This is a genomic window from Streptomyces sp. NPDC051561 (assembly GCF_044454195.1).
GTDB lineage: Bacteria > Actinomycetota > Actinomycetes > Streptomycetales > Streptomycetaceae > Streptomyces.
Genome location: NZ_JBITDM010000006.1, coordinates 246942 through 361922, shown reverse-complemented (window position 1 = coordinate 361922; position 114981 = coordinate 246942). Strand labels below are relative to the sequence as shown.

At 69.5% G+C, this 114981-nt stretch carries 90 protein-coding genes and 4 tRNA genes; 25 read left to right on the top strand and 69 right to left on the bottom strand.

Annotated features, from left to right (window positions below):
- Positions 1-87: 87 nt before the first annotated feature.
- Positions 88-160 (bottom strand) — tRNA-Ala (locus ACIA73_RS17475).
- A gap of 137 nt (positions 161-297) precedes the next feature.
- Between ACIA73_RS17475 and ACIA73_RS17470 the strand changes: the two genes are divergently transcribed.
- Positions 298-1575 (top strand): glycosyltransferase 87 family protein, encoded by a 1278-nt coding sequence (locus ACIA73_RS17470; protein ID WP_399439388.1) that lies wholly within the window; start codon positions 298-300, stop codon positions 1573-1575.
- Here ACIA73_RS17470 and ACIA73_RS17465 read toward each other — a convergent pair.
- The 7 genes from ACIA73_RS17465 to ACIA73_RS17435 form a co-directional block, all read right to left on the bottom strand.
- Positions 1554-1787, bottom strand: a complete 234-nt coding sequence (locus ACIA73_RS17465) for a hypothetical protein (RefSeq protein ID WP_399439387.1) — start codon at positions 1785-1787, stop codon at positions 1554-1556. The two genes, ACIA73_RS17470 and ACIA73_RS17465, sit on opposite strands and share 22 nt — an antisense overlap.
- 108 nt (positions 1788-1895) lie before the next feature.
- Positions 1896-1968: transfer RNA gene (locus ACIA73_RS17460), tRNA-Ala, on the bottom strand.
- A 171-nt stretch (positions 1969-2139) separates the two neighbouring features.
- Positions 2140-2781: a histidine phosphatase family protein gene (locus ACIA73_RS17455; RefSeq protein ID WP_399439386.1), complete on the bottom strand. Its 642-nt coding sequence runs from the start codon at positions 2779-2781 to the stop codon at positions 2140-2142.
- A 23-nt stretch (positions 2782-2804) separates the two neighbouring features.
- A complete protein-coding gene (rsfS, locus tag ACIA73_RS17450) occupies positions 2805-3248 on the bottom strand; it encodes a ribosome silencing factor (protein WP_399439385.1) in 444 nt (147 codons plus the stop codon).
- Positions 3249-3398: 150 nt separating this feature from the next.
- A complete protein-coding gene (locus ACIA73_RS17445) occupies positions 3399-5138 on the bottom strand; it encodes an LCP family protein (protein ID WP_399439384.1) in 1740 nt (579 codons plus the stop codon).
- 47 nt (positions 5139-5185) lie between these two features.
- A complete protein-coding gene (nadD, locus tag ACIA73_RS17440) occupies positions 5186-5863 on the bottom strand; it encodes a nicotinate-nucleotide adenylyltransferase (RefSeq protein ID WP_399439383.1) in 678 nt (225 codons plus the stop codon).
- 50 nt (positions 5864-5913) lie between these two features.
- Positions 5914-6081 (bottom strand): hypothetical protein, encoded by a 168-nt coding sequence (locus tag ACIA73_RS17435; RefSeq protein ID WP_399439382.1) that lies wholly within the window; start codon positions 6079-6081, stop codon positions 5914-5916.
- A gap of 222 nt (positions 6082-6303) precedes the next feature.
- Here ACIA73_RS17435 and ACIA73_RS17430 point away from each other — a divergent pair, with 222 nt between their 5' ends.
- Entirely contained in the window at positions 6304-7425 is a 1122-nt protein-coding gene (locus tag ACIA73_RS17430; RefSeq protein WP_399439381.1) for a M48 family metallopeptidase, read from the top strand.
- Between the two features lie 94 nt (positions 7426-7519).
- Here ACIA73_RS17430 and ACIA73_RS17425 read toward each other — a convergent pair whose 3' ends face one another.
- From ACIA73_RS17425 to galE, 6 genes are all read right to left on the bottom strand, one after another.
- Positions 7520-8647 carry a hypothetical protein gene (locus ACIA73_RS17425; RefSeq protein WP_399439380.1) on the bottom strand — a complete coding sequence of 376 codons (1128 nt, stop codon included), beginning with the start codon at positions 8645-8647 and terminating at the stop codon, positions 7520-7522.
- 178 nt (positions 8648-8825) lie between these two features.
- Complete coding sequence (locus ACIA73_RS17420) at positions 8826-9428, bottom strand: hypothetical protein (protein WP_399439379.1); 603 nt, start codon at positions 9426-9428, stop codon at positions 8826-8828.
- A gap of 81 nt (positions 9429-9509) precedes the next feature.
- Positions 9510-10817: a glutamate-5-semialdehyde dehydrogenase gene (locus ACIA73_RS17415; RefSeq protein ID WP_399439378.1), complete on the bottom strand. Its 1308-nt coding sequence runs from the start codon at positions 10815-10817 to the stop codon at positions 9510-9512.
- Positions 10818-10913: 96 nt separating this feature from the next.
- Entirely contained in the window at positions 10914-11468 is a 555-nt protein-coding gene (locus ACIA73_RS17410) for a hypothetical protein (protein WP_399439377.1), read from the bottom strand.
- A 183-nt stretch (positions 11469-11651) separates the two neighbouring features.
- Complete coding sequence (gene proB / locus ACIA73_RS17405; protein WP_399439376.1) at positions 11652-12794, bottom strand: glutamate 5-kinase; 1143 nt, start codon at positions 12792-12794, stop codon at positions 11652-11654.
- 248 nt (positions 12795-13042) lie between these two features.
- A complete protein-coding gene (galE, locus tag ACIA73_RS17400; RefSeq protein WP_399439375.1) occupies positions 13043-14017 on the bottom strand; it encodes a UDP-glucose 4-epimerase GalE in 975 nt (324 codons plus the stop codon).
- Between the two features lie 218 nt (positions 14018-14235).
- On the opposite strand from galE, the gene ACIA73_RS17395 reads away from it, so the two are divergent.
- Positions 14236-17142, top strand: coding sequence for a CDP-glycerol glycerophosphotransferase family protein (locus ACIA73_RS17395; protein WP_399439374.1), 2907 nt, complete (start codon positions 14236-14238; stop codon positions 17140-17142).
- Between the two features lie 73 nt (positions 17143-17215).
- On the opposite strand, the gene ACIA73_RS17390 is transcribed toward ACIA73_RS17395, so the two are convergent.
- From ACIA73_RS17390 to ACIA73_RS17345, 10 genes are all read right to left on the bottom strand, one after another.
- Positions 17216-18811, bottom strand: coding sequence for a glycosyltransferase family 2 protein (locus tag ACIA73_RS17390; protein ID WP_399439373.1), 1596 nt, complete (start codon positions 18809-18811; stop codon positions 17216-17218).
- 146 nt (positions 18812-18957) lie between these two features.
- Positions 18958-20397, bottom strand: coding sequence for a GTPase ObgE (obgE, locus tag ACIA73_RS17385; RefSeq protein ID WP_399439372.1), 1440 nt, complete (start codon positions 20395-20397; stop codon positions 18958-18960).
- A 157-nt stretch (positions 20398-20554) separates the two neighbouring features.
- Entirely contained in the window at positions 20555-20812 is a 258-nt protein-coding gene (rpmA, locus tag ACIA73_RS17380) for a 50S ribosomal protein L27 (protein ID WP_018103204.1), read from the bottom strand.
- A gap of 12 nt (positions 20813-20824) precedes the next feature.
- Complete coding sequence (rplU, locus tag ACIA73_RS17375; protein ID WP_185026398.1) at positions 20825-21145, bottom strand: 50S ribosomal protein L21; 321 nt, start codon at positions 21143-21145, stop codon at positions 20825-20827.
- A 194-nt stretch (positions 21146-21339) separates the two neighbouring features.
- Positions 21340-22440 (bottom strand): iron-containing alcohol dehydrogenase family protein, encoded by a 1101-nt coding sequence (locus ACIA73_RS17370; protein ID WP_399439371.1) that lies wholly within the window; start codon positions 22438-22440, stop codon positions 21340-21342.
- A complete protein-coding gene (locus ACIA73_RS17365) occupies positions 22428-23165 on the bottom strand; it encodes a sugar phosphate nucleotidyltransferase (RefSeq protein WP_399439369.1) in 738 nt (245 codons plus the stop codon). The genes ACIA73_RS17370 and ACIA73_RS17365 overlap by 13 nt, the downstream gene beginning before the upstream one ends.
- Positions 23166-23252: 87 nt before the next feature.
- Complete coding sequence (gene galU / locus ACIA73_RS17360) at positions 23253-24161, bottom strand: UTP--glucose-1-phosphate uridylyltransferase GalU (RefSeq protein ID WP_399439368.1); 909 nt, start codon at positions 24159-24161, stop codon at positions 23253-23255.
- 250 nt (positions 24162-24411) lie between these two features.
- A complete protein-coding gene (locus ACIA73_RS17355; RefSeq protein ID WP_399439367.1) occupies positions 24412-28875 on the bottom strand; it encodes an Rne/Rng family ribonuclease in 4464 nt (1487 codons plus the stop codon).
- A gap of 232 nt (positions 28876-29107) precedes the next feature.
- The gene (locus ACIA73_RS17350; protein WP_399439366.1) at positions 29108-29905 is read right to left on the bottom strand and encodes a TIGR03936 family radical SAM-associated protein; all 798 of its coding nucleotides are present in this window, start codon (positions 29903-29905) and stop codon (positions 29108-29110) included.
- Positions 29906-30193: 288 nt separating this feature from the next.
- Complete coding sequence (locus ACIA73_RS17345; RefSeq protein WP_399439365.1) at positions 30194-31561, bottom strand: hypothetical protein; 1368 nt, start codon at positions 31559-31561, stop codon at positions 30194-30196.
- A gap of 276 nt (positions 31562-31837) precedes the next feature.
- Between ACIA73_RS17345 and ACIA73_RS17340 the strand changes: the two genes are divergently transcribed.
- Positions 31838-33457 carry a recombinase family protein gene (locus ACIA73_RS17340; protein WP_399439364.1) on the top strand — a complete coding sequence of 540 codons (1620 nt, stop codon included), beginning with the start codon at positions 31838-31840 and terminating at the stop codon, positions 33455-33457.
- A gap of 246 nt (positions 33458-33703) precedes the next feature.
- Here the strand turns inward: ACIA73_RS17340 and ACIA73_RS17335 are convergent, their stop codons facing one another.
- The 5 genes from ACIA73_RS17335 to ACIA73_RS17315 form a co-directional block, all read right to left on the bottom strand.
- Positions 33704-35050, bottom strand: a complete 1347-nt coding sequence (locus ACIA73_RS17335; protein WP_399439363.1) for a replication initiator — start codon at positions 35048-35050, stop codon at positions 33704-33706.
- A gap of 309 nt (positions 35051-35359) precedes the next feature.
- Positions 35360-36694: an FtsK/SpoIIIE domain-containing protein gene (locus ACIA73_RS17330; RefSeq protein WP_399439361.1), complete on the bottom strand. Its 1335-nt coding sequence runs from the start codon at positions 36692-36694 to the stop codon at positions 35360-35362.
- Entirely contained in the window at positions 36691-36927 is a 237-nt protein-coding gene (locus tag ACIA73_RS17325; RefSeq protein ID WP_399439360.1) for a hypothetical protein, read from the bottom strand. Before ACIA73_RS17325 ends, ACIA73_RS17330 begins: the two co-directional genes overlap by 4 nt.
- Positions 36924-37292: a hypothetical protein gene (locus ACIA73_RS17320; protein WP_399439358.1), complete on the bottom strand. Its 369-nt coding sequence runs from the start codon at positions 37290-37292 to the stop codon at positions 36924-36926. Before ACIA73_RS17320 ends, ACIA73_RS17325 begins: the two co-directional genes overlap by 4 nt.
- 1063 nt (positions 37293-38355) lie before the next feature.
- Positions 38356-38700, bottom strand: a complete 345-nt coding sequence (locus ACIA73_RS17315; RefSeq protein WP_399439357.1) for an SH3 domain-containing protein — start codon at positions 38698-38700, stop codon at positions 38356-38358.
- Between the two features lie 395 nt (positions 38701-39095).
- Here ACIA73_RS17315 and ACIA73_RS17310 point away from each other — a divergent pair, with 395 nt between their 5' ends.
- The 3 genes from ACIA73_RS17310 to ACIA73_RS17300 all read left to right on the top strand — a co-directional run bounded on the left by ACIA73_RS17310 (position 39096) and on the right by ACIA73_RS17300 (position 41368).
- Positions 39096-39242, top strand: coding sequence for a hypothetical protein (locus ACIA73_RS17310; RefSeq protein WP_399439356.1), 147 nt, complete (start codon positions 39096-39098; stop codon positions 39240-39242).
- 1092 nt (positions 39243-40334) lie between these two features.
- Positions 40335-41162: a Scr1 family TA system antitoxin-like transcriptional regulator gene (locus tag ACIA73_RS17305; protein ID WP_399439355.1), complete on the top strand. Its 828-nt coding sequence runs from the start codon at positions 40335-40337 to the stop codon at positions 41160-41162.
- Complete coding sequence (locus ACIA73_RS17300) at positions 41159-41368, top strand: DUF397 domain-containing protein (protein ID WP_399439354.1); 210 nt, start codon at positions 41159-41161, stop codon at positions 41366-41368. The genes ACIA73_RS17305 and ACIA73_RS17300 overlap by 4 nt, the downstream gene beginning before the upstream one ends.
- Before the next feature lie 361 nt (positions 41369-41729).
- Here ACIA73_RS17300 and ACIA73_RS17295 read toward each other — a convergent pair whose 3' ends face one another.
- From ACIA73_RS17295 to ACIA73_RS17250, 10 genes are all read right to left on the bottom strand, one after another.
- The gene (locus ACIA73_RS17295) at positions 41730-43682 is read right to left on the bottom strand and encodes a TIGR03960 family B12-binding radical SAM protein (RefSeq protein WP_399439353.1); all 1953 of its coding nucleotides are present in this window, start codon (positions 43680-43682) and stop codon (positions 41730-41732) included.
- A gap of 186 nt (positions 43683-43868) precedes the next feature.
- Positions 43869-45581 carry a CHAD domain-containing protein gene (locus ACIA73_RS17290; RefSeq protein WP_399439352.1) on the bottom strand — a complete coding sequence of 571 codons (1713 nt, stop codon included), beginning with the start codon at positions 45579-45581 and terminating at the stop codon, positions 43869-43871.
- A gap of 92 nt (positions 45582-45673) precedes the next feature.
- Complete coding sequence (rodA, locus tag ACIA73_RS17285) at positions 45674-46876, bottom strand: rod shape-determining protein RodA (RefSeq protein ID WP_399439351.1); 1203 nt, start codon at positions 46874-46876, stop codon at positions 45674-45676.
- A gap of 1 nt (position 46877) precedes the next feature.
- Entirely contained in the window at positions 46878-49109 is a 2232-nt protein-coding gene (mrdA, locus tag ACIA73_RS17280; RefSeq protein WP_399439350.1) for a penicillin-binding protein 2, read from the bottom strand.
- Between the two features lie 46 nt (positions 49110-49155).
- Positions 49156-49824: a rod shape-determining protein MreD gene (gene mreD, locus ACIA73_RS17275; protein WP_399439349.1), complete on the bottom strand. Its 669-nt coding sequence runs from the start codon at positions 49822-49824 to the stop codon at positions 49156-49158.
- A gap of 12 nt (positions 49825-49836) precedes the next feature.
- Positions 49837-50871, bottom strand: coding sequence for a rod shape-determining protein MreC (mreC, locus tag ACIA73_RS17270; protein ID WP_399439348.1), 1035 nt, complete (start codon positions 50869-50871; stop codon positions 49837-49839).
- Between the two features lie 102 nt (positions 50872-50973).
- Positions 50974-51993, bottom strand: a complete 1020-nt coding sequence (locus tag ACIA73_RS17265) for a rod shape-determining protein (protein ID WP_189824232.1) — start codon at positions 51991-51993, stop codon at positions 50974-50976.
- Between the two features lie 342 nt (positions 51994-52335).
- Positions 52336-52749 carry a nucleoside-diphosphate kinase gene (ndk, locus tag ACIA73_RS17260; protein WP_399439347.1) on the bottom strand — a complete coding sequence of 138 codons (414 nt, stop codon included), beginning with the start codon at positions 52747-52749 and terminating at the stop codon, positions 52336-52338.
- Between the two features lie 146 nt (positions 52750-52895).
- Complete coding sequence (locus ACIA73_RS17255) at positions 52896-53252, bottom strand: DUF4233 domain-containing protein (RefSeq protein ID WP_399439346.1); 357 nt, start codon at positions 53250-53252, stop codon at positions 52896-52898.
- Between the two features lie 7 nt (positions 53253-53259).
- On the bottom strand, positions 53260-54774 hold the full coding sequence (locus ACIA73_RS17250) for a bifunctional folylpolyglutamate synthase/dihydrofolate synthase (RefSeq protein ID WP_399439345.1): 1515 nt from the start codon (positions 54772-54774) through the stop codon (positions 53260-53262).
- 130 nt (positions 54775-54904) lie between these two features.
- Between ACIA73_RS17250 and ACIA73_RS17245 the strand changes: the two genes are divergently transcribed.
- Positions 54905-55966, top strand: coding sequence for a rod shape-determining protein (locus ACIA73_RS17245; RefSeq protein ID WP_399439344.1), 1062 nt, complete (start codon positions 54905-54907; stop codon positions 55964-55966).
- 18 nt (positions 55967-55984) lie between these two features.
- Here the strand turns inward: ACIA73_RS17245 and ACIA73_RS17240 are convergent, their stop codons facing one another.
- Complete coding sequence (locus ACIA73_RS17240; protein ID WP_399439343.1) at positions 55985-57133, bottom strand: sensor histidine kinase; 1149 nt, start codon at positions 57131-57133, stop codon at positions 55985-55987.
- A gap of 251 nt (positions 57134-57384) precedes the next feature.
- Complete coding sequence (locus ACIA73_RS17235; RefSeq protein WP_399439342.1) at positions 57385-60033, bottom strand: valine--tRNA ligase; 2649 nt, start codon at positions 60031-60033, stop codon at positions 57385-57387.
- A gap of 138 nt (positions 60034-60171) precedes the next feature.
- On the opposite strand from ACIA73_RS17235, the gene ACIA73_RS17230 reads away from it, so the two are divergent.
- Complete coding sequence (locus ACIA73_RS17230) at positions 60172-61131, top strand: hypothetical protein (protein ID WP_399439341.1); 960 nt, start codon at positions 60172-60174, stop codon at positions 61129-61131.
- A gap of 177 nt (positions 61132-61308) precedes the next feature.
- Here the strand turns inward: ACIA73_RS17230 and clpX are convergent, their stop codons facing one another.
- The 7 genes from clpX to ACIA73_RS17195 form a co-directional block, all read right to left on the bottom strand.
- On the bottom strand, positions 61309-62607 hold the full coding sequence (clpX, locus tag ACIA73_RS17225; protein ID WP_399439340.1) for an ATP-dependent Clp protease ATP-binding subunit ClpX: 1299 nt from the start codon (positions 62605-62607) through the stop codon (positions 61309-61311).
- A gap of 168 nt (positions 62608-62775) precedes the next feature.
- Entirely contained in the window at positions 62776-63456 is a 681-nt protein-coding gene (locus ACIA73_RS17220; protein WP_399439339.1) for an ATP-dependent Clp protease proteolytic subunit, read from the bottom strand.
- 50 nt (positions 63457-63506) lie between these two features.
- Positions 63507-64112: an ATP-dependent Clp protease proteolytic subunit gene (locus tag ACIA73_RS17215; protein WP_399439441.1), complete on the bottom strand. Its 606-nt coding sequence runs from the start codon at positions 64110-64112 to the stop codon at positions 63507-63509.
- 173 nt (positions 64113-64285) lie between these two features.
- Positions 64286-64462: a hypothetical protein gene (locus ACIA73_RS17210; protein WP_399439338.1), complete on the bottom strand. Its 177-nt coding sequence runs from the start codon at positions 64460-64462 to the stop codon at positions 64286-64288.
- Positions 64463-64495: 33 nt separating this feature from the next.
- The gene (gene tig / locus ACIA73_RS17205; protein WP_399439337.1) at positions 64496-65899 is read right to left on the bottom strand and encodes a trigger factor; all 1404 of its coding nucleotides are present in this window, start codon (positions 65897-65899) and stop codon (positions 64496-64498) included.
- Positions 65896-66147 (bottom strand): hypothetical protein, encoded by a 252-nt coding sequence (locus ACIA73_RS17200; RefSeq protein WP_399439336.1) that lies wholly within the window; start codon positions 66145-66147, stop codon positions 65896-65898. Before ACIA73_RS17200 ends, tig begins: the two co-directional genes overlap by 4 nt.
- Before the next feature lie 2 nt (positions 66148-66149).
- Positions 66150-66226 (bottom strand) — tRNA-Pro (locus tag ACIA73_RS17195).
- 156 nt (positions 66227-66382) lie between these two features.
- Between ACIA73_RS17195 and ACIA73_RS17190 the strand changes: the two genes are divergently transcribed.
- Positions 66383-66456: transfer RNA gene (locus ACIA73_RS17190), tRNA-Gly, on the top strand.
- A 73-nt stretch (positions 66457-66529) separates the two neighbouring features.
- Here ACIA73_RS17190 and ACIA73_RS17185 read toward each other — a convergent pair.
- Positions 66530-66724 carry a hypothetical protein gene (locus tag ACIA73_RS17185; protein ID WP_399439334.1) on the bottom strand — a complete coding sequence of 65 codons (195 nt, stop codon included), beginning with the start codon at positions 66722-66724 and terminating at the stop codon, positions 66530-66532.
- 225 nt (positions 66725-66949) lie between these two features.
- On the opposite strand from ACIA73_RS17185, the gene ACIA73_RS17180 reads away from it, so the two are divergent.
- The gene (locus ACIA73_RS17180; RefSeq protein WP_399439333.1) at positions 66950-68182 is read left to right on the top strand and encodes an acyltransferase family protein; all 1233 of its coding nucleotides are present in this window, start codon (positions 66950-66952) and stop codon (positions 68180-68182) included.
- On the opposite strand, the gene ACIA73_RS17175 is transcribed toward ACIA73_RS17180, so the two are convergent.
- Positions 68179-68448 carry a hypothetical protein gene (locus tag ACIA73_RS17175; protein ID WP_399439332.1) on the bottom strand — a complete coding sequence of 90 codons (270 nt, stop codon included), beginning with the start codon at positions 68446-68448 and terminating at the stop codon, positions 68179-68181. The genes ACIA73_RS17180 and ACIA73_RS17175 overlap by 4 nt on opposite strands.
- Before the next feature lie 540 nt (positions 68449-68988).
- Between ACIA73_RS17175 and ACIA73_RS17170 the strand changes: the two genes are divergently transcribed.
- Positions 68989-70179, top strand: a complete 1191-nt coding sequence (locus ACIA73_RS17170; protein WP_399439331.1) for a cation:proton antiporter — start codon at positions 68989-68991, stop codon at positions 70177-70179.
- A 119-nt stretch (positions 70180-70298) separates the two neighbouring features.
- On the opposite strand, the gene ACIA73_RS17165 is transcribed toward ACIA73_RS17170, so the two are convergent.
- Positions 70299-71444, bottom strand: coding sequence for a PP2C family protein-serine/threonine phosphatase (locus tag ACIA73_RS17165; protein WP_399439330.1), 1146 nt, complete (start codon positions 71442-71444; stop codon positions 70299-70301).
- Positions 71445-71549: 105 nt separating this feature from the next.
- Here ACIA73_RS17165 and ACIA73_RS17160 point away from each other — a divergent pair, with 105 nt between their 5' ends.
- Positions 71550-72800: a GNAT family N-acetyltransferase gene (locus ACIA73_RS17160; protein ID WP_399439329.1), complete on the top strand. Its 1251-nt coding sequence runs from the start codon at positions 71550-71552 to the stop codon at positions 72798-72800.
- Positions 72801-72833: 33 nt separating this feature from the next.
- On the opposite strand, the gene ACIA73_RS17155 is transcribed toward ACIA73_RS17160, so the two are convergent.
- Together ACIA73_RS17155 and ACIA73_RS17150 are read right to left on the bottom strand one after the other, a co-directional pair.
- Positions 72834-73643, bottom strand: a complete 810-nt coding sequence (locus tag ACIA73_RS17155) for an Fpg/Nei family DNA glycosylase (protein ID WP_399439328.1) — start codon at positions 73641-73643, stop codon at positions 72834-72836.
- A gap of 699 nt (positions 73644-74342) precedes the next feature.
- Positions 74343-74828 carry a ribose-5-phosphate isomerase gene (locus tag ACIA73_RS17150; protein WP_399439327.1) on the bottom strand — a complete coding sequence of 162 codons (486 nt, stop codon included), beginning with the start codon at positions 74826-74828 and terminating at the stop codon, positions 74343-74345.
- Between the two features lie 225 nt (positions 74829-75053).
- On the opposite strand from ACIA73_RS17150, the gene ACIA73_RS17145 reads away from it, so the two are divergent.
- Entirely contained in the window at positions 75054-76598 is a 1545-nt protein-coding gene (locus tag ACIA73_RS17145; protein WP_399439326.1) for an amino acid permease, read from the top strand.
- On the opposite strand, the gene ACIA73_RS17140 is transcribed toward ACIA73_RS17145, so the two are convergent.
- Positions 76562-79294 carry a protein kinase gene (locus ACIA73_RS17140; RefSeq protein WP_399439325.1) on the bottom strand — a complete coding sequence of 911 codons (2733 nt, stop codon included), beginning with the start codon at positions 79292-79294 and terminating at the stop codon, positions 76562-76564. The two genes, ACIA73_RS17145 and ACIA73_RS17140, sit on opposite strands and share 37 nt — an antisense overlap.
- A 409-nt stretch (positions 79295-79703) precedes the next feature.
- On the opposite strand from ACIA73_RS17140, the gene ACIA73_RS17135 reads away from it, so the two are divergent.
- Positions 79704-80231, top strand: a complete 528-nt coding sequence (locus ACIA73_RS17135) for an LPXTG cell wall anchor domain-containing protein (RefSeq protein ID WP_399439324.1) — start codon at positions 79704-79706, stop codon at positions 80229-80231.
- Between the two features lie 88 nt (positions 80232-80319).
- On the opposite strand, the gene ACIA73_RS17130 is transcribed toward ACIA73_RS17135, so the two are convergent.
- Complete coding sequence (locus ACIA73_RS17130) at positions 80320-80814, bottom strand: GNAT family N-acetyltransferase (protein WP_399439322.1); 495 nt, start codon at positions 80812-80814, stop codon at positions 80320-80322.
- 8 nt (positions 80815-80822) lie between these two features.
- Complete coding sequence (locus ACIA73_RS17125; RefSeq protein WP_399439321.1) at positions 80823-81407, bottom strand: biotin transporter BioY; 585 nt, start codon at positions 81405-81407, stop codon at positions 80823-80825.
- Positions 81408-81715: 308 nt separating this feature from the next.
- Here ACIA73_RS17125 and ACIA73_RS17120 point away from each other — a divergent pair, with 308 nt between their 5' ends.
- The 3 genes from ACIA73_RS17120 (at position 81716) to ACIA73_RS17110 (ending at position 85563) form a co-directional block, all read left to right on the top strand.
- Entirely contained in the window at positions 81716-83134 is a 1419-nt protein-coding gene (locus tag ACIA73_RS17120) for an amino acid permease (protein WP_399439320.1), read from the top strand.
- A 131-nt stretch (positions 83135-83265) separates the two neighbouring features.
- Positions 83266-84696 (top strand): amino acid permease, encoded by a 1431-nt coding sequence (locus tag ACIA73_RS17115; RefSeq protein WP_399439319.1) that lies wholly within the window; start codon positions 83266-83268, stop codon positions 84694-84696.
- 219 nt (positions 84697-84915) lie between these two features.
- Positions 84916-85563, top strand: coding sequence for a superoxide dismutase (locus ACIA73_RS17110; protein WP_399439318.1), 648 nt, complete (start codon positions 84916-84918; stop codon positions 85561-85563).
- A gap of 194 nt (positions 85564-85757) precedes the next feature.
- Here the strand turns inward: ACIA73_RS17110 and ACIA73_RS17105 are convergent, their stop codons facing one another.
- The 4 genes from ACIA73_RS17105 to ACIA73_RS17090 form a co-directional block, all read right to left on the bottom strand.
- Positions 85758-86447: a response regulator gene (locus ACIA73_RS17105; RefSeq protein WP_399439317.1), complete on the bottom strand. Its 690-nt coding sequence runs from the start codon at positions 86445-86447 to the stop codon at positions 85758-85760.
- 26 nt (positions 86448-86473) lie between these two features.
- Positions 86474-88114, bottom strand: coding sequence for a sensor histidine kinase (locus ACIA73_RS17100; protein WP_399439316.1), 1641 nt, complete (start codon positions 88112-88114; stop codon positions 86474-86476).
- Between the two features lie 112 nt (positions 88115-88226).
- Positions 88227-88847, bottom strand: a complete 621-nt coding sequence (locus ACIA73_RS17095) for a hypothetical protein (protein WP_399439314.1) — start codon at positions 88845-88847, stop codon at positions 88227-88229.
- Positions 88848-88963: 116 nt separating this feature from the next.
- Positions 88964-89599 (bottom strand): DsbA family protein, encoded by a 636-nt coding sequence (locus ACIA73_RS17090; RefSeq protein WP_399439313.1) that lies wholly within the window; start codon positions 89597-89599, stop codon positions 88964-88966.
- A 202-nt stretch (positions 89600-89801) separates the two neighbouring features.
- Between ACIA73_RS17090 and pepN (ACIA73_RS17085) the strand changes: the two genes are divergently transcribed.
- Together pepN (ACIA73_RS17085) and ACIA73_RS17080 are read left to right on the top strand one after the other, a co-directional pair.
- Positions 89802-92372: an aminopeptidase N gene (gene pepN, locus ACIA73_RS17085; RefSeq protein ID WP_399439312.1), complete on the top strand. Its 2571-nt coding sequence runs from the start codon at positions 89802-89804 to the stop codon at positions 92370-92372.
- 209 nt (positions 92373-92581) lie between these two features.
- Positions 92582-93700 carry a hypothetical protein gene (locus ACIA73_RS17080; protein WP_399439311.1) on the top strand — a complete coding sequence of 373 codons (1119 nt, stop codon included), beginning with the start codon at positions 92582-92584 and terminating at the stop codon, positions 93698-93700.
- A gap of 54 nt (positions 93701-93754) precedes the next feature.
- On the opposite strand, the gene ACIA73_RS17075 is transcribed toward ACIA73_RS17080, so the two are convergent.
- On the bottom strand, positions 93755-94936 hold the full coding sequence (locus tag ACIA73_RS17075) for a serine hydrolase domain-containing protein (RefSeq protein ID WP_399439310.1): 1182 nt from the start codon (positions 94934-94936) through the stop codon (positions 93755-93757).
- A gap of 385 nt (positions 94937-95321) precedes the next feature.
- On the bottom strand, positions 95322-95789 hold the full coding sequence (locus ACIA73_RS17070; protein WP_399439308.1) for an NUDIX hydrolase: 468 nt from the start codon (positions 95787-95789) through the stop codon (positions 95322-95324).
- Between the two features lie 226 nt (positions 95790-96015).
- Between ACIA73_RS17070 and ACIA73_RS17065 the strand changes: the two genes are divergently transcribed.
- Positions 96016-99309 (top strand): S8 family serine peptidase, encoded by a 3294-nt coding sequence (locus tag ACIA73_RS17065; RefSeq protein ID WP_399439307.1) that lies wholly within the window; start codon positions 96016-96018, stop codon positions 99307-99309.
- Positions 99310-99429: 120 nt separating this feature from the next.
- On the opposite strand, the gene ACIA73_RS17060 is transcribed toward ACIA73_RS17065, so the two are convergent.
- On the bottom strand, positions 99430-100131 hold the full coding sequence (locus tag ACIA73_RS17060; RefSeq protein ID WP_399439306.1) for a nitroreductase family protein: 702 nt from the start codon (positions 100129-100131) through the stop codon (positions 99430-99432).
- Positions 100132-100282: 151 nt separating this feature from the next.
- Between ACIA73_RS17060 and ACIA73_RS17055 the strand changes: the two genes are divergently transcribed.
- Both ACIA73_RS17055 and pepN (ACIA73_RS17050) read left to right on the top strand, forming a co-directional pair.
- Positions 100283-101311, top strand: a complete 1029-nt coding sequence (locus ACIA73_RS17055) for an aspartate-semialdehyde dehydrogenase (protein WP_399439304.1) — start codon at positions 100283-100285, stop codon at positions 101309-101311.
- 187 nt (positions 101312-101498) lie between these two features.
- The gene (pepN, locus tag ACIA73_RS17050) at positions 101499-104072 is read left to right on the top strand and encodes an aminopeptidase N (protein ID WP_399439303.1); all 2574 of its coding nucleotides are present in this window, start codon (positions 101499-101501) and stop codon (positions 104070-104072) included.
- Positions 104073-104244: 172 nt separating this feature from the next.
- Here the strand turns inward: pepN (ACIA73_RS17050) and alc are convergent, their stop codons facing one another.
- Positions 104245-105384, bottom strand: coding sequence for an allantoicase (gene alc, locus ACIA73_RS17045; protein WP_399439302.1), 1140 nt, complete (start codon positions 105382-105384; stop codon positions 104245-104247).
- A 250-nt stretch (positions 105385-105634) separates the two neighbouring features.
- Positions 105635-106540, bottom strand: a complete 906-nt coding sequence (locus ACIA73_RS17040) for a LysR family transcriptional regulator (protein WP_399439301.1) — start codon at positions 106538-106540, stop codon at positions 105635-105637.
- A gap of 164 nt (positions 106541-106704) precedes the next feature.
- On the opposite strand from ACIA73_RS17040, the gene ACIA73_RS17035 reads away from it, so the two are divergent.
- A complete protein-coding gene (locus ACIA73_RS17035; RefSeq protein WP_399439300.1) occupies positions 106705-107493 on the top strand; it encodes a polysaccharide deacetylase family protein in 789 nt (262 codons plus the stop codon).
- A 33-nt stretch (positions 107494-107526) separates the two neighbouring features.
- On the opposite strand, the gene ACIA73_RS17030 is transcribed toward ACIA73_RS17035, so the two are convergent.
- The 4 genes from ACIA73_RS17030 to ACIA73_RS17015 form a co-directional block, all read right to left on the bottom strand.
- Positions 107527-108519, bottom strand: a complete 993-nt coding sequence (locus ACIA73_RS17030; protein ID WP_399439299.1) for a DMT family transporter — start codon at positions 108517-108519, stop codon at positions 107527-107529.
- Positions 108520-108716: 197 nt separating this feature from the next.
- Complete coding sequence (locus ACIA73_RS17025) at positions 108717-108947, bottom strand: hypothetical protein (RefSeq protein WP_266653888.1); 231 nt, start codon at positions 108945-108947, stop codon at positions 108717-108719.
- Between the two features lie 68 nt (positions 108948-109015).
- Positions 109016-111154: a 4-alpha-glucanotransferase gene (gene malQ, locus ACIA73_RS17020; RefSeq protein WP_399439298.1), complete on the bottom strand. Its 2139-nt coding sequence runs from the start codon at positions 111152-111154 to the stop codon at positions 109016-109018.
- A gap of 83 nt (positions 111155-111237) precedes the next feature.
- On the bottom strand, positions 111238-111474 hold the full coding sequence (locus ACIA73_RS17015) for a hypothetical protein (protein ID WP_399439297.1): 237 nt from the start codon (positions 111472-111474) through the stop codon (positions 111238-111240).
- A 409-nt stretch (positions 111475-111883) separates the two neighbouring features.
- Here ACIA73_RS17015 and ACIA73_RS17010 point away from each other — a divergent pair, with 409 nt between their 5' ends.
- The gene (locus tag ACIA73_RS17010; protein WP_399439296.1) at positions 111884-114838 is read left to right on the top strand and encodes a beta-N-acetylglucosaminidase domain-containing protein; all 2955 of its coding nucleotides are present in this window, start codon (positions 111884-111886) and stop codon (positions 114836-114838) included.
- Positions 114839-114981 lie beyond the last annotated feature (143 nt).

Genomic DNA, 114981 nt, shown 5'->3' with positions numbered 1-114981 from the left:
TTTTTTGTGTTGTCTGTCTTCTTTTCAAAAAAAAAAAAACAACCCCCCCCCCGCCCCCCCCCCCCCCCCCCCCCCGCTTCTTGATTGTGGAGCTAAGGAGAATTGAACTCCTGACCTCCTGCATGCCATGCAGGCGCTCTACCAACTGAGCTATAGCCCCGTGCTGTAGTGCTTCTTGTCGTTTTCCGTGGTTTCCCCCGGCGACATCCCCAACTTTAGACGGTGGATCGCCGCTTCACCAAATCCCTTTTCCGACCCTTCCCGCACCACCCCTGCGTGACGATAACGTCACCGCACGTGACCGCACTTCTCATGCAACCCCTCTCCCGTCGCTCCCGCCCACTCCTGGCGGCGGGTGCCGTCTGCGTGCTGTCCTTCGCCCTCTTCTGGACCGCACAGCGCCTCGCGCACGTGTCGATGATCGATCTGACCGTCTACCGGGCGGAGGGCGCGACCGTTCTCGCGGGCGGCGACCTCTACGCGCTGCGTGTCACCGCCGCGCAGCTTCCAACGACGTATCCGCCCTTCGCCGCACTTCTCTTCACACCGCTGCCTCTGCTGGACACCGGACTGCTGCGCACGCTCGCCACGGCGGGCAATCTCGGCCTACTGCTCGCGTTGGCGCACTTCTCGCTGAAACTGACCGGCGGCGCCGGCCCTGCCACGACCCTGTGGGTGTCGGCTGTCGCCGTCTGGTGCGAGCCGGTGTGGACGACGCTGCGCTACGGACAGGTGAATCTGGCCCTGGCGGTGCTGGTGCTGTGGGACCTGACCCGACCGGAAAAGCACCGCTGGGCGGGCGTCGGTATCGGCCTGGCTGCGGCGGTGAAGCTGACGCCCGGCCTCTTCATCGTCTTTCTGCTGGTCGCAGGAGTGCTCGGGGCCCGACGTCGGGATCTTCGCTACGGATACTTTTGGCTACGTCGCGCGGCCGTCGCTGTTATCGCCTTCCTCGGCGCCACTCTCGCCTCGGCCGCCGTCCTGCCGACCGACTCCTGGAACTTCTGGACCCGCACCCTCTTCGAGTCCGCCCGGGTCGGCAACACCGAGGACACCGCCAACCAGTCCCTCGCGGGCGTCCTCGCCCGCCTGCTGCACACCGGGGAACCGGACGTCGCTTCGTTCCTGTGCGCCGCGCTCGTGGGCTGTCTCGGGCTGTACGTCGCGGCCGACGCCGCACTGTGCGGGGAACGCGCCCGCGCGGTGCTCACCTGTGCCGTCACCGCCCTGCTGATCAGCCCGATCTCCTGGTCCCACCACTGGGTGTGGTGCGTGCCCCTGGCGCTGTTCCTGGCGACGGAAGCCGTCCGCGGGGGCCGCGTCCGGAAAGCCGTCGCGGGGGCGGTGGGGCTGGTCTTCCTCTCGTACGCCCTGTGGGCCGTGCCGCACGGCAGGCAGCAGCGGCCGGAACTGCATCAGGGCGTCGGGGAGTTCGCGCTGTCAGCCCTCTACCCTGCGGTCGGGCTCGCGTTCGTGCTGGCGGGAGCCTGCCGGTCTTCGGTCCGGGTTCAGGCTCAGGCGGATCAGCGTCCGGCGGATCAGGCTCTGACGGATCAGGCTCTGGCGAAGGAGTAGAACCGCTTGAGCGTGCAGTGCTCGTCGAGCAGCCGACCGTAGATCGGCTCGCCCTCCAGCTCCCGGTACGTCTCGATCGGGTCGCCCTTTATGATCAGCGCCCGCGCGCACTCCTCGCACCAGTACTGGTAGTCGGAGTTGACCGGCTCCATGTCTCGGACGATCGGCGTGCCACTGCCGCACCAGTCGCATTTCCGCCTGTGTGCGCCCATCGTCCCCTCCCTTGCCGCGGTCGCCCCCTCCGCCGGTCGATTCTGTCACGGCTGCGCAAGTGGGACAGCAAAAGATCCCGCCCCCTGACGGGGACGGGATCTTGATTGTGGAGCTAAGGAGAATTGAACTCCTGACCTCCTGCATGCCATGCAGGCGCTCTACCAACTGAGCTATAGCCCCGCGTGTTCTCGGTGCTGTGCGGATGTTTCCCGCTCTGCGCTGCGAACAAGAAGAACTCTAGCCTGCGACCTGCCGGAAAGTGAAATCCGGGTGGGCCGCCGTCCCCGGGGCTTCCCGGGGGACGGTTCGGCCGTCGTCCCGAGACAGTTCGGCCGTCGTCCCGAGGACGGTTCAGTCGTCGTCCCCGAGCACGGGTTCCGGGAGCGTTCCGGCGTTGTGCTCCATGAGCCGCCAGCCGCGGGCGCCCTCGCCGAGGACGGACCAGCAGCAGTTGGAGAGGCCGCCGAGGCCTTCCCAGTGCTGCGACTCCAGACCGAGGAGACGGCCGATGGTGGTGCGGATGGTGCCGCCGTGGCTGACGACGACGAGGGTGCCGTTGTCGGTGAGCTTGTCGGCGTGTGCCAGGACGACGGGGGCGGCCCGGTCGGCCACCTCGGTCTCCAATTCGCCGCCGCCGCGCCGCACGCTTTCGCCGCGCTTCCACGCCGCGTACTGGTCTCCGTAGGCCGCCACGATCTCGTCGTGGGTGAGGCCTTGCCAGGCACCCGCGTACGTCTCGCGCAGGGAGGCGTCGTGGGTGATGTCGAGCCCGGTGAGGGTGGCCAGTTCGGCGGCCGTGGCCGCCGCCCGCTTGAGGTCGGAGGCGATGATCGCGTCCGGCTTCAGCGAGGCGAGCAGGCGGGCCGCCCGGCGGGCCTGGGCCACACCGGTGTCGGTCAGCTCGATGTCCGTGGTGCCCTGGAAGCGGCGCTCCAGGTTCCAGGCGGTCTGGCCGTGCCGCCACAGAACTATGCGGCGGCCCCGGTTGCTCACCGCGCCGCCGCTCTGCTGGCTGTTCAGAACAGGTCGTCCTCTCCGTCCAGCTGACCCGCGGGGTTCAGCTTGGCGTGCTCCTCCGCCTTGCCGCGGGTCTTCACCGCGTCCTCGGGCAGAGCGATCTCGGGGCAGTCCTTCCACAGGCGCTCCAGCGAGTAGTAGACCCGCTCCTCGCTGTGCTGGACGTGCACCACGATGTCGACGTAGTCCAGGAGGATCCAGCGGGCCTCACGGTCGCCCTCGCGGCGGACCGGCTTGGCGCCGAGCTCCTTGCTGAGCTTCTCCTCGATCTCGTCGACGATCGACTTGACCTGGCGGTCGTTGGGCGCGGAGGCGAGCAGGAAGGCGTCCGTGATGGACAGCACGTCGCTGACGTCGTACGCGATGATGTCGTGCGCGAGCCGGTCGGCTGCCGCCTGGGCGGCGGCGTTGATGAGCTCGATGGAACGGTCAGTGGCGGTCACAAGCAGGCTTTCGTCGGCGGTCGGTGATTACCACAAGGGTCTCATGTGACGCCGACATGGCCCGCCGGAGTTTTCCGGGCGGGCCGGGGCTGGCCCGGACGGGGCTCCGGCGGCGGGACGTACCGCCGCCGAAGGCCCCTCCGACCGTGGTTACGACTTGTAGTCGAGGCCCAGAACGACCGTGACCTGGGCGTTCAGCGCGGGGGTGCCCTTGGCCACGGCGGTGGCCGGCAGGCCCAGGGTCTTGGCGACCTCGTCGGCCTTGGGCTTCTGGGTGTCGTCGCCGTAGGTGACCTTGGAGGCGGAGACGGTGGCCGCCCGCCCGCCGTCGGCGAACGTGTAGCCGCCGTTGACCAGGACGATCCGGGAGGCCTCGGTGGCGGCGGGCTTTCCGGTGGCGTTGCGGACCGCGACCCGTACGGCCTCGCCCTGCTCGGGAGCCTTGGCGGTGCCGCCGAGGACGGTCTTGACCACCGTGTCGGAAGCGGCGACCCGGCCGTCGGTGCCCACCGGCAGCAGCACCGTCCGGTAGGCGCCCTTCTTGGCGTGCTCGGCGCGCTTTGCCAGCGAGCCGGCCAGTTCGGGCTCCGGCAGGGACGGGTCGAGGATCTGGGCCAGGTTCTGAATGGTGACCTTGGCTGCCTGCGGGTCGTCGGAGAACTTCTTCAGCACGCCCTGCATGACAGCGCCGAAGCGGGCGAGCTGCTTGGTCTCGCTCTCGCCCGGGGCGCGGTAGGTGGCGTAGGCGACGGCCGTGCGGCCGCCGAGGGACTGCTGCGCACCCTTGTTCACCAGGGGCGCCGCCCCCTTCTTGGTGTCGGGCACGGCGGTGTCGGTGTCGACCTCGATGTTGCCGCCGACCAGGTCGACCAGGTTCTCCAGATACGGAGTGTCCAGCCGCCAGGTGCCGCCGATGCTGGTGCCCAGCGCAGTGCCGAGGGACTCGCGGGTGCCTTCGCCGCCGTCGTCGTCGACGGACTTGGCGAGGGTGGTGGTGACGCCGTTGTCGTCGGCGAGGGCGAGCGAGTTGGGTACCAGGATGGTGGTGCCCTGGCCGGTGCTGGTGTTGTCGACGAGCAGGATGGTCGAGGTCATCCCGGTCTTGTCCGTGTTGTGCAGGTGCAGGGCGATCACGTCGCGCTTCTGCGCACCGGTGGCGACCGGCTTGTCGTCCTTGCCGGAGGAGAGTCCCGGCAACTTGTCGGCGTACCAGAGGTAGCCGAGCCCGCCCACCACGACGAGGGTGATCGCGACGCCCAGGGCGACGATGCGGGAACGGCCGCGTCGCTTGGCCTCTTCACGGCGTTCGGTGCGGCTTTCGGTGAACTTCAGCCAGTCGATGACGTCTTCGGAGTTCTCGTCCGGTTCCTCGACGAAGGAGAACTGTTCGGTGCCGTACTCTTCGGCGTCCGTGCGCTGCTGCCCGGGGGCCGCCTGGGACGCTGCCGGAGCGGCTTCGGGGCGGGCCGGACGGCGGGGCTGCTGCTGCTGCGGGTGGGCCTGCGGGGTCTGGGCCTGCGGAGCTTCGGGGGCCGGCGTCTGCTGCGGGATCCACTGCTGCTGAGCGCCGGTGTCGTAGCCGTACGTGCCCTCGGGGTGCGGCGCCGTCTGCTGTTGCTGTTGCTGCTGCTGTTGCTGCGCATACGGGTCGAACTGGGCGGGCTGCTGCTGTGTGTACGGGTCGTAGCCGTACTCCTGCTGCTGTTGCGGCTGCTGCGCGTACGGGTCGTACTGCTGCTGCGACTGCGTCTGCTGTGGCTGCTGCCCCTGCTGCGGCGCCGCCTGCTGGTACACCGGCTGTCCGTACGCGTCATAGCCGATGATCTGCGGCTGCGGCTGTGCGTACGGATCGTGCGCGTACGGGTCGTACGGGTTCTGGCGGTCGTTCACCGGTGCCCCATTTCCGTGCTGCTCCTGCTGCTGCGTGCCGTTCGCCGTCAGTCCCGGTACAGCTCGCGCTTGTCGATGTAGCGGACCACGCCGTCGGGGACCAGGTACCAGACCGGGTCGCCGCCGCGCACCCTCGCGCGGCAGTCCGTCGAGGAGATGGCGAGGGCGGGCACTTCCACCAGGGAGACGCCGCCCTCGGGCAGCCCGTCGGAGGTCAGGTCGTGCCCGGGGCGGGTGACACCGATGAAGTGGGCGAGCGCGAAGAGTTCCTCGGCGTCGCGCCAGGTGAGGATCTGGGAGAGCGCGTCGGCACCGGTGATGAAGAACAGGTCCGCGTCCTGGTTGTCCGCACGCAGGTCCCGCAGGGTGTCGATGGTGTAGGTCGGGCCGCCGCGGTCGATGTCGATACGGCTGACCGAGAACTGCGGGTTGGACGCGGTCGCGATGACCGTCATCAGATAGCGGTCCTCCGCGGGCGTGACCAGCTTGTGGCTCTTCTGCCACGGCTGCCCGGTCGGTACGAACACCACCTCGTCGAGGTGGAACAGCGCGGCCACCTCACTGGCGGCCACCAGGTGGCCGTGGTGGATCGGGTCGAACGTTCCGCCCATGACACCGATGCGGCGCTTGCCCGTGCCGTCGCCGGTACTGATACCGGTGGTGGGGCCCGTGCCGTCCGCGCTGCTCCCACCGGCCGGGCCGGTGGGCGTTACCTGCTCTCCCATGCGTGCAGACCCTACTGGCCCGTTTGCCCGGCCGGTGTGCCCGGTCCGGTTCAGCGGTCCCGGTTGAAGCGAGTGGTGATCCACAGCAGCAGCATCAGCGCGATGAACGCGCCGCCGCCGGTGACCAGGGGGCTGAGCGAGGCATGCTCGTCGACGTGCGTGGAGCCTTCGCCGGAGGCGAGGGTGACGAGGTTGGCTGCGGTGCTGTGGAGGCTCATCTTCGGCGGACCTATTCGGGAGACGTCGGGGGAGACTTCGGCAACATCGTATGCGGCGCGCCCGGGCACGCTCACGCCGACTCAGTCGTTGAGGGGATATCGCCCCTCGGGCAACCGGCCCGGGCGGGGCGGCGTCAGCACAGGAGAGGTTCCTGGACGCCGCCTCTAGGCTGGGGCCGTCCGGGGGACGGGACATGTCGCGCAGGAGAGCAGGGGACTTTCATGACAGACGGCAATCACGAGCAGGACGGCAAAAACGGGGGCGTTCCCCCGGAGGACGGGCAGGAGCGGCTGCCCGGACGGCAGCGCAGGCGCTTTCCCGGAATTTCCTCGCGGGCCTATGAGCACCCGGCGGACCGGTCCGCCCTGGTGGCGCTCCGCAAGCTGAGCGGTTTTGACACGGTCTTCAAGGCCCTGAGCGGGCTGCTGCCCGAGCGGAGCCTCAGGCTGCTGTTCCTGTCGGACTCGGTGCGGGTGAGCGACGAGCAGTTCGCACACCTCAACTCGATGCTGCGGGACGCCTGTTACATCCTGGACCTGGAGAAGGTCCCTGCGATGTACGTCACCCAGGACCCGAAGCCCAACGCGATGTGCATCGGGCTCGACGAGCCGATCATCGTGGTGACGACGGGTCTGGTGGAACTCCTCGACGAGGAGGAGATGCGGGCGGTCGTCGGCCACGAGGTGGGTCACGCGCTGTCCGGGCACTCGGTGTACCGGACGATTTTGCTGTTCCTGACGTCGCTGGCGCTGAAGATCGCGTGGATTCCGCTGGGCAACATCGCGATCATGGCGATCATCACGGCGCTGCGCGAATGGTTCCGCAAGTCGGAGCTGTCGGCCGACCGGGCCGGGCTGCTGGTGGGCCAGGACCTCCAGGCGTCGATGCGCGGGCTGATGAAGATAGCGGGCGGCAACCACCTGCACGAGATGAACGTGGACGCGTTCCTCAAGCAGGCACAGGAGTACGAGGCGGGCGGCGACCTCCGCGACTCGGTGCTGAAGATCATGAACGTGCTGCCGCGTTCGCACCCGTTCACCACCGTGCGTGCGGCAGAGCTGAAGAAGTGGTCCGAGAGCCGGGACTACCAGCGGATCATGGATGGGCACTACCCGAGGCGGGACGAGGACAAGGACACCTCGGTGACGGACTCCTTCAAGGAGTCGGCGTCGCACTATGCGGACACGGTGCGCACCAGCAAGGACCCGCTGATGAAGCTGGTCGGGGACATTGCCGGCGGCGCCGGGGATCTGGGAAGCAAGCTGAAGGGGAAGTTCGGCGGGGGGAACGGGTCCGGGGGTGGCTCCGGTGAGGGTTCCGGGACCTCCGGGGGCGGGGCCTGACGTACGGGGTTCCTCGCGGGGGCGGGGTGGGGGTGGGTGTCCGCTGCGCGGGGCCGTTTCCCCGCCCCGCCCCTTCCGTAGGACAACAGTGCTCTCAGGGCTTGGGGGCGGCGGTGGGCATTGCCGTGGGGGCCAGGGTGCCGCAGAGGGTTCCGGCCGGGGCACCTGTGGCGTAGGGGTCCGTGCCGGTTGAGGGCGCCGGGGTCTCCGGTGCCTGCCGGCCCGCGAGCAGGGGGGTCCAGGTCTGCGGTACGGCGGTCCTGCTGGTAGCGCCGCAGGCCTGGGGGCCGCCGACCGCCTGGGAGCCGAGCAGTTCGGCGCGGTGGCGGCGCAGGTCCTCGGCGTCGAAGCGGAAATGGAGTTCGCGCCGGACGGTGAACAGGGAGGCGGCGTCGGCCCGGTCGGGTGTCTTGCCGGTGGTGGCCGGGCGCAGTGGGTAGACGAAGGTGTGGTCGGTGATCACGTCGAGCACGTCGGAGCCGACCTCGGTGGCGCGCAGGGTTCCGTGGGCGCGGACGGCGCCCGCCAGGGCGACCTCGGCGGGGTCGAAGCGCACCAGCCAGCCACCCGCACCGGGGGCCGTCGGCGCGGCTCGCGCGGTGCTGAAGTCCGCGTCGTACTGCTCCAGTTGGTCGGGGTCGAGGAGCAGCCGGACCGGGCGCACCGCGCCACCGGTCAGCACGCCGGGGTCGACGGACGACTGAACGAGGTAGTCCTTGGCGATGGTCAGGGCGGCAAGGACCTGGCTCTCGGAGAAGTGCACGGTGCTGCGGGCGGCCGGCAGCTGGATGCCTTCGGCGCCGGTGGCGTACTGGGCGGCGGGGCTGTGCAGGAGCAGCTCGGCGGGTGCGCCGCCGGGCACCTTCCCTCTGGGCGCCAGCGGTATCGCCGTCGCGCGCAGTGCTTCGGGGCGGCGGTCGGAGGCGGCCGAGACGGGGGTACGCACGCCCATGTAGACGGCGGTGGCGAAGGCCAGTACGACCAGCAGCACCAGTACCAGCACCTGTTTGCGGCCGCTGCCGACGACGGGAGGTGCGGGCGGCGGGGGCAGGGTGCGGACGGCCGGGGCGTGGTCACCAAGCCGCTCCGAGGCGGAGTATTCCTGGAGCCGGGCAGCCCGGACGAACGTTTCGTCGAAGACGACGGACTTCAGTTCGTCGTCACCACTGTTGGGGAGTCCCTCGGGCGGGGTGCCCTCGGGCGGTTCCGATCGACCTGTCATCGCATCTCCCTGAGCGCGAGCCCTGCGGTGGGGAGAGGAGTCTCCCTTTCAGAGTAGGTCGCGGGAGGCGAAGGTAAACGCCCCGGTACGGCAGAACTTCAACGGAACTCGGCCGTATTCACGGGGCGTTGGAGGTTTCGTCGGGGGAATCCCGGAGTCCGGACGACCGGACGACGCTTCAGGGCGTACGAGGCTGCGCGGAGGCTGCCGGAGCGGTGTATTCCGCCGAGGCGGACGGGCGCCCGGCACCCTGGCCCTGGCCGTCCCCGGCGCCCGTATAGGTGCCGCCCGCGGGCTTGTCGACCTCGGTGGCGGCGGGCGAGGGCACCGGGCCGCCGTCCCGGTTGCCGGAAGCGCCCCGGTAGACCGCCGCGAAGGCGAAGGCGATCATGCCGATGCCCATCAGGAGGGCGAGCAGCCAGGCGACGGGGCGGTGCCAGCGTGCGGAGTTACGGTATGGGCGCAGGGCGCCGCCGTGCCGTCCGTAGGGTCCGCCGAAGGCGTCCGCGTCGTCCACGCCGTAGGGCGCGTACGTCCCACGGGTGTCGTACGTCTCGCCGTCGGGGGCCCGCCGGGCCGCCCAGCTGCGGGCGGCGTCCGCCTCGGCGCGGGCCTCGGCGGCGGCCAACAGCCTTTCCACCGCGCTCGGTTCATGAATCTCGGCTGCTCTGACGAAGTCCTCGTCGAAGACCACGGAGGCGAAGTCCTCGTCCGCGCCCCCGCGGTCGTCGTCGGGCTCCGGGCCGTCCTGAAACGGCTTGCCCTCCACGTCGTCCGGCACCCGTCCAGCGTAGACCCGGGAGGTCGTTTTGGGCAGAGAACGGACGGAGCGTACGCGAACGAACGCCTCGTCCCGGATGTGTCAGCGCACGTGGCCGTCGCCCGTCACGATGTACTTCGTCGACGTCAGCTCCGGCAGTCCCATCGGCCCCCGTGCGTGCAACTTCTGTGTGGAGATGCCGATTTCGGCCCCGAAGCCGAACTGTCCGCCGTCGGTGAACCGCGTGGAGGCGTTCACCGTCACCGTCGTCGAGTCGACGAGCTGGGTGAAGCGGCGGGCGGCGGCCTGCGAGGTGGTGACGATGACCTCGGTGTGCCCGGAGGACCAGCGCCGGATGTGCCCGACGGCGCCGTCCAGCGACTCGACGACGGCCGCCGCGATGTCATAACTCAGGTATTCGGTCTCCCAGTCGGCCTCGACGGCGGGGACGACGGTGGCCTTCGAATTGTTTGCGTAACCAAGAATCTTTTCGTCCGCGTGCACGGTCACCCCCGCTTCCGCGAGCGCGTCCAGGGCGCGCGGAACGAATACATCGGCGATGTCCTGGTGCACGAGCAGGGTCTCGGCGGCGTTGCAGACGCTGACCCGTTGCGCCTTGGAGTTGATGAGGATGTCGATCGCCATGTCGAGGTCGGTCCGGGCGTCCACGTAGACATGGCAGTTGCCCGTGCCTGTCTCGATCACCGGGACGGTGGATTCCTCGACGACGGTACGGATCAGGGAGGCGCCCCCGCGCGGAATGAGCACGTCCACCAGGCCGCGGGCGCGCATCAACTCCCTTACCGAGTCCCGCGATTCACCCGGCACCAGCTGCACCGCGTCGGCCGGCAGCCCCGCTCCCTCGATCGCGTCGCGCACCACTGCCACCAGCGCGGTGTTGGAGGCGTACGCCGACGACGATCCGCGCAGCAGCACCGCGTTCCCGGACTTCAGGCACAGTGCCGCGGCGTCGACGGTGACGTTGGGGCGGGCCTCGTAGATGATGCCGACGACGCCGAGCGGGACGCGGATCTGGCGCAGGTCGATGCCGTTGGGCAGGGTCGAGCCGCGCACCACCTCGCCGACCGGGTCGGGCAGCGCGGCCACGTCGCGCACGTCCGAGGCGATGGCGCGGATCCGCTCGGGAGTGAGGGTGAGCCGGTCGACGACCGAGTCGGCGGTGCCGTTCTCACGGGCGCGCGCGACGTCACGGTCGTTGGCCGCGACGATCTCGTCCGTACGGGAGAGCAGCGCGTCGGCGACCGCGAGCAGCGCCGCGTCCTTGACCGCGCGCGGCAGCGGCGCGAGAACAGCGGCGGCCTCCCGGGCCCGGGAGGCGGTGGCGAGCACCGGGGAGGGGCTTGCGGCGGCTTCGGCCGAAGGGCCGGCGGGAGCGGTGTGCGAGGTCATGCTCCGCAGGGTAATCCGGTGCCCGGGGGCTTACTCCCGCCGTCTCGGAGTCCGGGACGGCGGGGTGCGACAGGCGGTCGCCGGTCGGCCGTTTGGTCAGTACGGGTGTACGCCGACGGGTGCGGCCGGTGGTGGCCCGTACCCCTCGGCGACCCGCTGGTGGTAGGTGTCGCGGTCGATGACCTCCAGGCCGACGATCTCCCAGGCCGGCAGCTGCGCCGTCGAGCGGTGTTCACCCCAGAGTCGCAGGGCGACCGCCGCCGCGTCGTGCAGATCGCGGGCCTCCTCCCAGTAGCGGATCTCCGCGTGGTCACCGGCGTATCTGCTGGTGAGCAGAAAGGGGTGGTCGTGGGCGAGCTGTTCGAGGCCGCGCCTGACCTCGGGGAGGGGGGCTTCGGCGCCGGAGACGCTGAGCGTGATGTACCAGAGGCGGGACGGCTCGGCCTCGGGACGTCGGGGCCCGGTACGGGTCTCCTGGCCGTTCTGCCCGGCCGGGCCGCCCTGAGCGCGTGCACCGTCGGGTGTGCCTCCGTGCTCGCCGTTCTGGTGGCCGCCGTTCCCGCCGTCGTCGAAGTCCGCTCCCGCCCCGACGCTCGTCAGGGCTCGCTCGGATGTCCCTCGGGGCGGCGCCCCCGGGCGCGCTCGTCTCACCGGCGACCTCCTGATGCGTTTGTGTGCTGTTCCCCCACACAGAAGTTGACCAGTCCTGGGACCGCTGCGGGGGCTTTTCCCGAAGGTCTCCACCGGGAGGCTGGACTTTCGGCCGTTTCGTGGACGCTCGCGAAGGGTTCGGGGAGGCTTCGTCCGCGTCGCCCGCACCGGCCCGGGGGCCGGTCAGGGGTGCAGCAGGACCAGGTCGTCGCGGTGCACGACCTCGCGCTCGTACGCCGGTCCGAGTTCCCTGGCGAGATCGCGGGTGGAACGGCCGAGGAGTTGCGGGAGTTCTTTCGCGTCGAAGTTGACGAGCCCACGGGCGACGGCACGGCCGGTGCTGTCGCGCAGCTCGACCGGGTCACCGGCGCCGAACTCCCCCTCGACGGAGGCGATTCCGGCGGGCAGCAGCGAGGTGCGCCGCTCGACGACGGCCCGTACCGCACCGTCGTCGAGGATGAGTGCGCCCTGGGGCGTCGAGGCGTGCGCGAGCCAGAGCAGCCGGTCGGCGCTGCGCCGTCCGGTGCGGTGGAAGTACGTCCCGGTGTCGCGCCCGGCGAGGGCGTCCGCGGCGTACGAGGCGGAGGTGAGGACGACGGGGATCCCGGCGGCGGCTGCGATCCTGGCGGCCTCCACCTTCGTCACCATGCCGCCGGTGCCCACTCCGGCCTTGCCCGCGCTGCCGATCTGGACGTGGGCGATGTCCTGAGGTCCGGCGACCTCGGCGATACGGGTGGTGCCGGGCTTGGCCGGATCTCCGTCGTACAACCCGTCGACATCCGAAAGAAGGACCAGCAGATCGGCGCGGACGAGGTGGGCGACGAGCGCGGCGAGCCGGTCGTTGTCGCCGAACCGGATCTCGTCCGTGGCGACGGTGTCGTTCTCGTTGACGATCGGCAGGGCGCCCATGGCCAGCAGCTGGTCGAGGGTGCGGTAGGCGTTGCGGTAGTGGGCGCGGCGGCTGGTGTCGGTGCCGGTGAGCAGCACCTGGCCGACGCGGACGCCGTACCGGGCGAAGGAGGCCGTGTACCTGGCCACCAGCAGCCCCTGCCCGACACTGGCCGCGGCCTGCTGGCGGGCCAGGTCCTTGGGGCGGCGGCGCAGGCCGAGCGGGGCGAGACCGGCCGCGATGGCGCCGGAGGAGACCAGTACGACCTCGCGCGCTCCCCCGGCCCTGACCTTCGCGAGTACGTCCACCAGGGCGTCGACCCGGTCGGCGTCCAGGCCTCCGGAGGCGGTGGTCAGCGAGGAGGAGCCGACCTTCACGACGACGCGGCGGGCCTGGGTGACGGCGAGCCTGGCGGCTGGTCCTGTTTGGGGGGCCATGACATTGACCGGCGCGCTCTCGGCCTCGTGCGCCGTCCGACCGCTTTCCCCTGCCGCGTGTGCCACGTGCGTGCATCCCCTTGGTGTGTTGCGCTGGTGCGTTCTGCGCAATGTACGTGAGGGCGGGGGTGCGGTGCCGGGAGTTCTGGCCGGTGAGACGGGGGTGAGGGACGTCGGACGGCCCCGCTGCCCGAGAGGGGCGGCGGGGCCGTTCGAAAGGGGATGTCAGCCCGGCAGGGAAGGGCGGGTCAGCCCTGTGGGTGGCGGTGGCGCCATCCCGCCCAAGCGGATTCGACCATCTCGCGGACCCCGTACTCCGCCTCCCAGTCCAGCTCGGTGCGAATGCGGTCCGCCGCCGCCACCACCCGGGCAGGGTCACCCGCCCGCCGCGGTGCGACCTCGGCCTTGAGGTCCGTGTGGCCGCTGATCTCGCGGATGACGTCGATCATCTCGGCGACCGAGACGCCCTCGCCCTTGCCGATGTTGAGGATCAGCCGGGCCTCGGGGTCGGAGGCCAGCTTGCGGGCCGCGGCCAGGTGCGCGGACGCGATGTCGACGACATGGATGTAGTCGCGGACGCAGGTGCCGTCCGGCGTCGCGTAGTCGTCGCCGAAGATCAGCGGCGCCTTCCCTGCCTCCAGCCGCTCGAAGACCATCGGGACCAGGTTGAAGACCCCCGGGTCACCGAGCTCCGGCGTCGCCGCACCGGCCACGTTGAAGTAGCGCATGCAGGCGGTGGCCATGCCGTGCGCCTTGCCGACCGCCTCGACCATCCACTCGCCGGCCAGCTTGGTCTCGCCGTACGGGCTCATCGGCAGGCACGGGGTGTCCTCGGTGACCAGGTCGACGTCGGGCATTCCGTAGACGGCGGCGGACGAGGAGAAAAGGAACTGCTTGACGCCGCCTGCGGCGGACGCCTCCAGGACGGTCTGCAGGCCGACGACGTTCTCGCGGTAGTAGAAAAGCGGCTGTTCGACGGATTCGCCGACCTGCTTCTTGGCCGCGATGTGCACCACACCGGTGACGTCGTGGCGCCTGATCACGTCGTCGAGCAGGGTCCGGTCGAGCACCGAGCCGCGTTCCAGGGGAACACCCGCCGGAATCCGGCTCTCGGCTCCGGTACTCAGGTCGTCGAGGACGACAACACTTTCACCGCCACCGGTGAGCGCCCTCACCACGTGTGAACCGATGTATCCCGCACCGCCAGTTACCAGCCAAGTCATAGCAGCACTATACAGAGACAGAACGAGCACCGATCGGGGCATCTCCGGGCAGGGACTGGGCTGCTTCGTCCGTAGGCTAGCCTGGCCGGGACTGTAGGAATCCGCCAGGCCGCACACTCAAGGGCCGAGCAGAGAAGGTTCATCAGTCGGCCATCCCTCACGAACTCGCAGTTGTGAGGGATCAGTAATCCAAACGTACCGAGGACGTGAACACAGAGGTGGCCTTGTCAAGCCCGTCTCCCTCACCGGACACCCTGCCGACGACCGTGCCGGACATCAGTGTTGTGGTCATTGTCTACAACGATGCCGAGCGGTTGCCGACGGCCGTGCAGTCGGTCCTGGACCAGACGCTGCACAACGTCGAGGTGGTCATCGCTGACGACTGCTCCAAGGACGGTTCGTACACCGTGGCCAGGCAGCTTGCGGCGCAGCACCCCGACCGGGTGCGGGCGATCCAGCTGGCGGAGAACAGCGGTGGTTGCGGCGAACCGCGCAACCAGGGCATCGCCGTGGCGCGCGGCCGCTATGTGATGTTCCTGGACAGTGACGACACACTGGAGCTCAACGCGTGCCGCAACATGCTGGACGCGGCCGAGTCCACCGGCGCGGACCTGGTGTCCGGCCTATGCCTGCGGGTCCACGTCGACAGCCGGCACGGGAAGACCGCCGAGTGGTACCGGTGGCTCTACAACTCCACGCGTACGTTCGACTCCGTTGCGGAACTGCCCGACCTGCTGGTCTTTGACACGCTGTCGACCAACAAGTGCTACCGGCGTGAATTCTTGATCGAAAGCAACCTTTCCTTCCCCAAGGGAATTCATTACGAGGACCTGCTTTTCTCCGCCCAGGCGTATCTGGCGGCTTCCCGGATCACCCTCATTCCCAATACTGTTTATTACTGGAATGTGGTCGAGAAGACCGAGAAGAAGTCGATCAGTAATCGACGCAACGAGATCAACAATTTCGCGGACCGGGTGGAGATTCACCGCCGGATCGACGAAATTCTCACCGCTCGCGGTATGGACGCGCTGAAGCTGCACAAGGACATCAAGTTCTTGAAGCACGACCTCGTCCTCTACTTGCGCGAACTGCCGTTCCTGGACGACGAGTACCGGCACGCCTTCGCCGAGATGGCCCGCAGTTACGTCCAGTCCTTCGCCCCCGAGGCGTACAACGAACTGCACCCGGCCCACGCCATCTGCGCGTACCTCCTGCTCCAGGAGGACTGGGACAACCTGATGCCCGCGATCGACATGCTCCTGAACCGGAGCAAGCTCGCGGTGCCGCTGGTGGAGAAGGACGGCCGGATCTACTGGTGCGAGGAGCACCTGGAGGATCCGCACGCCCGCGCACTGCTGGATGTGACCGACCTCGGCTACCACACCAGGCCGGTCGAGAAGCTGGACCTGCGCAACAGCCTGACCGCGTACACCGAGCATTCCGCGGACGTCGTCCTCGGCGGCGAGGTGATCAACCCGCTGGGAAAGATCGAGCCGGGCGCGAAGCTGTCCGCCGAGATCGTCCTCAAGGCGCGCCGCAAGAGTTTGCAGACGTTCCGCTTCCCCGTCCACGAGGTGCGGCTGGACGGCGACCGGGTGCGCTGGGAGGCCACCCTGCCGCTCGCCAAGGAGCTGCGCCCGCTGGGCATCGTGGACGATGTCTGGAACCTGCGGATGCATCTGAAGGTGGACGGGAAGACCACCGTCAGCGCGGTCACCGTCGGCCAGACGGACATCGAGCGGACCGGCATCATCACGGTGCGGCCCCGGCTGACCCGGCTGGCGGGCGACCGCATAGAGGCAGAGGTCTCCGGGCGCGGCCACCTGGCGTTCCACATCGTGCAGCACAGTGCGGCGGCCCAGAAGACCCGTGCGCTGATCCAGAACAACATGGACAGCCTGCCCGCGCGGATCGCCAAGTCCACGTACCGCAAGGCACGTGACGTGCGCAAGGACCTCAATTCAGGTCCGCGCAAGATCGACGGCTATCACCGGATGGTGAAGGCGCTGCCGATCCGCAAGGGCACGGTCGTCTTCGAGAGCCACCTCGGCAAGCAGTACAGCGACAGCCCGCGGGCGATCTACGAGGAGCTGAAGCGCCGCGGTGCACCGATCCACGCGATCTGGTCGTACGCCGGGGCGAAGCCGAAGGGGTTCCCGGAGGACGTCGAGCTGGTCCAGCGGTGGTCGTGGAAGTATCTGCGGGCGCTCGCGCAGGCCGAGTTCTGGGTCGACAACCAGGGCTTCCCGCTGAAGCTGAAGAAGCGTGCGGAGACGACGTACATCCAGACCTGGCACGGTTCGGCGCTCAAGCGGATGGGCTTCGACGAGCCCAGCCACCGGTTGATGTCGGAGGGTGAGCAGGCGGCGTACCAGACCTCGCTGGACCGGTTCGACCACTTCGTGGTGCGTACCGAGCACGATGTGCGGACCCTGGCGCGTGCCTATCGGCTGCCGGAGAGCAAGCTGCTGCGGGTCGGTTACCCGCGCAACGACGCCCTGGTGGCGGGCCGGGACGCGACGGAGGACACCGCCGAGGTGAAGGCGCTCAAGGAGCGGCTCGGGATCCGTCCGGGTCTGCCGGTGGTGCTGTACGCGCCGACGTTCCGTGCCAACGCGCAGGGCAAGGTGCAGAAGTTCGAGTTCCCCTTCTCCATCGAGGAGCTGGCGGAGCGCTTCGGCGACAGGTTCACGCTGCTGGTGCGCACGCACTACCTCAACCAGGTGTCGCTGCCGCCGGCGATGGCGGGCCGGGTCATCAATGTCTCGGAAGAGCCGGACATCACCCCGCTGCTGCTCGCTTCGGACGTGCTGATCACGGACTACTCCTCCGTGATGTTCGACTACGCGCTGCTGCAACGACCGATGATCTTCTTCGCGTACGACTGGGACGAGTACTCCAAGGACATCCGCGGTACGTACTTCAACCTGCTCGAAACGGCGCCGGGCCCGGTGCCCCGGGACGAGGACGGGCTGTTCGCGGTACTGGAGGACCTGGACGGGGTGCGTGCGCAGTACGGCCCGCAGGTGAAGGAGTTCGTGGACAAGTACGGCGAGTACGACCACGGCACAGCCGCCGCGCAGATCGCGGACCGTTTCTTCGGGGGCCCCCGCAGCTCCCGGTGACCCGGCTCCGCCGCCAGTGAATGCGGGCCCCCTCCGCGCGACCGCGAAGGGGGCCCGCTTCGTGTGCGTACCTCTACTTGCGCACCAGCCGCTTGATCCGGCGGCCCAGCACGTCCTGAAGTCCCTGAACGCCGCCGACCACCCGTACCGTCAGCGCGCGGCGGGGCGTCACATGCGCCTGTACGAGCAGTGGCAGCCCGGCGCCCATGACGACACCCCTGCGGGCCACGGATGTGGAAGCCGCCCGTACCTCCGCCGGGATGCGGGTCCCTTCGGCGCACACCACCTCCGCCTGTACCCGCCAGGCGGTCAGTTTCTCGCGGTCCGCCAAGTCCCGTGCCCGTACGGAGAATCCGGCGCTCCAGGAGTCGCCCGCGTTCGCCCGCAGGGCCGCCTCCTGTTCCACGGTCCGGTGCGCGCTCCGCTGGTCCACCAGTCGCAGCAACAGCCGTACGGGCTCCAACGGGCCGAGCAGGCCGTGCAGTTCACGTACCGTCAGGCCGAGGGTGAGCGGGGAGCCCAGGGTGAGTGTCCCGTCGACGGTCAACGGAAGTTTCTGCGGCGGCAGTTCCGCCAGACCGTCCAGTTCGACGGGGGGAACGCCCGCCGCCAGCAGCGGAGTTCCCTCTTCCGTGTACGAGGGCGGCAGCAGCCGGGGCGGCTGGGCGGCGAGCGCCACGATACGTTCCAGCTCGACGGGGGCTTCCCAGGCGAGCAGGGCGCGGGCCAGCCAGCGCGAGGGGGCTTCGGCGGCGGCGTACGCCTGCGGGTCGAAGCCGGTGAGGTGGGCGCGGGTGGCGGTCCACCAGTCGGCCCGGTACTCGGCGCTGCGCTGTGGCAGTTCGCGGGTGTACATGGGCAGGTCGTAGTTGAGGAACTTGGTCTGCGCGGCGAGTGCGAGCGGCTCGGAGCCGGCCTTGCGGAAGGTTTCGACGACGCGGCGGTGGGCCTCGACGCGGTGTTCCCAGTTGGCGATGGTGGCGCGGCGCAGCGAGATGGAGAGGGTGGCGGCGTCGCGGCGTACGTGCCAGATGTAGACGGGGGTGGCGATGACGGCGATGCGGGGGGCGGCGGCGTACACCTGGGCGGTGTAGACGAAGTCCTCGTAGTGGAAGGCGCCGTCGGGGAAGCGGGCGGCGTGCTCGATGAGGAAGTCGCGCCGGTAGAGCTTGTTGACACTGAGGGTGTCGAGGAGGAACTCGGGGTGGTCGCCGAGGCCGTCCAGGGTGGTGCCGGGGAGGGTGGCGCCCGCGGTGGGGTCGTAGAGGGCGGGGGCCCAGACCGTGTCACGGCCCTCGGGGATTTCGCGGCGTACGCACTGGCCGGCGACCAGGTCGACGCCGTCGGCGGCGGCGAGCAGGGCGTCGGCGGCGCCCGCCGGGTAGATGTCGTCGCTGTCGAGGAACATCACGTACGGGTGTGCGGCGGCGGCGATGCCGTCGTTGCGGGGGGTGCCGCAGCCGCCGCTGTTGTCGGTGCGGTGCAGGGGGCGGACACGGGGGTGTTGTGCCGCGAGGGCGTCGACGGCTTCCCTGGTGCCGTCGGTGGAGGCGTCGTTGACGACGATCACCTCGCCGACGGCGTCGCCCTGGGCGAGCGCGGAGTTGACGGCGGTGGCCACCTGCTGTGCGTCGTTGAAGACGATGACGATGACGCTGATTCGTCCCACCGGTTCCACCGGGTCGCTCCCAAGGGTTGTGTCGTGTGCAGCCTCCATCCTGGCGGCTGTGCCCGGAAATCCGAAAAAGGGGGCCCTGGGCGGGCCCCCTCTCTCTTCAGTCACTCACCGTAGAAGGCGAAAGCGACGTCAAGCGCCTAGAAGGGCTTGAACTCGTCGTATTCCTTCTGCGAGTTGTCACGCTCGGCGTCCCGGTCCTTGCGGCGGGTGGCGGCGGGGCGCGGCTCGTCGAGTCGGTGGTCCTCGCCACGGCGGCCGAGCATTTCGGCGCCGGCCATCACGGTCGGCTCCCAGTCGAAGACGACCGAGTTCTCGTCGGAGCCGATGGCGACGGCGTCGCCCGCGCGGGCACCGGCCTTCATCAGCTGGGTCTCGACGCCGAGGCGGCTGAGGCGGTCGGCGAGGTAGCCGACAGCTTCGTCGTTGCTGAAGTCGGTCTGCTGCACCCAGCGCTCCGGCTTCTCGCCGCGCACCCGGTAGACATTGTCTACCTCGTCCTTGGTGACGGTGAAACCGCTGTCGTCGACCGCCTTGGGGCGGATGACGACGCGGGTCGCCTCTTCCTGGGGCTTGCGGGCGCGCATCTTGGCGATGCCCTGGGCCAGGGCGAAGGAGAGTTCCTTCAGGCCGGTGCGGGACACGGCGGACACTTCGAACACCTTGTAGCCGCGGGCTTCGAGGTCCGGGCGGATCATGTCCGCGAGGTCCTGGCCGTCCGGGATGTCGACCTTGTTGAGGACGACGAGGCGGGGCCGGTCGTCCAGGCCGCCGTACAGCTTGAGCTCCTTCTCGATGACGTCGAGGTCGGAGAGCGGGTCGCGGTCGGACTCCAGGGTCGCGGTGTCCAGGACGTGCACGAGGACCGAGCAGCGCTCGACGTGCCGCAGGAACTCCAGGCCCAGGCCGCGGCCCTCGCTGGCGCCGGGGATCAGGCCCGGGACGTCGGCGATGGTGTAGACGGTCGAGCCCGCGGTGACGACACCGAGGTTGGGGACCAGCGTGGTGAACGGGTAGTCCGCGATCTTCGGCTTGGCCGAGGAGAGCACCGAGATCAGCGAGGACTTGCCCGCGCTCGGGTAGCCCACCAGGGCCACGTCGGCGACGGTCTTGAGCTCCAGGACGATGTCGCGGGACTTGCCGGCCTCGCCGAGCAGCGCGAAGCCGGGGGCCTTGCGGCGGGCCGAGGACAGGGCCAGGTTGCCGAGGCCGCCGCGGCCGCCCTCACCGGCGACGAAGGTGGTGCCGTGGCCGACCATGTCCGCGAGGACGTTGCCGTCCTTGTCGAGGACGACGGTGCCGTCCGGCACGGGCAGGACGAGGTCCGTTCCGTCCTTGCCGGAGCGGTTGTCACCGGCGCCGGGCTGGCCGTTGGTGGCCTTGCGGTGCGGGCTGTGGTGATAGTCGAGCAGCGTGGTCACGGACTGGTCGACGACCAGCGTGATGTCGCCGCCACGGCCGCCGTTGCCGCCGTCGGGTCCACCGAGCGGCTTGAACTTCTCACGGTGTACGGAGGCGCAGCCGTGGCCTCCGTTACCCGCGGCGACATGCAGTTCGACGCGGTCCACGAAGGTGGTCATGGGTGTCCTCCAGTACAAGTAATGCGGAATGTCTACATACGTAACACGCCGAGGGCGGACACGCTTCCCTCAACCGGGAAGTGCGTCCGCCCTCGGAACGTGCTGTGTATCGCTCAGGACTCCCTTTTCAGGGAGTTCCTTGTGATCGCTGGCTTGTTCAGCCGGCGATCGGAACGATGTTCACGACCTTGCGACCACGGTGCGTGCCGAACTCGACCGCACCGGCGGCGAGGGCGAACAGCGTGTCGTCGCCACCACGGCCGACGCCCGTGCCCGGGTGGAAGTGGGTGCCGCGCTGGCGGACCAGGATCTCACCGGCGTTGACGGCCTGACCGCCGAAGCGCTTCACGCCGAGCCGCTGGGCATTGGAGTCGCGACCGTTCCGAGTGGACGATGCGCCCTTCTTGTGTGCCATGTCTCAGTCCCTTTACTTCGCAGCCGTGGGGATACCGGTGACCTTGATCGCCGTGTACTGCTGGCGGTGACCCTGGCGACGGCGGTAGCCGGTCTTGTTCTTGTAGCGGAGAATGTCGATCTTCTCGCCCTTGTGGTGGTCCACGACCTCGGCCGTGACCTTGATCCCGGCCAGGACCCACGGGTCGCTGGTGACGGAGTCGCCGTCGACAACGAGCAGAGTCGAAAGCTCGACCGTGTCGCCAACCTTGGCAGTGGAAATCTTGTCAACCTCAACGATGTCGTCGACAGCAACCTTGTGCTGGCGACCACCGCTGCGCACGATGGCGTACACGCGGATCTCACTCTCACTCGAAGACGGGACCCCTGATGCCAGCCGCTTCCGGCGTGAAACAGGACGAGCGGCCTCTCCCGTGCGTGTTCTCGCGAGGAAACTCGCGAGAAATACGGTCCGGGAGGGGGTTGCTCAGGGGTTTGGCGCACTAAAAGACGCCGACGGTCAAAGTTACGGGACCTTGCCCGGCCCGGTCAAACCGGGCTGGGGGCGGTGCCCGGTTGTCCAGTGGACTCGCCGATCGACTTCACCAGGGTGCTGTAGGCGTCCCTGATGCCGTCCTCGGAGAGGTCCAGGTGTTCCAGGATGGTGAAGCGTCCCGGGCGGGTCTGCGGTGCGTACGTCACTGCCTGGACGAATTCGTCGACGGTGAAGCCGATGTCGCCGGGCAGCACCGGCAGCTCGTGCCGGCGCAGTACGTCCGCGAACAGCCCGGCCTCCTCGTGCGCCCCGCGCAGGTGCATCGCGAAGACCGCGCCGATGCCGACCTGCTCGCCGTGCAGCGCGGAGCGCTCCGGGAACAGCAGGTCGAAGGCGTGGCTGATCTCGTGGCAGGCGCCCGACGAGGGCCGGGTGTCGCCGCTGATCGACATGGAGATGCCGGACAGGACGAGCGCCTCGGAGAGCACGGTGAGGAACGCGTCCTGGGTGACGTTGCCGGGGTGGCGCAGCACGGCTTCACCGGCCTGCCGCGCCATGGCCGCCGCGAGCCCGTCCACCTTCTCGCCGTTGACCCGGTGGGACAGCTCCCAGTCGGCCACCGCCGAGATGTTGGACAGTGCGTCGCCGATTCCCGAGCGTACGAAACGGGCCGGCGCCTCGCGGATGACGTCGAGGTCGATGAGCATCGCGATCGGCGTGGGGACGCCGTACGAGCCGCGCCCGTTGTCGTTGTCCAGGATGGACACCGGGGAGCACAGGCCGTCGTGCGACAGGTTCGTCGCGACGGCGACCATGGGCAGGCCGATCCGCGCCGCCGCGTACTTCGCGACGTCGATGATCTTGCCGCCGCCGAGGCCGACCACGGCGTCGTACCGTTTGCGGCCCTTCATCTCCTCGGCGAGCGCGACCGCCGCGTCGATGGTGCCGGCGGTGACCGGGTACCAGTCGGCGTCGGGCAGGACGGGTGCCAGTTTCTCCTTCAGCACCCGTCCCGACCCGCCGCTGATGGCGATGGCCAGCTTGCCCGAGCCGGAGATCCGCTGGTCCGCCAGGAGGCCGGCGAGATCGTCCAGGGCGCCCCTGGAGATGTCGACGGCCACCGGCGAGGGGATCAGCCGAGTCAGTACAGGCACGCGATTTCCCGGCCCTTGGCCAGGTCGTCGTGGTTGTCGATCTCGACCCACTTGAGGTCGCCGATCGGGGCCACGTCGATGCGCAGACCGCGGTTGACGAGCTCCTGGTAGCCGTCCTCGTAGTAGAGGTCGGGGTCCCGCTCGAAGGTGGTCCGCAGCGCGTCGGCGAGGGCCTCGGCGGCCTCCGGCTCGATCAGCGTGACGCCGATGTACTCGCCGGATGCGGTCGACGGGTCCATCAGCTTGGTGATCTTCTGCACCGCGCCGGACTCGTCGGTGATGACCTTCATCTCCTCGTCGGCGAGGTTCTTCACCGTGTCGAGGGCGAGGATGATCTGCTGGCCCTTGCCGCGCGCGGCGAGCAGGGTCTCCTCGACGGACACCGGGTGCACGGTGTCGCCGTTGGCGAGGATGACGCCCTGCTTGAGGACCTCACGGGCGCACCACAGGGAGTAGGCGTTGTTCCACTCCTCGGCCTTGTCGTTGTCGATGAGCGTGAGCTTCACGCCGTACTTCGACTCCAGCTCGGCCTGGCGGGCGTAGACGGCTTCCTTGCGGTAGCCGACGACGATCGCGACCTCGGTCAGGCCGACCTTGGCGAAGTTGCCCAGGGTGAGGTCCAGGACGGTGGTCTCGCCGTCGACGGGGACGAGCGCCTTGGGCAGCGTGTCGGTGTAGGGACGCAGACGCCGTCCGGCGCCGGCCGCCAGTACCAGGCCGATCATGAGGTTCTCCTTCGAGCAGGTCGAGCGGGGGTGGTGCGGTGGTGGTGCGGTGGTGGAAAAGGGAGGGGAAGACAGACCTGTTGAGGTCTACATCTCCTCCGCGACGTAGCCGCGCAGCCACGACTTGAAGTCCGGGCCCAGGTCCTCGCGCTCGGCGGCGAGGCGGACGATGGCCTTCAGGTAGTCGCCGCGGTCGCCGGTGTCGTAGCGGCGGCCCTTGAAGACGACGCCGTGCACCGGGCCGCCGACCTTCTCGTCGGCCGCCATCGTCTGGAGTGCGTCGGTGAGCTGGATCTCGTTGCCGCGCCCGGGGGCGGTGTGGCGCAGGACGTCGAAGACCGCCGGGTCCAGGACGTAACGGCCGATGATCGCCAGGTTGCTGGGGGCCTCCGCGGTGGCGGGCTTCTCGACCAGGCCGGTGATCTTCACGACGTCGCCGTCGGCGGTGGTCTCGACGGCCGCGCAGCCGTACAGGTGGATCTGCTCCGGGTCGACCTCCATCAGCGCGACGACGCTGCCGCCGTACGTCTGCTGAACCTCGACCATGCGGGCGAGCAGCGGGTCGCGGGGGTCGATCAGGTCGTCGCCGAGGAGGACGGCGAACGCCTCGTTGCCGACGTGCGGGGCGGCGCACAGGACGGCGTGGCCGAGGCCGCGCGGGTCGCCCTGGCGGACGTAGTGCATGGTCGCGAGGTCGCTGGACTCCTGCACCCGGGCGAGGCGGTCGGCGTCACCCTTCTTGGTGAGGGCGGACTCCAGTTCGTAGTTGCGGTCGAAGTGGTCTTCGAGAGCGCGCTTGTTACGACCGGTGATCATGAGTACGTCGGAGAGTCCCGCCCCGGCCGCTTCCTCGACCACGTACTGGATGGCCGGCTTGTCGACGACCGGCAGCATCTCCTTGGGCGTCGCCTTGGTGGCGGGAAGGAAGCGGGTGCCGAGTCCCGCGGCCGGGATGACGGCCTTACGTATGGGACGGGGGGTGGCGTTGTTGCTCATGGGATTACGAACTCTCCGTCGTTCAGGGACATTTCGCGGCCGTCCGGCCTGAGGGGCGGTTGGGCCTGAGGGGTACGGAAAAGCAAGTGGTGCTCCAGGACCCCTGTGATGCCCGCGGACACCGAGGTGGCCAGCGCCTTGGTTCGGGCACTGGCCACCCCGGTTCCGGCCTGGACCGGACTCCGCAGATCACACGGGTACTGCTGGTACCGCTGGTGCTGCTCGGTTACCGCTGGTGCTGCTCGGTGCGTCAGTCCTGCGCGGGAGCGGTCACGGACGGCGTGGACTGCTCCGCCGCGGCCGTCTTCTTCGCGGTCTTCTTCGCCGCCGTCTTGGAAGCCGTCTTGGTGGCGGTCTTCTTCGCTGCGGTCTTCTTGGCCGTCGTCGTCTTCTTGGCGGCGGCCTTCTTCGCCGGTGCGGCCTTCTTGGCGGCGGTCTTGCGTGCCGTCTTCTTGGCCGGTGCCGGAGCTTGGTCACCCTCGGGTGCCGCTGCCTCGGCGGCGGTGTCCGCCTCGGCAGTCGGGGCCGGCGCCGGCGTGGACTCCACGACGAGCACAGCAGCCTCGACCGACCCGGCGGGCGAACCCGCGGGTGCGGTCGCCTTACGGGTCGCCCTGCGGCGGGCCCGCGGCGGAGCGGCCTCGGCGGGTGCCTCGACCGGCGCCTGGGCCGGGGCCTCGGCGGGTGCGTCGGCCGGCGCTTCGGCAGCCACCGGCTCAGCAGCCTTGACCTCGGCGGACCCGGCAGCCGGAGCCGCCTCCTCCACCACGGTCACCGCGGCGGCGGGCGCCTCGGCACTCTTCGGCGAACCGGCCGGGGCCGACGCCTTGCGAGTGGCCCGGCGACGACCGCGCGGCGCGGCCACCACGGCCTCGGCCCCGACGGCCTCCGCGGGCCGGACGGCCTCGGCAACCTCGGCGACAACCTCAACAGCCTCGACCGGAGCAGGAGTGTCGACGACCGCGGCCGCCTCGACCACTGCCACCGGCTCGGCCTCGGCCGCCTCGGCACCCCTCCCCTTCATCGGCGACGCGTGCTCGATGTAGTCGGCAGGCGAGGTCTTGCCGCGCGGCGCACCGGCCGGGGCCGACGCCTTGCGGGAGCGACGACGCCCACGGCCACCGCGCGATGCGGCCGCCTCGGCCTCGAAGGCGCTGCTGTACAGGTCCTCGTCCGGTACGAACTCGGGCGACGGCAGCGCGATCGGCGCGGCCACCTCCGCGGCGACCTCCGCCTCGGTCTCGTGCGCGTCCTCGTCCTGACCGTGGTCATGGTCGTGGGCGTGCTCGTGCTCGTGACCCTGTTCCTGGTCGCCTCCGTTGCCGCCCTTGCCGCGCTTCTTCGCACGCTTGGAGCCGCCGCCCCCGCCGGTGGCGGTGGGCTGCTCCATGTGGACGATGACGCCGCGCCCGTTGCAGTGGACGCAGGTCTCGGAGAAGGACTCCAGGAGGCCCTGGCCGACCCGCTTGCGGGTCATCTGGACCAGACCCAGCGAGGTGACCTCGGCCACCTGGTGCTTGGTGCGGTCACGGCCCAGGCACTCCAGGAGACGCCTGAGCACCAGGTCCCGGTTGTTCTCCAGGACCATGTCGATGAAGTCGATGACGACGATGCCGCCGAGGTCGCGCAGCCGCAGCTGTCGCACGATCTCCTCGGCCGCTTCGAGGTTGTTCTTCGTGACGGTCTCTTCGAGGTTGCCGCCCTGACCGGTGAACTTCCCGGTGTTGACGTCGACGACGATCATCGCCTCGGTCTTGTCGATCACCAGCGAACCGCCGGACGGCAGGTAGACCTTGCGGTCCAGCGCCTTCATCAGCTGCTCGTCGATGCGGTACGTCGCGAAGACGTCGACCTCGGAGGTCCAGCGCTTCAGCCGGTCCGTGAGGTCCGGGGCGACATGGGCGACGTAACCGTAGATCGTCTCCCACGCCTCGTCACCGCTGACGATGACCTTGGAGAAGTCCTCGTTGAAGATGTCGCGGACGACGCGGACGGTCATGTCCGGCTCGCCGTAGAGCAGCGTCGGCGCGTTGGTCGCCGTGTTGCTCTTCGCCTTCTTCTGGATGTCCTCCCACTGGGCCTGCAGACGCTCGACGTCGCGGCGCAGTTCGTCCTCGCTCGCGCCCTCGGCGGCCGTGCGCACGATGACGCCGGCGTCCTCGGGGACGATCTTCTTGAGGATGGTCTTCAGCCGGGCGCGCTCGGTGTCCGGGAGCTTGCGGCTGATGCCGGTCATCGAGCCCTCGGGGACGTACACGAGGTAACGGCCCGGCAGCGAGACCTGGCTGGTCAGACGCGCACCCTTGTGGCCGATCGGGTCCTTGGTGACCTGCACCAGGACCGACTGGCCGGACTTGAGGGCGGTCTCGATGCGGCGCGGCCCGTGGGCCATGCCGAGCGCCTCGAAGTTGACCTCACCGGCGTACAGGACGGCGTTGCGGCCCTTGCCGATGTCGATGAACGCGGCCTCCATGGACGGGAGGACGTTCTGCACCTTGCCGAGGTAGACGTTGCCGACGTAGGACGTCGACTGCTCCTTGTTGACGTAGTGCTCGACCAGGATGTTGTCCTCAAGGACGCCGATCTGGGTGCGCTCGCCGTTCTGGCGGACGACCATGACGCGCTCGACGGCCTCGCGGCGGGCCAGGAACTCGGCCTCGGTGATGATCGGGACGCGGCGGCGGCCCTGCTCGCGGCCCTCGCGGCGACGCTGCTTCTTGGCCTCCATACGGGTCGAGCCCTTGATGGACTGGACCTCGTCGAAGCCGGTGCCGGGCTCGCGCTCGGCGGCGGCCTCCTTCTTGCGGGGCTCGCGGACCTTGACGACGGTGCGCTCGGGGTCGTCGGAGCCACCGTTCACGGCCTCGTCGTGGCCCGAGTCACCGCTGCGACGGCGACGGCGACGGCGACGGCGGCTGCTGGAGGAGCCACCGCCCTGGTGCTCGTCGTCGTGGTCGTCGGAGTCGTCCTCATCGGACTCCTGAGCGGCGGCGGGCTGCTCGGCGGAGTCGTCCTGGGGGTCGTTGTCGTGCTCGTCGAGGGGCTCGCCCCGGCGACGGCGGCGGCCACCGCGACGGCGACGGCGCGCCCTGCGGTCGTCGGCGTCCTCGGACTCCTCGTGGCTCTCGTGGCCCTGCTCGGAGTCCTCGTCGGCCTCCTCCTGCACGGCCTCTTCCGGTACGGGGGCCTCGTGGCGGCGCGGCTGCGCGTCCTCGGCCTGCTCGCCGCGGCGGCGACGGCGACGTCGGCCGCCGGACTGCGCGGGCTCGGCGGCCTCCTGGACCGGAGCCTCGACGACCGACTCGGTCTCCTCGTCCTCCTCCGGCTCCTCGACCGGCGCGACCGCGGCCATGGCGGCGGTCTCCGGCGTCTGGAACATCGGCTCGGAGAACACCGGCGCCTGGAACACGGCGACGGCCGGACGCTCGGCCCGACGGCGCGAACGCGGCGCGGGGGCCTCGTCCTTCTTCTTCGCGGAACCCGCGGAGGGCGTCTCCGGCTCGGCAGCGGCGGCCGGCTCGGCGGTGAACTTCGGGGTGGCGGCCGGACGGCTCGCCCGGCGACGGTTGCGCCCACGCGGCGCCTCGTCCTCGGTCTGCGCGGGTTCGGTCTGCGCGGGTTCGGCCTGTACGACCGGCTCCGCGACGGCGACGGCCGGCTCGGCCACGATCTCCTCGGCGGCGGCCGGGGCACCCGCCGGAGCAGTGGCCTTGCGCACGGCACGACGACGCGAGCGCGGCGCCGGAGCGGCCGCTTCTTCCTCCGTCTGCGTGACGGCGACGGGCTCGGCCGTCTGCGCTGCGGCGTCGGATTCGACCGGAGCCTCCACGGCGGCCGGTGCCTCCGCGACGACCTCGGCGGCCGGAGCGGGCGAGCCCGCCGGGGCGGTCGCCTTCCGGGTCGCCCGACGACGGGCACGCGGCGCCGGAGCGGCCGGCTCCTCGTCCCGGGGCGCTTCTTCCCGTACGGCGACGGGCTCGGCCGGTGCCTCGGCCGGAGCCACAGCTTCCGCGGCCACGGCCTCCACAGCCGGAGCGGCCGTCTTGCGCACCGCGCGACGGCGGGCGCGCGGCGCCGGGGTCTCCTCGGCGGCCGGGGCCTCCACGGCCTCGGCGGCGGGCTCGGCCACCGGAGCGGCCTCGGCGGCGGGCGCACCCGCCGGGGCGGTCGCCTTGCGCGAAGCCCGGCGACGTACCGGAGCAGCGCTCTCGGCGGCCGGCGCCTCCTCGGCGGGGGCGGCCGCCTCTGCCTCCGCGGGCGCACCCGCGGGTGCCGTCGCCTTGCGTACCGCACGACGGCGGGTACGCGGCGCCGGGGTCTCCTCGGCGGCCGGGGCCTCCACGGCCTCAGCCGCCGCGGTCGCGGGGGCAGCGCTCCCGGTGGCGGCGCTCTCGGCGACCGGTGCGGGCGAGCCCGCCGGGGCGGTCGCCTTGCGCACCGCACGGCGGCGCGGGCGCGCCGGGGCGGCCGGCTCTTCGTTGGTGCTGTTCGTCTGGTCAGTGGTGTCGCTCACGGCACCCTCTCCGGCCGGTATGGCCGGAGCCGCGGCCTCTACGGTCTTGGCGGCATCCGACGGGTCCGGCTGGTCCTGCTGCGGGGTCGCGCCGGGGGGCCCGGCGGGACGCGAGGCCGCGCGGCGCCTGCGGCGCGGCGGCAGTGTGTCGCTGGGCGAAGCGTTCTTCTCGGCCTCAGCGGGTTCGATCGGCTCAAGCATGCGGGGTTCTCCCGTCACGCTCCCGGGCGCCGCGCCTGAATCCGGTCCGGCCGCGGCCCTCGCGCAGTGATGCGCGGGGCCACCGTCCGGGGCGCGGGCGCCGCACGGGAGCTGTTGTCCAACTCGCCGGTTCCGTCTGCCTCATGGCATGCGGCCTGGCGAAAGTCCGGTTAGGTGCGCGTCCCGACCCAGGTGGCTCCCGGGTGCCAGGGCTGCGCGGTGACGGCCGTCCTCAGGCGGAACCGGAACCTTCCGGCGCCTTCGCGGTGGCGGGTGCGGGGGCTGTGGTAGAGCCTGCCGTCGCCGCCTCGCGGTCGGGCGCGAGCGGGTCGGTCACCGTTCCGGACTCCTCGTCGAGAAGCCCCTGCGCCAGCCTGGTCACCGCTGCGGGGACCGGCGGCGCGAGGTCGGCCACAGCGTGGAGACCGGAAAGGACGTCGTCGGGTCGTACGGCGGGTGTCATGTGCCGCACTACCAGCCGCAGTATCGCACAGGGCTCCGCCACCGGCCTATCGCCGGCGTCCTGTGCGTCCGCCGCGGGGACCGCTGTCATCTCGACGACGGCCTCGCGGGCGTCGAAGCTGCGCATGCCGTTCTTGGTGCGCCGCTGGACCTCGACGGTCTCGGCGGCCAGGAAGACGTCCACGGCCCTGGCCGCTTCCTCCTCCGTGACGCCGCCCAGGCGAAGCTCCCAGACGGAGGCGGTCAGCCGGTCGGCGAGCCCCGACGTACGGGACTCGACGGCGTCGATGATGTCGAGGCCGTCGGGCATCGACTCGTCGAGCAGTCGGCGCAGTGGCGCGGGGTCGCGGTGCGCGGTGAGGGCGATCTCCAGGTACTCGGCCTCGGAGCCGGTGCCGGTGGGGGCCGCGTTGGCGTAGCTGACCTTGGGGTGCGGGGTGAAGCCGGCCGAGTACGCCATGGGCACCTCGGCTCGGCGCAGGGCCCGCTCGAAGGCGCGCTGGAAGTCACGGTGGCTGGTGAACCGGAGGCGGCCGCGCTTGGTGTAGCGCAGTCGGATGCGCTGCACCGCCGGTGCGGGCGGCGGGCCTTCGGGCTGTCGCTTGCCCAGTGGTTCTTCTCCTCGGTGCGGGGCGGCGCGTCTTCCGCGCGCCCACAGGCCTGTGGGTGACCCCGTGCGGCTCTCGATTCCGTCCGGTTCACCCCTGCGGTAGTGCTCCGCTGGGAGATCTCGGGTCCGGGTGCCGCGCCGGGGGCAGTCGTTGTACTACCCAGAGTACGCGCCGGGGGCGCGCATGGTTCCCGGGTGGGTGGCGGGGGCTCGCGTTGGGTGGCGTGCTGACGTGTGGATACGTGGTCAGGCTTCCTTGACCAGGGCCGGCTTGGTGGCCGGTTCCACCACCGGGGCCGCCTCCGCCGACGCCATCGGTGCCAACGTCGCCACCCGCGCCGGCTGCTGCGGGGCCGGCGCCGGGGCCCCGCCCACCAGGCTTCGCCAGGCGTCCTTGCGTGCGGCCCGCAGCGAGGCGCGGGCCTCACGGAGGGCGGCGCGGGCCGACTGCCGCGCCGCACGGACGGCTTCACGGGCCGTGCGGCCCGCCGTACGGACGGCCCGGCCCGTGCCGGCGACCGCTCGCCCGAAGGGGCGCAGGACGCCGTCGCGCAGCCAGTGCCCGACCGGGGTGAGCACGCTCCGGTAGACGCCGCGCACCGGGCGGCCGAGCGCATTCCACAACACCCACTTCACGCCCCGCCCCAGCGCCCGGGACACATACCCGGCGACCTGCCAGCAGATCTTCAGCGCGGCCACCAACTCCTTGCCCAGCCAGACCAAGGGCCCCACCAGCAGCGTCCGCACACACCACGCCACGGCACGTCCGAAGCCCCGTACCGCCCACGAGATGCCACGCCCGACGGGAGCGAGCACCTGGCGGTACGTCCACACCAGCGGCGCCACGATCAACGTCCGCCCGCACCACCTCAGAGCGGCCCACACTCCCCGCGCCCCGGCCGCGATCCCGGCCGCGAGGTTCCGCGCCAGCCACCACAGCCCATGCCCCACCGGGGTCAGCACGTACCGGTACACAGCCCTCACCGGCAGCACCAGCAACGTCGCCACGCACCACACCACGGCCGCCCACACACCCCGCGCGGCGACGGCGATCCCGGCGCCCAGGTTCCGCGCCAGCCACCGCAGCCCGTGCCCCACCGGGGTCAGCACCGTGCCGTAGAGCCACACCACCGGTGTGACTCCGAGGGTCATGACGATCCACACGACCCCGGCCCACAGCCCGCGCCCGAGTGCCGCGATCCCGGCCCCGAGGTTCCGTGCGAGCCACCGCAGCCCCCGCCCGAGCGGGCTCAGCAGGCTGGCGTAGAGCCATCCGGCGGCGGGTGCGACCACATGCCGCCACAGTGCCGCCCACGGAGTGACGAAGAGGGCGCGGGCGAGCCACCGCGTCCCGTGTCCCACGGGTGTGAGCAGCGTCTCGTAGATCCACTTGGGGAAGTCGGCGAACACGGCCCGGCCCAGCGCGGGCACTCCCCGCCGCAGCAGTTCCACACCGCCGCGCAGCACGTCCCACACCACTCGTACGGGGATGACGACGACCAGGACCACGAGGCGCACCGGGATCCTGATGAACGCGGTCAGACAGCCTTCCTGGTACGCCGGGGGCTGCCCCTGCCGCTCGGGCTGCTGCGGTGGCCGCTTCTCAAGATCCATCCCGGTCCTCCCCGTTGTTTCCCGCGCCGCTTCCCCTCCAGGACGCGTCAGCGGTCCGTTCGGATCCCGTACCGGGGTGTTCACTGCGGCGTGGCTGCGGCGAAGGCCCGGCCCGGGGTGTCGCCCCGGGCCGGGCCCTGTGTCAGCTTTCGTACCGCAGGCGCTACTTGACCACGCTCAGCGGGAGGAGTTTCTTGCCGGTCGGGCCGATCTGGATGCTGGTGTCCATCTGCGGGCATATGGACACAGCCCTAAATCTATCTACCGTCTTGTGCCATGGGAAAACGAACGCGAACGCGCACCGCAGCGGACCAGCAGAAGTACGGCGTCGAGACCGAGTGGACAGCGGCAGATCTGCGCCTCTTGGAGGAACTGAAGGAGGCTGAAGCACTCTTACCCGACGACTCACCCCGGGTGCTGATCTCTGTACGGCTGTCGGTACTGACCGACGACACCACCTCTCCCGTCCGGCAGGAACTCGACCTCCGTGTGTTGGCGAGGGAGCGTGGTTGGCGCGTGGTGGGAGTTGCCAGCGACCTCAACGTATCCGCCACGAAGGTCCCGCCGTGGAAGAGGAAAGAGCTGGGCGACTGGCTGAACAACCGGGTACCGGAATTCGACGTACTGCTCTTCTGGAAGCTGGACCGCTTCGTACGTCGCCTCACCGACCTCAGCACCATGATCGATTGGAGCCTGAAGTACAGGAAGAACCTGGTCTCCAAGAACGACTTGATCGACCTGACCACCACGGCCGGGAAGATCATGGTCACGATCATCGGCGGTATCGCCGAGATCGAGGCCGCAAACACCAGCACCCGCGTGACAAGCCTCTGGGACTACACCAAGACTCAGAGTGAGTGGCTGGTGGGCAAGCCCGCCTACGGCTTCATGACTGCACGGGACGAGAACGGCAAGGTCGCACTTGTCCACGACCCGGACGCAGTCAAGGCGCTGCGTTGGTGCCGGAAGGCGGCGATGCGGAACCGTCGCGCTTCTGCAAGGCGCATGGCCAAGGTCCTCATTCGCGCTGGACTCTGCGGCCCAAGCCTGACGGCCGCCACGCTGCTGCGTCGGCTCAGGAACCCGGCCCTCATGGGCTACCGGGTAGAAGAGGACAAGAACGGCGGGGTACGCCGGTCCAGGGTCGTGCTGGGGAGCGACGGCAGGCCGATCAGGGTTGCCCCCGGTGTCTTCACAGATGAAGAGTTCGATGATCTTCAGGTTGCCCTGGACCGTCAGTCGAAGAAGCAGCCGACCCGCACGCCCGGCGGGGCAACCAAGTTCCTCGGTGTGCTCATCTGCGATGACTGCGAGACGAACATGACCGTGCAGAACACGACGACCAAAGGCCGCGAGTACTCGTATCTGCGGTGCAACGAGTGCCCGGGAGGTGGGCAAGGAGCCCCCAACCCATCGGACATTGACAGCAAGCTGGTGGGCGAAGTTCTGCGCGTACTGGGCCAGGAGCCCGTCATGACACGCGAGTACCGCCAGGGCGCGGAGGCCCGCAGGGAGCGGAAGCGGTTGGAGGAATCCGTCAGCTACTACATGAAGGAACTGGAACCCGGCGGGCGCTTCGTGAAGACCCGGTTCACCAAGGAGCAGGCGGAGAAGACCTTGGACAAGCTTATGGCGGAGTTGGAAGCCGTGACGCCGGAGTCCACCGAAGACCGCTGGGAAGCCGTACACAACGGCAAGACGTTCCGGGAACGCTGGCACGAAGGAGGCGCCGAAGCCATGGCTGCTGATCTTCGCCGTGTCGGCGTAGTCGCCAGGATCAAGCGAACCAAGGTGCCCAAGGTAAGGGCCCCCCGTATCCACATGAAGGTACAGATTCCAAAAGACGTGCGAAGCCGCCTTGTGATCACACAGGATGATTTCAAGGAAGTTTTCTAGCTCGCACGAACCGCACAGATGAAGCCGCCCACCCTGCCGATAGGGGGGCGGCTTCATTCGTCACCACCAGACCATAAGTCGAAATCGAAAGGCTCCTCCTCTCCGTCTTCCGACACAATCACAACCTCACATTCGATCACGCACTTAGAGCCGTTCCTAACGCCCGCATTAAACCCCGCTTCTGCCTCCCGCTTCTGTTCCGTTGGAATACACGCCCCCTCCCGCTTCAACGAGCGTGCGCAGGATTCATATATCCCGCTTGAGGTCTCGAATGACAGCTAGATCCTGCGCCACACCCCGCGCTATCTCGTCTTCCCCCGGCGAATACCCGGAGCCCACGTAACGCCAGGACGCATAAGACTCGGACGCCACTTCTTCATTAGATGGGTTCCTGAAATCCTCCCGAGCTTTTCTCAATGCCTTGTAGGTGGTTGAATACCCCCGGGACTTCGTTAAAACGTGCCCTCGGTAGCCGAGCGCATGAGCCCATTCACTGAGCCGCAGGGCCTCAAGGCCGGGAGCACTCCCGAGACGCTGGCAAGCAGCCATCAAGGCGCGCACATGAGGGGTTACGGGGAGCAATTCGAGTTCCTCCGCCGACTTCACAGCATGGTCTACACCGCCCACTCCAGAGACGCTCTTTGTTACATACTTTGCGACATATGAAGCAACGGCGGCACCGTCGTATCCGTCCCCTTTCTCAATACTGTGAACATCCATTTGATTACCCCAGTGAATACAATGTTCTCCTGTCGCCATTGAGTATGGAGTTTGCATTTCAGTCCTACGAACGGAAACCGTGAGAGCCGAAGTCAAGGATTCAGATGCAATCCACACTGGAGGAGCCTGACCGAATGCGGAAGGCCCGTCAGCGCGTATGATCGCATGGAAGTGTATTGCCCCCCTCTTTTGGTATTCGGCAACTTTCGCATAGCTCAACGTCAGATGATCCCTGAGGCGTGCTTTTGGAATTCCCTGCACCCTTGCACATTCTCTATACATGTTGCGTATGGTGCGGTTCCAGAGTTCGCCGGATAGTGAGTTCCACAAGGCGTGGCCACTGTAGTCATACGAGTGAGCGTGAATCGGTTGCCCTACCAAGCTTTCTCCCTCCGCGTGTTCAGCCAGGCAAGCGCATTTGGTATCGCCGTTAGAGAGTCGATGGACAGCACCGAAGGAAGGGGCTGTTAGCGTGACAAAGACCATGGGATTCGCAGATACCTCAATGGGCACCCCTTTGCCACCCATGAGCCCTGATCGAATTAGGTGAAAGCTGTCGCCGGCGAAGACGTATGAGCAGGGCTGACACCGTTCGTGGCGACGGTTTCCACAACGGATCAAAATACGTTCTCCCGGTTCAGACGCCGTATCAAAGTCGGCTATTACCGCACCAGTACGTGGATCAACTTTGGTAGTCCGCCCGGACAAATGAATAGGATGCGAGCAGCCGCCAGTGCGGCGTACCTGCGTGAGCCATCTTTCGAAATTGGGATCTTGTGCCAGCCGGATCAAATCGCGGTCAACTTCAGAGATGAGGAGAAAGCGCCCCGTCCCGCTGAGAACGGAGCGCTGCCCCTCAGAGTCCGACTTCACTTCAACCTATGACCTTTCGTCGCGATGGACTCTGTAGCAACGGCATCGCCTGAAACGCCCCCCGATCGTCCGCCAGCGGATCCGCCGACAGGCCGGGCATCGGAAACTTGAAATCATGAATCCCCCTAAGCGACCAGCCTTCGCACCACCCAATCAACCATTCCGCCGATCATGTAGACGGCTGGAGTGAGAGCCAGGTAGAAACCGAACAGGCCGATAAGAACTGCGACCCACCAAGGGACTTCACGTGACCGCACAAGCAGCACCGTGATAATCCCGAAGACAACGACCAGGGACAGCGAAGCCGCACTATCCACTCTCAGCCTCCCTTGTGGGTCGCCGATTAAGAGCATTCAGCCAAGGTGCTTGATCGCGATTACGTTCCGAATACTCACGTGCTTGATCGGGAGTGATGAGGTGAGAGCGTGCCCGAATCCAGGCCCCTCCAGAAGTGGTTACCGCGACGCCCTGTTCTGTCTCGGTGATCAACTGCGCGACTGCCACAGCATCCGGGGCCAGGTCGCCTAGGGTCATTTGGGCCGTCGCCTCATCGTTCACGCGGTGGCAGACACGCCCACCGAGCTGTGCGCGAAGGGCAGTTGCGCCAGGCCCCAAGTCCGATCCGAACCGTTGTGCCGACACGATCAGATAGATGCCCAATGCCGCTCCGAGTTGCGCAATACGCAAGAGGAGGTTGGAGCACTCCACTGATTCCTTACGGTCCGACAGGGAAGCCCCCGCAAGGAAGAGTTCGGCGATTTCGTCCACCACGACGACAATTGGTGTCGGGCGTTCATCGTCGTCGAGGTCCCAAATGGATCGGACGCCCGCAGCACGGCATTGGAAAGTTCGGTCCTTCAATTCTGTGATCAGGGCCGATAACAGCTCGATGGCTTCCTGCCTGTTGGTAGCCAGCGCGGACAGCCGACGGCTGAAGAGGCCAAGTTCCATCCCGCCCTTGCAGTCGATTCCAACCAAGGCAATTCGCTGCGAGCCCAGTTCGGTAACGAGTGCCGCCAAGAGCGTCGACTTTCCGGATTGCGTGGCGCCGGTGATCAGCCAATGCGGGATCTTCCGAAGGTCGATGACCCAGGCCGCGCCGTCGGCCAGCCGACCCACCACGGCCGCCAGGAGCCGGGGGGCGGGGAATCGGCGCCATGTTTCGCTTTCCTCGAAGGGATCACGAGCGGTAGCGATGATCAGGATCTCTCCGCGCTGAGGTGAGATCACCCGCACCGAGTGCACGCGCCAGGCGTGCGCGAACGCCTCAGCGGCCACCAGGAACTCCAGGGGGGTTTGCCCGGGGTGAAGCCGCACCCGGACGCTGAAGCCCAGCGACGAGACCCGTAGCAGGCCGAGGCGCGGCGGTATGGGGCGGATGGCAGTGCTGCGAATCATCGAATGCCGCCCAATCGCTGCGTACTTGGGCCGGTGTGAGACCGCAAGGTCGAGGTGTTGGCACAGTCGCCGCCAGCTCCACCGGACGCGACACAGCGCCAGCGGGAAGCCCAGGAGGTACCAGGCCCACGGGCCGCCCTGGCGCCGCCCGAACCAACGCTTGGCCGAGGGCTCCCACCACCACTGGGTGAGAAGGCCGACGCAGAGCAGTGCGGAGGCAACCCACACCACGGCGATCCAGTTCACAACACGCCTCCTTGCTGATCTACGGCGAACATCATCGGCTCGCCGGCCTTCACTCGTGCAACGACGAATTGGGCTATCTCCGTTGCTTCCGCAGCGTCCACCGCGAGACGCTCCAGGGAGACCAGCCGAGTGCCGGGGCTCAAGGGCGTTCGATCGAGGACGCCAGCAATAGCCGCTAACCCTTGGAGCCGCTCCAGCAGGGCGATCCAGTCCCAATCAGGCATCGGTGTCATGCGCGCTCACCCTCCGACTTGGGGCGTGCGGACGGAGACGGGGGCGGCGGCGGAGAGGCCGGAAGGATGGCGGAGGCACGGAAGGACACTCCGCTACGCCCGCCGATTTCCCAGTGCATGGCAATGAGGTCACTCACGGTGATGCGTGCGCCTTCAGTGATTCCGGTCGGTTCGCCGGTCACCGCGACGTCGATCACGTCAGCGCGCCGGGTTGCCTGCTGGCGCACTGAGACGCCGACTACGAAGATCGTGACGCCGTCCTGGTCGGTTCTGACCTGTCCCGTCTCCTGGTTAATTCTCGGCTCGGGCGGTACCACGCACATGAGGGTTCCCAGGCGCGCGGCGTCCACGGGTATCTGTTTCACGGGTTGCCTTGTCTTTCGTGTCGGGTAGCTGTGGATTCGCAACTGCAATCATTGAAGGCTCGATCATGGATCACGTCATTCCGGGTTGGCAAGGGGTCCGCGCGAAGGGATTTCATGAGTCCAACTGACCGTCAGGCAGGTCAAGTTGGGGGTGCATCTCGACCCCACGCGCGTAGGCCGGGTGTCGGGCGCTCCGAGTTGCCTGCCAGCGCGGTAAGCGCCGCTACTTGCCCTGCGAAGTGGCGCCCGGTCTCCGGCTGGTGAGCGCACGCCGAGCCGTCCCGTGCGCCATCGGAGGGGCTGAGGGCTCCGGCCGTGAACACGGAGCCTGTCTAGAGTTTCTCTACTTACTCAAGGCGCGCCTACGGCGCGCGCGGTCGAGCCGTCCGGCCAGGCTGCGGCGTGCCGCCGGTCCTGGCCGGACGCTCGCCCGCTCACCGCCGAGTCGGCCCGAGCAGGGCGAGGCTCCCAGGCCCGGAACACGTGCCTGCCCCGGCAGCTACCTGATGCACGTGGCAGCATGCCGCCGCGCGACAGCCTTCACCGACCCGATACCGGGTACGAAGCGGTCCAACCGGCAGCCGGAGCAAGTGATCCACTTCCGGCCCCGGCTGTCTTCCTCGATGCTGACCACTCCGCGCCCCCGAGTCGGCAAGGAGTCCACAATGTTCCGCCTCATGCCTCCCCCTCTCTCATCCGGCTTTCACGGTGGCATGGGGCGGGCGGCGGAGCGAGCCTTTAGGCAGCCACCATGGGGCGAGCCTCTAAGGACAGGGGGCCAATCGGTCGCAACCACCGGGCAGGCAGCCGCCCGCCCGATTCGCCGCAGCAGCGTAAGGCCCCCTGTCCTCTCGCCCCATGGCAGCTCCCGCCCAAAGGCCCGCCCCACCGCCCGCGTGGGCATGCGCGCGCCCCACACACTGAGGCACAAAAGACTATTGCAACAGCAAAGTCAGCTGCGCCGGCTCAGCCTCAGGATCAAGGCCGAGTCTCGGGTGTGGCCGTAGCGGTCGCGTCCCCGCCATGAAGTGGTAGGGGCGCGACCTGGTGGAGTGAGCCGGATCTACCGACGCAGGTAACTCTTGTGCACGTAGCCGCGCACGAACTTGGGCAACCCGCTTGCACTGCGAGTCATCAAGGTGACGCCGTACCAGTCGCGCTCGGGCTCCGACGATGCGAACTGTTCGTTCACAAAGACCTTGTCGCCCCTGTACAGGAGCCCCTTGACGTACCCGCGCTTGCGCGGCTCAGACCTCAGGCGCAAGCCATCCACGGCCACCCGAGCACTCTCACCATGCCGAATCGTCGCAGTGGAACCAGCCGATCGGGCCTCAAACGCGCCAGCACCGGAGGCGCCGAGCAGACCCACGAACAGACCAATCAACGTGATCACGACAGCCGCTTTCACGCTTCGAATCCTCAACATAACTAACCTCTCGACATGTATCTGACGCACCGTCAGGATGAGCGGTACGTGCCGTGCGAGACATGACGATCCAGTTTGCGATTGCAAATGTCAAGGTCTTCGGTGGCATCGATGCGCAGCGAGAAGCCCCACCAGGCCGCCGCTTGGTGGGGCTTTCCTTCGGTGAACGCGGAAGCCCCGCACGGCACTTGGGCCGCGCGGGGCGTTTCGCTGTCTGGGTTCGGGCGATGCGTCTACCTTCGCGGACGCATCACCATGTGGTCGGGGCTCGGTCCGGGGGTGAGGTTCGGTGCGCAGTCGGGGCAGCCGTAGAGGGTCGTTCCGGGGCCGCTTGTGCTCTGAATCCACCGGATCGGGACCGGGGCTTCAGTGAGCCGGTGGCACCCGATGCAGAGTGCGAGTTCAACTTCGGGCAGCCCCTTGGGGTCGGCATCCCACCGTTGGTCGAAAGCGTTCTCGTGGTCACCCTGGTGGCCGTGGTCGAGCGTGCAGGCGAGGGCCACAAGCTCGGGCGGCAGGGTTGACGTTGCCTGACACATCCCGGTCACCGCGCACCGACCGATTCCGACGACCGCAACGGCTCAGACGAGGGCACGGCCACCGGCACGGCGGACAGCTCATAAACGGTCGTGTCATCCCGCGCCATGAAGCGGATGCGCTGTCCATGGTCGAGACCCGCTACCGCCCCGGATTGCCGTATCACGTCCGCGCACCAGTCGCGTAGGGCTGTGGGAGCGTCTGGCACCCCCGGCGACACGACGTAGAGCGCTGCGGGAGGCACCGCGCTGCACTCGGGCTCAGGGTCCAACCGGTCTGCGATCCACCGCGCGTAGCCCCGGAGCCAGTGACAAGCCAGGGCAGGCGAGTACGCCCGATACTCTCCCAACGCGACTTCCACGGGCTCACCGTTCGCCGAGCCGTGAGCGATGACGGTGCACAGGATGCCGCCGGACTGAACGGGTAAGCGGGGCCGCATCACGGCGTGCCACCCGGTCTCGTCGGGACCACAGTTCCCGCCCATCCGTCCATCGGGGCAGTCATCGCGTAGTCATGAAAGGCCCGCCGGAAGCGCTGGTGCCCGGTCTCCCGCGTGTGGGCGACCTGCCACCCTTCCACCGGTCCCGGCTCATGGTGACGACCAGACGTCGCCCCGCAGTCGATTTCGTCCCCAGAGACGCATTCAGCTTCGTACTCGGGCTCAGCCAACGGGTCTTGCACCACGGTGTACGGCACGAACCGCATGACGCTGCGGGTACTCATCCGAGGCCCCCGAACGTCCGGCGACGAGCGTTGTACTCAGCAACGCGTTCACCCAGGTCATCCAGTGCACTGGTGGTCTCGGCCAGGTCGCCGTCCTCCGGGGTAGCACTCTCGATCGTCACGGATTCGATGTACAGAACCCCGTCCGATCCGTGCTCCGCCATGAGAGCCGCGAGCCTTGCCCGCGCGGCACTGCTCATTGGCCGACCTCACGGGCACGGCGTTTCGGGGGAGTCCCTTGGTTAGACACTTCCACTCCTCTCCGTAGCGATACCACTACCAGGAGCGCCAGAGTGACTTACCGTTAGGAACTTCTCAACCTGTCAGATCGGCACGAAAGGTTGGTGGGCGGCCACTTGAACCGTAAAGATCTTGATCCGGAAAGTTCCCCTCAGGCAGCCTTCGGGGCGCGTCTACGCCGGTCACGTGAAGAACTGGGCTGGAAGCAGGAGGACTTAGCGGAGCGTATGGGGTATTCCAGTACGCATATTTCCTCCGTAGAGACCGGCCGGAAGCTTCCAACCTTGCGCTTCGCGCGAAGCGCTGACACAGCCATGGGTACGAGCGACACGTTCGAGCGTGCCTATCGGAAGGTGCGGCACCTAGGGCTGTTGGAAGGCTTCCCCGAGTTCGTTGACGTCGAGGGCAGCGCGGCAGAGATCCGGCTGTACGAAGTGGGTGTGATTCCCGGGTTGTTACAGACGCCTGAGTACGCAACGGTTCTTGCTGACAGCGCCGTGAGACGCAAGGCGATCACCTCTGACCAGGCACGCGAGCGTGTCACGCTCGTAGCCGAGCGACAGGCAGCACTAGCCCGGGAACCCTCACCGCTGGTGCTTGCGGTGCTAGACGAGAGCTGCATCCGGCGACCCATCGGGCAAGGGGACGTTATGCGCGCCCAGTTGGAACGGCTGCTTGCGTTCGCGGAACTGCCTAACACGGTGTTCCAAGTCGCCCCGTTTCAGATGGGCGAACGACGGCCGTTCAACCTGCCCGTGACAGTGCTGACGTTGCCTGACCGGTCCCTCATGTCCTACGCCGAATCTGCGCAACGGGGTCACCTTGAACGGGAAAGCGCGTTCGTACTGCCCTTGCTCGCGGCCTACCATCAGCTACAGGCCGAAGCGCTCTCTCAAGCGGAATCCGTGGCCATGATCAACCAGGTACGAAAGGGCACCTTGTGACGACTGAAACCCTCCGTTGGTTCAAGTCCTCGTACAGCGACAACGGCGGCCAGTGCATCGAGGTCGCCACCAACCTTGCCGACGTGCGCGGCGTTGTCCCCGTCCGTGATTCCAAGTCGCCAAGCGGTCCGGTTTTGAACCCTTCCGCAGGCGCGTTCTCGGCGTTCGTGGCAGGCATTAAGACGGGCACGCTCGGGCTCATCTGATGTGTACGCCCATAGGCGTTCACGCACCGAGACCCCGCCGCCCCTACGTACAGGGGTAGCGGGGTCTTTTGTCGTCCTGGTGCCGGAGGGCCACGCGCAACAGGGCCCCACCATCCGGCGACCTTGGCCGACGCCGAGCCAGAGAAGCCGCCTGCCGCCCCGAGAGGGACTGCGGGGCCTCAGACCCACTGCACCTCACACACGACGCTGGCAGCCTGTCTCGGCGCTGGCAGAGGCGTTCCAACCGGTGGCACAGGTGGCTGCCGTCGTTCACCGACCCCCAGAGCGGCCAGAACCGCCGAGAGGTCACCTTCGGATTCGGCCAAAGTCTCGGCTATACGTTGTAACGCCTCGCTCACCCTCAGCCCCCGTTGCCGCTGGTGGGGGCTGTTTTGTTCACACTGAGAGGCAGCAACTTCTTACCTGTCTCGCTCAGTTGTGGCCATGTGTCGAACTGCGGGCAGACCCCGCAGTCGAAGCACGGCGTCCAGCGGCAGTCCTCGACCTCGGTCTCGTCGAGCGAGTCCTGCCAGTCCTCCCAGAGCCAGTCCTTGTCGAGGCCGGAGTCGAGGTGGTCCCAGGGGAGGACTTCCTCGTAGGTGCGCTCGCGGGTGGTGTACCAGTCGACGTCGATGCCGTACGCGGGGAGCGCCTTCTCGGCGGCCTGCATCCAGCGGTCGTAGGAGAAGTACTCGCGCCAGCCGTCGAACCGGCCGCCGCCCTCGTAGACGGCGCGGATGACGTCGCCGGTACGGCGGTCGCCGCGGGAGAGGAGTCCCTCGACGATGCCGGGCTTGCCGTCGTGGTAGCGGAAGCCGATGGAGCGGCCGTACTTCTTGTCGCCGCGGATCTTGTCGCGGAGCTTGGTGAGGCGCGCGTCGGTCTCTTCGGCGGAGAGCTGCGGGGCCCACTGGAAGGGGGTGTGCGGCTTGGGGACGAAGCCGCCGATGGAGACGGTGCAGCGGATGTCGTTCTGCCCGGAGACCTTGCGGCCCTCGGCGATGACGTTGACGGCCATGTCGCCGATCTGCAGGACGTCCTCGTCGGTCTCGGTGGGCAGGCCGCACATGAAGTACAGCTTGACCTGGCGCCAGCCGTTCCCGTAGGCGGTGGAGACGGTGCGGATGAGGTCTTCCTCGGACACCATCTTGTTGATGACCTTGCGCATGCGCTCACTGCCGCCCTCGGGGGCGAAGGTGAGGCCGGAGCGGCGGCCGTTGCGGGTGAGCTCGTTGGCGAGGTCCACGTTGAAGGCGTCGACGCGGGTGGAGGGGAGGGACAGGCCGATCTTGTCCTCCTCGTACCGGTCGGCGAGGCCCTTGGCGATGTCCGCGATCTCCGTGTGGTCGGCGGAGGAGAGGGAAAGCAGACCGACTTCCTCGAAACCGGTGGCCTTCAGGCCCTTTTCGACCATGTCGCCGATGCCGGTGATGCTTCGCTCCCGCACGGGGCGCGTGATCATGCCGGCCTGGCAGAAACGGCAGCCGCGGGTGCAGCCGCGGAAGATCTCCACGGACATGCGCTCGTGGACGGTTTCGGCGAGGGGGACGAGCGGCTGCTTGGGGTAGGGCCACTCGTCGAGGTCCATGACGGTGTGCTTGGACACGCGCCACGGGACGCCGGACCTGTTGGGAACGACGCGGGCGATGCGGCCGTCCGGAAGGTATTCGACGTCGTAGAAGCCGGGAACGTAGATGTTTCCGGTCTTGGCGAGGCGCATGAGGACTTCCTCACGGCCGCCGGGGCGGCCTTCCGCCTTCCAGGTCCGGATGATCGCCGTCATGTCGAGGACGGCCTGTTCGCCGTCGCCGAGGACCGCGCAGTCGATGAACTCGGCGATCGGCTCCGGGTTGAAGGCCGCGTGGCCGCCGGCCAGGACGATCGGGTCGTCCAGGGTGCGGTTGCGGGACTCCAGCGGGATGCCGGCCAGGTCGAGCGCGGTGAGCATGTTGGTGTAGCCGAGCTCGGTGGAGAAGGACAGTCCGAAGACGTCGAAGTACTTCACCGGGCGGTGGGCGTCGACCGTGAACTGCGGCACCTGGTGCTCGCGCATCAGCGCTTCCAGGTCCGGCCACACGCTGTAGGTGCGCTCGGCGAGGACGCCCGCCTGCTCGTTGAGCACTTCGTAGAGGATCATGACGCCCTGGTTGGGCAGCCCGACCTCGTAGGCGTCCGGGTACATGAGCGCCCAGCGGACGTCGCACTCGTCCCACGGCTTGACGGTGGAGTTCAGCTCACCGCCGACGTACTGGATGGGCTTCTGCACATGCGGCAGGAGGGCTTCCAGGCGGGGGAAGACCGACTCAACAGGCATCGGGGTGTCTCTCATGAGCGGGCAGGGGGACCCTCAAGCCTAACTTGGGTTGCGGGGGTTCATGTGCAGGGGCGGTGGGGGTGCCCCCCCTGGGGTGCCTTTCAGGTGTCCCCCCAGGGGGTGCTCCGGGAGTCTCCGGGTCCGGGGGTGCGAGGTTTCCGGCGGCCTTTGGGGGCTTCGGGTCTCCTACAGCCCCAGCCACCCCACCGCCTTCTTTCCGCCGGCCCTCCCCCACACCTTCGGCAGCTCCCGTTCCCGGTCGGCGGCCGCGGCTTCCTCCCTGCCGTACAGCAGGCCCCAGACGAAGGCGGTCTCGCCTGCCGCGTGGGACTGGATGGCGAGGTTCCGCAGCTCGCCGCGGGCGACCACGCTGTCCTGGTGGTCGCCGAGGACTCCCTGGACGGCCTTGACGCGCTTGCGGAGGCGGTTGGCGGGTTTACCGAGGACCGGTCGGGAGGACTCGGCGGCGTAACGCAGTCGTTTCGCCGCTTTGCGGGCCTCGTGCATGGCGAGGTCGCGGTCGGTGCCGTGCGGCAGGGAGAGGGCGTGTTCGGTACGGGTGGCCAGGCGGCCGTAGTCCTTGACGAGGACGGCGGGGAAGACCTCCGCCGCGTCCTTGCGGGCCGCCTTGCGCAGCGGCGGGTCGGCGAGCAGGGCGTCGAGGGAGAGCAGGAGGTCCAGGTAGCGGCGTGAGTTCAGGGCGGCCAGGCTCCTGCGGCGGGCGCTGCTGCGGCGGGCCACCGACCAGATCCGCAGCCGGCCCCGGACCGGGCCGAGGAGGAGGGTGCGTGGGAGGGCGGCGAGGTGTGCCTGGAGGCGGGCGGCGAGGACCTCCTGGTCGCGGTCGGCTCCCAGCTCCCCGGCCAGCCACTTGAGTTCCTCGGCGACGGGGTCGGTGACGGTGCGGTCGAGGACGGTGCGGTACGTCTTGAAGGCGCTGCGCATCCGCCGGGTGGCGACCCGCATCTGGTGCACGGAGTCGGGGAGGTCGCGGCGTACGGCGGGGTCGTAGGCGTGCAGGGCCTCCGCCTGTTCGTGCAGGTAGGCGAGGACCCGGGCGCCTGCCGATTCGCCGGTGGGTGCCGCGATCCGGGCGGGGCCGCCGCCGGTCTCCTCCAGTGCGCGGGACAGTTTGGAGGCGGACGAGGACGGACGGACGCCTGCCTTCCTCAGTCGTTTCTCGACCGCGTCCAGGATGGCCGGGTCGCCCTCGTCGGCGACCTCGACCTCGATCTCGGTCCAGGAGACGGCGGTCAGGGTGCCTCCGCCCTTACGGGTGTCCGCGGCCTCACCGGTCTCCGCGGCCTCTCCCGTGCCCGCGCCCTGACCGGCGCCCGCGCCCTCTCCCGTGCCCGCGCCCTGACCGGCGCCCACGCCCTCTCCCGTGCCCACGCCCTGACCGGCGCCCACGCCCTCTCCCGTGCCCGCGCCCTGACTGGTGCCCGCGCCGAACCGTTCCGCGTGCACCTCGTCCACGCTGACCTCGGCGAGCGACTCCCCCGCCGCGTCCAGGAGTTGCTGGACCCTGCGGGAGGACTTGAGGCGGACGACGGGGATGAGTGGCGCGCCCCGGGTGCGGGAGCGCACCAGTGCGGCCAGGGAGCGGGGGACGTCGGTGCCGAGGGGGGCGCGGATCTCGTCGCGTACGTCCGGGGCGACGGGGAGTTTGAGGTGCCAGCCGGCGTCCGGGCCGCCAGTGCGGCGGCGCAGGGTGATCGCGTGGGCGGCGAGCGCCAGGTCGGCCGTGTCGTAGTAGAGGGCGTCGAGTGCGTGGACGCCCTCGTCCCGGACGGACGAAACCCCGGCCGCCTTGGTGAAGTCGGGCAGCCGGGGTGGTGCGCCGGGGGTTGTCGTAGTGGCTTCGTACTTTCGCTCGATCTCGCGCTTGGTGTCCGCCATGACATGAATCTAGACGCGATACGCACCGTCAAACAGGTCCGCGACAACGGGTCCACGACAACACGTGCGCGTCGTGTCGGGGCGGCGGCCCGCTATGCGGTTATGGGCCGCTGCACCCGGATCGACTGGAGCAGTCCGATGGCCACCCACACCGCGAACATCGACGATCCGCCGTAGCTGACGAACGGCAGCGGCAGCCCCGCGACCGGCATGATGCCGAGCGTCATGCCGATGTTCTCGAAGGCCTGGAAGGCGAACCAGGCGATGATGCCGGCGGCGACGATCGTGCCGTACAGCTCGGTCGTCTCGCGGGCGATCCGGCAGGCCCGCCACAGGACGACGCCGAGCAGGACGAGGATCAGTCCGGCGCCCAGGAAGCCGAGTTCCTCACCGGCGACGGTGAAGACGAAGTCGGTCTGCTGCTCGGGGACGAACTGTCCGGTCGTCTGGGAGCCCTTGAAGAGGCCGGTGCCGGTGAGGCCGCCGGAGCCGATCGCGATGCGGGCCTGGTTGGTGTTGTAGCCGACGCCGGCCGGGTCGAGGTTGGGGTTGGCGAAGGCGGCGAAGCGGTTGATCTGGTACTCGTCGAGCAGTCCGAGGACGGCGACCAGGACCGCGCCCAGGACGCCCGCCCCGATGAGTCCCAGGACCCAGCGGTTGGAGGCTCCTGAGGCCAGCAGCACGCCGAGGATGATGACGGCGATGACCATGACCGAGCCGAGGTCCGGCATCAGCATGATGATCGCGATCGGCACGACCGCGAGGCCCAGCGACTTGAGGACCGTGCGGTGGTCGGGGTGCTGCTGGTCGCCCGCGTCGACGCGGGCGGCGAGCAGCATCGCCATCCCCAGAATGATGGTGATCTTGGTGAATTCGGAGGGCTGGAGCGAGAAGCCGCCGCCGATCACGATCCAGGCGTGGGCTCCGTTGACGGTCGCGCCGAGCGGGGTGAGCACGGCGAGGACCAGCACGACGGAGAGTCCGTAGAGGACCGGGACGGCGCCGCGCAGGGTGCGGTGGCCGAGCCAGATGGTGGCGACCATCAGGGCGAAGCCGATGCCGGTGTTCATCAGGTGGCGGAAGAGGAAGTAGTACGGGTCGCCGTGGTTGAGGGTGTCGCGGCCACGGGTCGCCGACCACACCAGGAGCGATCCGATGCCGGACAGGGCGATCGCGGAGAGCAGGAGCGGCCAGTCGAGTCTGCGGACGAGGGAGTCGCGGGCGGTCAGTTTGGCGAACGCGCCGCGCTCGGGGGCGTACCTCTTGACGGAGAAGCCGTGACTGCTGTTTGCCATGTCAGTCCCCCACCGGCTGGTTGGTTCCGGTGCCGGCGTTGGTGCCGCGGGTGCCGCCGTTGCCCCGGTTGGGGGTGGTGGCGGGCGGGCCGGCGAGCGCGTCGGCGCCCTCGGCGTCCTTGGGCTCGGGGACGTACGGCTTGATGGGCGGGGCGTCGATGGAGCCGTCCGTCTCGATCTTCGGCAGGCCCTGCTGCGGCTGCGGGAGCAGGGCCTTCTTCGGGTCGAACTTGCCGGCCGCGTCGAGTCCGTAGAGCGCGTTGTAGATCTTGCGCACGGCGGGTCCCGAGGCACCGGAGCCGGTGCCGCCCTGCGCGATGGTCATGACGATGGAGTAGTCCTTGGTGTACGTGGCGAACCACGAGGTGGTCTGCTTGCCGTAGACCTCGGCCGTACCCGTCTTGGCGTGCATCGGGATCTTGTCCTGGGGCCAGCCCTGGAACCTCCAGGCGGCGGTGCCCCGGGTGGCGACTCCCGCGAGGGCTTCGTCTATCAGTTTGTGGGTGGCCTGGTTCATCGGGAGCTTGCCGCTGACCTCCGGCTTGAGCTCGTCGACCTTCTTGCCGTCGGCGCTGACGATGGCCTTGCCGACGGAGGGGGCGTGCAGGGTGCCGCCGTTGGCGATGGCCGCGTAGACGGACGCCATCTGGATGGGGGTGACGAGGGTGTCGCCCTGGCCGATGGAGTAGTTGACGGAGTCACCGGCGCGCATCTGGTTGCCGTCGATGCAGTTCTCGAAGGCGATCTTCTCGACGAAACTGCCGTCCTTCTTGCCCTGCTTGCACCAGGCGTCCTTGTTGGCCGCCCAGAAGCGCTGCTTCCACTGGCGGTCGGGGACGCGGCCGGCGACCTCGTTGGGGAGGTCGATGCCGGTTTCCTTGCCGAGGCCGAACTGGTGGGCCGTCTTGTAGAACCAGTCCTTGGCGCCCTTCTTGGGCTTGGTGCCGCCGTCGCGCTGCCACTGCTGGTGGGCGAGTGCGTAGTAGACGGTGTCGCAGGAGACTTCGAGTGCGCCGCCGAGGCTGATGTTGCCGTGGCCCTTGGACTCGTAGTTGGTGAAGGTCTGGCCGCCGATGGAGTACGAGCTGGGGCAGGGGTAGCTGCCGTTGAAGTCGTAGCCCGCGTTGACCGCGGCGGTCGTCGGGATCACCTTGAAGATGGAGCCGGGGGCGGCCTGGGCCTGGATGCCGCGGTTCAGCAGCGGGAAGTTGGAGTCTTTCCCGGTGAGCTTGGCGTAGTCCTTGCCGGAGATGCCGCCGACCCAGGCGTTGGGGTCGTACGTCGGGTTGGACGCCATCGCGACGACCCGGCCGGTCTTGGACTCCAGGACGACGACGGCGCCCGCGTCGGCCTTGTAGTTGGTGTTGGTGTTCTTGTCGAACGCCTTGCGGGCTTCCTTCATCGCGTCGAGCAGTTCGTACTCGGCGACGGCCTGGACGCGGGCGTCGATGCTGGTGATGACGTTGGAACCGGGTTTGGCCTTGTCGGCCTTGGCCAGCCCGATGACGCGACCGAGGTTGTCGACCTCGTAGCGGGTCACTCCGGCGTTGCCGCGCAGGTACTTGTCGTACGTCCGCTCAAGGCCCGAGCGGCCTACCTGATCCGAGCGCAGATACGGCGAGGAGGAGTGCTTGGCCTTTTCGATCTCGGCGTCGGTGACGGGCGAGAGGTAGCCGAGGACCTGGGCGGTGTTCGCCTTACCGGGGGCGACGTAGCGGCGTACGGCGGTGGGTTCGGCGGTGATGCCGGGGAAGTCCTCGGCGCGTTCCAGGATTTGCAGCGCCTGCTGCTGGTTGGCCTTGTTGGTGACCGGGATCGGCTGGTACGGCGAGCCGTTCCAGCAGGGTTGAGGGGTTTTGGCGTCGCACAGGCGCACCTTGTCCATGACGTCCTTGGGCGTCATGTCCAGGACGTCGGCGAGCCGGGTGAGGACGGCTTTGCCGTCGTCCTTCATCTTCATCAGCTCGGTGCGGGACGCGGAGACGACGAGTTTGGACTGGTTGTCGGCGAGCGGTACCCCGCGGGCGTCGAGGATGGAGCCGCGGACCGCGGGCTGGACGACCTGCTGGACGTGGTTGTTCTTCGCCTCGTTGATGTACTCCTCGCCGTTGCGGATCTGGAGGTACCAGAGGCGTCCGCCGAGGGTGAGCAGCAGGGAGAAGACCAGGACCTGGATGACGATGAGCCGGATCTGGACCCGGGGGGTGCGGCCGGTCTCGGGAATGTTGCTCAACGCGAGCCCCCACGGGTGGTCGGTCGGGGGCGGGTGGGGTGCGTGGTCACAGGCGCTTCACTCCCTTGATGCGTCCGGCGCGCGAGGCGCGGTTGCGGGCGGAGCGCAGCCGCAGTCCGCCCTTCTGCTGGCCGATCCTCAGTCCCGTGCCGGAGGAGAGCCAGCCGGCCGAGACATCGGCGCCGGAGGACGAGGAGGATTCGGAGAGCGGGTCGTTCTCGGCGCGTCTGGCGAGCGCCATGATGCCGGGGACGACGAACGGGGCGAGCAGCAGGTCGTAGAGGGCCGCGGTGAACAGGAGTCCGCCGAGGCCCACATGGCGGGCGGCGGTGTCTCCGACGAGGGAGCCCACCCCGGCGTACAGCAGGGTGGATCCGACGGCCGCCGCGACGACGACCAGCATCGGCGCGGTGGCGGAGCGCAGGCGTCCGTTCTCGGGCTTGGCGAGTCCGGCGAGGTAGCCGATGACGCAGAGGACGAGGGCGTAGCGGCCCGCGGCGTGGTCGGCGGGCGGGGCGAGGTCGGCGAGGAGGCCCGCGCCGAAGCCGATGAGGGCGCCGCTGACGTGTCCGTAGACGAAGGCCAGGCCGAGGACGACGAGGAGGGTCAGGTCGGGTACGGCGCCGGGGAGTTGGAGTCTGGCGAGGATGGTGACCTGGATGACCAGGGCGACCACCACGAGGGTGGCGGAGAGCAGAATCCGGTTGAAGCGCATCAGGTTCAGCTCCTACTGGCCGTCGGCGTCGGGGTTGCCGTTGTTGGCGCCGCCGTCGGTGTTTGCGTTGCCGTTTGCGTTGCCATTGCCGTTCGCGTTGCCGTTCGCGTTCGCGTTTCCGGTGCCGTCGCCGTTCTCGTTCGGCGGCTTCGGGGTGACCGTGACGGTGACCGTCGGGGCGGGCTTGGGCTTGTTCGGCAGGACGGTGTCGCGGGGGTTGGTGCGCGGCGGCTGGACGACGACGCCGACGATGTCGAGCTTGGTGAAGCCGACGTACGGGCGGACGTAGACGGTACGGGTCAGGTCGCCGCCGGACGGGTCGACCCGTACGACTTCACCGACCGGCACGCCGGGTACGAAGGGCTTGGCGGCGCGGGAGCCGAAGGTGACCAGGCGGTCGCCGGGCTTGACCTTGGCCTTGCCGTTGAGGAACTTCACGCTGAGCGGCTGGTCGCCCTGGCCGGTGGCGAAGCCGAGTTCGTCGGTCTTCTCCATCCGGGTGCCGACCGTGAAGTCGGGGTCGTTGGCGAGCAGCACGGTGGCGGTGTGGGGGCCGACGGTGGTGATCCGGCCGACGAGTCCTTCCGCGTTGAGGACGGTCATGTCGCGCTGGATGCCGTCGTTGCTGCCGACGTCGATGGTGACGGTCCAGGAGAAGCCCTGGGCTGCTCCTATCGCGATGACTTCGGCGCCCTTGATGCCGTACTGGCCCGCGCCGGCCTTCTTCAGCATGCCGTCGAGTGCGCGGACCCGGCTCTGGTTGCGGTCGTCGCTGCCCAGGCGCTGCTTGAGTTCCTGGTTCTCCCGCTCAAGTGCTTTCAGCTGGTCGTGGGACTCCCCCGACCTGCGTACGGCGCCAATGGCGTTGCCGATCGGGTCGACCGCGGTGGCCACCCCCTTTTCCACGGGTCCGAAGACCGTGGCGGCGGCCTGGCGGGCGCCGTCGACCGGAGAGTCCTCGCCGCCGCGAATATCGACCGTGATCAGCGCGAACGCTACGGCGACCAGCAGCACCAGGAGCAGCCGGCTCTCTCGTGTGTCCCTCACGTGACGCGGCCGTGCCTTCCTCGTCGGAATAAATATGTGCGTGTATATCAACGATCCGCCGCACGGGATGGCAGTCCCGTACGGCGGATTTATCTGCGACTGCTATCTGCGGGGCTGGGCGTCCAGCACCTGCTGGAGCGCCTCGAACTCCTCGACGCATTTGCCGGATCCGAGTGCCACGGAGTCCAGCGGGTCCTCGGCGATGTGGATCGGCATGCCGGTCTCGCGGCGCAGCCGCTCGTCCAGGCCGCGCAGCAGGGCGCCGCCGCCGGTGAGCACGATGCCCCGGTCCATGACGTCGCCGGAGAGTTCCGGCGGGCACTTGTCGAGGGTGGTCTTCACCGCGTCGACGATCGCGTTGACCGGCTCCTCGATGGCCTTGCGGACCTCGGCGGCCGAGATGACGACCGTCTTGGGCAGTCCGGAGACGAGGTCGCGGCCGCGGATCTCGGTGTGCTCGTCCTTGTCCAGGTCGTACGCCGAACCGATGGTGATCTTGATCTGCTCGGCGGTGCGCTCACCGAGGAGGAGGCTGTACTCCTTCTTGATGTGCTGGATGATCGCGTTGTCCAGCTCGTCGCCCGCGACGCGGATCGACTGTGCCGTGACGATTCCTCCGAGTGAGATGACGGCGACCTCGGTGGTGCCGCCGCCGATGTCCACGACCATGTTGCCGGTGGCCTCGTGGACGGGCAGGCCGGAACCGATGGCCGCGGCCATGGGCTCCTCGATGATGTGCACCTGACGGGCACCGGCCTGCGTGGACGCCTCGATGACGGCGCGGCGCTCGACTCCCGTGATGCCGGAGGGCACACAGACGACGACCCGCGGGCGGGCCAGGTAGCGGCGCTTGTGGATCTTCAGGATGAAGTAGCGGAGCATCCGCTCGGTGATCTCGAAGTCGGCGATCACGCCGTCCTTCAGGGGCCGTACGGCAACGATGTTGCCCGGCGTACGGCCGATCATCTTCTTCGCCTCGGCACCTACGGCGAGGATTCCGCCGGTGTTGGTGTTGATGGCGACGACGGAGGGTTCGTTGAGCACGATGCCCTTGCCCCTGACGTACACCAGCGTGTTGGCGGTCCCTAGGTCGACAGCCATATCACGGCCGATGAACGACATTGGTTCCCTCTTCTTCCCCATGAGGATGCGTCGGGCCTTCCCGAGTGGAGCGTGTGATGGCTTTGGGTCGGTAGGCGAAGTGGGTGGTGCGCCGAAGGCTACGGGCGCGGTGACTTCCATCGTAGTGCCGCATGTGCGGTCACCGCGCGAGGGTCCTTCGCCATTGTGAGCGGAACGAGTACCTGTCCCACTCATGGTGACGTTGTGTTGGAGGGATGCGTTCCCTGCATCGTGATGCATATACCGAAGGGCGACCGAATTACTTCGGTCGCCCCAGGCCATGAGCGCTGTTCGGCTGACGTTGCGTCAGGAATCGTATGCGCCCCTCGTGTGGCGTCCGGGTCAGACGAGACCCGGGAAGAACAGCTTCAGCTCGCGCTCGGCGGACTCCTCGGAGTCCGAGGCGTGGATCAGGTTCTCGCGGACGATGGTGCCGAAGTCGCCGCGAATGGACCCGGGTGCCGCGGCAATCGGGTCGGTGGGACCGGCCAACTGGCGTACACCCTCGATGGCGCGCTCGCCCTCGACGACCAGCGCGACGATCGGGCCGGACGACATGAAGGTGACGAGCGGCTCGTAGAAGGGCTTGCCCTTGTGCTCGCCGTAGTGCGCCTCAAGGGTGTCGCCGTCGAGGCTGCGCAGTTCCAGCGCGGTGATCGTCCAGTTGGCCTTGCGCTCGATGCGGCCGATGACCTCGCCGATGAGGCCACGGCGAACGGTGTCGGGCTTGAGCAGGACGAGGGTGCGCTGGGTCACGGTGCGGGCTCCTTGCGGGTGTGCGGGTTGCGGTGCCCGCAGATTACAGGGCCGAACGGGTGGACCGACTGCGGGCCCTGGGCCACCGGCCGCCCGGGGAGGTCGCAGAGATCAGGGAGAACGGGGAGGCCTGCGAGAACGGACGACTACGCGCCCGCCGCCTCGGCAGCCTCCGCCTGCGCCGCCCAGCGTGCCTTCGCCTCGTCGATCTTGCGGCCGTAGTGAATGGACGCCCACCACAGGCCGCCGAAGACCGCCCCGAGGAAGAACATCAGCGGAACCCAGAAGCCGCTCACGATCAGACCGGCCTGGAGGGCCCAACCGAGCTGGAGGCCGCCGGGGCGGGTGATCATTCCGCACAGGAGCACCGACACCAGCATTCCGATGCCGCACACGGTCCAGACGGTGGCCATCGACAAATCGTCGGACTTCATCGCCACCAGACCCGCGAATCCGATCACAAAGAATTCACCGATCAGCGTGGATGCACAGAGCGTACGCACGAGTTCCTCAGCCCCTTCCCAGCAGCAGCCGGGCCTCTCCGACCGTGATCACCGATCCGGTGACCAGTACGCCGCCGCCGGAGAACTCGCCCTCCTCCTCGGCCAGCGTGATCGCCTCCTCGATGGCGTCGTCGAGCCGCGGCTCGACCTGGACGCGGTCCTCGCCGAAGACCTCCACGGCGAGCGCGGCCAGTTCGTCGACGTCCATCGAGCGCGGGGTGGAGTTCTTCGTCACCACGATCTCGGCGAAGATCGGCTCGAAGACTTCCAGGAGGCCCCGTACGTCCTTGTCGGCGCTCGCGCCGACGACCCCGATGAGCCGGCTGAAGCTGAACGCCTCGCCGACCGCCTCGGCCGCCGCCCGTGCGCCCGCCGGGTTGTGCGCGGCGTCCAGGACGACGGTCGGGCTGCGCCGTACGACCTCCATCCGGCCGGGAGAGGTGACGGACGCGAACGCCTTGCGGATGGTGGTGATGTCCAGGGTGCGGGCGTGGTCGGCGCCGATGCCGAAGAAGGCTTCGACGGCGGCGAGGGCGACGGCCGCGTTGTGGGCCTGGTGGGCGCCGTGCAGGGGGAGGAAGATCTCCTCGTACTCGCCGCCGAGTCCGCGCAGCGTGACCAGTTGTCCGCCGACCGCGACCTCGCGGCCGACCACGCCGAACTCCATGCCCTCGCGGGCGACCGTCGCGTCCACCGAGACGGCCTTCTTCAGCATGACCTGCGCCGCGTCGACCGGCTGCTGGGCGAGGATCACGGTCGCGTCCTGCTTGATGATCCCGGACTTCTCGCCCGCGATCTCGCCCGGCGTGGAGCCCAGCCGGTCGGTGTGGTCGAGGGAGATCGGGGTGACGACGGCGACGGCCGCGTCGATGACGTTGGTGGCGTCCCAGGTGCCGCCCATGCCGACCTCGACGACGGCCACATCCACCGGTGCGTCGGCGAAGGCCGCGTACGCCATGCCGGTCAGCACCTCGAAGAAGGAGAGGCGGTACTCCTGCGCGGCGTCGACCATCTCGACGTACGGCTTGATGTCCTCGTACGTCTCGACGAAGCGCTCGGCGCTGATCGGCAGCCCGTCCAGGCTGATCCGCTCGGTGATCGACTGGACGTGCGGGCTGGTGTAGCGGCCGGTGCGCAGCTCGAAGGCGCCGAAGAGGGCCTCGATCATGCGGGCGGTGCTGGTCTTGCCGTTGGTGCCGGTGATGTGGATCGAGGGGTACGCCTTCTGCGGCTCGCCCAGGACGTCCATCAGGGCGGCGATCCTGGTCACCGAGGGTTCGAGCTTGGTCTCGCCCCAGCGGCCCGCGAGCTCGGTCTCGACCGCGCGCAGCGCCTTGTCCACCTCCGGGTCGGCGGGGCGGGTGGGCACCTCGTCACCGGCGGGGGCTCCGCCGTGGGTGCGCAGGGTGCGGCTGCCCGCCTCGATGACGGCGAGGTCGGGGTCGCGCTGGGTCTCGGCCGCCACGATCTCTTCGAAGGCGTGGTCGTCGGGCTCGTCGGCGTGCTGGGGGAGGTCACTCACCCCGCCAGTCTACGGAGGGGCTACGACAACGTCCGACAGGACCTTCGGCACACCACCACCGGGACCTTTTATCCCTTCCATACCGAACGGGTGTGTGACCCTGGTAGATCACGATTCGGGAGGATATCGAGTGAGCGACGAGACCAGGCAGGCCCCTGCACGCATCCGCGGTGGCCGCGAAAGCCGCGACATAGGCATCGACCTGGGGACGGCGAACACCCTGGTGTACATGCGGGGGCACGGCATCGTCCTCAACGAGCCGTCCGTGGTGGCCGTGAAGGCCGGCTCCACCACCGCGCTGGCCGTCGGCACCGAGGCCAAGGAGACGATCGGCCGCACCCCCGGATCCATCACCGCGATCCGCCCCCTCAAGGACGGCGTGATCAGCGACTACGAGGCCGCCGAGGAGATGATCCGGCACTTCGTCCGCAAGGCGGTGCCCGGCCGCCGCCCCCGTACCCGCATGGTCGTGTGCGTGCCGAGCGGGGTGACCCCCGTGGAGCGGCGGGCCATCGTGCACGCCGCCGACCGGGCCGGTGCCCGCGCCGTACACCTCATCGAGGAGCCCATGGCGGCGGCGATCGGCGCCGGTCTGCCGGTGTCCTCCGCGCGCGGTTCGATGGTGGTGGACATCGGCGGCGGCACGACGGAGGTCGCGGTGATCTCGCTGGGTGGCATCGTGACCGCCCGGTCGTTGCGGGTCGGCGGGGACCGGATGGACGCCGCGATCACCGACTACGTACGCAAGGAGCACCAGTTGCTCATCGGTGAGCGGACCGCCGAGCACATCAAGATCGCGATCGGTTCGGCGTGGCCGGTGCCCGCGCTTCCCGAGCTGGAGGAGAGGACCTTCACGGTGCGGGGCAGGCAGAAGGTCGCCGGGCTGCCGAAGACCCTCGAACTGTCGGTGGCCGAGGTGCGCTCCGCGCTGGACGAGCCCATCGAGTCGATCATCGCGGCGGTGCGCTCCACTCTGGAGGAGTGCCCACCGGAGCTGTCCGGCGACATCATGGAGCACGGCATCGTGCTGACCGGCGGCGGTGCGCTGCTGCCCGGTCTGGAGCTGCGGCTGTCGGCGGCGACCGGTATTCCGGTGTTCGTCGCGGACGAGCCGCTGGACTGTGTGGCGCTGGGTTCCGGCAAGTGCGTCGAGGGCTTCGACAACCTGCAGAAGCTGCTCGCGGCGAGCTGAGTTCCTGCGGGCGGACGCTCAGACCCCGGCGGGGAGTACCGCGATCACCCGGTACTTCCCGTCGTGGTGTCCCGCCTCCAGGGTGCCGCCCATGGACAGCATCCGCTCCCCCATCGAGAAGGTGCCGGTGCCCGCGGACACCGGCTGCTTGTCGGGGACCGAGCTGGGCAGGTCGTTGCAGACCTCGATGCGCAGATGTACGTCGTCCAGCGCGATCCGCACGCGCACCGCCTCACCCGGGGCGTGCTTGACCGCGTTGGTCAGGCACTCCTGGACGACCCGGTAGACGGCCGCCTGCCGCAGCGGGGACAGTTCGGCGGCCCGGCCGTCGATCTCGAACCCCACCGGGCTGCCCGCCCGTTCCCCTTCGACGGCCAGCTCGGCGAGCGCGGCGATGCCGGGGGTGGCGTGCCGTTCCTGGGCGCGCTGGACGATGATCTCGTTGAGGATGCGGTGGGCCTTGCGGGCGGTGTCGGAGAGTTCGTCGAAGTCCTTCTGGTGGACCTCGCCCCGTGCCCGTACCGCCAGCACCTCGGCCCTCACGGCCAGCAGGGTCAGTTCCCGGCCGACGAAGTCGTGCACGTCGCGGGCGACCGAGGCACGTTCCTGCTGGACCGCCTGGAGGGCGGCCGTCCGGCTCTGCTGCACCTCCAGCGCCCGTACGAGATCCTGCCGGTAGGCGGCCACGCCGACACCGGCGGCGAGCACGCCCACCGGCACCACGAAGCTCAGGAAGTCGACCAGGCCGCCGGTCGCCAGCCAGCCGGGCAGCTCGAAGAATCCGAAGACCACGACCCCGTACCCGAGCGTCGCCAGGATCGCCGGGACGCGGCCCCGGTAGCGGCCCACCGCGTACAGCGCGAACTGGATCAGGGTCAGTTCGTGCAGCCAGCCGAGCAGCAGCAGGGCCACCGCGTACGGGATCCAGGGTGCCCGGCTGCGCAGCAGCAGCGTGGCGGCGCCGGCCGCGAGCACGGCGACGGCGGCGGGGCCGTTGAGCGAGTTGTCGTCGGCCGCGAGTCCCGGTACGTCCAGGCACATCAGCACGAAGCAGACCAGCGGGGCCCCCAGGGCGGCCACGCGGGGCGGCAGCGGGTGACCTCCGAGCACCCTGCGGCCCGCGACCAACGCCCGGCGGAGCGTCGAGGGGTCAGGGGTGGCGTGCATACGTTCCATCATCCAAGGGCGTCGGACCTGTCTCGACCTGACCTGGGGCACTTTATGGGTGACTTAGGCCACTTCGCACCGTCTCGCGAAGTGGGTAGCTTTTGAGCAGTTCAGGTCCCTATGGATCACTTATATGCAGATCTCGGGCCGGCAAACGAGGTGCGGGCGAGAGGACGACGCGGTGGGAACGCGAAGGCCCCCGCACCACGGTCCGTGGTGCGGAGGCCTTTCGTCACGCTCGGGGCCGGTGCCTAGCCCTTCGGCAGGGAGTCGATCTGCGCGGAGATCCGGGCGATGTCGGACTCCGCCTTGGTCAGGCGGCCGCGGATCTTGTCCACGACGTTGTCCGGCGCCTTGGCCAGGAACGCCTCGTTGCCGAGCTTCGCGTTGGCCTGGACGACCTCCTTCTTGGCGGCCTCCAGGTCCTTGGTCAGACGCTTGCGCTCGGCCTCGACGTCGATGGTGCCGGACAGGTCCAGCTCGACCTTGGCGCCCGCGACCGGCAGCGACGCGGTGGCGTGGAAGCCGTCCTCGGCGGGCTGCAGGCGGAGCAGCTGGCGGATGGCCGCCTCGTGCGGGGCGAGGGCGGTACCGGTCAGGTCGAGCCGGGCCGGGACCTTCTGGCCCGGCTGGAGGCCCTGGTCGGAGCGGAAGCGGCGGACCTCGGTGACGACCTGCTGGACGAGCTCGATCTCCTGCTCGGCGCCCTTGTCGTGGAAACCGCCCGGCGTGTCGGCCCCGGGGAGAGTCACAGCCTTGGGCCAGTCGGCGACGACGAGGGATTCTCCGCCGGTGAGGGTCGTCCAGAGCGTCTCGGTGACGAACGGGACGATCGGGTGCAGGAGGCGCAGGGTGACGTCCAGGACCTCGCCCAGGACCCGGGCGGAGACCTTCGCCTGCTCGCCCTCCGCGAAGAACGTCGTCTTGGACAGCTCGACGTACCAGTCGAAGACCTCGTCCCACGCGAAGTGGAAGAGGGCGTCGGACAGCTTGGCGAACTGGTAGTCGTCGTAGAGCGCGTCGACCTGCGCGACGACGGTGTTGAGGCGGGAGAGGATCCAGCGGTCGGTGGCCGTCATCTGCTCGGCGGCCGGGAGTTCGCCCTCGACGGTCGCGCCGTTCATCAGCGCGAAACGGGTCGCGTTCCAGATCTTGTTGGCGAAGTTGCGGGAGCCCTGGACCCAGTCCTCGCCGATCGGGACGTCGACGCCGGGGTTCGCACCGCGGGCCAGGGTGAAGCGGACGGCGTCGGAGCCGTACTTGTCCATCCAGTCCAGCGGGTTGACGACGTTGCCCTTGGACTTCGACATCTTCTTGCCGCTCTCGTCGCGGACCATGCCGTGGAAGGCGATGGTGCGGAACGGAACGTCGCCCATGGCGTACAGGCCGAACATCATCATCCGGGCGACCCAGAAGAACATCAGGTCGTAGCCGGTGACCAGGACGGAGTTCGGATAGAACTTCTCCAGCGACTCGGTCTGCTCCGGCCAGCCCATGGTCGAGAACGGCCACAGACCGGAGGAGAACCAGGTGTCGAGGACGTCGGTGTCCTGGTGCCAGCCCTCGCCGGTGGGCGCCTCGTCGTTCGGGCCGACGCAGACCATCTCGCCGTTGGGGCCGTGCCAGACGGGGATGCGGTGGCCCCACCACAGCTGGCGCGAGATGCACCAGTCGTTGAGGTTGTCGACCCAGTCGAAGTAGCGCGGGGTCAGCTCGGCGGGGTGGATGTTGACCCGGCCGTCGCGGACGGCGTCGCCGGCGGCCTTGGCGAGCGTCTCGACCTTGACCCACCACTGCATCGAAAGACGCGGCTCCAGCGTCGTCTTGCAACGCGAGCAGTGACCGACGGAGTGGACGTACGGGCGCTTCTCGGCGACGATCCGGCCGTCCGCGCGCAGGGCTGCGACGATCGCGGAACGGGCCTCGAAGCGGTCCAGGCCCTGGAAGGGGCCGGGGGTGAGGATGATGCCGCGCTCGTCGAGGACCTGGATGGTCTCCAGGTCGTGGCGCTGGCCGATGGCGAAGTCGTTCGGGTCGTGCGCCGGGGTCACCTTGACGGCGCCGGTGCCGAACTCCGGGTCGACGTGGGTGTCGGCGACGACGGGGATGGTGCGGTTGGTCAGCGGCAGCTTGATCTGCTTGCCGATGAGCCGGGCGTAGCGCTCGTCGTCGGGGTGGACGGCGACGGCGGTGTCGCCGAGCATCGTCTCGGCGCGGGTGGTGGCGACGACGATGGTGTCGTCCCCCTCGCCGTACTTCATGGAGACGAGTTCGCCGTCGTCGTCCTGGTAGTCGACCTCGATGTCGGAGATGGCCGTCAGACAGCGCGGGCACCAGTTGATGATGCGCTCGGCGCGGTAGATCAGGCCGTCGTCGTACATCCTCTTGAAGATGGTCTGGACGGAGACCGACAGGCCCTCGTCCATGGTGAAGCGCTCGCGGTCCCAGGCGACGCCGTCGCCGAGGCGGCGCATCTGGCCGGAGATCTGGCCGCCGGATTCTTCCTTCCACTGCCAGACGCGCTCGACGAACGCCTCACGGCCGAGGTCGTGGCGGGACTTGCCGTCCTTGGCGAGTTCGCGCTCGACGACGTTCTGGGTGGCGATGCCGGCGTGGTCCATGCCCGGCTGCCAGAGCGTCTCGAAGCCCTGCATGCGCTTGCGGCGGGTGAGGGCGTCGATCAGCGTGTGCTCGAAGGCGTGGCCCAGGTGCAGGCTGCCGGTGACGTTCGGCGGGGGGATGACGACGGTGTACGCGGGCTTGTCGCTCTTCGCGTCGGCCGTGAAGTAACCGCGTTCTACCCAGCGCTCGTACAGCGGCCCCTCTACGGCGGCCGGCGTGTAGGTCGTCGGCAATGCGTCGGTGGCTGCGGGCTGCGGAGTCTGAGAGTTCTCGGTCACGCGGCCAGTTTACGGGCCCCGCGGCACCACTTCGAAACGCGTTTCTTTGGTAACAGTGCAGCCCCCGGGCGCCTTCCCGCCGCAGGCGTCCGACAGGATGTTCGCGACGCATAAGCATCTGGAGGGGGAACCCGGCACATGAGCTACAACCAGCCCGGCCCGTACGGCGGCCAGCAGCCGCAGCAGCCGAACCCGTACGGCGGCCAGCCCGCCCCCTACGGCCAGCAGCCGCCGCAGGGCCAGCCCGGTTACGGCTACCCCCAGCAGGCCCCGCCGGCCCAGCCGCAGTACGGCTACCCGCAACAGCCCCAGCAGCCCGCCTACGGCCAGCAGCCGCCGTACGGCCAGCCGCAGCAGCCCCAGTACGGCCAGCAGCCGGGCTACCCGGGCGGCCAGCAGCCTTACCCGGGCGGCGGCGAGCCCCCGAAAAAGAAGAAGACCGGCCTGATCGTGGGCCTCGCGGTGGTGGTCGTCGCGGCGGCGGGCGCGGGGGCGTACTTCCTCATCGGCGGCGGTTCGGACGACGGCCCGCACAAGCTCGCGCTTCCTGAGACCGTGGGTGAGTACAAGAAGCAGCCCACCCAGGGCGACGCAGGCAAGAACTCGCTGACGCAGAAGGACAACCAGCAGCTCGCTGCGATGGGTATCACCAACGCCAAGTCCGAGGCCGGCAGCTACTCCACCGGGACGGACGCGAAGACGTCCAAGTCCGTCAGCCTCAGTGGCATCTACGGCGAGATCAAGGACCCCAAGGTCACCATCGACGCCATGTTCGCGGAGCAGGAGAAGAGCGCGCAGAAGTCGTCCGAGAGCGGACTCAAGGTCGAATTCGACGGCCCTGCGCAGGAGATGTCACCGGACGGCTTCGACAACGGCATCATGCGCTGCCGCTACACCAAGGTGTCCATGCCCAGCCTGCCCGGCTCCCCGGCCAAGTCCGTGAAGACGCCCTTCTGCATCTGGGTCGACCACAGCACCCTGGGTTACGTCGCCGCGAACGACCCGGCTCTCGTGATGCAGCAGAAGAGCTACTCGCTGGAGGAAGCGGCGGCCCTCGCCAGCCAGTTCCGTACGGCTTCGCGCGTGCCGGTCAAGTAACCGGCGGCAGTACGGGAGGGGGGGGGGGGGGGGGGGGGGGGGGGGGGGCCGCGCGCGGGGGGCGGCGGGGGCGGGCGGGGGGGGCGGCGGGGGGGGGGGGGGGGGGGGGGGGGGGGCCCCCCCCCCGCCCCCCCCCCCCCCCCCCCCTCCCGTACGACGTGCGGCTGCGCCGAGCAGCTACGCCGACTTCTCGTGCCGCCCGCCCTCGCTCTTGCCGATGATCCGCGGCTCGCGCGGCACCAGCGTCGGGTTCACGTTGGAGTGGACGACCTCCTCGGTGATGACCACGCGGGCGACGTCCTTGCGCGACGGGACCTCGTACATCACCGACTGGAGGACCTCCTCCATGATGGCCCGCAGACCACGCGCGCCCGTGCCGCGCAGGATCGCCTGGTCGGCGATGGCTTCGAGGGCCGGGAGGTCGAAGTCCAGCTCAACGCCGTCGAGTTCGAACAGCTTCTGGTACTGCTTCACCAGTGCGTTGCGCGGCTCGACGAGGATCTTCAGGAGCGCTTCGCGGTCCAGGTTGTGCACCGAGGTGATCACCGGGAGGCGGCCGATGAACTCCGGGATCATCCCGAACTTCACCAGGTCCTCCGGCATGATCTCGGAGAACTGGTCGCTCGCCTGGATCTCCCGCTTGGAGCGGATCGTCGCGCCGAAGCCGATGCCCTTGGCACCCGCCCGCGACTCGATGATCTTCTCCAGACCGGAGAACGCGCCGCCCACGATGAACAGCACATTCGTGGTGTCGATCTGGATGAACTCCTGGTGCGGGTGCTTGCGCCCGCCCTGCGGCGGAACGGAGGCCGTGGTGCCTTCCAGGATCTTCAGCAGTGCCTGCTGGACGCCCTCGCCCGACACATCGCGCGTGATCGACGGGTTTTCGCTCTTACGAGCCACCTTGTCGATCTCGTCGATGTAGATGATGCCGGTCTCGGCCTTCTTGACGTCGTAGTCCGCCGCCTGAATCAGCTTCAGCAGGATGTTCTCGACGTCCTCGCCGACGTAACCGGCCTCGGTGAGGGCGGTCGCGTCCGCGATGGCGAACGGCACGTTCAGCATCCGGGCCAGGGTCTGCGCGAGCAGGGTCTTGCCGGAGCCGGTCGGGCCGAGCAGCAGGATGTTGGACTTGGCGAGCTCGATCGCGTCCTCGCGGGAGGCCCCGCCGCCGTTCTCGCCGGCCTGGACGCGCTTGTAGTGGTTGTAGACCGCCACCGAGAGAGCCTTCTTCGCGGGCTCCTGCCCGACGACGTACCCCTCAAGGAACTCGTAGATCTCACGAGGCTTGGGGAGTTCCTCCCAGCGGACCTCGCTGGTCTCGGCGAGCTCCTCCTCGATGATCTCGTTGCAGAGATCGATGCACTCGTCGCAGATGTACACACCGGGACCTGCGATGAGCTTCTTCACCTGCTTCTGGCTCTTTCCGCAGAACGAGCACTTGAGCAGGTCTCCGCCGTCACCGATGCGTGCCACGAGGTGAATCCCCTTCGCCTGGGAGCCGCCGGGTGCAGCGACTCCTGGTGCCTCAATCTTCGACGGTACCTTGCCTGACCCCCCGTTCGGGCCCCCCTTGGCACGGTTCACAAGGACGTGCACCGTGCCAAGGGGTGGGCAGGACCGGTTACTTCACGAGCCGGGACTTCAGGCCGCAGCCGCTGCCGTGGTCTTGCGGGTGGAGACGATCTGGTCCACCAGGCCGTACGCCAGGGCGTCGTCGGCGGTGAGGATCTTGTCGCGCTCGATGTCGTCGCGGATCTTCTCGATCGGCGTCGTCGAGTGCTTGGCCAGCATGTCTTCCAGCTGGGCACGCATGCGCATGATCTCGTTGGCCGCGATCTCCAGGTCGGAGAGCTGCTCACGGCCGGTGCCGCCGGACGGCTGGTGGATCAGCACGCGGGCGTTGGGAAGCGCCATGCGCTTGCCCGGCGTACCCGCGGCGAGCAGGACGGCGGCGGCCGAGGCGGCCTGGCCCATGCAGACCGTCTGGATGTCCGGCTTCACGAACTGCATCGTGTCGTAGATGGCCGTCAGCGCGGTCATCGAGCCGCCGGGGCTGTTGATGTAGACCGAGATGTCGCGGTCGGGGTCCATCGACTCCAGGCACAGCAGCTGCGCCATGACGTCGTTGGCGGACGCGTCGTCGATCTGCACACCGAGGAAGATCACGCGCTCCTCGAAGAGCTTCGCGTACGGGTCGTACTCGCGTACGCCCTGCGAGGTGCGCTCGACGAAGCGCGGGACGATGTAGCGGTTGTCCACCTGCGGACCCGTGTACAGGCCGTTGGCAGGGGCGGAGAAGTTGCTCATGTGGGTGTTCACCATCCTGGTGGCGTTCTTCTGGGCTGGGTTACGGAGCAGTGGCGCGCTAGGGCTCAGGCCCCGGTGCCGCCGCCGCCCGGAACACCCGAAGCAGCGGAGATGATCTCGTCGATGAGGCCGTACTCCTTGGCCTCCTCAGCGGTGTACCAGCGGTCGCGGTCGCCGTCGCGGATGATCGTCTCGACGGTCTGGCCGGAGTGCAGGGCGGTGATCTCCGCCATGCGCTTCTTGGTACGCAGCAGGTACTCGGCCTGGATCTTGATGTCCGAGGCCGTACCGCCGATGCCGGCCGAACCCTGGTGCATCAGGATGTCGGTGTTCGGCAGCGCGTAGCGCTTGCCGGTGGCGCCGCCGGTAAGCAGGAACTGGCCCATCGAGGCCGCCATTCCCATGCCGATGGTGACCACGTCGTTCGGGATGTACTGCATGGTGTCGTAGACCGCCATGCCGGCTGTCACCGAGCCGCCGGGGCTGTTGATGTAGAGGTAGATGTCCTTCTCCGGCTCGGCGGCCAGGAGGAGGAGCTGCGCCGTGATCTTGTTCGCAATGTCGTCGTCGACCTGCTGGCCGAGGAAGATGATGCGCTCGCCAAGCAGTCGGCTGTAGACCTGGTCGCCGAGGCCTCCACCGAGGAACTGCTCGCCGGCGGCGTAGGGCATCAGATTCGTCACGTATTCCACCTGCTCGTCTCTGACGGCTCCGGCCGTCTCAGCGTCTTTGTACGGGGGGTCGGGTATCCCACCCAACCCGCCTACTCATGGACCCTAACGCGCAGGTAGGACAACGCCATCCCGCTTCCCGAACTGTTCGCTCGGAGCGCAAGGTGGTGGGCTCAGGTGTACGTACGGGACGAGGGGGCGCGGGTCCCCTCCAGGGGTACGGCGACGGGCCGCCCGGGTACGACGACGGGCCGCCCGGGTACGACGACGGGCCGCCCGGGTACGACGACGGGCCGCCCGGGTACGACGACGGGCCCGGACGCAGCGAGTGCGTCCGGGCCCGTCGTCACATACCGGAAAGCTGGGGCCCGGAAGGCTGAGCCTTACTTGGCCTCGGCCTCGACGGCGTCCTTGGTCTCGTCCTCGGCGGACTCGGCGGCGGCGTCGGCCGGGGTCTCGTCCGAGACCTCGTCCTCGTCGTCGTCGAGCTCGACGAGCTCACCGTTGGTGTCCTTGACCGTGACGGCCTCGACGACCACGGCGAGCGCCTTGCCGCGGGCGACCTCGCCGACGAGCATCGGCACCTGGCCACCCTCGACGACGGCCTGGGCGAACTGGTCGGGGGACATGCCGGAGGACTGGGCGCGACGCATGAGGTGCTCGGTGAGCTCCTCCTGGTTGACGTTCAGCTTCTCCTTGTTGACCAGTTCGTCGAGGATGAACTGGGTCTTGATGCCCTTGATCGCCTGCTCGGCGGTCTCGGCGTCGAACTCTTCCTCGGTCTTGCCCTGGATCTCCAGGTACTTCGCGAGGTCGATGCCCATCTGGCCGAGCTGGTGGTGCTCCAGGTTGTGCTTGCGGGTCTTGACCTCGTCCGCGAGCAGGTTCTCCGGGATCGGGACCTCGACGAGCTCGATGAGCTTGTCGAGCACGCGCTCCTGGGCCTGGGTGGCCTGGTCGTACTGCTTCATGTTCTCAAGGCGCTTGCGGCTGTCCGCCTTCAGCTCCTCCAGCGTGTCGAACTCCGACGCCATCTGGGCGAAGTCATCGTCCAGCTCGGGGAGTTCACGGGCCGCGACGGCGGTCACCTTGACGGAGACCTCCGCGTCCTTGCCCTCGGCGGAGCCGCCCTTGAGCTGGGAGGTGAAGGTGGCCTCGCCACCGGCCTCCAGGCCCTTCACGGCCTCGTCGATGCCTTCGAGGAGCTCGCCGGAACCGATGGTGTACGAGACACCCTCGGCCACGCCGTCCTCAAGAACTTCGCCGTCGACCTTGGCCTCAAGGTCGATCGTGACGACATCGCCGTCTTCTGCGGCGCGCTCCACCGGGTTGGTGGAGGCGAAGCGACCACGCAGGTCCTCGACAGCCTTCTCGACGTCCTCGTCGGAGACGGTGACGGCGTCGACCTCGACCTCGATGCCGGAGTAGTCCGGGATCTCGATCGACGGGCGGATGTCGACCTCGGCGGTGAAGGCCAGCAGTTCGCCGTCCTTCAGCTCCGTGATGTCCACCTCGGGCTGACCCAGCGGGTTCAGCTCACCCTCGTTGACGGCCTCGGTGTAGAACTTCGGGAGGGCGTCGTTGACGGCCTCCTCCAGAACAGCGCCACGGCCGAACCGCTGGTCGATGACTCGGTTCGGGATCTTCCCCTTGCGGAAGCCCTTCACCGTGACCTGCTGGTTGATCTTCTTGTACGCCGCGTCGAGGCTGTCCTTGAGCTCCTCGAAGGGCACCTCAATGCTGAGCCGAACCCGGGTCGGGTTCAGGGTCTCCACGGCGCTCTTCACGGTTCGGTCTCCTTGGTGGCTGACTTCTGGGGTTCTGCCGAACCGCTCAGTGTGCGGTCCTGCTGATCGGGCCCGGTATCAGACACACGGGCACGCAGCTTGCATAGTAACTGCAAGCGGACGTGCTCCCACAATGCGATCTTGTGGGTGATCTGCGCGATCTTGCTCGTGAGCGGCCCGTGGGCGCCTCGCGCGCGATCCGCGCGTACCTGCGGGAAAAGGCCGGCAGGACGTGCGGTCGAGGACATGCTGGTCGGGGTGGCCGGATTCGAACCGACGACCTTCCGCTCCCAAAGCGGACGCGCTACCAAGCTGCGCCACACCCCGTCGGTGCGACACGTAGGGTACATGCCCCACGGCCCCGCATCGGCCGCTTTACGGCCTCGTGACGCTCCCACCGGAAACGGGGTGTGCATCGATGCGCTGTCACCCGCTACAGTGCTGTCCGTACCCCACTCGCTTCGGCGTCCGCGGGGTACTTGTGCGGGCGTAGCTCAATGGTAGAGCCCTAGTCTTCCAAACTAGCTACGCGGGTTCGATTCCCGTCGCCCGCTCCAAAATGGCCCCCGGTCCGGTGAGTTCGCTCGCCGGGCCGGGGGTTTCTTCGTGCGCACCGGGCCTCGGAAGTTGTCAGAAGCTGATGGAGTTGAGGGTGCTGGCTATGGAGTTGAGGAAGCGCTGGATGTCGTCGGCCATGCCGGTGGAGGCGAGGAAGAAGCCGAAGAGCACGGCTACCAGCGCCGGTCCCGCCTTCAGGCTCTTGCCCCGTATCAGGACTACGAGGACAACTGCCAACAACAGCACCACTGACAGCGAAATGGCCACAACTGATCACACCCTTGGTCGGTCCGTTTTGCCGGCCCGGGGATACACGGCCCAGTGCTTCCCCCGCCGCACCATCGTGCCACCAACACCCCACCGCTGACCGCCGGGTGACGGACAGTTGATGGCTGAATCGCACCAGTGGCCACAGGGGTCACAAGGGGTGTATGAGCCGAAGCTGCTGTCGGAGGGTGGCACGGCCGGGACAGCGCCACTAGGGTGCGTCGAATGCTTCAGGAACACCGTGAGCCCCAGAGCACACCACTGCCGCCGGTGCGGGAGGCCGTTCCCCCGCTCCGGCCGCTGCGGCCGGGCAGGTCCAAGCCGGTGACGCCCGCGCAGGGGGCGGCGGCGGGCCGCGACGCGTACTTCGACAACGCGAAGTACCTGGCGATCGTGCTGGTCGCGATCGGCCACACCTGGCCGATGGTTCTCCAGGGAAGCCGGGCGACCGAGGCGCTGTACATGCTGGTGTACGTCTTCCACATGCCGGCCTTCGTGCTGATCTCTGGCTATTTCTCGCGGTCGTTCGACATGCGTCCGCACAAGTTGCGGCGGCTCGTTTCAAGTGTGGCCGTGCCCTATGTGGTCTTTCAGACGGCGTACGCGGTGTTCTTCGGCGTGATGAAGGACGAGCCGATCTCGGTGCATCTGCTGTCGCCCTGGTTCCTGATGTGGTTCCTGATGGCGCTGTTCGTGTGGCGGCTGCTGACTCCGTTGTTCCTGGCGATCCGGTGGCCGGTGCAGATCTCGCTGCTGATCGCGGCGGCCGCCGCGGCGACGCCGGGCATCGGCGGACAGCTGTCGGCGCAGCGGGTGCTGCAGTTCCTGCCGTTCTTCGTACTGGGTCTGTATCTGCGTCCCGAGCACTTCCGGCTGGTGCAGCGGTGGTCGGTGCGGTGGGCGGCCGTTCCGGTCTTCGCCGTCTCGCTGGCGTTCCTGTACTGGGCAGTGCCGAAGGTGCAGTTGGGCTGGGTGTACCGCAACAGTTCGTCGCAGAGCATGCAGCAGCCCTGGTGGCTGGGCGTGCTGATGTCGTACGCCATGTTCGGCGCGGCCATGGTACTGATCGCCTGTTTCCTGGCGTGGGTGCCCAGGCGGCGGATGTGGTTCACGGCGCTGGGTGCGGGCACGATCGGCGGCTATCTGCTGCACGGGTTCGTGGTGAAGTGGTTCGAGAACAGCGGGCTGGTGAAGGAGTACCAGCTGGATACGCCGCTGGGCCGCGTCGCACTGACGGTGGCGGCGGTGGCGGTGGTGACGGTGCTGTGCACGCCGCCGGTGCGGCGGGTGCTGAAGCCGGTGGCGGAGCCGGATCTGAAGTGGCTGTTCCAGAAGGTGCCGGAGTCGAGGGCGCCGGAGGCCGGGGCGCCGGAGGGTGCCGGGCCGGCTGCCGTCGTCGGTTCCGGGAAGGTGGGGCAGCAGAAGGCTCCGATGCCTCCTGCCGCCGGGGGGAACTAGCCGGAGGGGGTCCGGCCGACCAGGTTGTACGGGATGGGGGTGGCAGCTCCGGGGGGCGCGGGGGCGGCCCGGGTGTCGTGCGCGGGCTGGCGCAGGCGGCGTACGAGAGCGGTCAGCGGCCGGCCGAGGAGTGCGGTCAGCAGGACCGTGTGGGTGGCGAAAGCCGGGCAGATCGCCGTCCTTGAGGAGCAGCGGGCGGCCTTCGCGGCGGTCCAGGGTGAGCGGGTGAGCAGGCCGGTACGGAGGTAGTCCTCGGTGCTGGGCACGCCCTCGGGATCGGCGCATCCGACGCCGAGCACGGCGGTGTCGAGGCCCGAGGTGTGGGTGGGGAGTTCCCGACGGCGACCGGGTGGCCGGGGAAGGTCGGCCGGGCTTGAGGTGGGGGCCAGGGCCGTCGCGGATGGGGCAGCCGTCGCGGATGGAGCGGCCGTCGCGGGTGGAGCGGCCGGGGGCGCCCTGAGGGGTGGGCGGTGTCCGGCCGGAGGGCGGCTCCTGCGAGGGCGCCCAGGGTGTCTCTTCGGGAAGCCTTGCGTGTCGACATGCCAACTCCCCCGTTTTCCGGCCGTGTTGAGGATCTCCGCGGCCGGTCGTTGCGGAGATCCGCTCCGCGACGGAGGGGTTTTTGAGCCGTTCACCCACCCCGTCATGGGCGCACCTGGCACCGCCCCCGCACGGGGGCCGACAGGGGTGGCCCTGTTGCAACGTAAATCGTTCGGTAAACTAATTACTGATGCTTTCTTGACGCACCCTTGACCATTCTTAGTAGGAGGAGCGGGCCCATCGGACACGCGGACACCCTCATAGCCATGGGCGGCGCCTTTCTCGCCGCCGCCGTACTTGCCCGGCTCGGCGGCCGGATCGGCCTGCCGACCATCCCTCTGTTCATCCTGGCCGGGATCCTGCTCGGCCCGCACACCCCTGGTTTCGTACTTCTGAAGGACCCGCACGACCTGGAGATGCTCTCCGCGCTGGGTCTGGTCCTGCTGCTCTTCTACCTCGGCCTCGAATTCCACCTGGACGACCTCAAGAAGGGCGGACGCAGGATGGCGTTCGCCGGGGGCGCGTACCTCCTGCTGAACGTCGGGGCCGGGTTCGGCTTCGGGCTCGCGCTGGGCTGGGGAACGGCGGAGGCGCTGGTACTGGCCGGTGTCCTCGGCATCTCGTCGTCGGCGATCGTCACCAAGGTGCTGGTCGACCTGGGACGGATCGGGAATCCGGAGACCAGGCCGATCCTCGGGATCATCGTGGTCGAGGACATCTTCCTGGCGCTCTACCTGGCCGCGTTGCAGCCGATCCTGTCCGGGGCGGACAGCCTGGCGGCGGCGGCGGTGGACGCGGGCAAGGCCTTCGGCTTCCTGCTGCTGCTCGCGCTGGCGGCGCGGTTCGGGACGAAGGCGATCGGGCGGCTGATCGGCACCAAGGACAACGAACTCCTGGTCATCTCCTTCCTCGGCATGGCGGTCTTCGTGGCCGGGGTCTCCGAGTGGTTCGGGGTGGCGGACGCGATCGGCGCGTTCATGGTCGGCCTGATGCTCGGCAGTACGTCGTCCGGGAAGCGGATCACCGAGCTGGTGCACCCGCTGCGGGACGCGTTCGGGGCGATCTTCTTCTTCGCGTTCGGGCTGTCGATCGACCCCGGGGACCTGCTCGTGGTGTGGGGTCCGGTGCTGATCGCGGTCGCGGTGACGCTGGTGATGAATGTGGTGGCGGGGATGGTCGCCGGGCGGATCTACGGGTTCGGGGCGCAGCCGTCGGCCAATGTGGCCACAACGCTGCTGGCGCGGGGCGAGTTCGCGCTGATCCTGGCGACGATGGCCGCCGGGGCCGGGCTCGACGAGCGGCTGTCGCCGTTCATCGCCGGATATGTGCTGGTGCTGGCGGTGCTGGGGCCGATGGCGGCGGGGAAGTCGCAGTGGCTGGCGAAAGTGCTGCCGGCGGGGCGCGGGGAACCGGCCCTGGCGGTGGAGGTGCCCGAGAAGAAGCGGGCGGGGGTCTAGGGGCTCCCGGCGTCCGGGGCGGTGGGGGTTCCGCGCTCCCGCCGCCCCGTTGTTGTGCGGGGTGGGGGTTGTGCGGGGTGGGGTTGTGCGGGGTGGGGCCGAGGGTGTGTGCCGGAGGGTCAGCCCCGGCAGAGCAGGAGGAGGGCCCGGTCGTCGTTGACGTCCTTGGCGACCGCCTCGATGAGGTGCCAGGCGGCGCCCTCGAAGCCGGCGGCCACATAGCGGTCGGCCTCCCCCGTCAGGCGGTCGACACCCTCGCTGAGATCTCGGCCGGGGGCCTCCACCAGGCCGTCGGTGAAGAGCATGAGGACGTCACCGGGGGCCAGGACACCCTTGGCGGGGTCGAATTCGGCGCCGTCGTAGACACCGAGGAGGGGGCCTTCGCCGGATTTCTCCTCCCAGCGGCCGCTGCCCGCGTGGAGCTGGAGGGCGGGGAGGTGGCCGGCGGAGAGGAGTTCGTACTCGCCGGTTTCCAGGTCGAGGACGAGGTGGATGGAGGTGGCGAAGCCCTCGTCCCAGTCCTGGCGCAGGAGGTAGCCGTTGGCGGCGGGGAGGAAGTCGTGGGGCGGGAGTGAGCCCAGGAGGCCACCGAAGGCGCCGGAGAGGAGGAGGGCGCGGGAGCCCGCGTCCATGCCCTTGCCCGAGACGTCGGTGAGGACGACTTCGAGGGTGCGTCCACCGTCGCCGGTGCGGGCCGCGACCACGAAGTCGCCGGAGAAGGACTGACCGCCGGCCGGGCGCAGCGACATCTCGCTGTGCCAGCCCTTGGGGAGCGCGGGAAGCGCGCTCTGCACCCGGATGCGTTCGCGGAGGTCGAAGAGCATGGTGCCGCCGCGCCGCCACGGAACCCCGACCCTGGCCCGGAACTGGGCGATGACCAGCCCGAAGAACCCACAGGCGGCCACCGTGAGGACGGTGCCGGGAGTGACTCTGGCCGGGCCCTGGGTGTAGGGACCCAGCACGACGGACTCGATGATCAGCGCGGTCGCGGCGGCGGCGTACAGACCGAGCAGGCTGGCCGGGCGCAGCAGCAGTCCCCCGGCGACGATCGGCAGCACCAGCATCGACGGGGCGCACCACACCGGTGTCAGCACCGTCCCCAGCGCGATGGCCGGCACGGTCAGCATCAGGGCCGCCAGCGCGATCCAGTCCGAGCCGTCTCCCCGGAAGTAGTCGACCCCGCTGCGGCGCAGCCCACCGCGGACCCGGTGCGCCCACTTGCGCAGCCGGGCCGAGAACGAGGCGACTCCCACGGCTTGGCCCATCGTCGTGGACCCTACCGACCCGCACGGCTTCCTCGCAGGGGGACCCCTATGACATCGCGTTCGAATGGGGTGGATTGTGCCGCAGGCCGCTGATAGGCAGGGCATATGACTACGGAATTGCGAGTGCCGGACGAGAGTGACTGGGACACCTGGTTCGGGCCACTGGAAACGGCCTTCGGCGGGGTCGCCACGTCCCGGGAGATGCAGGATCTGTGGCGCGGTCTGACGGAGTTCGACCGCTCGCTGGGGGCGTGGGACGGCGACCTCTGCGTCGGCACCGCGAGCAACATCAGCTTCCAACTGTCTGTCCCCGGGGGCGCGTTGCTGCCCACGGCAGGTCTGACCATGGTCAGCGTGGCCGCGACGCACCGCCGCCGCGGGATCCTCACCTCGATGATGCGCCGCCAGTTGGACGACGTACGGGCGCGTGGTGAGGCCGTCGCGGTGCTCACCGCTTCGGAGCCGGTGATCTACGGCCGGTTCGGTTACGGCACAGGCGCCTTCGAGCTCATGGCGCGGATCGACACCACCCGGGTGTCCCTGTCCGTACCGGACGGTACGGACGCCGTACGACTGCGGTATGCGCAGGTGACCGACGAGGCCGTCCACCGGACGTGCGAGGAGATCTACGCGCGGGCGGTCTTCGAGCGGCCCGGGATGCTGGCGCGGCAGCCCGGCTGGGACCGGGCCCTGCTGGCGGACCCGGAGACGGGGCGGGACGGGGCGTCCGCGCTCCAGTGCGTGCTGGCCGAGGACGGCCAGGGGCGGGCGCTCGGCTTCGCCCGCTACCGGGTGAAGCCGGACTGGGGTCCGGCCGGGGCGGACGGGGAGGTGCAGCTGACGGACCTGGAGGTGCTGCCCGGTGAGCGGGCCCCGCAGACGTACGCCGCCCTGTGGCGCTTCCTCTTCGACCTCGACCTGACGTCGGCGCTGACGGTCCGGGAGCGGCCTCTCGACGATGCCTGGCAGCACCTGGTCTCCGACGTACGGCGCTGTCTGCCCACCACCCGCGACGCGTTGCACGTACGTCTGGTGGACGTGGGGGCGGCGCTGGAGGCGCGGACGTACCGGACGCCGGTGGATGTGGTGTTCGAGGTCGAGGATGCCTTCTGCCCGTGGAACGAGGGGCGTTGGCGGCTGACCGGCGACGCCAAGGGCGCGGTGTGCGTGCGGACCGCGGACGCGGCCGAAGTGGCTCTGTCGGTAAGGGAGTTGGGGGCGGCCTATCTCGGCGGGGTGTCCCTGGTGTCGCTGGCGGCGGCCGGGCGGGTGCGGGAGCTGCGCGAGGGGGTGGTGCGGGAGGTGTCGACGGCGTTCGGGTCGGAGGTGGCGCCGAGGCTGCCGCACAAGTTCTGAGGGTTGTTCCGAGGGCCTGTCCGCGGGTGCGGCTCAGCTCTTCTGGCAGGTGGGGCACCAGAAGAGGTTGCGGGCGGCGAGGTCGGCGGTGCGGATCTCGGTGTCGCACAGCAGGCAGGGCATGGCGGCGCGGCGGTAGACGTAGACCTCGCCGCCGTGGTCGTCCTTGCGGGGCGGGCGGCCCATCGCCTCAGGGGTGTGTTCCGGGCGGACGGTGTCGATCCGGTTGTTCCGGACGCCTTCGCGCATGAGGGCGACGAGGTCGTCCCAGAGCGCCTGCCACTGGGCGGCCCGGAGGTCCTTGCCCGGGGTGTACGGGTCGATGCCGTGCCGGAAGAGGACTTCGGCGCGGTAGACGTTGCCGACGCCGGCGACGATCTTCTGGTCCATCAGGAGGGCGGCGATCGTCGTACGGGAACGCTGGATGCGCCGGAACGCGCGGTCGGAGTCCGCATCGTCGCGCAGCGGGTCCGGGCCGAGACGGTCGTGGACGGCCTGCTTCTCGGCGTCGGTGATCAGGGCGCAGGTGGTGGGGCCGCGGAGGTCGGCGTACGCGGTCGGGGTGAGCAGCCGCAGGCGGATGGTGTCGGTGGGCGGCGGGGCGGGGGTGTCGCCGAGGGCGTACTTGCCGAAGAGGCCGAGGTGGATGTGGATCCAGGTGTCGCCCTCGAAACCGAGGAAGAGGTGCTTGCCGTGGGCTTCGGCGGTGTGCATCACCTTGCCGGTGAGGAGGGCGGCGGACTCGGCGAAGCGGCCCTGGGGGCTGGTGGGGTGGGGACGGGTACCGGAGAAGAGGGCCAGGTGGTCTGCCGCGAGGCGGTGGATGGTGTGGCCTTCGGGCACTGAGGGGCTCCGGGGGGTGTGGGGGGCGGGGGTTTGCCGTCCACCGGGACGCGGGGTCGTACGGATTGGCCTGCGCGGGTCCCGGGACGCGAGATCGTACGCGTGGGCCTGCGCGGGCCCCGGGACTCGGGGTGTACGCATGGGCCTGCGCGGGCCCCGGGACTCGGGGTGTACGCATGGGCCTGCGCGGGCCCCGGGACTCGGGGTGTACGCATGGGCCTGCGCGGGGTGTTCGCACGGGGCGGCTCCCTTGCGCGGGCTCCCTTCCCAGCTCCTTGGAGGCGCCTGGCGCCCCTTCAGGGGCGCGGGGAACTGCGCGACCAGCCCCCCACTCACCTGCCACTCACCCACCCACCCCTGGAGGGCCCGCCACCTCGCCGGGGTCTGGGGGCTCGCCCCCAGTTTCGGGAAGGGGCGGGGTGGGGTGAAGCCCCGCGCAGCGGGCCGACGCTCCGGGGTGGGAGCGGTGCCGGGGTGGGCCGGGACGGCAAGGGTGCGACTCCGTCGGGGGCCGCCCCCTTGCCCGCCCGTTCCGCCCCCGGGGGGCGGCCCCGCCGCCCAAGCGGGCGGGGGTAACGGGAGGAGGGGGCGGCCCCGCCGCCCAAGCGGGCGGGGGTAACGGGAGGAGGGGGCGGCCCCGTCGCCCCAGCGGGCTACCAGGAGTGGCGGGCAGGGAGGCGGCCCGCCCCAGCCGGGAGGTTAGTTCTGGGGGTGGTGTGGGGGGATGGGCGGGAGGGCGCCGGTGGATTCGTAGGTGGAGAGCATCTCGATGCGGCGGGTGTGACGGGGCTCGTTCGAGTACGGCGTCGAGAGGAAGATCTCGACGAACTTGGTCGCCTCGGCCTCCGTGTGCATCCGCCCACCGACGGAGAGAACGTTCGCGTTGTTGTGCTCGCGGCCGAGCGCCGCCGTCTGCTCGCTCCAGGCGAGGGCGGCCCGTACACCCTTGACCTTGTTCGCGGCGATCTGCTCCCCGTTGCCGGAGCCGCCGATCACAATGCCCAGCGAGTCAGGGTCCGCGGCCGTCTTCTCGGCGGCGCGGAGGCAGAACGGCGGGTAGTCGTCCTGGGCGTCGTAGATGTGGGGACCACAGTCGACGGGGTCGTGGCCGTGGGCCTTGAGCCACTCGACGAGGTGGTTCTTGAGTTCGTATCCGGCATGGTCGGAACCGAGGTACACGCGCATGGTCGAAGTGTGGCATGCGGGACGCCGGGTAGGCAGGACCGGGGTAAGGACCTTGGTCCCCCGTCGTCCGGGACCGAAGCCCCGGACCTTCGTCCGTACAACGATCCGGAATCGTCCCTTCCGATTCGTCCGGGGCTCGGCTTGAATGCGGGGGCTCGCAACCCGAGCGTCAGGACCCCTGGGGCCCGATGACGTGCCCGAACGATGGACGAATGAGGATTCTGCATGAGCGCGCAGCCGACTCAGGCGAAGAAGGCCGAGAAGGACAGAGGGCCCGGCAGCCCCGGTAACCCCGGGGGCGCGGGCTCCACAGCGAACGGCTCGAACGGCGCGAACGACAGCGGCGGCCTTCAGGCCGGTCTGAAGAACCGGCACCTCTCCATGATCGCGATCGGCGGCGTCATCGGCGCCGGTCTGTTCGTCGGCTCCGGTGCGGGTATCGCCGCCGCGGGTCCGGCGATCCTGCTCTCGTACGCCCTGGTCGGCGCGATGGTCGTGTTCGTGATGCGGATGCTCGGTGAGATGGCTGCCGCCCGGCCGTCGTCGGGCTCGTTCTCGGCGTACGCGGACCAGGCGCTCGGCCGGTGGGCCGGGTTCTCGATCGGCTGGCTGTACTGGTTCTTCTGGGTCGTGGTGCTGGCCGTCGAGGCGACCGCGGGTGCGAAGATCCTCGAAGGCTGGATACCGGCGGTGCCGCAGTGGGGCTGGGCCCTGATCGTCATGCTGGTGCTGACGGCCACCAACCTCGCCTCGGTCGCGTCGTACGGCGAGTTCGAGTTCTGGTTCGCGGGGATCAAGGTCGTCGCGATCGGCGCGTTCGTCGTGATCGGTCTGCTGGCGGTCTTCGGGATCCTGCCCGGCTCGGACAACCCCGGCACCGGATTCGCGCATCTGACGGACACCGGGGGCTTCTTCCCCCATGGGTACGGGGCGATCCTGACCGGCGTACTGATGGTCGTCTTCTCGTTCATGGGATCGGAGATCGTCACTCTGGCCGCCGGTGAGTCCCAGGACCCGCAGCGTGCCGTCACCAAGGCCACCAACAGCGTCATCTGGCGCATCGGCATCTTCTACCTCGGCTCGATCTTCGTCGTGCTGACGCTGCTGCCGTGGAACGACAAGTCGATCGTCGCCGAGGGCGGTTCGTACGTCGCGGCCCTGAACTCGATCGGCATCCCGCACGCCGGCCAGATCATGAACGTGATCGTGCTGACGGCCGTGCTGTCCTGCCTCAACTCGGGCCTCTACACGGCCTCCCGGATGGCTTTCTCGCTCGGCCAGCGCGGTGACGCGCCGCGCAGCTTCACCAGGGTGAGCAAGGGGGGCGTGCCGCAGATCGCGATCCTCTCCTCGGTCGTCTTCGGCTTCGTCGCCGTGTTCTTCAACTACATGTGGCCGGACACGGTCTTCCAGTTCCTGCTGAACTCCTCGGGCGCGGTCGCGCTGTTCGTGTGGCTGGTCATCTGCTTCACCCAGCTGCGGATGCGCGGGATGATTCTGCGCGAGGACCCGTCCAAGCTGGTCGTGAAGATGTGGCTCTTCCCGTACCTGACCTGGGCGACGATCGCGATGATCTCGTTCGTGCTGGTCTACATGCTGACCGATGACGCCGGCCGCACCCAGGTGCTGCTGTCGCTGCTGGTGGCCGCGCTGGTGGTCGGTTTCGCGCTGGTCCGCGAGGTCGTGCAGAAGCGGAACGGCACGCTGCCGTCCGCCTCCGCCGCCGTACCGGATCAGAGTGCCACGAACGAGTCGGTCACCCGCTCGTAGTTGCCGAAGGCCTCGTCGCGGGCGGTCTTCTCGAACCAGACATTGAGCTGGTACGACTTGCCGCCCGCGTTGAAGCCGATCTGGCGGGCCTGCCAGGGCCGGTCGGACTGGGTGAAGTAGTACTCCCAGATGATGGCGGGCCTGCCCTGGAAGGTGGTCCGCTCCAGCCGGATCTTGGCGTAGCCCAACACGTCGTGGGAGTCGGCCTCGAACTGTTCCCACTGCTTCAAGAGATCGCCGCCTCGTGCCAATGAGTACGAGGCGGCGATCTCCTGTGTGCCGTTGGGCGAGTGGTAGTGCACGTTGGAGGGGCTCTTCGCGCTGCGGGTCCAGCCGGACGGGGGCACCCAGGCGAACCCGGTCTCGTTCCGGCTGCCGGGCAGGACCGCGGTGGTGGGCGGCCGGGCCGTCCCGGCGACGGTGGGCGGCAGGGTGGTGTTCGCGCTGCCCTTCCTCCCCGGGTCCGCCCCCTGCGTGAGCACCACGACGATCGTCGCCACCACGGCGATACCGACCCCACCGGCAACGACAGCGAGAACCCGGGTGCGGGCTCGGGCGCGGTGGTGGGGGGTGTCCGGGGTGGGAGTGGGTGCGTGGAGGAAGGTCTCGGGGGGTGCGGCTTCGGGGGAAGTGGCCTCGGGGGAAGTGGCCTCGGCGGTACGGGGGTCGGCGGCCGGAATGCCTGTGGCAGGGGTACCGGTGTCGGGGGTGCCTGTGCCGGGGGTGCCTGTGCCGGGTGGGTCGGCGGCGAGGTCCGGGTGCGTTGTTCCGGCGACGGTGAGCGGGGGCTCGGCGGTGGCGACGCCCGCGTCCGCGTCCGGGATGTGCGTACCGGTGTCGGAGGTGGAGGTGCTGGTTCCGAGTGGATCAGCGGATTCCTCGACGGGCTCGGGAGCTTCGGGAATCTCGGGGGCTTCAGAGGCCGCAGGCGTCTCAGGGGTCTCGGCAACGCCGGTGACTTCAGGGGCCTGTGGGGTCCGAGGGGCGGGCTCGGTGGCGCCCGGGAGCGGGCTGCTGACCTCCGTCGGGGTGCGCGGCGGCGCCGGCGCGGCGGCCGAGGACTCGTCCGGTGACGGCTCGGGGGTCTCCTCCTGGGGGCTGGTCGCGGGGGTGGTGGGCAGGGGCACGGGAGTGGGTACGACGGTGGCCGCGTAACCCTCCGGGACCGAGTCCTCGGGAGGCCGCGCGCCACCCCTGCGGCCGAACCGGACCCCGCGCCCTCGCTTGCGCCGGGAGGCAGGCGGCTCGGGTACGGCTTCCGGCACGGGACCGGCTGCGTCCGCACGTACGGGATCGGGCGCGGCCGAGTCGGGGGCGCTCTCCCGTACGGGCTCCTGCGGGGGCTCGGGTGGGGGCTCGGGTGGGGGCTCCTGCTTGCTTTCCTCCGGTACGGAGCCCCGCCGGACCTCCGTCGCGGGATGCGGCCGGGGCTCCCGTACCGTCGCCGAACGCTCCACCTGTGCCCGGGCCTCCGGTTCGGGCTCCGGCGCGGGTGGCCAGGCCCTCGGGTCGGCCGCCGCATCCGGTTCGGCGGGGCTCGCGGGCCGTCCGGCCGGAGCCCGGAGTTCGGCCGTGCCCGAGCGCCTGGGTGTCCCGGTGACGGTGGGGCCGTGGGCTTCGGCTTCGGGTTCGGGTTCGGGTTCCGATTCCGGCGTCGGCTCGGGCTCGGGAGCAATCGCAGCCGCTTCACCGGACACCTCACCAGCCGGCCCGGCAGGCGACTCCCCCCTCGTCGGCTCGGGCCCCGGCGCCCCGGCTTCCGTCGGCGCCTCCGCCTCCGTACCCTCCGGCGAAGTACCCACATCACGACCGGCCTCAGGCCCCACAGGCCCCACCGGCTCCACCAACGTCGGAGTCCGCGCCGGGCTCACCAGCGCCTGCAACGACTCGTAGAGCGCGTCCACCGTCGGCCTGGACTCCGGCTCCTTGGCCAGCAGGGCGGCCAGCAACGGGGTCAACTCGGCGGCCTCCGGCGGGAGTTCCGGCTCCTCGTACAGCACCGCGTGCAGGGTGGCCATGGTGGTGGGGCGGGTGAAGGGAGAGGTGCCCGCGACCGCCGCGCACAGTGTGGCGCCCAGTGACCACAGGTCGGAAGGGGCGCCCTGGGGCCGGCCGCCGACCCGCTCGGGGGCCATGTAGTCCGGTGAGCCGACCAGCATGCCGACGATGGTCAGCGCCGTGGTGTTCTGGATGGCGGCGATGCCGAAGTCCGTGAGGACGACACGGTCGTTGCCTCGGCCGAGGAGGACGTTGCCGGGCTTGATGTCACGGTGCAGCACTCCCCGCGCATGGACCTCGCGCAGCGCGGCCGTCACCCCGAGCCCGATCCGGGCCGCCTCGCGCGGCGAGACCGGGCCGTTCTCCACCAGCAGTTGCTCCAGGGAGCGTGAATCCACCAGTTCCATCACGATCCACAACCGCTCGCCCTCGTCGGCGACGTCGTAAACCCGCACTACATTCGGGTGGTCTATACGTGCTGTGGCCCGCGCTTCCCGCAAAGTCCTTTCGCGGCGAATTCGATTGTCCTCTGCATCCAATCCGTCGACACGCATTTCCTTTACGGCGACGGAGCGGTCGAGTATCTCGTCATACGCACGCCACACCCGCCCCATGCCACCCTGGCCTATCGTCTCCCCCAGCCGGTAACGACCGGCGATCAATAACCCCTGCACCCCGCCACTCGTAAATCCCGGCATCCCCGTCCCCCTCCTCAGCATCTGCTGTGAACCGGCTGCGACCAGGACAGAAGCATTAACTTCCCACCATTGCATCACAGTTGGACGCAATCTTGTGGTACTCCTGCATGTACAGCTGGCGCTGTCCGGAAAAAGGGCCGGCTGACGCTGTTCAGAATAAGGGGGCTGGGAAATGCTCGAAAAGATCGGGAAAGAGATCGTCGGCAGGCGTGCGGGATCTTGTCTGGCGGTAGCGGCAGCGTCTGTCCTGATACTTCCTTACGGCGCGTTCGCCGCCGATCCCACACCCGGAAGCACTCAGGGCGGTACCCCCGGCCCCAGCGCTCCCGCCGACCTGAAGATCTCGACGGAACTTCCCACAAAGATTTCAGTCGACAACAAAACCGGAAAGACAAAAATCACCGCGACCGTGGCCAACAAGGGCACAAAGGCCACCGGTCCGATCACCCTCGCCGTCGTCGGCTTCGACGGTCTGAAGGTCGGCGCCGTCCCTGGCTGTGTGCAGGTCCCGGCGGCCAGGCTGCCGAAGGGGTCCAACAGCGGGTACGCCTGCATCCTCGCGGACCTCGCGGCGGGCAAGTCCAAGTCGTACGACGTGGACGCGACCTTCGACCTGAAGAAGCAGGGAAAGATCTGCCTGCCGGTCACCGAGGGCACCAGCGAGAAGCTCCTCTGGCAGCAGGGCCCGGTCGACTTCGGCACCAGCAAGCCGACGCCGAACGCACCTGACACCCCGCTCCTCCTCAACACCGCCAACGTCCCGCTCGGGCCCGACTCACCCGCTCCCGCCCCCGGCACCAGCAAGCCCCCGGGCCTGCCGCGCACCGGTGTCGGCTCGGACGCCCTGCCACTCGGCGTGGCCGGTGCGCTGCTGCTCGCGGCGGGCGGCGCGGGCTTCTGGTGGAGCAGGCGCGAGCGCTCCGTGAAGCAGCACTGAAAGAGGGGGTCACCGGCATGGCGCAGGGGTCGTCCCGAGGAGCTGAGCTCCTCGGGACGACCCCTGCGGCGTAACGGACACCCTCGCGCTAGGCGCTCAGCGCGACCACGATCTCCGTGTCCTCGAACTCGCCGGTCGGCCTGAAGCCGAGCGACGCGTACAGCGCGGCGGCGGGCGCGTTCGCCGGGTCGTACGAGAGCCGGATCTCGCGGCACTCGGGGAGCGCGCGCAGCCTGCGGATCAGCGCGTGCATGGCCGCGCGCCCCACTCCGCCGCCCTGTTGCCCGGCGGCGACGACCATCCCGCCGATCCAGTGGGTGCCGTCCTCGTCGTCGTACGCCCACATGACATGGCCGACGATCTCGTCACCGGCCCGCACCGCGAGCGAGTTCCACTCCCCGCCGCGCATCGAGAGCAGCAGATAGCGGGCGGCGAGTGCGGCGACGAAGCGGCGCTGGTCGTCGGCGGGCGCGATGTCGGCGACGGCACGCCAGTTGGTGTCGTCGATCTCGTCGAGGACGACGGTGCGGCCGAGGCGGTCGGTGCTGGTCGCGTCGGGAATGTTCACGTCGGTGCCGGGCATCGGGCGGCTCAGCCCTTGCGGCCCGCGAGCTTCCAGGCGGCGGGCAGGGCGCCCATCGCCAGGGCGGCCTTGAGGGCGTCGCCGATCAGGAAGGGGACGACACCGGCGGCGAGGGCGGCGGTGAGGTTCATGCCGGTGACGGCCATCAGGTAGGGGACGCCGACCGCGTAGATGATCGCGGAGCCGACGGCCATGGTGCCCGCGGTGCGCAGCACCGAGCGGTCGCCGCCGCGGCGGGCGAGGGCGCCGACGGCGGTGGCGGCCAGCAGCATGCCGATGACGTAGCCGAAGGAGGCGCCGCCGGGACCGGACGTACCGGACTGGAACCACGGCATTCCGGCCATGCCCACCAGCGCGTACAGGGCGAGCGACAGGAAGCCGTTGCGGGCGCCGAGGGTGGCGCCGACCAGCAGGGCGGCGAAGGTCTGGCCGGTGACCGGGACCGGGGAGCCCGGCACCGGGAGTGCTATCTGGGCCGCGAGGCCGGTGAGCGCCGCGCCTCCGGTGACGAGTGCGAGGGTGCGCACCCGAGTGGCCGGAAGCAGGTCGGCAAGGACCGCGCCGGGGCGCGTGGGGACGGCAGCAGTGCTCATCGGGACTCCGCGGGAAGAGAGGGGTAAGTGGAGGGCAGTCAGGGACATGGCGACGTTAGCCCAGGGGCCGTCGCCCGCTCACCCTAGGACGCCGACAAAGCCTGGAACAGGGGATTGGTGGACTTCACACAAAGGGTGCGAGGTCCGGGCGGCGGGACGTGATGCGCGTCACTGGCACCGTAGAGAGATAGGTCCCTTTTGCGCAGGGGACAGGGGAGAGGGGAGACTGTGGGGTCCCGCCAAATCCCAGTGATCGTACGACCGCGGCCTCAGGTCCCGCTCGACGGTCCTTCGAGAGTACGAGCGCCATGCAAGACCAGCAGCAGCTCCGCACGTCCGAGCCGGCTGAGCCGCCCGGGAACAGGGAGCCCCTGTCCGCCGGCCTCAAGCAGCGCCATCTGACCATGCTCGGTCTGGGCGGGGTGATCGGTGCGGGCCTGTTCGTGGGCTCGGGTGCCGGGATCGCCGTCGCGGGGCCCGGCATCGTGCTGTCGTATCTGATCGCGGGCACCCTCGCGTTGCTGGTGATGCGGATGCTGGGTGAGATGTCGGCGGCGATGCCGGCATCGGGGTCCTTCTCGGTGCACGCGGAGCGGGCGCTCGGCCGGTGGGCGGGGTTCAGCGTCGGCTGGCTGTACTGGTTCCTGCTGGTGGTGGTCCTCGCCGTGGAGGCGACCGGAGCGGCGAAGATCGCCAACGGGTGGGCGCCGGGGGTTCCGCAGTGGGGCTGGGTGCTGATCTTCATGGTGGTCTTCACGGTCGCCAATCTGGCCGCGGTGAAGAACTTCGGTGAGTTCGAGTTCTGGTTCGCGGCGCTGAAGGTGGGCGCGATCGTGCTCTTCCTGGCGCTCGGTCTGCTGGCGGTCTTCGGGCTGCTGCCTGCTGCGTCCAGTTTTTCTGGCGACCCCGTCGGCATGACCAATCTGACCGGCCGGGGCGGCTTCCTGCCCAACGGCTGGGCAGGGGTGGTCTCCGGTGTGCTGGCCGTGGTCTTCGCCTTCGGCGGCCTGGAGGTCGTGACGATCGCCGCCGCCGAGACCGACGACCCGGCCCGCGCGGTCGGGCGTGCCGTGCGCAGCGCGGTGTTCCGGATCCTGTTCTTCTACGTCGGCTCGATGCTGGTCATCGTGACCCTGCTGCCGTGGAACACGATGACACCGGGTCTGAGCCCGTATGTCGCCGTGCTCGACCGGATCGGCGTCCCCTCGGCCGGCTCGATCATGAACATCGTGGTGTTCGTGGCGCTGCTCTCGGCCCTCAACGCCAACCTCTACGGCTCCTCGCGGATGATCTTCTCGCTGGCCGAGCGTGCCGAGGCGCCCAAGGGGCTGCTGGTCACCTCACCGGGCGGTGTTCCGCGCCGGGCGGTGCTCGCGTCCGTCGCCTTCGGGTTCGTCTCGGTGGTGCTCAATCTGCTGTGGCCCGACACCGTCTTCTTCTACCTGCTCAACGCGGTCGGAGCGGTGCTGCTCTTCGTCTGGGGTCTGATCGCGGTCTCGCAGCTCAAGCTGCGACGGCGGATCGAGCGGGAGATGCCGGAGCGGCTGACCCTGAAGATGTGGGCGTTCCCGTATCTGACCTGGGCGGCGCTGGCCGCGATGGGTGTCGTTCTGGTGCTGATGCTGATCGACGACACGGCCCGGCCGCAGCTACTCGCCTCGGCGGGAGCGACCGCACTGGTACTGCTGGTGGCACTGGTGCGGGAGTTGCGCGCGAGGCGTGCTTAGATTTTCACGGTGTGTGAGCGTCGTGTCCGTATAGCGGTCGATGGTTCCCTCTGAGCGGTGGGCGTGCCGAAACTGAGGGCCACTTTCAAAGATTCGCCCCCACCGTCTCCGCTAGTGAACAGGGCACGCCCATGTCTCGGACCTCAGCGCCGCCGCCCCCGTCGGCCGATGCGCAGCCGCAAGCGCCCGCCGACGCCTCACTCGGCAGCGGTCTCAAGCAGCGCCATCTGTCGATGATCGCCCTCGGCGGGGTGATCGGTGCCGGACTCTTCGTGGGCTCGGGCACCGGCATCGCCGCCGCGGGCCCGTCCATCGTTCTCGCGTACGCGATATCCGGCGTGATCGTCATGCTGGTGATGCGGATGCTCGGTGAGATGTCGGCGGCCAATCCGGCCTCGGGTTCCTTCTCGGTGCACGCCGAGCGGGCGATCGGGCCGTGGGCGGGCTTCGCGGCGGGCTGGTCGTTCTGGGTGCTGCTGTGTGTGGCCGTCGGTATGGAGGGCATCGGCGCGGCCAAGATCATGACGACCTGGATGCCGGGGACGCCGGAGTGGGCGTGGGTGGCCCTGTTCATGGTGGTGTTCCTGAGCGCCAACCTGGCGGCGGTGAAGAACTTCGGTGAGTTCGAGTTCTGGTTCGCGGCCCTCAAGGTCGGTGCGATCGCGCTCTTCCTGGTCATCGGCGCGCTCGCCATCGTCGGGCTGCTTCCCGGCTCCGACGCCCCCGCGCCCGGCGCGGCGAACCTCACCGGTGCGGGTGGTTTCTTCCCGCACGGCAGCGAGGGCCTGATCATCGGCCTGCTCGCCTCGCTCTTCGCGTACGGCGGCCTGGAGACGGTCACCATCGCGGCGGCCGAGTCGGAGAACCCGGTGCGCGGCGTGGCCAAGGCGGTGCGCACCGCGATGTGGCGGATCGCGCTGTTCTACGTCGGCTCGATGGCGGTCGTGGTGACGCTGGTGCCGTGGGACGACCCGAAGGTGGTCGCCAAGGGCCCGTACGTCGCGACCCTCGACCACCTGGGCATCCCCGGCGCCGGCCAGATCATGAATGTGATCGTGCTGATCGCCCTGCTCTCGGCGATGAACGCCAACATCTACGGCGCCTCGCGGATGGCCAACTCCCTGGTCCAGCGGGACCAGGGGCCCAAGTTCCTCGGCAGGGTCTCCGGCGGCGTCCCGCGCCGTGCGGTCATCGCCTCCTCGCTCGGTGGCTTCCTGTGCGTGCTGCTCAGCTACTGGCGGCCGGACGACGTCTTCGTCTGGCTGCTGAACATGACCGGTGCGGTCGTCCTGGTCGTCTGGGTCTTCATCGCCGTCTCGCAGTTGCTGCTGCGCCGTCGCACCGAGCGCGAGGCGCCCGAGACGCTGGTGGTACGGATGTGGCTGTACCCGGGGCTGACCATCGCCGCGCTGGTGGCGATGGGTGCGGTGTTCGTACTGATGGCCCTTCAGGAGGGCACCCGGGACCAGCTGTGGATGACGGTCGGCCTGACGGCGGCGCTGGCCGCGCTGGGCTTCGTACGCCAGAAGACGAAGGAAGGGGCGGCGGCTCCGCGGGGCTGATCCCGCTCTCCTGCCGCCTTGTCGGGAGCCCGGTTCGCGCAGTGTGCGCGGGCCGGGCTTCCGGCGTTTTGGGGGCTCGTGGCCCGGGGGCCGCGGGGGCTCTCCGCCCTTGGCCCTACGCCCTTTTACTGAGGCAGACCTTAGCTGCCGATCGAAATAAGTGCTGGTAGCGTGCAGATGCATACGACTTGCAATAAGCACTCGGAGGGGTCGGACGACATGGCCATTTACACGCTTCCTGAACTTCCGTACGACTACGCGGCGTTGGAGCCGGTGATCAACCCGCAGATCATCGAGCTGCACCACGACAAGCACCACGCCGCTTACGTCAAGGGCGCCAACGACACCCTTGAGCAGCTCGAAGAGGCACGTGACAAGGACGCCTGGGGCTCGATCAACGGTCTGGAGAAGAGCCTCGCGTTCCACCTCTCCGGCCACATCCTGCACAGCATCTACTGGCACAACATGGCCTCCCCCAAGAACGGCAACGGCGGCGGCGAGCCGTCGGCGGCCGACGGTGTGGGCGACCTCGCGGACGCGATCACCGAGTCCTTCGGCTCCTTCGCCAAGTTCAAGACGCAGCTGACGAAGGCCGCCGCGACCACCCAGGGCTCCGGCTGGGGCGTGCTGGCGTACGAGCCGGTCAGCGGCCGCCTCATCGTCGAGCAGGTCTACGACCACCAGGGGAACGTCGGCCAGGGTTCCGTCCCGGTCCTCGTCTTCGACGCGTGGGAGCACGCCTTCTACCTCCAGTACAAGAACCAGAAGGTCGACTTCATCGAGGCGATGTGGGCCGTCGTCAACTGGCAGGACGTGGCGAAGCGGTACGCCGAGGCGAAGGACCGCACCCCGCTGATCACCCCGTAACCCGGGACCAGCGGTGACCCCCGCCGGACCGGCGGGCCCCGATACGCCCTGCTCGTGATCGTCTTCTCAACTTTCACCGGGCGGGTGGAATGACGAAGAGCCCCTGCGAGGACATGACTCGCGGGGGCTCTTCCGTGTGCGCCGCCGTGTGCGCCACTGCGCGCGCTGCGAGGGGGCTGCTCGCGGTACGTCGCTCAGGAGGCGAGCCCCGCCTGGTGGGCGAGGAGGGCGGCCTGGACCCGGCTGTCGGTGCCGGTCTTGTCGAGGATGACACCGACGTGGGTCTTGACGGTGCCGGTGCCGATGCCGAGGCGGTCGGCGATCAGGAGGTTGGGGAGGCCTTCACCGAGGAGCGCGAGGACTTCGCGTTCGCGGTCGGTGAGGGCGGCCAGACGGCGCCGGAGCACGGCGGACTCGTCCTCGGCCCCGTCGTGCGGGGCGCCCTGGAGCATGTGCTTGATGACGGTGCCGGTGACGCCCGGGGAGAGCACCGCGTCACCCGAGGCGGCGGCCCGGACCGCCCTGATCAGCTCCTCGGGGCCCTCGTCCTTGAGGAGGAAGCCGCCGGCGCCGGAGCGCAGGGCGCGGGTGACGTTCTCCTCGTCGCCGAAGGTGGTGAGCATGACGACCTGCGGGGCCGGGTCGAGGGCGCGCAGCGGGGCGACGGACGCGAGACCGTCCTGGACGGGCATCCTGATGTCCACCAGGGCGACATCCGGGTGCAGTTCGGCGGCGAGCGCGACGGCTTCGGCGCCGTTGACCGCCTCGCCGACGACCTCGATGTCGTCCGCGTGCTGGAGGATCATCCGTACGCCGTGCCGGATCATCTCCTCGTCGTCGGCGAGGAGGACGCGGATGGAGGGCGTCGGGGGCGTCGTCGGCATGCTGCGCTCCTGCGGTTCGGGGCCGGTCAGGGGGCCAGGGGCACCGGGAACCGGTCGATGGCCGCCAGAGTATTACCGGCGAAACAGTAACGGGTCACCGCAAGATGCTCATTACCCAACATATCGTCCGTATAGGGAAAGCGGCAGTCCGTGGTGCCGGCCGGCCTGGCGGGCTCCCGGCCCGCCGCCGCCGCGCGGACCGCCGGACTGTCCACTCCGAGGGAGCCCTCGACCTGCTTCCTGGTCATCCCCACCTCGACCTCCTGGGTCGCCGGCATGTCGGGGCCCGGCCTCGCCTCGCTCACCAGGGCCACGGCGAACGCCATCATCACCGAGACTCCGCCGAGTGCGATCACGGCGGTGACCGCGCCGCCGAGCCTGCGCTGAAGTACGCCGATCCAGCCCTCGGAGGCCGCGAACTCCTCGGCGGTGGACGCTTCGCGGGGGCGGGCCCGGGTGGCCCCCGCTGCCTGCTGAGCGGTCTGCTGCGGGACGGTCGGGAGGGTGGCCGCCACCTCGAAGCCGCCGTCGGGGGCCGGTCCCGAGGTGAAGGTGCCGCCGGTGAGGGCGACGCGTTCGCGCAGACCGGTCAGGCCTCGGCCGGTGCCGAGGCCGGTGGGGGGCGGCGCCTTCGGCGGTCCGTTGCGTACGGCGATGCGGACCTGGTCGCCGGCGTGCGTCACGGTGACGGTGACCTGGGCGCCGGCCGCGTACCGGTGGACGTTGGTGAGGGACTCGCGCACCACGCGGTGCACGGCGCGCCGCACGGAGGGGCCCGTCGGCCGGTCGAGGTCGGGGCCGTTCCAGGTGAGGGTGACGGGGATGCCGCCGCTGCGGGACTCGGCGACCAGGGCCTCGATGTCGGAGCGGGTGCCGGTGGCGTCGGTGAGCGCGTCGGTGCCGGTGTCGCGCCCCAACGGGCCGAGCACCCCGAGCACTTCGCGCAGTTCACGCATGGCGTCGCGGGTGGTCTGCCGCACCAGGGCGGCCTCGTCGCGGAGCTCGGGCGCCTCCTTGGACAGTGCCATTTCCAGGCCGCCCGCGTGCAGCGAGATCAGGCTGAGCCGGTGGCCGACCAGGTCGTGCATCTCGGCGGCGATCCGGGAGCGTTCGTGGATGCGGGACTCGCTGTCGGCGAGGCGCTGGGCCTCCTCGGCGGCGGCGGTGCGTTCGGCGAGCGCGGTGACCAGGCGGTCCTGCTGCCCGGCGGCGGCGCCGACCAGCCCCGGGACGATGACGGTCACCCCGGCGAGCAGCGCCCCCAGCGCCAGCCCGTACTGCCAGCTCCCGGCGTGCAGGGGGCGGGCGAGGAGGGCCGTGGACACGGCGGCAAGTGCGTACGCCGCGAGGAGTACGAGGCTGCGGCGGCGCGGGTCCGGCAGGCGGCGTGTGGCCGCGAACGCGATCAGCGCGAGCGGGAGTCCGGACGCGGGCAGCAGCCCGAGGAGGGGTGCGGCGCCGAGCAGTGCCGCGGTGGGAAAGCGCCGCCGGGCCGTCACCAGTACCAGCACCAGCGCTCCGACGAGGAACTTGCCCGCGACCGGCAGATAGGCGGTGGCGGATCCGTCGAACCCCTGCCGGTCCATCAGCATCATCAGCAACCCGGCGACGAACGCCTCCGCGAGGGCACGAAGCAGACGACGGCCGAGGAGCGGAGTTCGGGACATAGCGGAAATTATCACCACCGGAAGAGCCCACAGCCGTACACCTCGCGAAGGATCCCCCCTCTACCAAACGAAAGAGACACCCGGCCAACCCCGGCCCCGCAACCCCACCCCCTCACCGGGGCAAGTACCCCGTCCCTCCCGTAGCCACGAACTCATGAGCCACCCCCACCTCGTGCAACCGCGCAAACGGCGCAAACGGAACCCCGAACTCCGACTCCCCCCGGTCAAAGTTCCACGTCTTGTGAAACTCCACCCGGTAGTAGTGCGCATTGGGCCGCACCACCCGGTACTGAATCCCCCGCACAGCCAACCACCAGTCCACCGAAGTCCCTGGCGTGATCAGCACCCCCCGCCACTCGTCGGCCTCCGACCAGTGGCCCGCCTCCGCCTCCATCAGCCGGGCATTCACCGCCGCCCGGACCGGCGGAAGAGCCACCAGCTCGGCGGCATCGAGCGCATAGGGATTACCCGTCCCCGCCAGATAGTGCCGCAGCATGCCGGACGCCCGGCGCAGTCCGATCAGCCACCAGAGCCCGGCGAGGGCGTAACACCCTGCCCGCACCACCCGGTCGGTCGGGCGTACGGGCAGGGTGGCATGGGGGGCGTTGTCGTTCGGCAGGGACGGATCACCGTCCGCACGTCCACCACCCGGCAGGTTCGCCTCCTGCGCGGGGGCGGGGACGCGGGGGGATCCGCCCTTGCCTATGTCGCCGCGTATCTCACCTGTCTCCATACGGGGACGGTATGGGTGGCCGGAACGTTCTGCCTGTTGGGAGCGGCCGGTCGGGCAGGCGCCCCCACCCTCGTACCCCCGCCTCCGTTCCCCCGGCCCCATGCCCCCGCCTCACCTCACGCGAAGTCCGGCTCCGCCGTCCGGGTCCGCTTCAGCTCGAAGAAGCCCGGGGTCGAGGCGACCAGCAGCGTCCCGTCCCAGAGGCGGGCCGCCGCGTCGCCCTTCGGGGCGGGGGTGACGACCGGGCCGAAGAAGGCGACCTGCCGGCCGGAGTCACCGGGGACCGCGATCACCGGGGTGCCGACCTCCTGGCCGACCAGCGAGATGCCCGCGTCGTGCGAGGCGCGGAGTTCCTTGTCGTACGTCTCCTGGGTGGCGAAGTCCGCGAGCGAGGCGGGCAGACCGACCTCGGCGAGCGCCTCGGGGATGACCTCGGGGTCGGTGACGCCGCGACCCTCGACGTGGATGCGGTTGCCGAGCGCGGTGTAGAGCTTTCCGACAACCTCGTCGCCGTGCAGCTGCTGGGCGGCGATGACGACGCGCACCGGACCCCAGGCGGCCTTCATCGCCTCGGCGTACTCCTCCGGGACGTCACGCCCCTCGTTCAGTACCGCCAGGCTCATCACGTGCCAACGGACCTCCACCTCACGGACCTTCTCGACCTCATGCATCCAGCGGGATGTCATCCACGCCCAGGGGCACAGCGGGTCGAACCAGAAGTCTGCGGGCGTCTTGGCAGCCGTTTCGGACATATCGATATCTCCTCGATGAGGTGCGTCACAGGTACGTGCCGGGACAACCCTCGCCGGGCCTCCCCCATTCCCGTGTGTGCTCCGTCAGGTGCACATGCGAGGATCGGTCCTGTTTCGAGAAGCGTCGTACGCCCTGCGAAGACGCACGAAAACATCCGAAGACCCGTCACACACATGTCCCGCATGTCACAAAGGAGTGCCCGTGCCCGGTGAGAACCTGTCCCGCGACGAAGCCCAGGAGCGGGCCGAGCTGTTGTCCGTCCAGGGGTACGAGGTCGCGCTCGACCTGCGTACGGCGGTCGGCGATCACGAGGGGGACGGGCCGCGCACCTTCCGCTCGGTGACCACGATCCGCTTCCGGTCCACCACCCCGGGCGCCGGCACGTTCGCCGACCTTCTCGCTCCTTCGGTGAACTCGGTGACGCTGAACGGCACTTCGCTGGCTGTTTCCGAGGTCTTCGACGGCGTACGCGTCACCCTGAACGATCTCGCCGCCGAGAACGTCCTCGTGGTCGACGCCAACTGCGCCTACAGCCGCACCGGCGAGGGCATGCACCGCTTCGTCGACCCGGAGGACGGCGAGGTCTACCTCTACACCCAGTACGAACCGGCCGACTCGCGCCGTGTTTACGCAAACTTCGAGCAGCCCGACCTCAAGGCCCCGTACCGTTTCTCGGTGCGGGCACCCGAGGGCTGGACCGCGTGGAGCAACGGTGCGGGCACTCTTGCCGACGGCGTGTGGACGTTCGCGGAGACCAAGCCGATCTCGACGTACATCACGGCCGTCGTCGCCGGTCCGTACCACTACGTCACGGACACCTACACCCGCACCCTGCCGGACGGCTCCACCCTCGACATCCCGCTCGGCGCGATGTGCCGCAAGGGTCTGGCCAAGCACTTCGACGCGGACGACGTCTTCCTGATCACCAAGCAGGGCCTGGACTTCTTCCACGACAACTTCGACTACCCGTACCCCTTCGGGAAGTACGACCAGGCGTTCGTCCCCGAGTACAACCTCGGCGCGATGGAGAACCCGGGGCTGGTGACCTTCCGCGAGGAGTACATCTTCCGCGGCCGGACCACCTCTTCGGCGTACGAGGGCCGGGCCAACGTCATCCTGCACGAGATGGCGCACATGTGGTTCGGCGACCTGGTCACCATGCAGTGGTGGGACGACCTGTGGCTGAAGGAGTCCTTCGCGGACTTCATGGGTTCCTTCTCGATGGTCGAGGCGACCCGCTTCACCGACGGCTGGATCACCTTCACCAACCGCCGCAAGGCCTGGGCGTACCGCGCCGACCAGCTGCCCTCCACCCACCCGATCACGGCCGACATCCGCGACCTGGAGGACGCCAAGCTCAACTTCGACGGCATCACGTACGCCAAGGGCGCCTCCGTCCTCAAGCAGCTCGTCGCATACGTCGGCCGGGACGCCTTCCTGGAGGGCGCCCGCCGCTACTTCAAGGCGCACGCCTACGGAAACACCCAGCTCGGCGACCTGCTCTCCGCGCTGGAGGAGACCAGCGGCCGTGACCTCGCCGAGTGGTCGCGCGCCTGGCTCCAGACCGCCGGCGTCAACTCCCTCACCCCCGAGGTCACTTACGACGCCGAGGGCCGCATCACCGAACTGGCCGTCGCCCAGGAGGCCGCGGCCTCGCACCCCGAGCTGCGCCCGCACCGTGTCGCCGTCGGCCTGTACCGCCTCGAAGGCGGCTCGCTGGTCCGTTACGCCCGTACGGAGACGGACGTGGCCGGCCCGCGCACCGTCGTCACCGACCTCGCCGGGTCCGAGAAGCCCGCCCTCATCCTGGTCAACGACGACGACCTCACGTACTGCAAGATCCGCTTCGACGCGCTGTCGCTGGACACCCTGCGCGCCCACCTCGGCGACCTCACGGACCCGCTGGCCCGCGCCCTGTGCTGGTCGGCCCTGTGGAACCTGACCCGCGACGCCCTCATGCCGGCCCGCGACTTCATCGACCTGGTGCTGCGTTTCGCGGGCCGCGAGTCCGACATCGGCGTCCTGCAGATGCTGCACGCCTGGACGCAGACCGCGCTCGGCCACTACGTGACGGCCGACCGGCGCGAGGAGGGCGGCCGGCTGCTCGCCGAGGGCGCCCTGCGCGAGCTCCGCAACGCCGAGCCCGGCAGCCAGCACCAGCTGACCTGGGCCCGCTTCTTCGCCTCGGTCGCCTCCTCGGACGCCGACTTCCAGCTCCTCGAAGGCCTGCTCGCCGGCACCGCGAAGATCGACGGTCTCGACGTCGACCAGGAACTCCGCTGGGCGTTCCTCTCCCCGCTGGCCTCGCACGGCATCGCCGACGAGAAGGCCATCGACGCCGAACTCGCCCGCGACGACACGGCTTCCGGCAAGCGCCACCAGGTCCGCTGTCTGGCCTCCCGCCCCTCCGAGGCGGTCAAGGCGCAGGCCTGGGCAGCGGTCGTCGAGTCCGACGCCCTGTCCAACGCCCTTGTCGAAGCCACCATTTCCGGCTTCGAGCAGGGCAGCCAGCGGGAGCTGCTCGCCCCGTACGCGACGAAGTACTTCGACGCGATCGAGCGGGTGTGGAGCGAACGTTCCATCCAGATCGGCGTACTGGTGGTGCGGGGCCTGTACCCGGCCCTCCAGAACCCTGCGGCCACCCTCGCCGCGACCGACACCTGGCTGAGCACCCACCAGGACGCGGCTCCGGCGTTGCGACGACTGGTGCTGGAGGCCCGGGACGACCTGGCCCGGGCACAGTCGGCGCAGGAGTGTGACGGGCGGGCGTAACTCCCCCTCCCCCTCCCCTTCTCTCCCCCCTCCAGACCTACGGGCTCCCGGTGCCGACTCGGCGCCGGGAGCCCGTAGGTTTTCCCGGCCGCCCACCGGGGCATTGCTCGGCAGTCGAACAGCCGTACTTTAGGGCGGGGTTGTCCCGAATTGTCGACGGAACTGTAACAGCGGTTAGAGGGCCGGGGCCGGGTGGGCAAGTCCTCGGCATGAACAACAACACGCGCCGCCCGTCGCAGACCACCGCCTCCGCCCCCTCCACCGCCGCCGTTCCCCACATCCCCTCCCCCGCCCGGGCCGTTCCGCTCAGTCACCTGTCCTTGGTGGAGCGGCGGGTGCTGACCACCGCTCAGCTGCGGGAGCACGGGGTGAGCGCCACGAAGGCGGCGTCGCAGTGCCGGGACGGGGGGCCCTGGCAGCAGTTGCTGCCGGGGATTTTCGTGCTGCACCAGGGCCCGCCGACGAGTGAGGAGCGGCTGCACGCGGCGCTGTTGTACGCGGGGCGCCCGGGACTGCGGGGGCAGGGCGAGCAGGAGGGGTGGGAGAGCGAGGCGGTGGTGACCGGGCTGGCCGCGCTGGCGCTGCACCGGTTCACGTCCGCGCCACCGCTGCTGGGCCTGGAGCACATCGATGTGATGGTGCCGCGGACGCGGCGGCTGCGGTCGACCGGGTGTGTGCGGATCGTGCGGGCGCACGCGCTGCCCGGCACCCAGATGATCACCGGGCTGCCGGTGGCGCCGGTGGCGCGGGCGGTGGCCGACGCGGTGGCGCATCTGAGCGACGCGGACACGGTACGGCGGATCATGGCCGAGGCCGTACGCGGCGGGCACTGCGAACCGTCCGCGCTGGTAAGGGAGTTGAATCTGGCCCGACTGCTGACCCGGCCGCATGTCGCGGACGCGGTGGACTCGATCGTCGCCGAGGGGCGGTCCGTCGGGGAGGAGCGGCTCTACGAGATGGTGCGCGCCTTCGGGCTGCCGGACCCGGTGTGGAACGTGGATCTGCGGCTGCCGGGCGGGCCGCATCTGGGCGGGGTGGACGCGTTCTGGCCGGACCAGTCGGTGGCCCTTGAGCTGGACACCCGGGTGCCGCGCCGGCACGGGGACGCAGCGGGGTCTCCCCTGTCCGGGCGGAGCCGGGAGCTCGGGGAGTGGTCGGAGTACGCCCGTAAGCGCGAGCACCTGGAGCGGCTCGGCATCACCGTCATCCACATGACCCCGCAGAAGCTCCGCGAGGCGATGGACCAGCAGGCGACCGTGGTGCGGACGGCACTGATGGCCTCCGCCGACCGCGACCCGGCCGCCTACGTGGTCGTACTCCCCCGCTGACCCCTCACTTCCCCCGGCCGGCCGCTACTTCCGCAGCCCCTGCTTCTTCGGCCCTCACGGCTTGGGGCAGAACTCCGCTTCCACCACCGAGCCCGTGTCGCCGCTCCAGTCGCCGTTGAGGTTGAGGGCGAGGGACTGCCGGCCGTCGACGGTCGTCACCGCGTGGGTGGACGAGCCGTGGATGCCGCCGGTGTGGCCCCAGACCTCCTTGCCGCAGGACAGCTTCTGCGAGAAGAGGCCGAGTCCGTAGTGGTAGCCGGGGGCCATGTCGCCGATCGGGACGGTGGTCTTCATCTCCTTCAGCTGCTGTGCGGGCAGGAGCTTGCCGGTGAGCAGGGCGCGGTAGAAGCGGTTGAGGTCGCCGGTGCTGGAGATCATGCCGCCCGCGGCTCCGGCGAGGGTCGGGTTGAGTTCGGTGACGTCGTACTTCTTGGTGGCGGCGGGGTCGCGGGAGAGCTTGGAGTAGGCACGGCTGCTGGGCTTGGGCATCCGGGACTCGTCGTGCGGGACGGAGGTGGCGCGCAGCGCGAGGGGGCGCAGGATGCGCCGTGAGATCTCGCTCTCGTACGAACGGCCGGTGGCCTTCTCGATGACCATCCCGGCGAGGATGTAATTGGTGTTGGAGTACTGCCACTTGGCGCCGGGTTCGAAGGCCGGGGCGTGCCCCAACGCGACCTTCACGAGCTGCCGCGCGGTGAGGGAGTCGTAGCGGTGCTCAAGAAAGCCCGCCCCCATGCGCTCCTCGCCGAACTCGGGGTCCGAGGTGTAGTCGAAGACGCCGCTGGTGTGCTGGAGGAGCTGGCGCAGCGTGATCTTCGCGCCGTCGTGGCCGTGCCCGCGGACGACTCCGGGCAGCCACTTCTCGACGCGGTCGTCGAGGCTGAGCCTTCCCTCGGCCTCCAGCTGGAGGACCACGGTGGCGGTGAACGTCTTGGTGAGCGACCCGACCCGGAACCGGTCCTGGGTGCTGCGCTTCTGCTTGGTGGTGAGGTTGCCGACGCCGGCGGTGGCGGTCCACGGGCGGGACCCTCCCGGGCCCTCGGCGCGGGCCACGACGCCGGGGACCCCGTCCTTCAGCACCAGGGCGTCGACGGCCGCACGGGTCCGGTCGTGGCCTTCGGTGGCGCTCCCGACGACCTGGGCTGTGGCGGGCCCCGCCAAGGCGCCGGTGCCGAGGAGGGCGGCGGCGGTAAGGGTGGTGAGGAGGGCGGTGGTGCGGGTGCGGCGTGCGGACATCTGGTTCCCCTGCTGGGTCGGATGCGTGCCGGGCGACGGGTGCGGCGGCATGTCGCGGGGGGAGACCGGGGGTGGGGCGCGAAGGTTGACACCCCTTCCGGGGTTGACCCACTTCCGGCCAATCCGGGGGCCGGGACCGGGGTGGGCGGGGGTGGGCGGGGTATCGCGAGGAGGGCTGCGGCACAGCCAAGGGCCCCGCCCCCTGCTGCCCCGCGGGGGCATTCCAGGGAGCGCGGGGAACCGCGCGAGCAACCACGACGCACCCGCACGTACTCCCCCGCCCCGCGGCCGGCGGTTCAGGGAAGGGGCGGGGAGAGGGGAGGGGCGGGGAGGGGAGGGGAGGGGAGGGGCAAAGCCCGCCGCAGGCGCAAACCCCCACCCCGCTTCAGTCCCGCCCAGAACCTCCCTCGCCCACCCTCCCCACCGCCGGCCTCGTGCGCCACAACTCCAGCCCCGTATCCACCAGTTCCACCCGCTCCAAGCCCCCCACCGCCGACAGTGGATGCCAAGCCGCAAGGTCCGTCGATCCCCCCGTCTCGTGCCTGAGCTCACCCCCGGTGACCTTCGCCTCGTACACGATCCGCAGTCCCTGAAAGTCCGCGAAGGAGCCGAGCCGCCGCGGATACCTCCGCCGGATCGAGTCGAGCCCGAGGAGCTGCACCGGCTCCACCGTGTAGCCCGTCTCCTCGTCGACCTCCCGGACCACCGCGTCGAGTGGGTCCTCGCCGTGTTCGAGTCCGCCGCCGGGCAGCGTCCACCGCTTGGCCCCGTCGCGGGCCACCCAGCGGGCCAGCAGCACTTTCTCTTCCCGTACGCACACGGCGTAGGCGGCCACTCTCAACTCTGCGTTCATCTGCCAAAGCTAGTCACAGCGGCTGTGGATTGCTCTTCGGACGGCCGAAGTCGCTCCCGTGGCGGTGGGCGGCCAGTGGCGGATGTGCGCCATGGTCAAAATCCGCCTCGGACAACTCTCCCCAAACAACAGTCACTTACGTCATGCTGACCGGTCACGGGATACCGGAATCCGGACCGTTTCCTTCACAACCCTGCTCATTTCATTCACCCAGGGATGCATGTACATGACTGTCGATTCCCAGGACGCTCCGCGCCGCTCCGGCGCGAGACGCGCCGCCCGAATAACCTTCGCCGCCTCGCTCGTCGCCGCCCTGTGTGCGACCGCGCCGCTGCCCGCGTTCGCCGCCAACGCGCCCGAGCCCACGCCCCCGGCGCCCAAGACCGCCGAGGCCAAGCTCGGCAGCACCGACGAGTCGCTGCTCACCAAGGCGCAGACATCCGGGGCCAAGGACGTCACCGTGATGGTGGCGACCACGCCCGGCGCCACCGAGCAGGTCACCGCACAGTTCGACGCGGTGCCCGGCGCGACCGTCGGCCGCACGGACGACAAGCTCGGCTACGTACGGGCCACGCTGCCCACTGCGAAGGCCGAAGCGGCGTTGAAGGCCGCGTCGAAGCTCTCCAGCGTGCAGGGCATCGACCTCAAGCAGGAGATCGAGCTGGACGACCCGACGCCGGCCGGCGACCGGGCCGCGGGTGCCGCCAAGGCGGCCAAGGGGACGTACGCCGCGCCGGGGAAGAACACCCCCGCCGAGAACCCGTACAACCCGTCCTTCGAGACCGGCGCCGTCGACTTCGTGAAGAAGAACCCGAAGGCGGACGGCCGCGGCGTCACCATCGGCATCCTGGACTCCGGCATCGACCTGGGCCACCCGGCGCTGCAGAAGACCACCACCGGCGAGCGCAAGATCGTCGACTGGGTCACGGCCACGGACCCGGTGGCGGACGCCGACCTGACCTGGCGTCCGATGCTCACCGAGGTCAGCGGCCCGACCTTCACGGCCGGCGGCCGGACCTGGTCGGCGCCCGCGGGCACCTACAAGTTCAACGTGTTCCGCGAGAACTCCACCACGGGCGGCGACGCCAAGGGCGACCTCAACCGTGACGGCGACACCACCGACGTCTGGGGCGTGCTGTACGACCAGGCCGCCGGAACCGTCCGCGTGGACCTCGACAACGACGGCGACTTCGCCGACGAGGTCGCGATGAGCCCGTACAAGGACAAGTTCCAGGTCGGCCACTTCGGCAAGGACAACCCGGCGACAGACGTCGTCGAGCAGATCCCGTTCGTCGTCGAGTACCGCAAGGACGTCGTCTACAACGCGGCCGGCGCGAAGACCGACTTCGTCAACATCGGTCTCATAGAGAGCGAGCACGGCACCCACGTCGCGGGCATCACCGCCGCGAACAGCCTGTTCGGCGGCAAGATGAACGGTGCGGCGCCCGGCGCCAAGCTGGTCTCCTCCCGCGCGTGCACCTGGACCGGCGGCTGCACCAACGTCGCACTCACCGAGGGCATGATCGACCTCGTCACCAAGCGCGGTGTCGACATCGTCAACATGTCGATCGGCGGTCTGCCGGCCCTCAACGACGGCAACAACGCCCGCGCCGAGCTCTACACCCGCCTCATCGACACCTACGGCGTGCAACTGGTCATCTCGGCCGGCAACAGCGGCCCGGGCACCAACACCATCGGTGACCCCGCCGTCGCCGACAAGGTGATCTCCGTCGGCGCGTCCATCTCCAAGGAGACCTGGGCGGCCAACTACGGCTCGGTCGTGAAGACCAAGTACGCGATGATGCCGTTCTCCTCCCGCGGCCCGCGCGAGGACGGCGGCTTCGCGCCGACCATCACCGCCCCCGGTGCCTCGATCAACACCACCCAGACCTGGCTGCCCGGCGGTCCGACCCTTGAGTCCGGCTACCAGCTCCCGGCGGGCTACTCGATGCTCCAGGGCACCTCGATGGCGTCCCCGCAGGCGGCGGGCGCCTCGGCGCTGCTGATCTCGGCCGCCAAGCAGGCCAAGCTGGACCTCACGCCCGCCAAGCTGCGCACGGCCCTGGTCAGCCAGGCCGACCACATCAAGGGCACCCAGGCGCACGAGCAGGGCGCCGGCCTGATCAACGTCGTCGACGCGTGGAAGTCCCTGAAGAAGGGCGCCACCGCTCACGAGTACACGGTGAAGGCCCCGGTCGACACCGCGATCGACCAGGCCCTGAAGACCCCCGGCTTCGGCACCGGTCTGTACGACCGCGAGGGCGGCCTGAAGGCCGGTCAGAAGAAGACGTACGACATCACCGTCACCCGTACCTCGGGTCCGGCCGGGGACGTCCGCCACGAACTGCACTTCGAGAACAACGACGGCACGTTCAAGGTCGTCGGCAACGACGTCGTGAAGCTGCCGCTGAACAAGCCGGTCACCGTCAAGGTCTCCGCGCAGCCCCGCACCGGCGGCATCCACAGCGCCGTCCTGGAGGTGTCCGACAAGGCCACCGAGGGCATCGACAAGCAGATCCTCACCACGGTCGTCGCGGCCGATGAGCTGACCAAGCCGTCTTACTCGCTGAAGAAGACCGGCACGGCGCAGCGCAACGGACCCACCTCGTACTTCGTCAACGTGCCCGCGGGCGCGAAGAACCTCGAAGTGGCGCTGGGCGGCCTCGCCGCGGGCAGCCAGACCCGGTTCATCTCGATCCACCCGTACGGCGTCCCCTCGGACCCGACGTCGACGATCAACTGCTACCCGAACTACGCGAACCCGGAGAACACCTGCCGTCCCGACGTCCGGTCCTACCCGGAGCCGGCGCCCGGCGTCTGGGAGATCGAGGTCGAGTCGCGCCGCACCTCCCCGCTGCTGGACAACCCGTACACGCTGGACGTGACGCTGCTGGGTGCGGACTTCGACCCGGCGGTCAAGGTCGTCCCGGAGGCGAAGATCGGCACCCCGGCCCCCGTCGAGTGGAAGGTCACCAATGGCTTCGGCGCGCTGACCGGCAAGCTGAAGGGCGGCCCGCTGGGCTCCGCGAAGGTCGCCACACCGACCATCAAGCAGGGCGAGACGCAGGAGACCACGGTCGTTCTGGGTGAGGGCGCCGAGCGCCTCGACGTCGCCATCGGCAAGGTCTCCGACGCCAAGGCCGACCTGGACCTGGTGGTCCTGAAGGACGGCAAGGAGGTCGGCAAGGCCGCGGACGGCGACTCCGAGGAGGCCGTCAGCCTGCTCAAGCCCGCCGCCGGTACGTACACGATCGTCGTGGACGGATATTCGGTTCCGGCCGGCAGCACCACCTACGACTACCGCGATGTGTTCTTCGCGGCGTCCCTCGGCACGGTCACGACCGACGAGTCCACGTCCCTCACTCTCGCCAACGGTGCGTCCGCCCAGGTCACGGCCTCGGTGAACGTCGGTGGCGCGGCACCCGAGGGACGTCGGTTCTTCGGCGAGGTCCAGCTGCTGAACGCACGTGGCACGGTCGCGGGCAAGGGCAGCGTCCAGATCGACAAGGTCACGCCGTAGCACCGGTGCTCCGAGGAGCAGGTCTCTGAGGAGTACGTGCTGAGGAGTACGTGAAGCAGGGGCGGGCCGGGATTTCTCCGGTCCGCCCCTGCTGCGTATGCCTGCTCGGGCCCCGGCCGCTCAGACCTCGACCAGGACCTGGTCCAGCGTCTTGCGCACCAGGTCCGGGACCATGCAGTCGTCCGCCGGGTAGCCGACCGGGATCACCGCGAAGGCCTTCTCGTTGACCGGGCGGCCCAGCACCTCGGCGAGGAAGCGCATGGGGCTGGGGGTGTGGATGAGGGCGGCGAGCCCGGAGAGGTGGAGGGCGGAGAGCAGCATGCCGACCGCGATGCCGACCGACTCGTCGACGTAGTAGTGCTTGCGCTTGGTGCCGTCCTCGGCGAGCCAGTAGCGCTGCTGGAAGACCACGATGAGGCCGGGGGCATCCGTGAGGTGGGGTTTGACCTCGTCGGTGCCCAGTGGGCGCAGGGCGTCGAGCCATTCCTCGCCGAGGCGGCCGTCGTAGCTGATCTGCTCCTCCTCCTCGGCGGCCTCGCGTATCCGGCGGCGTACGTCCGCGTCCTTCACCAGGACGAAGGTCCAGGGCTGCTGGTGGGCGCCGGAGGGGGCGGTGGCGCCGCAGGCGATGGCGTCGCGGATGACCTGGTCGGGGACCGGCTCGGTGGAGAACTGGCGGACCGTGCGGCGCTCGTCCATCCGTCGGCGGAGCTCGGCTGCGCGGGCCAGGGATTCGGCCGCGTCCATCCGGGCGGGAGTGTAGGGAACCGGCCGGTAGGGGTCGCCGTGGGTCGGTGTCCACTTGTTCTTTGTCACAGTCATGGCCAGAGCATCTCGGGGGCAGGGGCCCTGTGTCCCGTACTTCGGACAATCGATTGGACAAGGCGGACCGCACCTCCCGCATCATGGGTGCCAACGCCGCAGGCCGTCGCACCTGCGACAACAGCCTGTGTCCACGGACTGAGGAGTCACTGTGAGGGTCGGAATCGTCGGAGCCACCGGTCAGGTCGGCGGAGTTGTGCTGCGGATCCTGGCGGAGCGCAAGTTCCCGGTGCAGGAGCTGCGGCTGTTCGCTTCGGCCCGCTCGGCCGGATCGACGCTGGAGTGGGACGGCAAGCCGGTCACCATCGAGGACGCCTCGACGGCCGACTTCACCGGTCTCGACATCGCGATCTTCTCCGCCGGTGGCGCCACGTCCAAGGCCCTCGCCGAGAAGGTCGCCGCGCAGGGCGTCGTCGTCATCGACAACTCCTCCGCCTGGCGCCGTGACCCCGAGGTCCCCCTCGTGGTCTCCGAGGTCAACCCGCACGCGGTGGCGGACCGCCCCAAGGGCATCATCGCCAACCCGAACTGCACCACGATGGCCGCGATGCCGGTGCTGCGCCCGCTGCACGACGAGGCCGGCCTGACCGCGCTGATCGCCACCACCTACCAGGCCGTGTCCGGCTCCGGTCTGGCCGGTGTCGCCGAGCTCGACGGCCAGGTGAAGAAGATCGTCGATCAGGCCGCGGAGCTGACCCACGGCGGCGACAAGGTCGCTCTTCCCGAGCCGAACGTCTACAAGAAGCCGATTGCCTTCAATGTTCTGCCGCTGGCGGGAAGCATTGTCGACGACGGTTCTTTCGAGACGGACGAGGAACAGAAGCTCCGCAACGAGTCCCGGAAGATCCTGGAGATCCCGGACCTGAAGGTCTCCGGCACCTGTGTGCGCGTTCCGGTCTTCTCCGGCCACTCGCTCCAGGTGAATCTGCGTTTTGAGCGACCGCTCAGCGTGGAACGCGCCTACGAACTGCTCGGTGGCGCTCCCGGTGTCGCTCTTTCCGAGATTCCGACGCCGCTCGAAGCGGCCGGTCAGGACGTCTCCTACGTCGGCCGCATCCGCCTGGACGAGACCGCCGAGAACGGCCTCGCACTGTTCCTCTCCGGCGACAACCTCCGTAAGGGCGCTGCCCTGAACGCGGTACAGATCGCCGAACTGGTGGCGGCCGAGCTCAACGGCTGACGAGGGCCGGCCGCGGGTCGGCCGAGACCGTTCGAAACGTGGGCGGGGCGGAACCTTTCCGGGTTCCGCCCCGCCCTGGTACGTATCCGGGCCCTCATCGGGCCGAACGCCGCAGAATCTCCCTCCCGGTACATGCCCACCCCGTGGAAGGATGGGCCAGAACGTCACGATCCGAGGAGATGACAGGGTGCCTGGTACGAATCTGACCCGCGAAGAGGCGCAGGAGCGGGCGCGGCTGCTCACGGTTGATGCGTACGAGGTCGAACTTGACCTCAGTGGTGCGCAGGAGGGCGGTACCTACCGCTCACAGACCACGGTGCGGTTCGAGGCGGCCGAGGACGGGGCGACCTTCATCGACCTCGTGGCGCCCGCGGTGCACGAGGTGGTGCTGAACGGCGAGGCGCTGGACGCCAAGACCGCGTTCACGGACTCGCGGATCGCCCTTCCGGGGGTGAAGGCCGGTGCCAATGAGCTGAAGGTGGTCGCGGACTGCGCGTACACCAACACCGGTGAGGGTCTGCACCGATTCGTCGACCCGGTCGACGAGCAGGCCTATCTGTACACCCAGTTCGAGGTGCCGGACGCGCGGCGGGTGTTCGCCAGCTTCGAGCAGCCCGACCTGAAGGCGACCTTCCAGTTCACCGTGAAGGCCCCGGCGGGCTGGACCGTGATCTCCAACTCGCCGACGCCGGAGCCGAAGGACGACGTCTGGACCTTCGAGCCGACGCCGCGCATCTCGTCGTACATCACCGCGCTGATCCTCGGCCCGTACCACGCCGTGCACTCGGAGTACGTGGGCAAGGACGGCCAGCGGGTGCCGCTGGGCATCTACTGCCGGCCTTCGCTGGCCGAGTTCCTGGACGCGGACGACATCTTCGCGGTCACCCGGCAGGGCTTCGACTGGTTCCAGGAGAAGTTCGACTACGACTACCCGTTCGCCAAGTACGACCAGCTCTTCGTGCCGGAGTTCAACGCGGGCGCGATGGAGAACGCGGGCGCGGTGACCATCCGCGACCAGTACGTCTTCCGCTCCAAGGTGACGGACGCCGCGTACGAGACGCGCGCCGAGACCATCCTCCACGAGCTGGCCCACATGTGGTTCGGCGACCTGGTGACGATGGAGTGGTGGAACGACCTGTGGCTGAACGAGTCGTTCGCCACGTACACCTCCATCGCCTGCCAGGCGTACGCGGAGGGCTCGAAGTGGCCGCACTCCTGGACGTCGTTCGCCAACTCCATGAAGACCTGGGCGTACCGGCAGGACCAACTGCCGTCCACGCACCCGATCATGGCCGACATCCGTGACCTGGACGATGTCCTGGTCAACTTCGACGGCATTACGTACGCCAAGGGCGCGTCCGTGCTCAAGCAGCTCGTCGCGTATGTCGGTCAGGACGAGTTCTTCCGCGGTGTCCAGGCCTACTTCAAGGCGCACGCCTTCGGAAACACCCAGCTCAGCGATCTGCTGGGTGCGCTGGAGCAGACCAGCGGCCGTGACCTGAAGACCTGGTCGCAGAAGTGGCTGCAGACCGCCGGGATCAACATCCTGCGCCCGGAGATCGAGACGGACGCGGAGGGCAACATCACCTCCTTCGCCGTCAGGCAGGAGGCCCCCGCGCTGCCCGCCGGCGCCAAGGGCACATCCACGCTGCGCCCGCACCGCATCGCGATCGGCCTGTACGACCTGGACGCCGCCGGCAAGCTGGTGCGCACCGACCGGGTCGAGCTGGACGTCGACGGTGAACTCACCGCGGTGGAGCGCCTGGTGGGCCGCGCCCGCCCCGCCGTCGTACTCCTCAACGACGACGACCTGTCGTACGCCAAGGTCCGCCTCGACGAGGAGTCCCTGGCGTTCGTCACCGCGCACCTGGGCGACTTCACCGAGTCGCTGCCGCGTGCGCTGTGCTGGGCCTCGGCCTGGGACATGACGCGTGACGGTGAGCTGGCGACCCGCGACTACCTGGCGCTGGTGCTGTCCGGCATTGGCAAGGAGTCGGACATCGGCGTGGTGCAGTCGCTGCACCGCCAGGTGAAGCTGGCGCTCGACCTGTACTCGGCGCCGTCCTGGCGCGAGGCCGGGCTGAACCAGTGGACCGAGGCCACGCTGGCCCATCTGCGTTCCGCGAAGGCGGGCAGCGACCACCAGCTGGCGTGGGCGCGGGCGTTCGCCGCCACCGCCCGAACGCCGCAGCAGCTGGACCTGCTGCGGGGTCTGCTGGAGGGCTCGGCGTCCATCGAGGGTCTGGCCGTGGACACCGATCTGCGCTGGGCGTTCGTCGGGCGGCTGGCCGCCGTCGGAGTCTTCGACGAGGACGAGATCGCGGCCGAGCTGGAGCGCGACAACACCTCGGCGGGCAAGCAGCACGCGACGTCGGCGCTGTCGGCACGTCCGACCGAGGCGGCGAAGGCGGAGGCGTGGGAGTCGGTCGTCGAGTCCGACAAGCTCCCCAACTCGCTCCAGGAGGCCGTCATCGGCGGCTTCGTCCAGACCGATCAGCGTGAACTGCTGGCTCCGTACACGGAGAAGTACTTCGCGGCGGTCAAGGGCATCTGGGACTCGCGTTCGTACGAGATCGGCCAGCAGATCGCCGTCGGTCTCTACCCGGCGCTCCAGGTCTCGCAGGAGACCCTGGACGCGACGGACGCCTGGCTGGCGTCGGCGGAGCCGAGTGCGGCACTGCGGCGGCTGGTTTCCGAGTCCCGCTCGGGAGTTGAGCGGGCGCTCAAGGCGCAGGCGGCGGACGAGGCTGCGGCTTCCTAGTCGTGTGACATGAGCGAAGGGCCCCGGTACGCCTGAGGTGTACCGGGGCCCTTCGCTCGTTCTTTAATTGTTTCTCGCTATTTCTCGTTGTCTCTCGTTATTTCTCGTTGTTATCCGTGCGTGCGGGATTCGCTGTCCACCGCACGCACGGAAGTCTCTATTGAGCAGTTGCTCAATTGCTCAGGTCCTCGTAACGGGCCTTGAGGTCGGCCTGGCCCTGCTCGGTGACGGTGCCGTGCAGCCGCATCCGGGCCACGCCGCCGTCGGGGAAGGCGTCGAGGCGTACGTGCGTCGCCACGGCCTGAGCGGCAAGCTTGAAGCGGTGCAGGGTGTCGGGCTGGAGCTTGGTGCGCGGCAGGATCTCGAACCAGTCGCCGTCGCCGTTGCGTCCGCTGAGCGCGATCCAGCCTGCCGAGTTGCCCTTGAGGTACGCCGTGTCGATCTCGACGGCGCGAATGGCGCCCTGGGCCAGCAGCTTGAAGCGCACCCAGTCGTTGGTGTCGCGCACCCGGCGGCGGCGGTTCTCCCAGCCGTCGTCCATCTTGCGGGAGGTGCCCGGCAGGATGATCTGGGTCGGCGACGAGTAGAACTTGTCCGACGCGTCCTCGTACGTTCCACCGTTCTGTACGGCAACGAGGTCGACGGTGCCGAGCAGCTGGAGCCACTCGGGGTCCGGGACGACCTCACCGTGCACCCGGAGGCGGGCGACGCCGCCGTCGGGGTGCTGGCAGAGGCGGAGGTGGGTGAAGCGGCGCTCCGCGTCGATCTTGAAGCCGTTGGCGGCGTGGCCCTTGACCGGCGTGGCGGGGACGATCTCCTCCCACTTCACGTCGTCGGCGAGCAGCTGCTCGGGGCTCGGGGAGCCCTCGACGGCGGTCGCCTGGATGCTGACGCGCTGCGGGTAGTTGCCTCGGAAGTGGGCGGTGTCGACGACGATGCCGCGGATCACGCCGGCGGCGCCGAGGCGGATGATCGCCCAGTCGTGGTCCTCGGGCTCCGGGAAGGGGTTCGCGGCGTCCGTGCCGCGGCGGCGACGGGTCTCCCAGCCGTCCATGATCTTGCCCTTGTGCCCGAAGTGCTCCGGGTCGAAGACGGCGCGCTCGCGGATCAGGAGGTTCTCGCGCTGGGCGAAGAACTCGTCGTTGGCGGCGATGACGCCCGCGCCGAGGCGGCGGTCGGCCAGGTCCACCAGCTCGGTGAAGGCGGAGACGTCGTCACCGGCGGTCCGGTAGTCGGCGTAGGGGTCGCCTCCGCCGTAGGGGGCGGCGTCGTTGGCGTGGGGGTCTTCCTGGGGCGCGGGCTTCGTCGTCATGTGTTGACTGTGGCGTGCGGGGACTGCCCAGGTCCATCGAAAATTTACGAAAGGTCTGTTCAGGAAAGCTTAATGGTCTGAGGGTCGCCGGGAAGCGTGCGGATGGTGGGGTGGTTGCGCCTGCGGCGGGCTGTGCCCCTCCCCGCCCCTTCGCTGATTCCCGGAACCGCCGGCCGCGGGACGGGAGAGTACGTGCGGGGGCGTTGTGGTTCCTCGCGCAGTCCTCACGCCCCTGCGGCCCCTGGCGCCCCTACTGGTCCGCGACCACTGCGCGGAGGGCGGCCAGGGCTCGTGATACCCCGGCCCCCCGCTCGGCTCCGCGTCGGACCGCCGCCACTACGTGTCGGCGTGGTTGGTCCACGCTCAGGACTCGGATCTCCGCACCGTCGACCGCCCGCTCGGCCACCGCCATCCTCGGCACCAGGGCCACCCCCATGCCCGCCTCGACCATCGCGAGGATGGCCGTCCAGCCCGCCGCGCTGTGCGCCTGTTCGGGTACGAAGCCGGCCGCCTCGCACGCCGACATGGTGATCTCGGACCACGGCCCGCTGCCGCCGAAAATCCACCGTTCGCCCGCGAGGTCGGCCAGCCGCAGGTCGGGCCTGTCGGACAGGGGATGCCCGGCGGGCAGGGCGACATCGAGGGGGTCGGCGAGCAGGGGGAAACGCGCGAAGGCGGGGTCGCGTTCGGTGGGGGCGTGGGCGGCCAGGGAGAGGGCCAGATCCACCACTCCGGCGGACAGCAGCTCGTACGCCTCCGCCGCCTCCGCCTCCCGTACCCGCACCTCCAGACCGGGGTGGGTCTCGCGCAGGCGGCGTACCGCGGGCACGACCAGCGCGGGTACGGCCGTCGAGAAGGCGCCGACCCGCACCTCCCCCACCTCGCCGTGCGCATAGCCCTCCAACTCGGCTTCCGCCTGTTCCAGTTGAGCGAAGACGGCTTCCGCGTGCCGCAGCACGAGGTGCGCGGCGTCCGTCAGGCGGACCCGTCGGCCGTGCGCTTCCAGCAGCGTCACATCCAGCTGTTTCGCCAGGTTGGAGAGCTGCTGGGAGACGGCCGACGGCGTCATCAGCAGTGCCTCCGCCGTCGCGGTCACGGTGCCCCGTTCGCGCAGGGTGCGCAGGATGCGCAGCTTCTTGATGTCCCACTCGGCCATGCCCGCAACCTATCCGGAGCCCGCACCTCCTGCGGATTCGCAGTCCCTGGCCCCCTTGGATCCAGAGCCCGAGTCCCTTCCCGCTCCGGCGCCGAGACCTCTTCGGAATCCAACCGGAACCTTCCGCCCCGCCTGCCCCGGTGGGACCGCGATACGGTCGGGCGATGACTGGGCGGAAGAGTTTCGGGCGTACGGCGATCGCGGCGGCAGTGGCGGCCATCTCCCTTGTCGTGAGCGGCTGTTCGGTTGAGCCGAACGCGCCCGACATGGTCAGGTTCCAGGCGGGTGTGGCCCAGGGGCGGCAGGCGGACGCGAAGGCGCAGGAGGCCGGGAAGGTCGACTGCCGGGTCGCCAAGTGCATCGCGCTGACCTTCGACGGCGGGCCCGGCAAGGACACCCCGCAGCTGCTCGACACCCTCAAGCGGGAGAAGGTGCCCGCGACCTTCTTCCTGCTCGGCAACAAGCACGTCACGCGCTATCCGGACGTGGTGCGCCGGATGTCCCGCGAGGGCCACGAGGTAGCCAACCACACCTGGACCCACCGCATCCTGATCAACTTCAGCGAGGCGGAGGTACGGGACGAACTCGCCCGCACCCAGAAGGCGATCAAGGAGGTCACCGGCCGTGCGCCGACCTTGATGCGCCCGCCCCAGGGACGTACCAACCCGATGGTCACCGGCGTCGCTCGCGACCTCGGCCTTTCCCTGGTCCTCTGGGACAACACCGCCAGGGACTACTCGACAACCGACTCGGCGCTGATCGAGTCCCGGGTGCTGTACCAGGCGAAGCGGGACGGGATCATCCTGCTGCACGACATCTACGACGGCACGGTCCCGGCGGTGCCCGGCATCCTCGCGAAGCTGCGGAAGCGCGGGTTCACCTTCGTGACCGTGCCACAGATGATCGCCCCGGCTGTTCCGCAGCCGGGGCAGGTCTTCCGTCCTACGTACTGAGGTCCGGCCTGCCAAGGTCCGGCCTGCTGAGGCCTACCGGGCAGTTTTCGTCCGAGCGCTCGCGCCCAGGATCACGCCGCCCAGGATCAGCGCCATGCAGAGTATCTGGAGCGGGCCCGTCCGCTCGCCCAGGACGGCGTACGAGAGCAGCGCGACACAGACGGGCTGCAGGTAGTAGATGACGCCGGCGCGGGCGGCGCCGATCAGTGAGATCGCCTTGTTCCAGGCGAAGAAGGCGACGGCGGAGGAGAACACTCCGACGTAGAGCAGCGGCCCGACGGTGCCGGTGCGGAACTCGAAGCCGCCCTGGACGGCGAGGCTGACGCCGTACACCGGGGCCAGCATCAGCGCGCCGAGCACGAAGGTGCAGAAGAGGAAGGCGAGGCCGCCGAGTTCGGCGGGCTTGCGGCGGAGCAGGGCACTGTACGAGCCGAAGCAGAGGGCGGCGGCGATCATCCAGAACGCGCCGACGGACAGCCCGAGGGTGAGCGAACCCTTGCTCACCAGGAGCAGTACTCCGGCGCAGGCGATCAGCATGCCGACGATCCGGCGGGCGCCGAGGCGCTGTCCGCCGAGGCGTTCGTACCCCGCCATGACGACCGGCGAGGCGGCCATGATCATGCCCATGGTGCCGGCCGGGGTGTCGAGTCCGGCCTGGTTGACCAGAGTGTTGTAGACGGTGACGCCGAGCAGTGCGGCGAGGGTGATGAAGCCCAGGTGGTGCCGGATCAGGGAGCGTTGACGCCAGGTCTCGCGGAGCGCGAAGGGGGCGACGGCGAGCAGGGCGACGATCCAGCGCCAGAAGGCGGCCTGGACCGGCGGGACGGAATCGTGCAGTCCGCGAGAGGTGACGAAGCTGCCGGACCAGACGACGGTGGCGAGGAGGGCGAGGAGGAGGCCGAGACCGGCGCCCCTCTTCACGGCCGCGGCGGTCGTCGGCGCGGTGGCCGGTGTGGCGGCCTGCGAAGTGGCCGGTGTGGCGGCCTGCGAAGTGGTCGGTGTGCGGATGCGGTTGAGTACTGCCATCGGAGCCCCCTGGGTGATCGGCGGATCGTGGTGAGGGCTCTACCGTCACATCGAGGGCTCGTTCAGGTCCATCGAAACTTTTCGATGACTCTGTTCAGTAAAACTGAACCATTGGAGGGGCCGGGAACGCACCGAGGGCGCTGCCGACCCGTACGTCGTACGGGCCGGCAGCGCCCTGATGAGAAGCGGCGAGCGGGTCAGACCTGCTTGCGCGACTTGTCCAGCACCATCACCAGACCGGCGATGACCACGAAGAGGCCGATCGGGGCCGCGACGAAGAGACCGAGGGTCTCGGCCACACTCAGGCCGGGGCCCGGGTCGTCACCGTCGTCCCGTACGGCCGCGAGCGCGGGAGACGACAGGAGCAGCATCATCAGCGTCGTACCGGTCGCGACAGCGCCGGCGCGCAGAGCGTTCTTCTTGTCCACGGTGCAAAAGTAGCGAACGCCTGAGCGGGGCGCGCGCCCGGGGGTGCCGTAAGTGGCTCCCGGGCAGGTCAGGTCTCCTTGCGGAACACCTCCATGAGCCGGTGCAGGCGGGGCGATGCGGTCAGTTCCTCCAGGGTGAGCGGGCGTCCTTCGGCGTCGGCGACGGGCAGCCGCCAGTTGGGGTACTGGTCCCAGGTGCCGGGGAGATTCTGCGGGCGCCGGTCGCCCACCGTGTCCGGCAGCCATACGCCGACCATCCGGGCCGGGGTGCGCAGCAGGAACCGGTAGACGGCCCGCACGGCCGCCTCCTCCTCACCGCTCCCCGCCGGGAGCAGACCGAGTCCGCTGAGGTACGTCAGCCATTCGTTGACCTCCGCCGCGTCCTCGGCCCGTTCCTCCGCCAGCGGCCGGGTGAGCAGGCCGAGCCGGTGGCGCAGGGCGACGTGGTCTCCGGTGAGGCGGGCGGCGGTGGAGGGCAGGTCGTGGGTGGCGGCGGTGGCGACGCAGCCCTCGCGCCAGGTGCCGGGGGGCAGCGGGCGTCCGGTGCCGGTCCAGTCGCGCTCGAACCAGAGCACGGACGTCCCCAGGACGCCGCGTGCGGTGAGGGCGTCGCGGACGCCGGGCTCGACGGTGCCGAGGTCCTCGCCGACGACGACGGCGCCCGCCCGGTGGGCCTCCAGGACGAGCACGGCGAGCATCGCTTCGGCGTCGTAACGGATGTACGTCCCGTCGGTGGGCGCCCGCCCCTCGGGTACCCACCAGAGCCGGAACAGTCCCATCACATGGTCGATGCGCAGGGCCCCGCCGTGCCGCAGGATCCCTCGCAGGAGGCTGCGGTACGGGGCGTAGCCCGACGCGGCGAGGGTGTCGGGCCGCCACGGGGGCAGGCCCCAGTCCTGGCCGAGGGCGTTGAAGGCGTCGGGGGGTGCGCCGACCGACATGCCCTGCGCGTAGGCGTCCGGCTGGGCCCAGGTGTCGGCGCCGCCGGGGTGCACGCCGACCGCCAGGTCGTGCACCAGGCCGATGGTCATGCCCGCTTCCACGGCTTCCCGCTGGGCGGCGGCGAGCTGTTCGTCGGTGAGCCAGGCGAGGCGGCAGTGGAAGTCGATGCGGCCCTGGAGGGCGGTGCGGGCGCGGGCGGTGTCGGTGGAGGCGGGGTCGGCGAGGGCGCCGGGCCAGGCGGCGCGGTCGGGGCCGTGGAGTTCGGCGAGGGCGCACCAGGTGGCGTGGTCCTCCAGGGCCACGCCCTGTTCGGCGAGGAAATCGCAGTAGGCGGCCTGGCGGCCGGGGCCGAGCGGGACGGCCGCGAGGATTTCCAGCGCTTGTTTCTTCAGCTGCCAGACGGCGTCGCGGTCGATGAGCGCCCCCTTGTGCAGCACGCTCTCGCGGAGGGCCGCGGCCGTGGCCCGTACGTCCGCCAGCCGCTCCCGGTCGGCGGTGTCCGTGACGTATCCGTACTCAGGGACGTCCTCGATCCGCAGATGCACGGGGTCGGGGAAGCGTCGCGAGGAGGGCCGGTACGGGGAGGGGTCGGTCGGCGCCCCGGGCACGGCCGCGTGCAGCGGGTTGACCTGTACAAAGCCGGCTCCGAGGCTCCTGCCGGCCCACCCGGCCAGTTCCCGCAGATCGCCGAGGTCCCCCATTCCCCAGGAGCGGTGGGAAAGCAGCGAGTAGAGCTGCACGAGGAGCCCGTGCCGGGGGCCTTGGGGCGGGGGGACCTTCGCGGGGGCGACGATGAGGTGGCAGGAGGCTCGACGGCCGTCGGGCAGCCGGGCGTCCAGGCGGTGCACGCCGGAGGGGAGCGAGGTCCAGGGGGTGTCGGCGGGTGGTGCGGGCGTCACCCCTTTGGGCGTCATCTCTTCGGGCGGCGCCTCTCCGGGAGCCGCCTCTCCGGGGGCCGCTGCGGCCTGCGGGGCCGTGGGTGGCGCCGGGCTCCGTAACGCCCACTCCCTGACTTCGCCCTGCTCCGTGGTGACACGTAGGCCCGTGTCCGGCGGCAGGCCGGACACGGCCGCGGGGAGGGGCGCGTCCTGCCACAGGACGACGGTCGGCGGAAGCACGGCGGCCCGGGCCGCGGACTCGTGGGCGTCGAGGGCGGCGTCGACCGCCTCCGGAGTGCTCGCGTCCACGTCCAGTGCGGCGAGGACCGCGACCGCGGTGGCCTCCGGGACGGCCACCGTGCGGTCGTCGGACGGGGCGTAGGACATGGCGACCCCGTGCAGTGCGGCCAGCCGCGCGAGGGGCGTCGGGGGTAAGTCGGCCGGCTCCCGGGTCGTGCGCCCTGATGCCATCAGACCCCCGGGTACTCCAGGCCGGATGCCGTCCCGTAGGAGGACGGCTCGCTCGTGAGGGGCGTCGCGTCGGTGAGCGGCGGCTCACTGGTCAGCGGCGCGGCGTCGGCGAGCGGTGGCTCGCTGGTGAGGGGCGGCTCGGCGCAGCCGCAGGCGCAGGATCCGTCGAGACCGGAGTCGGGTCCCGAGACCTGTTTGGACAGGGCCGAGAGAAGAAGCTGGGCGGAAGCGGCCACGGAGGGCCTCCCTTGGTGGGGGACGCGGACTACAGCAGCCATACCCAGAGGGCGGAGCCGCAGACCTTTACGGCCGTTGAACGTGAGACGGGTCACATTTGGTTCCCGGTGGCGGGAGTTGAAGGAAGAAGTTGAAGGAATCGGACGTACGGCCGCAGACTGTCCACCGCGCCTCTCGCGTCAAATGCGGCACAACCGCCGCCTGCATTGACACCCTTGGCGCACGGGTGATGGGCTCGGCGCGCACACCCGCGCGAGGGCCCCCTCCAGGGGCGCGGAGCAAGGGCGCGCAACAGACAGTCCGCACGAACAGACAGTCCGCACCAACAGACAGTCGCCGTGCGCGGTCGGCCGGACGCGAGGACCGCACCGCAGATCGCCGCGAAGACCGAGCACTGAGGAGTACGGCGTGCAGTTGGGCCGCAGAAGGGGTGCGACCGCTGTGGCGTTCGCCGTGATGGGCGGTCTCCTCGGTGGTACGCCGGTGGCCGTGGCCGCCCCGCCCGCCCCGCAGCCGCCCTCCCCCGCAACCCGCGACCAGGACAGCGACGCCGCACTGCCGCCGGTGTGGCCGCGTCCGCAGTCGATGAAGGCCTCGGGGGCGGCGGTACCGGTCGGTGACCAGGCGGTGCTGGTGGTGGCGCCGGGCACCGACCCGGCCGCCGTGGACGCCTTGCGCAGTGTGCTCAGGAGCGCGGGCGCGAACACCTTGTACGAGGTGGCGCCCGGCGAGGCCCTGCCGCCGCGCGGTCTGGTGGTACGGGCGGGTGGCGCCGACGACGCGCTGAAGGCGCTGCGCGCGCCCGCGCGCGGCGACGACCTGCCGGCGGGCGGCTACCGGATCGCGGTGGGTCAGGTCGCGGGCCGGGACACGGTCGCGCTCGACGGCGTGGGTCCGGACGGGATGTTCCACGCGGCCCAGACACTGCGGCAGTTGGTGCGCAAGGGCTCAGCAGGTACCACCGTGGCGGCAGTTGCCGTGCGGGACTGGCCGGGAACCGCCGTACGCGGCATGACCGAAGGCTTCTACGGACGCCTGTGGACCACCGAACAGCGGCTCGCCCAGATCGACTTCATGGCCCGCACCAAGCAGAACCGCTATCTGTACGCCCCCGGCGACGACCCGTACCGGCAGGCGCAGTGGCGCGAGCCGTATCCGGCGGCCGAGCGGGCCGGTTTCCGGGTGCTGGCCGAACATGCGCGGCGCAACCACGTCTCGCTGGCCTGGGCGGTCTCCCCCGGGCAGGCGATGTGCATGTCGGACGACCGGGACGTCCGCGCGCTGCTCCGCAAGGTGGAGTCGATGTGGGCGCTGGGGGTGCGGGTCTTCCAGTTGCAGTTCCAGGACGTGAGTTACAGCGAGTGGCACTGCGGTCAGGACGCCGATGTGTTCGGGTCGGGTCCGGAGGCGGCGGCGAAGGCGCATGCGCGGGTGGCCAGTGCGGTGGCCCGGCATCTCGCCGAACGGCACCCGGGCGCTGAGCCGTTGTCGATGATGCCGACGGAGTTCTACCAGGACGGGTCGACGGCCTACCGGCGGGCGCTGGCCGCCGAGCTGGACGAGCGGGTGCAGGTCGCCTGGACCGGTGTCGGGGCGGTGCCGCGCACCATCAGCGGGCGTGAACTGGTCACCACTCGGGCCGCGTTCGGGCATCCACTGGTGACCATGGACAACTATCCGGTCAACGACTACGCGCCGGGCCGTATCTTCCTCGGCCCCTACACGGGCCGCGAACCGGCGGTGGCGAGTCGCAGCGCCGCTCTGCTGTCCAACGCCATGGAGCAGCCGTCGGCGTCCCGGATCCCGCTGTTCACGGCCGCCGACTTCGCCTGGAACCCGCGTGGTTACCAGCCGCAGGAGTCCTGGCGGGCGGCGATCGACGATCTGGCGGGCGACGACGCGGGGGCGCGTGAGGCGATGCGCGCGTTCGCCGGGAACCACGCCTCGTCGATTCTCGATCCGGCCCATGAGTCGGCGTATCTGCGCCCGTTGATCGACGCTTTCTGGAAGTCGCGCGCGTCCGGCGACGCGAAGCGGCGGGATGCGGCGGCGCAGCGGCTGCGGGCGGCATTCACGGTGATGAAGGAGACCCCGAAGCGTCTGGACGACGCCGCCGGTGGGGTTTTCGACGACGAGGTACGGCCGTGGATGGACCGGTTCGCGCAGTACGGCACGGCGGGCGAGCAGGCCGTTGACATGCTTCAGGCGCAGGCGGGCGGCGACGGGGCCAAGGCGTGGCGGTTCTCGCGTGCGCTGGATGCCTCCCGGGAGTCGCTGAAGGCGCCGAGGGTGACCGTCGGCAAGGGTGTGCTCGATCCGTTCCTTTCCGAGGCGGTGCGGCAGGGCGCGGCGTGGACCGGCGCGGACCGGGCCCCCGTCACGGTGTCGCAGGGCCCGGGGACGTACACGGTGCGGCTCAAGCACCCGCGTCCGGTGACGGCGGTGACCACGATGGCCGATCCCGGCGAGACGGACGCCGCGGTCGAGGCGCATGTCCCGGGTGAGGGGTGGCGGCGGGTCGGGGTGCTGACCTCGGACGGCTGGACGCAGACGCAGCTGGGTGGTGCGCGGGTGGACGCGGTGCGCCTGGCGTGGGGCGAGCACGCGCCGAAGGTGCACCGGATGGTGCCCTGGTTCGAGGACGAACCGCAGGCGCGGCTCACGCTGTCCCGCAAGGAGACGGACGCGCAGATCGGTGGCCCGGCCGCCCGGGTGCAGGCGGCGCTGACCGGGCAGCGGCCCGGCGAGGTGCGCGGCGGGCTGGTCGCGAAGGCGCCCAAGGGGATCGAGGTGATCCTGCCGAGGGCGACGGTGGTGCCGCGGGGCACGGATGCTTCGGTGCCGCTGGAGATCAAGGTCGCGAAGGGCACGCCGGCGGGCGAGTACCGGATTCCGGTGTCGTTCAACGGTGGCGAGGAGCAGGTGCTGACGGTGCGGGCGGCGCCGCGCACCACCGGCGGCGATCTGCTGCGTACCGCCGAGCCGTCGTCCTCGGGCGACGAGACGCCCGACTTCCCGGCATCGGCGGCCTCCGACGGCGATCCGGCCACCCGGTGGTCCGGGGCACTCGGTCCGTCCGCGTGGTGGCAGGCGGAGCTGCCGGAGCCGGTCCGGGTGGGTGCGGTCGTGCTGACCTGGCAGGACGCGTATGCGAAGGCCTATCGGGTGCAGGTGTCGGCAGACGGGCGGACCTGGCGTACGGCGGCGACCGTGCGGGACGGCAGGGGCGGCCGGGAAACGGTCCGGTTCGATGCGCCGGACGCGCGTTTCGTGCGGGTTCAGGGTGATCAGCGGGCGACGGAGTACGGGTACTCGCTGTGGTCGGTGGAGGCGTACGCGGTCGCTGCGGACCGACCGGATTGAGCGTCCGCTCAAAAATTCCGAAGAGTGACGCCGTGGGGGGGGGGGGGGGGGGGGGTGGAACAGCGGGGGGGGGGGGGGGGGCCCGAGCGAAAAAAGACCCCGCGCGCGCGCGGGGGGTGGGGCGAGGCCGGCGCGCGCGGCGG

Bases quoted from the DNA above. Each gene is read 5' to 3' on its own strand.
- alc (WP_399439302.1), bottom strand. From the start codon at position 105,384: ATGACGACGAAGCCCGCGCCCCAGGAAGACCCCCACGCCAACGACGCC.
- ACIA73_RS17365 (WP_399439369.1), bottom strand. From the start codon at position 23,165: ATGATCGGCCTGGTACTGGCGGCCGGCGCCGGACGGCGTCTGCGTCCC.
- ACIA73_RS17090 (WP_399439313.1), bottom strand. From the start codon at position 89,599: ATGTCCGAAACGGCTGCCAAGACGCCCGCAGACTTCTGGTTCGACCCG.
- ACIA73_RS17215 (WP_399439441.1), bottom strand. From the start codon at position 64,112: ATGCCCTACGCCGCCGGCGAGCAGTTCCTCGGTGGAGGCCTCGGCGAC.
- ACIA73_RS17180 (WP_399439333.1), top strand. From the start codon at position 66,950: ATGCTTCAGGAACACCGTGAGCCCCAGAGCACACCACTGCCGCCGGTG.
- ACIA73_RS17230 (WP_399439341.1), top strand. From the start codon at position 60,172: ATGAGCTACAACCAGCCCGGCCCGTACGGCGGCCAGCAGCCGCAGCAG.
- obgE (WP_399439372.1), bottom strand. From the start codon at position 20,397: ATGACCACCTTCGTGGACCGCGTCGAACTGCATGTCGCCGCGGGTAAC.
- galU (WP_399439368.1), bottom strand. From the start codon at position 24,161: ATGAGCAACAACGCCACCCCCCGTCCCATACGTAAGGCCGTCATCCCG.
- galE (WP_399439375.1), bottom strand. From the start codon at position 14,017: ATGACTTGGCTGGTAACTGGCGGTGCGGGATACATCGGTTCACACGTG.
- ACIA73_RS17165 (WP_399439330.1), bottom strand. From the start codon at position 71,444: ATGGGCCAAGCCGTGGGAGTCGCCTCGTTCTCGGCCCGGCTGCGCAAG.
- ACIA73_RS17240 (WP_399439343.1), bottom strand. From the start codon at position 57,133: ATGCACGCCACCCCTGACCCCTCGACGCTCCGCCGGGCGTTGGTCGCG.
- ACIA73_RS17070 (WP_399439308.1), bottom strand. From the start codon at position 95,789: ATGAACGCAGAGTTGAGAGTGGCCGCCTACGCCGTGTGCGTACGGGAA.
- ACIA73_RS17200 (WP_399439336.1), bottom strand. From the start codon at position 66,147: ATGTCCTCGACCGCACGTCCTGCCGGCCTTTTCCCGCAGGTACGCGCG.
- ACIA73_RS17160 (WP_399439329.1), top strand. From the start codon at position 71,550: ATGACTACGGAATTGCGAGTGCCGGACGAGAGTGACTGGGACACCTGG.
- ACIA73_RS17415 (WP_399439378.1), bottom strand. From the start codon at position 10,817: ATGACCTCGCACACCGCTCCCGCCGGCCCTTCGGCCGAAGCCGCCGCA.
- rodA (WP_399439351.1), bottom strand. From the start codon at position 46,876: ATGGCAAACAGCAGTCACGGCTTCTCCGTCAAGAGGTACGCCCCCGAG.
- ACIA73_RS17265 (WP_189824232.1), bottom strand. From the start codon at position 51,993: ATGTCGTTCATCGGCCGTGATATGGCTGTCGACCTAGGGACCGCCAAC.
- ACIA73_RS17435 (WP_399439382.1), bottom strand. From the start codon at position 6,081: ATGAGCCTCCACAGCACCGCAGCCAACCTCGTCACCCTCGCCTCCGGC.
- ACIA73_RS17325 (WP_399439360.1), bottom strand. From the start codon at position 36,927: ATGACACCGATGCCTGATTGGGACTGGATCGCCCTGCTGGAGCGGCTC.
- rpmA (WP_018103204.1), bottom strand. From the start codon at position 20,812: ATGGCACACAAGAAGGGCGCATCGTCCACTCGGAACGGTCGCGACTCC.
- ACIA73_RS17120 (WP_399439320.1), top strand. From the start codon at position 81,716: ATGCAAGACCAGCAGCAGCTCCGCACGTCCGAGCCGGCTGAGCCGCCC.
- mreD (WP_399439349.1), bottom strand. From the start codon at position 49,824: ATGCGCTTCAACCGGATTCTGCTCTCCGCCACCCTCGTGGTGGTCGCC.
- ACIA73_RS17430 (WP_399439381.1), top strand. From the start codon at position 6,304: ATGACAGACGGCAATCACGAGCAGGACGGCAAAAACGGGGGCGTTCCC.
- ACIA73_RS17220 (WP_399439339.1), bottom strand. From the start codon at position 63,456: ATGGTGAACACCCACATGAGCAACTTCTCCGCCCCTGCCAACGGCCTG.
- ACIA73_RS17035 (WP_399439300.1), top strand. From the start codon at position 106,705: ATGACTGGGCGGAAGAGTTTCGGGCGTACGGCGATCGCGGCGGCAGTG.
- ACIA73_RS17150 (WP_399439327.1), bottom strand. From the start codon at position 74,828: ATGCGCGTGTACCTCGGTTCCGACCATGCCGGATACGAACTCAAGAAC.
- ACIA73_RS17140 (WP_399439325.1), bottom strand. From the start codon at position 79,294: ATGCCGGGATTTACGAGTGGCGGGGTGCAGGGGTTATTGATCGCCGGT.
- ACIA73_RS17115 (WP_399439319.1), top strand. From the start codon at position 83,266: ATGTCTCGGACCTCAGCGCCGCCGCCCCCGTCGGCCGATGCGCAGCCG.
- ACIA73_RS17110 (WP_399439318.1), top strand. From the start codon at position 84,916: ATGGCCATTTACACGCTTCCTGAACTTCCGTACGACTACGCGGCGTTG.
- ACIA73_RS17170 (WP_399439331.1), top strand. From the start codon at position 68,989: ATGGGCGGCGCCTTTCTCGCCGCCGCCGTACTTGCCCGGCTCGGCGGC.
- ACIA73_RS17465 (WP_399439387.1), bottom strand. From the start codon at position 1,787: ATGGGCGCACACAGGCGGAAATGCGACTGGTGCGGCAGTGGCACGCCG.
- ACIA73_RS17095 (WP_399439314.1), bottom strand. From the start codon at position 88,847: ATGGAGACAGGTGAGATACGCGGCGACATAGGCAAGGGCGGATCCCCC.
- ACIA73_RS17075 (WP_399439310.1), bottom strand. From the start codon at position 94,936: ATGTCCGCACGCCGCACCCGCACCACCGCCCTCCTCACCACCCTTACC.
- ACIA73_RS17060 (WP_399439306.1), bottom strand. From the start codon at position 100,131: ATGACTGTGACAAAGAACAAGTGGACACCGACCCACGGCGACCCCTAC.
- ACIA73_RS17295 (WP_399439353.1), bottom strand. From the start codon at position 43,682: ATGCCTGTTGAGTCGGTCTTCCCCCGCCTGGAAGCCCTCCTGCCGCAT.
- proB (WP_399439376.1), bottom strand. From the start codon at position 12,794: ATGGCCCCCCAAACAGGACCAGCCGCCAGGCTCGCCGTCACCCAGGCC.
- malQ (WP_399439298.1), bottom strand. From the start codon at position 111,154: ATGTCCTACGCCCCGTCCGACGACCGCACGGTGGCCGTCCCGGAGGCC.
- ACIA73_RS17355 (WP_399439367.1), bottom strand. From the start codon at position 28,875: ATGCTTGAGCCGATCGAACCCGCTGAGGCCGAGAAGAACGCTTCGCCC.
- ACIA73_RS17040 (WP_399439301.1), bottom strand. From the start codon at position 106,540: ATGGCCGAGTGGGACATCAAGAAGCTGCGCATCCTGCGCACCCTGCGC.
- ACIA73_RS17425 (WP_399439380.1), bottom strand. From the start codon at position 8,647: ATGACAGGTCGATCGGAACCGCCCGAGGGCACCCCGCCCGAGGGACTC.
- ACIA73_RS17290 (WP_399439352.1), bottom strand. From the start codon at position 45,581: ATGGCGGACACCAAGCGCGAGATCGAGCGAAAGTACGAAGCCACTACG.
- ACIA73_RS17100 (WP_399439316.1), bottom strand. From the start codon at position 88,114: ATGTCCCGAACTCCGCTCCTCGGCCGTCGTCTGCTTCGTGCCCTCGCG.
- ACIA73_RS17145 (WP_399439326.1), top strand. From the start codon at position 75,054: ATGAGCGCGCAGCCGACTCAGGCGAAGAAGGCCGAGAAGGACAGAGGG.
- ACIA73_RS17105 (WP_399439317.1), bottom strand. From the start codon at position 86,447: ATGCCGACGACGCCCCCGACGCCCTCCATCCGCGTCCTCCTCGCCGAC.
- nadD (WP_399439383.1), bottom strand. From the start codon at position 5,863: ATGGGAGAGCAGGTAACGCCCACCGGCCCGGCCGGTGGGAGCAGCGCG.
- ACIA73_RS17030 (WP_399439299.1), bottom strand. From the start codon at position 108,519: ATGGCAGTACTCAACCGCATCCGCACACCGACCACTTCGCAGGCCGCC.
- ACIA73_RS17125 (WP_399439321.1), bottom strand. From the start codon at position 81,407: ATGAGCACTGCTGCCGTCCCCACGCGCCCCGGCGCGGTCCTTGCCGAC.
- ACIA73_RS17340 (WP_399439364.1), top strand. From the start codon at position 31,838: ATGGGAAAACGAACGCGAACGCGCACCGCAGCGGACCAGCAGAAGTAC.
- ACIA73_RS17345 (WP_399439365.1), bottom strand. From the start codon at position 31,561: ATGGATCTTGAGAAGCGGCCACCGCAGCAGCCCGAGCGGCAGGGGCAG.
- ACIA73_RS17080 (WP_399439311.1), top strand. From the start codon at position 92,582: ATGAACAACAACACGCGCCGCCCGTCGCAGACCACCGCCTCCGCCCCC.
- ACIA73_RS17130 (WP_399439322.1), bottom strand. From the start codon at position 80,814: ATGCCCGGCACCGACGTGAACATTCCCGACGCGACCAGCACCGACCGC.
- ACIA73_RS17065 (WP_399439307.1), top strand. From the start codon at position 96,016: ATGACTGTCGATTCCCAGGACGCTCCGCGCCGCTCCGGCGCGAGACGC.